Here is a 112,745-nt window from a genome sequence, read left to right on the forward strand (position 1 = left end):
CGCCGCCCCAGCCGGCCGGGGCGCCGGCGGCCGGGCCGGGCGGGCCGCGCGGCGAAAACCGCTACGTGAATCCCTATGATGGCGCGCTCTTGGGCGATGTGCAGGGCCAGGCGTTCTTCCGCTTCGTGATGCAGGTGCATCGCTGGCTGGCGGCCGGCGATGTCGGCAAGCAGATCGTCGGCGCCTCCACCATCGGCCTGATCGTGCTTTCGCTCTCGGGCCTTTATCTGCGCTGGCCGCGCAGAGCGCTCGACTGGCGCAACTGGCTGCGGCTCGATTTCGGCCGGCGGGGCCGCAGCTTCCTGTGGGAATTGCATTCGGTCATCGGCACATGGGTGCTGCCCTTCTACCTGCTGGCCTCGCTCACGGGCCTGTATTGGTCCTACGACTGGTATCGCGGCGCGCTGTTCGACCTCACCGGCACGCCCCGCCCCGCACAGCAAGGCCCACGTCCGGCCGGAGCGCCCCCGCCTGGCGCGCCCTCCGGGCCGCAAGCCACAAGGCCGCCCAGCGCCGCCCCGGCCATGCCGGGTGAACGCGCGCCGCGGGAAGGACGCGAGGGGCGCGATGGGGCGCCGCTGAATCTCGCCGCGCTCTGGCCCGCGTTCGTGCGCGAATCCGGTGGCTACAGCATCGCGACCCTCCGCCTGCCCCAGGGCAATGCGCGGACCCTCACCATCACCTACCAGTCCATGAACCCGGCCCATGAACGGGCGAACAACACCCTTGTGCTCGACGCGGCTGGGCAGGTGCGCGAGCATCGTCGCTATAATGATCTGCCGGCCGGACAGAAGCTCATGGGCAGCATCTTCCCGCTGCATTCCGGCAGCTTCTTCGGCTTTACCGGCACCCTGCTGATGATGCTGGCGAGCCTGTTGATGCCTTTGTTCGCTATCACCGGCTGGATGCTCTATCTCGACCGCCGCAAAAAGAAGCGCGAGGCCCGCGCCGCCGCCGCGCCGGTCGCCGCCGCACCGGCGAGCGAGGCCGCGCCCGTGCTCGTGGCCTATGCCAGCCAGACCGGCACGGCCGAGCGCCTCGCCTGGCAGAGCGCGAACGCGCTTCTGGCCGCCGGGCTGCCGGTGACCGTGGAATCCCTGGCGGGGCTTGCGCCCGAAGCCTTGGCGAAGGCCAAGCGCGCGTTGTTCGTGGTCTCCACCTTCGGCGCGGGCGAGCCCCCCGACGCCGCCCGCGCCTTTGCCCGGCGCATGGGCGCGCGCGAGGCGCCGGACGGGCTGGCGAACCTGGATTACGGCGTGCTGGCGCTCGGCGACCGCTCCTTTCCGCATTTCTGCGGGTTTGGCGCAGACCTCGACGCCTGGCTGCGCACCCACGGCGCAACGCCGCTGTTCGACCGGGTCGAAGTGGACATGGAGGATGCGGGCGCGCTGCGCCATTGGCAGCAGCGGCTTGGCACATTGTCCGGCCTGACCACCCTGCCCGACTGGAGCCAGCCCGATTACCAGGATTGGCGCCTCGTCAGCCGCCGCCAACTCAATGCCGGAAGCGCCGGGCTGCCGACCTTCCACCTCGCACTGGAACGGGAGGGGGAGGCCGCGACCTGGGCCGCCGGCGACATCGCCGAGATCGGTCCTCGCCTGGATATGGAAACCGTCCGGCACACGCTCGATGCCTTGAAGCTCGACGGCGACACCCCAGTCCAGCAGGACGGTCAAACCCTGCCCCTACGCGAACTGCTGGCGCGCAGCCTGCAACCGGCCGCGCAGGATCATCCCGCCGCCAGTGCGCAAGCGCTCGCCGACAGCCTCAAGCCCCTGCCCCACCGCGAATATTCCATCGCCTCCATTCCCGAGGACGGACGGATCGAACTCCTGGTGCGCCAGACCCGGACGCCCGAAGGCGGCTATGGCCTTGGCTCCGGCTGGCTGACCCACCATGCGCCGGAAGGCGCGCGGATCGCGTTGCGCATCCGGTCCAACCCGGCCTTCCACGGACCGGACGATGCCCGGCCGCTAATTCTCATCGGCAACGGCACCGGCCTTGCGGGCCTTCGGGCGCATCTCAAGCGCCGCGTTCGGGCGGGGCAGGACGCCAATTGGCTGATCTTCGGGGAGCGCAACCAGCAGCACGATTTCTATTTCCGCGACGAGATCACCGCATGGCAGAGCGCCGGCGCGCTGGCGCGGCTGGACCTCGCCTTCTCCCGCGACCAGGCGGAGCACCTCTATGTGCAGCATCGCCTTAAGGAAGCCGGTGCGGAGGTGGTGCGCTGGATCGAGACCGGGGCCTGCATCTATGTGTGCGGCAGCCTCCAGGGCATGGCCCCGGCGGTTGACCATGTGCTCAGCGAACTTATCGGAACCGGGGCGCTGGAACAGCTTGCCGCACAGCGCCGCTATTGCCGCGACGTCTATTGAGGGCTGGGCAGAGCCCGACCCTCAGTCGAGCACGGCCGCCTTCAGCAAGCAGACCATGAAGGCGGCAGCCGGCTCGGTGCCGAGGTTGCGGATGACGTGGCGGCGGTCGCAGCGATAGCGCACCGTTTCGCCGGCCTTTGCGGTCTCGGTCACGCCGCCCACCTCGACCGTGAGGGTGCCCGCGGTCACGGTCAGGCATTCGATGGAGCCGATCTGGTGGCCATCGGAGTCCAGCTCGCCGCCCGGCTCGGCGCGGAATTCGTAATATTGCAGCCACTCCACCGTCTTGATCCAGCCGATGATGGAGAGGCGGCACAGGCCGTCCTGCGAGACCAGCATGGGCGTTTCGGCGCGGGTCAGCTTTTCGATAAAGGGCGCCTCGTCGGAGGCCGCGAGCACGCGCTCCACCGTCATGTCCAGCGCGTGAGACAGGCGCCAGACGGTGGCGAGGGTGGGATTGGTCTCGTTGCGCTCGATCTGGCTGATGATGGATTTCGCCACGCCGGACTGCTCGGAGAGTTCGGACAGCGAGAGATTATAGGCCTTGCGCAGCCGCTGGATGGTCTTGCCCAATTGGCCGGTCATCGCCTGGGCGCCATCCTCCGGACCCCGCTCGGTCCCCTTTTCCCGCTGCTGCGCCATGCCTTATCCCTTTTGCCGAACGATCGTTCGCCGGGCCGGACGATACTGCGAAATGTCCGAGGTGCAAGGCGGTTTCGGCGCGCTCCGCTCAATTGTCCCACAAGGCATGGAAATGGTGCACGGGGCCGTGTCCGCGCCCCACGTCCAGCCGGTCGGCGGCGGCGATGGCGCCGGTGATATAAGCCTTTGCCGCCCGCACCGCGCCTTCCAGATCCGCGCCCTTGGCAAGGCCTGCTGCAATGGCGGAGGACAGCGTGCAGCCGGTGCCGTGGGTGTTGCGCGTGGCATGGCGGGGGGCGGCAAGGCGCAGCACGCCGCCTGCGCTCACCAAAAGGTCGATGCTCTCCGGCCCCGAGCCATGGCCGCCCTTCATGAGCACCGCGCCGCAGCCCAACGCCAGCAGCGCCTGGCCCTGCGCCAGCATCTCCGCCTCATCCTGCGCCGGGGCAAGATCCAGCAAGGCGGCGGCCTCGGGCAAATTGGGGGTGATGAGGGTGGCGCGCGGCAGCAGCACCTCCTTGAGGGTGGCGATGGCGGCATCCTCCAGCAGGCGGGCGCCCGAGGCGGCGACCATCACCGGGTCCAGCACCACGGTGCGGGCCTGGTGCCGCGCCAGCCCCTCCGCCACCGCCTGGATCGCCGCCGGGCGCGAGAGCATGCCGATCTTCACCGCCGCGACCTTCAGATCGCTGAATACGGCGTCGATCTGCGCACCGATGAAATCCGGCGGCACATCGTGGATGGCGGTGACGCCCAGCGTGTTCTGCGCGGTCAGGGCAGTGAGCACGCTGGCGCCATAGACACCGAGGGCGGAGAAGGTCTTGAGGTCCGCCTGGATGCCGGCGCCGCCGCTGGAATCCGAGCCGGCAATGGTTACGGCGATGGGGATGAGGCTCTGTGACACGCGGCAGCTCCGACGGGCATCGAGGAGGGCGCGGGAAGCCGGAGGATGCGGCACGAGCGGGCGACCCGGAACGGCCGCCCTTCCGCAATCTCGGTTTCCTTCGCCGGCATGATCCGGATCAGGTTCGCGGGTTGGACAAGCCTCTCAGCCCCGCATGATGCGGGACACCCCGACGAGATGGCTTAGATGTAGAGAACCCCTGCCCGCCCATCAAGCCCGGCGGGTGGCGGCGGGCCAACCCATGCAGCCTGTACCCTTGCAAGCGCGTGCCCTTTTCGCCACCTTGGCGCCGCCCCCGACGGGCCGTGCCAAGGAGAGTTTCCGTGATCGCCTTCTTCGTCCAGATCAAATGCCAGCTTGGGAAATCCTATGAGGTGGCCAACGCTTTGGCGGATGCGGAGATCGCTTCGGAGATTTATTCCACTGCCGGTGATTTCGACCTGCTGGTGAAATTCTACGTGCCCACGGACACCGACATCGGCCATTTCGTGAACGAGAAGGTGCAGAAACTGGAGGGCATCCAGGACACCCGCACCATCATCACCTTCAAGGCCTTCTGACGCCTGCCGGCCGGCGTCCGCGTGAAAAAATGTTTCACGTGAAACAATGGCTTAGCAAAGACGAACAGCGGTTTACTGGCGCTGTTCGGCCGCCCCTCGGCGGAAAAAACCGGCGATTTCGGGTGAAGTTCAGCAGATGAATTTCGGCGACCCGCCCATGGGCCGGCCCCCCCCGGCGGTCGCCCCTCTTGCGCGCGCCCTAAACCAGCCCGGCGAGGCCCAGCACGCCGCCCACCGCGATCAGCCAGATCGGGTTGAGCCGCGTCGTCAGCGCGCCGATGGCGGCGAAGGCGGTGAGCCCGTAGGCGAGCCAATGGGTGTCGGCGAGGCGCATGAGGATATAGGCGCTCGCCAGCACGATGCCGATGGTGAGCGCCGCCAGCCCGCGCTGGATGGCGATGCGCAGCGGCGCGTCGCGGAAGCGATGGGACAGGCGCGACATGCCATAGGCCGCCGCCCCGGCGGGCACGCACATGACCAGCGTAGAGGCGATGGCGCCGGGGATGCCCGCCACATACCAGCCGATCAAGGTCACCAGCAGCACGTTCGGCCCGGGCGTGACCTGGGCGATGGCGAACAGATCCGCGAACGTATCGCCGCTCATCCAGCCATTGGTCTCCACCGCCATGCGGTGCAACTCGGGAATGACCGCGTTCGCCCCGCCGATGGCGAGGAACGAGATCACGAACATATGGGCGACCAGATCGCCGATGGGATCGCGCCCGCTCATCGCGACCACCGCCACGCCGCGAGGATGGAAAACGGCGCCAGAACCAGGATCACCAGCAGCAGGGGAAAGCCCATCAGCCCGGCGCCGGTGAAGGCCAACGCGGCAAACACCAGGGCGATGGGATTGCGCCGCTCGACGAAGCCCATCTTCAGCCCCAGCGCCACGAACAGCCCCACCGCCGCCGCCGAAATGCCGCGCAGCATGCCGGAAACGGCGGGCAGCTGGCCGTAATGCACATACAGCGTCGCCAGCGTCATGCCGATGATGCAGGGGGCGACGATGAGCCCGCCAAACGCCGCGGCCGCGCCCGCGATGCCGCCGAATCGCGCGCCCACGCAGAACGACATGTTCACGATGTTCGGGCCCGGCATGAGCTGGCAGATGGAGAGCAGCTCGTTGAACTCGCGCGCGCCCAGCCAGCGGCGCTGTTCCACCAGCTCGCGCCGCGCGAACGGCAGCGCGCCGCCGAAGCCGGACAGGGCGATGCGCAGGAAGCCGAAGAACAGATCCGGCACGCCCGGCGGCGGCGCCTCGCCCGCCTCGAACAGCAGGTCCGGGGCGGCGGGATCTTGCGGGGTCGAATGTCGGGGGGCCGGGCTCATGGTCTTGCCTTCATGGGCCAGTCGTCTCCTGCCTCACAGGCCGCGCTTCTTTCGGCGCGGCGTTTGCTCGCATTGTTCAGGGTACGGTGCGCGGTGCGCGGCGGTGCTCCCGCCAGGCGAGGCCCGCGCCCGCCGCCACCACCAGCGCCGCGCCGCAGAACATGAGCGCATGCGGCCATTCATGGAAGAAAATGGCGCCGAACATCACCGCCCAGAGCAGCGTCGCATAATTGAAGGGCGCCACCACGGAGGCCGGGGCGTGGCGATTCGCGGCGGTCAGGAAAATCTGCCCGAGGCCGCCGGCAATGCCGATGCCCGCCAGCGCCAGCCCTTCCCGCCAGCTCGGCAGGGTCCAGCCGAACGGCGCGGTGGCAAGGCCTGCGAGGCTCGCGACCAATGAGAAATAGAACACGATGGCGCCGGTGGTCTCGGTCTGGGTCAGGCGGCGCACCTGCGTGACCGCGAAACCGGCCCCGACCGCCCCGGCCAGCGCGAAGCCCACCCCGATCACCACGCCCTCGGTGCGCAGGTCGCTGGGCGAAAAGGCCGGCCAGAGCATGATGAGAATGCCGAGGAAGCCCACGCCCACGGCGCACCAGCGATAATGCGGCACGCGCTCCCGCAGCAGCAGCGCGGCCAGCACCACCGCCACCAGCGGCGTGACATAGGTGATCGCCACCGCCTCGGCGAGCGGGATGAAGGCGAGCGCGGCGAACCCCGCCCACATGGACGCGACGCCCACCGTGCCCCGCAGCACATGGCCGAATGGCGAGCGAGTGGCCAGCGCCGACCCCAATTCCCCGCGCCACGACAGCCACGCCAGCACCGGCAGCAGGCCGACGAAGCTGCGGGCGAACACGATCTCGCCGCTCGGCACGTCGTCCGCCACGGCGCGCACGAGCGCGGACATGATCGCGAAGGCGAGCGTGGCGCCCAGCTGAAAGAGGATACCGGCGATTGCGTTCATTATGGATTCTTGTCTGGCGCGCTGCGCCCGACGGACGCACCGCCATGGCGAGAACCGCCATATAGCGTGGCGCCCGGTAAAAGAGTCATGTCCGATCCACATGCCGGCGGCGCGAGCATTTCCCCCAGCGCCGGGCAAGCGGAACCGTGGCCGGGGCACGCGCCCTGAGGCCGGTCATGCTCGGGCGTGTCCCGGCCATGACGAGTGGCGTGGGTGGGACCTTGAACCTTAGGACCGCGCAAGTGTGAGGGCTTAAGGCCTTCCCAGGAGCCACCGTCATGCACGGGCTTGTCCCGTGCATCCACGCGGGGCCGTTGGTACCTGCCCTCAAGCATCGCGCAGTCGGCGCCACGAATGGCCGGACAAGCCCGGCCATGACAAGTGGGTGCGGGCGGGGCGCGGGATCTGCTTTCGGATGCATCCGCGCCCCTGAGGGGCGGGCGGACCTCAGGACCGAGCACGCGAGACGGCTTGAAGCCCTCCCAGGAGCCACCGTCATGCACGGGCTTGTCCCGTGCATCCACGCGGGGCCGTTGGTACCTGCCCTCAAGCATCGCGCAGTCGGCGCCACGAATGGCCGGACAAGCCCGGCCATGACAAGTGGGTGCGGGCGGGGCGCGGGATCTGCTTTCGGATGCATCCGCGCCCCTGAGGGGCGGGCGGACCTCAGGACCGAGCACGCGAGACGGCTTGAAGCCCTCCCAGGAGCCACCGTCATGCACGGGCTTGTCCCGTGCATCCACGCGGTGCCGCCAGCACGGGCTTTTCGGCATCGCGCGGCCGGCGCCGCGTGGATGGCCGGGACAAGCCCGGCCAGGACGGGTGGGGAGGAACCTTTGCCGCAGTGGCCGTCATGCACGGGCGCGTCCCGTGCATCCACGCGGAACCGCCAGCACGGGCTTTCCAGCATCGCGCTTCCGGCGCCGCGCGGAGGACCGGGACAAGCCCGGCCATGACGAGTGCTCAAGAACTTTGCCGCAGTGACCGTCATGCACGGGCTGTCCCGACTATGACGAAGACGTGGCCGTGGGTTCGTCGCGCCACGCGAGTCCCCGCGCGGGGACTCGGCGCACGGCTCAGCGTGTGGCGGCGATGGCGGCGAAGACGGCGGCCGGGGTGGCCGGCATGTCCATATGGCCGATGCGATAGGTCCGCCACAGGGCGTCCACCACCGCATTCATCACCGCCGGGCAGGAGCCGATGGCGCCCGCCTCGCCCGCGCCCTTCACGCCCAAAGGATTGGTGGCGCAGGGCACGTTGCGGGTTTCAAAATGGATCGGCGGCAGGTCTTCCGCGCGCGGCAGGGTATAGTCCATGAAGCTCGCGGTCAAAAGCTGGCCCTCGGCATCATAGACCGTGCGCTCCAGCAGGGCTTGCCCGACGCCCTGCGCCACCCCGCCATGCACCTGCCCTTCCAGCAGGGCGGGGGTGATGACGGCGCCGAAATCATCCACGATCACATAGGAGACCAGCTCCACCGCGCCGGTGTCGGGGTCGATCTCCACCTCGCAGGCGTGGGTGCCATTGGGATAGGTGGCTTCCGACGGCGCGAAGGCATCCTGGGCGTTCAACAGCTCGGGCGTGGCAGCCGGATGCACCGCCAGTTCGGCGAGCGACAGGCGCCGGTCCGTGCCGGCGACTTCCACGCCGCCCGCTTCCAGCTCGATGTCCGCCGCGTCGGCCTCCAGCGCCTCTGCGCCCAGCTCCCGCAGGTTCTGCGCGAGCCGGCGCGCGGCCCCCGCCACCGCCGCGCCACCGACGGGAATGGAGCGCGAGCCGCCGGTGCCGTTGCCGGTCTTGGTGGCGTCCGTATCGCCCTGATGCACCACGATCTGGTCCAGCGGCACTTTCAGATGGGCGGCGGCGAGATGGGCATATGCGGTCTTGTGGCCCTGCCCGGTGGATTGCGTGCCGATGCGCAGCGAAATGGTGCCGTCGCCCTCCAGGCGCAGATAGGCCGGCTCCGGCGAACCGCCGCCGCACGCCTCGATATAAGAGGCGAAGCCGAAGCCCCGCAGCTTGCCGCGCGCCTCAGCCTGCTGCGCGCGCACGGCGAAGCCCGCCTTGTCGGCCACCTCCAGCGCCCGCGTCATGTGGCCGTCGAACTCGCCGCTGTCATAGAGCCGGCCGGAGCAGGTCTGATAGGGCATGGCGGAGGGCGGGATGAAATTGAGCCGCCGCAGCTCTTCCGGCGCGATGCCGGCTTCGCGCGCGGCGGCGTCCACGAGGCGCTCGATCACATAGGCCGCCTCGGGCCGCCCGGCGCCGCGATAGGCATCCACCGGCACGGTATGGGTATAGATGCCCCGCACCCGCGCGTGAAACACGGGAATGGCATAGAGGCCGGGCAGCATGCTCGCCCCGCCCACCGGGATATAGGCCCCGTAATAAGCGATATAGGCGCCGAGATTGGCCAGCGTATCCACCCGCAGCGCCAGGAACCGGCCGTCCGCGTCCATCGCCAGCTCGGCATAAGTGATGTTGTCGCGGCCGTGACTGTCGCCCTGGAAATGCTCGCTGCGATCGCCGATCCAGGCCACCGCCCGGTTCAGCCGGCGGGCCGCCAGCGCTGCGAGCGGATATTCGCCGAACGGGAACATCTTGGTGCCGAAGCCGCCCCCCACGTCCGGCGTCACCACGTGCAGCTCTTCGCGCGGCCAGTGCAGGATCTTGTCGGCGATGGCGTCGCGCAGCAGATGGCTGCCCTGGCTGCCGAGGGTGAGGCGCACGCGGCCGCTCTCCTCCACCTCGGCGAGCACGCCGCGCGTCTCCATGTAATTGGTGACGAGCCGGTTGTTCACCAGCCGCACCTTCACCACGCGGTGGGCGGTGGCGAAGGCGGCGTCCACCGCGGCCTTGTCGCCCAGCTCGCTGGTGAAGGCGATGTTGTTTGCCCGCTCCTCGAACAGAAGCGGCGCGCCGTCGGCGATCGCGGCTTCCATGTCGGCGACGGCGTCGAGTGGCTCCCAGTCGATCTCGACGGCTTCGGCCGCATCGCGCGCGGCCTCCAGCGTCTCGGCGACGATGAAGGCCACCGGCTCGCCCACATGGCGCACCAGGCCTTCCGCCAGCACCGGGTGATGGGGCTTCCACATATGAGCTTCGCCCACCACCGCGACGCTCGCCGCCACCGGCAGGCCGCCGCAGCCCGCGAAGTCCTCCGCAGTCAGCACCAGCTCGACGCCCGGCATCGCCCGCACCGCGTCGAGATCGCCGAAGGCGAAGCGCGCATGGGCATAAGGCGAGCGCAGCACATAGCCCTGCAACGCGCCGGCGCGCGCGGCGATATCCCCCACATAGCGGCCGGCGCCGGTGAGCAAAGCGGGATCTTCCAGGCGGGTGAAGGGCTGGCAGTGGCCGAACTTTAGGGCAGTCATTCAGCATCGCTCCATGCTCGCCGGGCGGCGAAGGCGAAAGGGATCGCACGCCCCCGCCGGCCCCTCGCCCCCGACCCTCGCGCCGCCGCAGGCGCCGGCACGGGGGCCAGCCTTGGACGGGCAGGACGGCGGAACGGGAAGGGGCCGGCGCGAAGGGGGTGGGACGCTCGTCAACGAAATGATCGCCCGTCGGCCCACGCGCAAGCGCGGACGCGACGAACTGTGCGGCGCACCATAACCCTCAGGCGCGGGCGCGCGCTAGATCCGCCACCATGCGCGCCACCGCGTCGCGCGCGGCATCCACCACCTGAGGGTCGCGCGAGCGCACGACGATATTGGTGTTGGGTCCGCTCTCGTCGAAAAACGGATAGGAGCCGATGGTGGCCTCGGGATATTGCGCCGCGATCGCCTTCAGGGGCGCGGCGATGTCGCCCTCGCGGGCATCGGCCCGCACGGTCTGCGAGAGCATGGGCGCGTTGGAGCGCAAAGTCGGGATGATCTCCTCCAGCATCGCCTGCATGATGCGCGGCACGCCGGCCATCACATACACATTGCCGATGTTGAAGCCGGGCGCCTTGGACACGGAATTGACCACCAGCTCGGCCCCGGCGGGAATGCGCGCCATGCGCAGCCGCGCCTCGTTGAGGTCCTTCTCGGCGATATATTCCAGCAGCATGGCGCGGGCGCGCGGGTCCACGTCGATGGAGACGCCGAACGCCTTGGCCACGGCGTCGGCGGTGATGTCGTCGTGGGTCGGGCCGATGCCGCCGGTGGTGAAGACATAGGTATAGCGCGCGCGCAAGGCGTTCAGCGCCGCGACGATGTCGTCCTCCACGTCCGAGACCACCCGCACCTCCCGCAGATCGACGCCCGCTTCGGTGAGTCGCTCGGCGATATGGCCGATATTCTTGTCCTTGGTCCGGCCGGAGAGGATTTCATCGCCGATCACCAGGAGAGCCGCGCTGACGATTTGCGCGCCGAGTGCTTCGCTCATGTCGCCTTCCCTTGCCCCGCCCGATGACAATCGGCGGGTTTTTGCCTAAAACTTAGTCACTGCCATTCAGCCGCAGAGGCGAAGGTTGGACTTGCTGCCATTATCTCTTCCTTGGCACGATGTTTGTACATAGGATTCAATCAAGCGGAGTGGCAGTCCCAATGCGGCGCGCGTTCGACGAGATGTCCTGTGAAGACGGCACGGTCCGTCAGGCTTACGATTCGCTCAATCGTTGGTTGAGCAAGGTTCCCCATGAGATTCTGGACCAGCGCCGGAAGGAGGCGGAGTTTATTTTCCGGCGGATCGGCATCACGTTCGCCGTCTATGGCGAGCAGAACGCGCAAGAGCGGCTGATCCCCTTCGACATCGTTCCCCGCATCATCACCAACGAGGAATGGGGCCGGCTCTCGAAGGGGCTGGAGCAGCGCGTGAAGGCGCTGAACATGTATATCAGCGACGTCTACGGCAAGCGCGAGGTGCTCAAGGCCGGGGTCGTGCCGGAGGATCTGGTCTATCAGAACCCCGCCTTCCGGCCGGAGATGAACGGCCAGCGCGTGCCGCACAATGTCTATGTTCACATTGCCGGCATCGACATCGTGCGCACCGATCCCGACACCTTCTACGTGCTGGAGGACAACGCCCGCACCCCGTCCGGCGTCTCCTACATGCTGGAAAACCGCGAGATCATGCTGCGCCTGTTCCCCGAGCTGTTCGCGCAGCATCGTGTGGCGCCGGTGGAGAAATATGCCGACGACCTGCTCGCCACCCTGCGCTCGCTCGCCCCGCGCGGCGGCAGCGAGCCGAACGTCGCGATCCTCACCCCCGGCATCTATAATTCCGCTTATTACGAGCACTCCTTCCTGGCCGACAAGCTGGGCGTCGACCTGGTCGAGGGCCGCGACCTGTTCGTGAAGGACAATGTGGTGTTCATGCGCACCACCGAGGGTCCGAAGCGCGTGGACGTGATCTACCGCCGCCTCGACGACGATTTCATCGACCCCCTCGCCTTCCGGCCGGACAGCGTGCTCGGCGTGCCGGGGCTGATGAGCGCCTATCTCTCCGGCAACGTCACGCTGACCAATGCGGTCGGCACGGGGGTTGCGGACGACAAGGCCGTCTACAGCTACATGCCGGACATCATCCGCTTCTATCTTGGCGAAGAGCCCCTGCTGCCGAACGTGCCCACCTGGCGCTGCCGCGAGCCGGAGCATCTGGCCTATGTGCTCGATCATCTGAACGAGCTGGTGGTGAAGGAAGTGCACGGCTCCGGCGGCTACGGCATGCTGGTGGGCCCGATGGCCGACAAGGCGCAGATCGAGATCTTCCGCGCCAAGCTGAAGCACGACCCCGCCAATTTCATCGCCCAGCCGACGCTGGCCCTTTCCACTTGCCCCACGCTGGTCGAAAAAGGCATCGCGCCGCGCCATGTGGACCTGCGGCCGTTCATCCTGACCGGCAGCGACAAGGTGCGCATCGTGCCGGGCGGCCTCACCCGCGTCGCCATGAAGGAGGGATCGCTGGTGGTGAATTCCAGCCAGGGCGGCGGCACCAAGGACACCTGGGTTCTCGACGCCTGAACCGCGGCTTCGACATGTCTCGCGGTGCCGCATCCGCGGCACCCTTCTCATCCTTCTGCCAGATGGGCTGACCATGCTCTCCCGCACCGCCGAAAACCTCTATTGGCTGTCGCGCTATGTGGAGCGCGCCGATTGTCTCGCGCGTATCCTCGATGTCGCCCAGCGCCTGTCCTACACCCCGGTGCCCGCCGAGGGGCCGACCAACGAATGGGGCTCGGCCGTGCTCACCGCCGGTTGCGCCGAGGAATTCGTCGCCCGCCACGGCCCGCTGGAAGAGGCGAATGAGGACCATGTGGTCTCCTTCCTCGCCTTCGACCTCGAGAATCCAAGCTCCATCCGCAATTGCTTCGAGGTCGCGCGCACCAATGCGCGCTCGGTGCGCACCGCGCTGACCTCGGAAATGTGGGATGTGATCAATTCGTCCTGGATCGAGCTGCGCTCCTTCCCCGACAAGGCGCTGAGCCGCGAGGAGCTGGCCCGTTTCCTGGCGTTCGTGAAGGAGACCTCGCTGCGCTTCGATGGCGCCACCTTCCGCACCATGCTGCGCAACGATGCCTATTGGTTCACCCGCGCCGGCGCCCATGTGGAGCGCGCCGACAACACCGCCCGCATCCTGGACGTGAAGTATCACGTGCTGCTGCCGGAGCAGGAGCACGTGGGCGGGCCGCTGGATTATTTCCAATGGGCCTCGATCCTGCGATCTGTCTCCGCGCTCACCGCCTTCCACTGGGTCTATCGCGACAGCGTGAAGCCGTGGCTGGTGGCCGATCTGCTGATCCTCAACCGCGCCATGCCGCGTTCGCTCGCGAGCTGCTACGACAATCTCTCGCGTTGCCTGGACGACATTGCCGGCGCCTATGGCCGGCAAGGCCCCGCCCAGCGGCTCGCACGAACCACCCAGGCGCGGCTGTCAAACCGCACCATCGAGGATATCTTCCAGAGCGGCTTGCATGAATTCATCAGCGAATTCATCACCGACAACAACAAGCTGGCCGCAGAGATCACGGAACAGTATCTCGTCTGACGGCCGGCTTTGCCGATCAGGATTGGATGAGGCGAGGGCAGAACGATGCGGGTTCGCATTTACCATCAGATCATCCACAAGCTGGAACCGGGGCTGCGGATCGCCACGGCCACCATCAAGCTGACCCCCCGCAATCACGAAGGCCAGCACATCGTGCGCTGGCCGCTGGATGTGCACCCCGATTGCCGCCTCTATCCCCATGAGGATGCGTTCGGAAACCTGTGCCATACCTTCTCGGTGGACGGGCCGCTGGACCACATCACCTTGCTCGCCGAGGGCGATGTGGAAACCCGCGACATGACCGGCGTGGTGCGCGGCACGGTGGAGCGGTTTCCGCCGTCGCTGTTCCTGCGCCAGACCGATTTCACCGTGCCCGATGCCGAAATCGAGGCCCTCGCGGGCAAGGCTGCGGGGGCGGATGGGCCGCTGGCCCAGGCCCATGCCCTGATGGCCCTGATCCATGAGGCCATCGCGGAAGTGCCCGTCGAAAGCGCAGCGGTGGCGCGCGCGGCGGGGGCTGTGCTGGCGGGCGGCGAGGGCACATCGGGCGAGATCGCCCATGTGTTCACCTCTGCCGCGCGCCATCTGCGCATTCCGGCCCGGCATATTTCCGGCTATGCGACGCAGGATGACGAGCCGGGCACCGCGCGCGAATGGGCGGAAGTGCATGTGCCCAAGCTCGGCTGGGTGGCGTTCGACTGCGGCCGCAAGGTCTGCGCCACGGAAGAGCACGTGCGGGTGGCGGTGGCATTGGATTCGCTCGGCGTCGCCCCGGTGCGCGGCACCGGCATCAACACCAGCGAGGAAGCCACGGCCAATGCCGTGAGCCATTCCTCGCGCCATGGCCAGAGCCAGAGCCAGACCCAGGAATGACCAGTAGGCCAATGAACCGCGGGCCGGGGGCGCCCACCTGCGGCGCACCCGCCCGTTTGCGCTTGACCCGGGACGCATCCCTTGCGATGCGGGACACCACATCCGGCACCGGGAGATCATCATGAGCGAGACGCCCGCCTACGATCCCGCCAACATCTTCGCCAAGATCCTGCGCGGCGAATTGCCGGCCCATAAGGTCTATGAGGACGATCGCGCGCTCGTCTTCCTCGACATCATGCCGCGCGCCCCCGGCCATGCGCTGGTGATTCCCAAGGCGCCGGCCCGCAACCTCCTCGACATCGCGCCCGACGACCTCGCTTATGTGGCGCAGGTCGCCCAGAAGGTGGCGAAGGCCGCCATGCGGGTGTTCGCGGCCGACGGCATCACGGTGCAGCAATTCAACGAGGCGGCCGGCGGGCAGGAGGTGTTCCACCTGCATGTGCATGTGATTCCGCGCCACGAGGGCGTCGCGCTCAAGCCTCCGGTCTCCTTCCGGGAAGACAATGCGGTGCTGGCGGACCAGGCCGCGAAGCTCAAGGCAGAACTCGCCCGGTGACGGGAGGTCGCGCCGTCCCTGGCGTCGGCGTGCGCATCCACGCGCCGGCCCGGCTGCATCTCGGCTTTCTCGATCTCGGCGGGGCGCTCGGACGGCGCTTCGGCAGCCTCGGCCTGACGCTGGACGCGCCGGAAACATGCGTGCGCATCGAAAAGGCGGGAGAGGACGGCCTGGCCGGTCCCGATGCCGCGCGCGCCGGTCGCGCGCGGGACCTGGTGCGTGCGGCGCTCGCCATCGACCTGCCGCTCGCCATCTCCATAGAGCACGCGCTCCCCGCCCATGGCGGGCTCGGCTCCGGGACCCAATTGGCGCTGGCGGTGGCGATGGGCGTGGCCCGCCTCGCCGGCCGGCCGCTGGATGTGCGCGATGCGGCCCGCCTGCTGGGGCGCGGGCGGCGCTCGGCCATCGGCATCGGCGCCTTCGAGACCGGCGGCGTGATCCTCGACGGCGGCAAGCCGGTGACGCCGGTGGCAGAAGATGTGGGCGCTGCGCCGCCGATTCTCGCCCGGCTGCCGGTGCCGCAGGCGTGGCGCATCCTGCTGGTGTTCGACGCCGCGAAAAGCGGACTGTCCGGCGAGGCCGAGACCCGCGCCATGGAGACGCTACCGCCGTTCGCGGAAACGCTGGCGGCCCATCTGTGCCATCTGGTGGTGATGCAGGCGCTGCCCGCCCTTGCGGAAGGCGACGCCGCAGGGTTCGGCAGCGCGGTCGGTGCGGTCCAAAGGCACCTGGGCGACCATTATGCCGCGGCCCAGGGCGGCGGGCGCCATACCAGCGCGGATGTCGCGCACGCCCTTGGATTTCTTGAGGAAAATGGCATTTCAGGGGTCGGGCAGACCTCCTGGGGGCCGACCGGCTTCGCCATTGTGGAGAGCGCGGCGCGCGGCGAAGCGCTTTTGCAGGCGTTGCGCACCCGCTATGCTGATCGCGCGAACCTCTCGTTCGCATGCGTGCGGGGAAACAACCGCGGCGCCCGTATCGTCGATCTGCCGGGGCAGGATTAGCCCTAGGCCGTTGGGCGCACAGGGCGCGGCCACCCGCTTTCCTGTTTCCCCGGACGGAGCAAGACGGCCATGGCCACCGCCGCCCCCATTCTGCACATGATCTCCCCCCTGCCCCACGTCAGCCCGTTCGATGTGAACATGGCGGTGGACGCCGGCTATGCCCACCTGATGCCCTATTCGAGCGTGGCGCTCGATCAGGTGCGCGACCTGACGCAGGACATGATGTTCTCCCGCGCACCGCAGGCCGCGCCGCGTACCGGCCTGTTCATCGGCGGCAAGGATGCGGGGCTCGCGCTCGACATGGCGGATGCTGCCCGCGCCGCGCTGTTTCCGCCGTTCGAGATTTCCATCTTCGCCGATCCCGCCGGCGCCTTCACCACCGCCGCCGCCATGGTGGCGCTGGTGGAGCAGGCGCTTTCGGCACGCGGCGCCCCCGGCCTTTCGGGCGCGCGGGTGCAGGTCTATGGCGCAACCGGCGTCGTGGGCGGCATTGCCGCCGTCATGGCGTCGAAAGCCGGGGCGCAGGTGATGCTGGTCGGCCATCGCGAGATCGCCAGCGTCGCCACCAAGGCCGACGATTTCCATGAGCGCTTCGGCGTCGAATTGACCGCCGTGGTCGCCCGCACCGATACGGAAAAGCACAGCCTGGTGGGCGAGGCGGAGGTGATTCTCGCCGCCGGCCGGGCGGGCGTGGAGATCCTCACCGCCGCGCACCTTGCGTCAGCGCTTGAGCTGAAAGTTGCCGCCGACGTCAATGCCGTGCCGCCGGCGGGCATTGCCGGCGTCGGCCCCCATGACAAGGGCGTCGCATTGCCTCATGGTGTCGGTATCGGAGCCCTTTCAATCGGGAATCTGAAATACCGGGTCCAGCATGCGTTGCTCCGGCGCATGCACGAAACCGACACGGCCCTCTTCATCGGCCTCGACGAGGCCTTCGCGCTGGCCAGAGAGATGGCCGCGGCGTCGCAAACTGCGGGTTGAGCTTATGGATCTCGCCGTCATCGCCCTGTCCGCGCGTCCCCTGGCGGCGAGCGCCGCGCGCGCCGGTTTCGCGGCGCTTTCGCTCGATCTGTTCGCCGATCTCGACACCTGCGCCAATGCCGCGCGCTGCGTGCGCGTGCACAAGAAGAACGGCTTTTCCTTTGACGGCGACGACCTCATCCAGGCGCTCGCGAGCCTTTCGCCTCCCGGCTTGCCCGTGGTGCTCGGCGGCGGGTTCGAGGACGACACGCCGCTGATGACCCGCATCGCCGAGCGCAATCCGATCCTCGGCAACATGGCCGAGACGGTGCGCGTGTTGAAGGATCCGCTGGCGCTCGCGGCCCTGTGCGGCCATCTCGGCATCGCCTTTCCGCCGGTGACGCTGGACGCCCCGGACGGCGCGCTGGCCGAAGGGCCCCTGCTGGAAAAGAAGATCGGCGGCGCCGGCGGCAGCCATATCCGCCGCCGCGCGCCGGAGGAGACCGGCCCGCCCGCCCCCGGCCATTATCTGCAACGCGAAGTCAGCGGCACCGCTTATTCGCTGCTGATCCTTTCCAATGGAAAGGAAGCCCTTCCCGTGGGGGCGAGCTGGCAATGGTCACATTCCGACACCACTCATCCGTTCCGCTATGGCGGTGCGGTCGGGCCGGTGCCCCTGCCCGCGAAGCACGCGGAGGCGATCCTCACGGGCGCGTTGCGCATCGCCACCGTATGCGGGCTCGTGGGCCTGATCTCGGTGGACGTGCTGGTGGAAGCGGACCGCTGGTGGCTGGTGGAGATCAATCCCCGGATCGGCGCGAGCATCGACATTTTCGATGTCGACCCCATGCCGCCTTTGCTGGCGCTGCATCTGGCGGCCTGCGGCGGCAAGCTGCCCAAGGCCCTGCCGCAGCCCAAGGGCGCGACCGCCGCCGGCATTCTCTATGCCGAACGCGACGTGATGATTCCCGCCGGAGCCTGGCCGAACCATGTGTGCGACCGCACCGCCGCCGGCACCATCATTCCCGCCGGCGCCCCCATCTGCACGGTGAAGCGCACGGCGCGCGACATGTCCGCCGCCGTGGACCAGGTGCGCGACGGCCTGGCTGAAATGCGCAATCATCTCGGCCTGCCGAAAACCCAGCAGGCGGCGAGCAGCGAGGCATGAGCCGGCCCGATCTTGCGCGGCGCGCCGCCGTGCTGGTGGACGCGCTGGTTCGTGACGCGGATGCGCTGCGCCTCGCGGTTTCCACCGGGCCGCATGGCGCCCGCATCGTCGATGCCGGCATCGCCGCGCGCGGCGGGCTGGAGGCGGGACGGCGGATCGCCGAAATCTGCCTCGGCGGGCTCGGGCAAGTGACGTTCCAGACCTCCGACCGCTTCACGCCCTGGACCACGCTCGTCACGGTGGGCACCTGCGACCCGGTGCTCGCCTGCCTGGGCAGCCAATATGCCGGCTGGCAGCTGGCGGCGGGGGATTTCTTCGCCCTCGGCTCTGGCCCCGGCCGCGCCACTGCGGCGAAGGAGCCGCTGTTCGCCGAACTCGGCTTGCGCGAACAGGGCGCGGACATCGTCCTGGTGCTGGAAACCGGCCAGATGCCGCCGGCCGAGGTGATCGAGCAGATAAGCGACGCGACCGGGGTTGCGGGAGAGAAGATCACCCTCATCCTCACGCCCACCAGCAGCCTTGCGGGCGGGGTGCAAATCGCGGCGCGGGTGCTGGAGGTGGCGCTACACAAGGCCCATGCCCTGCATTTTCCGCTGGATCGCATCCTCGACGGGCGCGGCAGCGCGCCGGTGCCGCCCTCGGCGCCGGATTTCATCGCCGCCATGGGCCGCACCAATGACGCGACCCTCTACGGCGGCGAGGTGCAGCTTCATGTGAGCGGCCCGGCGGACGACGCGCGCGATCTCGCGCAGAACCTGCCGAGCCTCACTTCGCGCGACCATGGGCGTCCGTTCGCCGAGGTGTTCGCCGCCTATGAGTGCGATTTCTATCGCATCGACCCGCTGCTGTTTTCGCCCGCGCAGGTGCTGGTAACCGCCGTGGATCACGGCGTGAGCTTTACCGTAGGGGCGGTCGATCCGGCGCTGATCGCCCGTTCATTTGCCGGCTGAATACAGATGGCCGCCGCATTCGATCCCCGCATCGCGATTTTCGCCGAGCGGGCGGACTGGCATACCCGCCGCCTCGTCGCGGCGCTGAAGAAGCGCGGCCGCACGGCGCGGCTGCTGTCACTGAAATCCTGCGGCTTCGCGGTGGGCGCGACGCCCCACGGCCTGCTGCTGCCGGGCTTCGAGGAGGCGCTGCCGCAGAGCGCCTTCGTGCGCATCATGCCCGGCGGGTCCACCGAGCAGATCACGATGCGGCTCGGCGTGCTGCATGCGCTGCGCGAGTCCGGCGTCAGGGTCATGAACGAGGCCCGCGCCATCGAGCGCTGCATCGACAAGAGCATGACCACCTTCCTGCTCGCCCGCGCCGGACTGCCGACGCCGCGCACCCTGGTGCTGGAAGACCCGCAGGCGGCGCAGATGCTGATCGACGCGGCGCCGGGCGATACGGTGCTGAAGCCTTTGTTCGGTGCGCAAGGGCGCGGCCTGCGCCGCCTCGCGCCGAAGGACGCGCTGCCCGGGGCGGAGGAGATGGACGGGGTCTATTATCTCCAGGATTTCGTCCCGCCAGCCGACGGCCGCCATGCGGATTACCGCGTGTTCGTGGTGGGCGGCCGGGCGGAAGGCGCCATGCGGCGGGTCGCCAGTCATTGGATCACCAATATCCACCAGGGCGCGACCGGCGAGCCGGTGTCGGCCACCGGCGCGCTGGCCGAGATCGCCATTGCGGCGGCGGGGGCGGTGGGCGCGCATTTCGCCGGGGTGGACCTGATCGCCGACGCGGCCGGCCGCCTGCTGGTGCTGGAAGTGAATTCCATGCCCGCCTGGAGCGGCCTTCACGCCGCAACCGGGCTGGACATGGCCGTGCCGCTCGCCGCTCTACTCGTCGGCGAAAGGGCGATGGCATGACACCGGAACGCGCCGCTGACCTGTTTGAGCGCGCCTGCCGGGCCGAGCTGCAGGCCCTGAAGCCGGGCAATGTGCATGTGCACGCGGCCGGGCACGATATGGACGTGGCGCAGTTCGAGCGCGCCGCGGCGGCGGCAGCGCCCGCGCTCACGACACCGGGGCCCAGCATCGGCGCGCGCATCGAGGCGGCGGTGTCGGCTTCGCTCGCGGCGGCCGGCTGCAACACCAATCTCGGCATCGTGCTGTTGTGCGCGCCGCTGGTCCACGCCGCGCTATCGCCCGGCCCCGGCGATCTGCGGGCGCGCCTGAAGGCGGCGCTGGAGGCGCTGACGATCGAAGACGCGGCCAGCACCTTCCGCGCCATCGCCGCCGCCAAACCCGGCGGGCTCGGCACGGCGCGCGCCGATGTGCGCTTTCCCGCCGCCGTCGATTTGAAGGCGGCCATGGCCGAAGCCGCGCCCCGCGACCGCATCGCCTTTCAATATGTCCACGACTTTACCGACGTATTCGAGATCGGCGGCGCGCGGCTTCACGGTGGCGCGGACCCGTTTGCGCCAGAGGTCGTGCAAGCGGTCTATCTGGATTTCCTCACGGCCTTTCCCGACAGCCATATCGCCCGCAAGTTCGGCGCGGACACGGCCGAAGCGGTGCTGGAAGAGGCGCGCGAGACTGTCCGCCTCAGGACCACCTTCAAAGAATGGGAGTCGCGGCACATCTCCCTGCTGGCCTTCGATTCATCCTTGAAAAAGCGCGGCCTTAATCCCGGAACCAGCGCCGATCTCACGGTGGCGAGCGTGCTCGCGCACGCCCTGGAACGGGACGCTCTGGAGCGGGACGACCTTGGCTGAGCGCAGATCAGACGAAGCGCGCCAGATCCTCCCGCGACAGGCGCCCGTCGTGCAGCGCGGTGGCAACGAGGGCGCCTTCAACGCCCCGCGCGGCGAGGGTGTCGAGGTCCCCCGCGTGGCGCACGCCGCCGGCGGCGAACAGGGCGAAATCCTCGCCCCGGACGTCGCCGCCCCGCTCCCGGATATCGGCCAGCCGCTCCAGGTCCGGCCCGGCGCCCGAGCCGACTTTCGCCAGCGTCATGGCGATCACCCGGCGCGGCCAGAGGGTGGGCGTCTCATGCACCGTCTGCGGGCCGCGTGGCCCCTGGGCGTCGTGATCAAGCGAGAGCACGAAATCCAGCCCCCCCATGCCGGCCAGGGCCTGCGCGTCGGCCAGGGTCTCGCTGCCCACCACCGGAATGCCGGCATCGGCCGCATGACGCGCGGCGAGCGCACCCGCGCTGTTCTCGCCCGCGTCCACCCACAGGATCAGCTCAGGAAAGGCCGTGCGCAGGACGCGGATGGCGGGGGCATTGTCGCCCTGCCCCGCGATGGCGTCGAGGTCGGCCACATAGAGGGTCTTGAACGGAGCCAGCGCCAGCAGCGCCGCCACGATGTCGCGCGGGGCGCTGCCGGCCACCAGCGGCGAGACGATGGGCGCATAAAGATGGCGCACACCCTGGCGGGCATGCACCACAAGCCCTCCCTTAAGATCAATCACCGGGATAACCTGCATCTTCGTGTCCGAGCCTGGTCCGGGAAGGAAAGCGCATGCGCGTCTTTGTCTGCGAGTTCGTGACATCCGGCGGCCTGCGCCACAAGGCGCTTCCCGAAGCCCTGCTGCCGGAAGGCACGCTGATGCGCGATGCCATGGTGAGCGACCTGGAGAATATTCCCGGCGTGCAGGTGCTGCTGTGCCATGACGACCGCCTCGCGCCGCCGCGCGGGGACAGCATTCCAGTGGCGGAAGGCGATGATCCCTGGGCGATCTGGGCGCGGCTCGCGGGGGAGGCCCATGTGGTCTGGCCGGTGGCGCCGGAAACCGACGGCCTGCTGGAACGTCTCGTGGCGCTCGCCCGCACCGGCGCGGCGCGGGTGATCGCGAGCGATGCGGCCGCCCTGCGAATCGCCGGCCGCAAGAGCCTGACGGCGCAGCGGCTCGCTGCGGCGGGCATTCCCCATATCCCGACCTATGCGCTTGCGGCGATGCCGGACACTCTCGCGGCCCCGCTCGTCACCAAGCCGGACGACGGCGCGGGCGCCACGCACACCCATATCTGGCGCAGCCTCGAAGACCTGCGCGCGGCGCACCTGCCGCCCGCCGGCCTGATCGTGCAGCCCTATGTGGCCGGCGTCGCCGCCAGCCTCACCGTGCTGTGCCGACCGGATGGCGTGACCTTGCTGACCGCCAATCTCCAGGAACTGGCGGAGGACGAGGGCCGCCTCTCGCTGACCGGGCTCACGGTGGGCTGCCTGCCGGACGCGGACGGCACGTTCGCGGCGCTCGCGCGGGCGGTGGTCGCGGCCATTCCCGGCCTCAGCGGCATCATCGGCATTGATGTGATCGTGACCGAGGACGGGCCGGTGGTGGTGGAGGTCAATCCCCGAATTACCACCTCCTATGCCGGCCTTCACGCCAGCCTCGGAATCAATCCCGCCGCCTTCCTGCCGGAGCTGATCCGCGACGGCTGCCCGCCGACCCTGCCGCACCTGCCCATGGCGGTTGCTGTCACGGTGAAGGTGCGATGAGCGATTTCGCCTTTCTCGGCTGGGACGTGGGCGGCGCGCACCTCAAACGCGCCGCCTTCGATGACGCGGGCCGCCTGCGCGCCGTGGACATGGCCCCGTGCGCGCTCTGGCGCGGCATGGACCAGCTGGATGCGGCGCTCGCCAGCCTCGGCACGCTCCCGCACGTGCCCTCGGCCGTGACCATGACGGGCGAACTGGTGGATCTGTGGCCCGATCGCGCCACCGGCGTCACGGCGCTTGCGGCGGCGCTCGGGGCGCGCCTCGGCCCCGGATGCCTGATCTATGCCGGGCCGGACGGCCTCGTGCCCGCCTCGGCGGCGACCGAGCATGTGGCCGGGATCGCCTCCGCCAATTGGCACGCCACCGCCGCCGCCCTCGCGACGGAGCTGCCGTGCGGGGTTTTGGTGGATATCGGCTCCACGACGACCGATCTCATTCCCTTTTCGCAAGGAGCCGTCACGGCGCGCGGCTTCAGCGATGCCGAGCGCCTCGCGAGCGGCGAACTGGTCTATGGCGGCGTGGCGCGCACGCCGGTGATGGCGCTGGCGGCCGCGCTGCCGTTCGCCGGCAGCTTTGTGCCGCTGATGGCGGAGCATTTCGCGACCACCGCCGATATCTACCGCCTCACCGGCGACCTGCCGGAACATGGCGACCTGCATCCCTCGGCGGATGGCGGCCCGAAGACGCAGGAAGCCAGTGCCCGCCGGCTGCTGCGCATGGTGGGGCGCGATCTCGGCCCGGCGACGCTCGAGCAGGCGCGCCAGCTCGCGGCTTATGCGGCGGCGGTGCAGCTCCACACGCTGCATGGCGCGCTCGCCTGCGTGCTCTCGGGCGTGAGCCTGCCCACGGATGCGCCGATCGTCGGCGCCGGCATCGGCCGCTTCCTGGCCGAGCGGCTCGCCGCGCGCCTTGGGCGTCCCTATCTGGATGTGGGCGCCGTCTTCACCGACAACCCGGAGCTTGCGGCACGGGCGGCCGATTGCGCGCCCGCCGTCGCGGTGGGGCGCCTTGCTTTCGCCCGGCTTGCTTTCACGGGCGGCCCCTCGCACCCTCTTCCGTCCTTCGCCACATCGAGCCTCGCGTGAGCCCCATGATTGATCCCAGCGACCCGGAAGCCCTCGAAGCGGCCGAGGCCGAGCCCGCCGCCGCGGCGCCGCGACGCGACCGCCTGTTCTTGAGGGCCCTTCCCTTCTACGCCCGCCATGGCGTGTTCGATGCCGAGCAGCAGCTGGGCCAGCGCTTCGTGGTGGATGTGGACTGGTGGCTCGACACCCGCCCCGCCGCCTGGGCCGACGACCCCGCCCTCACCGTCTCCTACCAGACGGTGTACGAGCATGTGCGGGCGGTGGTGGAGGACGACATCGTCCATCTGGTGGAAACGCTGGCCGAGCGCATCGCCGCGCGCCTGCTGGACCATTTCGCGCAGATCGAGCAGGTGCGCGTGGTGGTGCACAAGCCGGGCGCGCCGATCAGCGGCGTGTTCGGCGACGTGGGCGTGGAAATCCATCGCGGGCGGTGAACAGCGCGCGCCAAAGCTCGACGGCTTCCGCGCCGTGCGCCATAAGAGCGCCGAACCGGCGGGTTAGGTCCCGCATGTGCACGTAGGAGACACAAGGTGAGCGACGTCGTGACCCTGCAAGGCTATCTCGGCACCTGGGCGGCCGGGGATGACACCCGCAAGGCCGTTGCCGCAGCCGTGGAGCGCATTGCGCAAGCCGGCGTCGCCATCGCCGACATGGTGGCGCGCGGCCCGCTCGCCGAGCATTTCGCCAAGATCCGCGGCGACGAGGCCAATGCCGGCGGCGATGCCCAGAAGGAACTGGACGTGATCGCCGAGGAGGCCATCGTCTCCGCCCTGAAGGCCGCCCCCGTCGCTTTCCTCGGCTCGGAGGAAAGCGAGACGCCGATCCCGCTCAACGGCGCCGGCACGCTGGTGGTGGCGGTGGACCCGCTGGACGGCTCCTCGAACATCGACACCAACGTCTCCATCGGCACCATCTATTCGGTGCTGCCTTATAGCGCCGAAGCTTTCCCCGACCCGGTGGAAGCGCTGAAGCAGAAGGGCACGGCCCAGCTCGCCTCCGGCTTCCTGGTCTATGGCCCCTCCACGCTGCTGGTCTCCACCGTGGGCGCGGGCACGCAGGTGTTCGTGCTGGACCGGGCGAGCGGCGATTTCATCCTCGCCCGTGCCGCCGTGGAAGTGCCCGCCGCCACCAAGGAATATGGCGTCAACCAATCCAACGTCCGCCATTGGGCGGCGCCCATGCGCGCCTATATCGAGGATTGCCTCGCCGGCAAGGACGGCCCGCGCGGCAAGGATTTCAACATGCGCTGGGTCGGCTCCATGGTGGCCGACGCGTTCCGCATCTTCACCCGCGGCGGCGTGTATCTCTATCCCGGCGACAGCCGCAAGGGCTATGCCGAAGGCCGCCTGCGCCTGATCTACGAGGCCAATCCGGTCGCCTTCCTGGTGGAACAGGCGCAGGGCGCTGCCACCGACGGCAAGACCCGCATCCTCGACATCGTCCCGCAGAAGCTGCACCAGCGCATTCCGCTGGTGTTCGGCTCGCGCGAGGAAGTGGAAAAGATCGCCAGCTATTATTGAAGGATGTGGCGGCGCGCCCGCCCGGTCCCCATATGACGGGCGCCGCAGTGAGAAGCCCCGCGCAGGAGTTGATGCCATGAATTTCCCGCTGATCGCGCCCTCGATCCTCGCCAGCGACTTCTCCCGCCTCGGCGAAGAAGTGCGCGACGTGGCGGCGGCCGGGGCCGATTACATCCATCTCGACGTGATGGACGGCCATTTCGTGCCCAACATCACCTTCGGCCCGGACATCATCAAGGCGCTGCGGCCCTACACCGACAAGGTGTTCGACGTGCATCTGATGATTTCGCCGGTGGAGCCCTATCTGGAGGCCTTCGCCAAGGCGGGGGCGGACATCATCACCGTGCAGGCGGAAGCCACCGACCATCTGGACCGCTGCCTTCAGGTGATCCGCGGGCTCGGCAAGAAGGCCGGCATCGCGCTGAACCCGGCCACCTCCGAGCGGGTGCTGGACTATGTGCTGGATAAGACCGACCTGATCTGCGTGATGACCGTCAATCCCGGCTTCGGCGGACAGGCCTTCATTCCCGACGTACTGCCCAAGATCGAGCGCATCCGCGACATGATCCGCGGCCGCGACATCCGCCTGGAGATCGACGGCGGCGTGAACCCGCAGACCGGCGCCCTGTGCGTGAAGGCCGGGGCGGACGTGCTGGTGGCGGGATCGGCCGTGTTCAAGGGCGGGATCGAGGGCTATCGCGCCAATATTGCCGCCATCCGCGACCAAGCGGCGAGCGCCCTCGGGCTGGTGGCGTGATCGGCGCGGCGAGCGCCGCCAAGCGTGCCCCCTCACCCGGCCGCTTTGCGGCCGACCTCTCCCCGGCGGGGAGAGGTGAGGAGCCGGGAAAGGCTCACCCGTCTGCGAGAGATAACTTCCATCGCCTGCCTGCAAATCCCCCTCTCCCCCGCGGGGAGAGGGGCGGGGTGAGGGGGTTCCGCCCCGCCCGACCAAGCCCGTCATCCATCTTGACGCCGACAGTAAAAAAACGTTCGATCGTTTCCATAAAAGCCCGGGTCGCTGCTCTTGAAGAGAAAGCGGAAAACCGGCGGGAGGAAACATCATGCTGCGTCCGGCCTCGACCTATGACGCCCTCGTGCGCCAGTTCCGCTGGGAGATTCCGGCGCGCTTCAACATGGGTGTCGCCTGCTCGGACGCGCACGCGACGGGCGCGAACAAGCCGGCGCTGATCTTCGTCGAGGAAACCGGCGCGGTGACGCGCTATTCGTTCGAGGATCTTTCCGCCCTCACCAATCGCTTCGCCAATGTGCTGACCGCCTGCGGGCTCGCGCGAACGGACCGGGTGGCCGTGTTCCTGCCCCAGGCGCCGGAAACCGCCATCGCCCATATCGGCGCGTTCAAGGCGGGCATGGTCTCGGTGCCGCTGTTCACCTTGTTCGGCGACGAGGCGCTGGAATTCCGCCTCAACGCCTCCGGCGCCAAGGTGCTGGTGACGGATCTCGCCGGTCTCGCCAAGCTTCAGCGCATCCGCGACCGGCTGCCCACCCTCACCCATGTGTTCGTCATCGGCCCGGACAAGGGCGATGCGGCCACCCTCTCCTTCGACGACGCGCTCGCCCGCGCCTCGGACCGCTTCGCGCCGGTGGATACCGGGCCGGACGATCCCGGCATCATCATCTTCACCTCGGGCACGACGGGAAATCCCAAGGGCGCCCTGCACGGGCATCGCGTGCTGCTGGGGCATCTGCCCTGCATCGAATTCGTCCACCAATACATGCCCCAGCCCGGCGACCTGCATTGGACGCCGGCCGACTGGGCCTGGATCGGCGGCCTGTTCGACGTGCTGTTCCCGAGCCTTTATCTCGGCGTGCCCGTGCTCGCCTATCGGGCGAAGAAGTTCGATCCGGATGCGGCCATGGCGCTGATGGCGGACCACAAGGTGCGCAACGTATTCCTGCCGCCCACCGCGCTGAAACTGCTGCGGCAGGCCGATGTGCGCCGCCCGGCGGGCCTGAACCTGCGGTCCCTGCTCACCGGGGGCGAGACGCTGGGCGCGGAGCTTGGCGCCTTCGTGCAGGAGCGCCTGGGCGTCGAGGCGCGGGAGATCTACGGTCAGACCGAATGCAATCTGGTGGTGGGGTCTAATTCCAATTTCTTCCCCATCCGGCCCGGCGCCATGGGCAAGCCCATTCCCGGCCACGACGTGCGGATCGTGGACGACGCCGGAAACCTGCTGCCCGCGGGCGCGGAAGGCCATGTGGCGGTGCGCCGGGGCGATCCGGTGATGATGCTGGAATATTTCAACAATCCAAAAGCCACGGCGGAAAAATACGCAGGCGATTTCCTGCTCACCGGGGACATGGGCCGGCAGGATGAAGAGGGCTATCTCTGGTATGTTGGCCGCTCGGACGATGTCATCACCTCCGCCGGCTATCGCATCGGACCGGGGGAGATCGAGGATTGCATCCTGCGCCACCCCGCCGTCGCCTTCGTCGCGGTGGTGGGCGTGCCCGATCCGGTGCGCACCGAGGCCGTGAAGGCCTGGATCGTGCTCAAGGACGGCCATGCCGCCGGCGAAGCTTTGGTGGCCGACATCCAGCGCCATGTGCGCGAGCGGCTTTCCGCGCATGAATATCCGCGCCACGTCGCTTTCACCGATGCCCTGCCCATGACCGCCACCGGCAAGATCCTGCGGCGCGAACTGCGCGCGCGCGGCTGAGAGAGCACAGACCGCGCAAAAAAAGCGCCCCGCGCACGAGTCGCGGGGCGCCAATGGCTTCAGACGGGGAGCCCCTGCGGGCTCACTTTCCTCGGCTCACTTGCCGCGCTTGAACTTGGTCCAGGTGCGGGTGACCACGCGCTGGATGTCCATCGGATAGGTGGTGACGGTGAACAGCAGGTCGAAGGTCGCCTGGTCCGGGTAGATGGCGGGATTGTCCAGGATCGCCTTGTCGATGAACTTCTGCGACGCCAGATTGCCGTTGGCGTAGGAGATATAGTTCGAGTTCTTCGCGGCAACCTCAGGACGCATCATGTAATTGATGAAGGTGTGAGCCTCATCCACATTCTTCGCGTCCTTGGGGATGGCGAAATTGTCGAACCACATCAGCGCGCCCTGCTTGGGAATGGCATAGGCGATCTCGACCGGCTTCTTCTTGGTCTTCTTGGCGGCTTCCGCGGCGCGGGTCTTGGCCTGGAACACATCGCCCGACCAGCCCACCGCGATGCAGATGTCGCCGCGCGCCAGCGCATTGATATAGCCGGAGGAATCAAACTTGCGGATGAACGGGCGCACCGTCATCAGCAGGTCGCCGGCCTTGGCGATGTCGTCCGGGTTCTTGGAGTTGGGGTCCATGCCGAGATAGCGCAGAGCGGAGGGAATGACCTCCTCCGGGCCATCGAGGAAATAGACGCCGCAATCCTTCAGCTTGGAGAGATTCTCCGGCTTGAACACGATGTCCCAGGTGTTCAGCGGAATGTCGCCGAGCCGCTTCTTCACCATATCCACGTTATAGCCGATGCCGGTGGTGCCCCACATATAGTTCACGGCATAATCATTGCCGGGATCATACACCGCCAGGCGCTTAGTGATTTCCGGCCAGGCATATTGCAGGTTCGGCAGCTTGGACTTGTCCAGCTTCTGGAACACACCCGCGGTGATCTGGCGCTGAAGGAACGAGCCGCTCGGCACCACCACGTCATAGCCGGTCTTGCCGGCCAGAAGCTTGGTCTCCAGAACCTCGTTGCTGTCGAAAACGTCGTAGCGGACCTTGATGCCGGTTTCCTTGGTGAAATCCTCCAAGACCGATTCGTCGATATAATCCGACCAATTATAGACGTTCACCACCTTCTGTTGTGCCAGCGCGGGCATGGCGCCAAAGGCGACCATCCCGAACGCCGCGGCGAGGGCAAGGCGACGCATCATTTTTCTCCTCTGGAAGACCCCGCGAAGCCGTTGTCCGGCTTCATCCCTCAGAGGCTATTGCGCCGGCGGCGTCGGCTCAACTCCCAAAACGTCGCTTGCTGCCGCACCGCACACACAACGGCTGCGTGCGCCCTTGAACTCGCGGCGCCCCGCCGTACATGACCTTAGGTAAGAAAGATGGAAGGCAGGAGGCTCGCCGAGCCGGTGACGTGGCCGAGGAGCAGGAAAGCCAGAAGCACGAGCCCCGCCAGGGCAATGAAGATTCCGAACAAAACAAACGAAATGCGGCGCGCGACCGCGGACACGTTGAAGAATCCCATCGCCCCCGCGATCATGGAAATCACGAGGAAGATGACGGCATATTTCAGCATTGCCATACTCCACAGAAGGGTTTCCGCTGTGGAACCACCAAGGCAATGCTTTCGTTCCCCCTCCGCGCTCAGGTCAGCGCGCATCCGCCCATCGACGGATTTCCTGCTTCAAACGGCGGAAATCCCAGAAGGCGGCGCCCATCAGCACGAACGGCACGGCGGCCAGAACCAATGCGGTCGCCTGCGACCAGCCGACCGCGTTCCGCAGAAAGTCGTAGGCAAGATATGTGGTCAGCAAGGTCAGGACGGCGGCACCGGAGAGGTACATGGCCCGCGTCAGGCGCGAAACGCCATAGCCCACCAGAAGTGCGAAGACGAATGCAATCCCGAGGGCCCATACCCAGTTGAGATTGAACTGGCGCGCGACAAAATTACCCCCGGCGATGCAGAAGAACACCAGAGCCACCAGCAGCAGAAGGCCGGCGCGCAACCGGAAAATCCATGGCCGCGCCTGCGTTCCCTCAATGTTAGACATTCTCACAGCCCCTATCGCCCATAGCCAAATCATACGCCCGCTTTGATGCCGGCGGCACTCGGAGACAGAACATGGGGCGAACCCTGGTCGTACTCAATGCAAAAGCCGGCACCGTGCAGGATCTCGGCGGCGAACGCCTGCGCCAGGAAGTGGACGAGGCCCTGACCGAGCCGGGCAAGGAGGTCGACGTGGTGGTCTTGCAGGGCGCTCAGATGATCGAGGCGATCCGTTCCGCGCACCGCAAGGGCTATGACGCGCTGGTGGTCGGCGCCGGGGACGGCACGCTGAGCTATGCCGCCTCGGTGCTTGCGGAGACGGAAACCGCGCTCGGCGTATTGCCGCTCGGCACCATGAACCTGCTCGCCCATGACATCGGCCTGCCGCGCGACCTTCCGGGCGCCCTCCAGGCCCTGCGCGAGGCCGAGCCCATGCGGGTGGATGTCGCCACCTTGAACGGGCGGGCCTTCCACGGCGTCTCCGGCGTCGGCTTCTTTTCGCAGATGGCCCTCGCCCGCGAGGCGGTGCGCGATTCGCGCGGCCGCATCCTCGGCTGGCTCTTGGCGCTCGGCAAGGCGGTCACCCGCTCGGGCCGCCTGTCGCTGGAGATCGAGATCGAGGGGCGGCGCGAGCCCATCGACGCTTATGCCGCCCTGGTGACGAACAATGCCTTCGACGCGCCGGGCTGGCATCGCTCGCGCCTCGATGGCGGGGAACTGGAAATCCATATCGCGGAAGAGCGCGGCGCGCTGGCCAAGATTCGCGTCGGGGCCGACCTCTTGGTGGATTCCTGGCGCAACAATCCCGGCATCCACTCGTTCCGCGCCAAGGCGCTCACCATCCACGCCCCGCGCCGCCGCCGGTCCTGGGTGGCGACCGACGGGGAGATCACGCGCGAGACCATGCCCCTGCACTATCGCATCATGCCGAAGGCCCTCACCCTGCTGCTGCCGCCCAATTCCGTCCAGCGGGCGGCGAACGCCCGCGACGATGTCACCTGACCTCAGCGCGGCTCGGCATCATAGACGATGGTGATCTGGGCATGGGCAGTGGTCTCGCCCGCCTGGACCGGCACCGCGGCCCGCGCCTCGGCCTTCATCATCATGGGCGCGGGCGCGACCAAGCCGAAGTCCGGCTGCGGGCTGATGCTGCGAATGCGCACGAGGCGCAGCCCTGTCGCTTCGGCGAGGCTCTGCGCCTGAGCCTTGGCGTCCTGGATCGCGGCAAGGCGCGCCTGCCGCTCGATGGCGCTCGGGTCCTGGAGCGTGAAGCTCAGGCCGCTGGCCTGATTGGCGCCCGCCTGGACCAATTTGTCCAAAAGCCCGCCGAGGGTCGACAGGTCGCGCACCTTCACATTGACCGTATTGCGCACTTCGTAGCCCGTCAGGCGCGGCGCTTCGCGCTGGCCCTGCTGGGGATAGGTATATTGCGGCTGGATCGAAAAGCCCGAGGTGACGAGGTCCTTCGCCTCGACGCCGGCGTCCTTTATGGCGGCGATCACATCCGCCACGCTCTTGGAATTGCCGGCGAGGGCCTCCTCGGCGGTCTTCGACACGGTCACGACGCCGGTGGACAGGCTCGCCATGTCCGGCGCAGCCCTGGCTTCGCCCTGCCCGACCACCGTCAAGGTCGCGCGCGATAGATCTTCCGCCCGCGCCGCCGGAGCATCGAGCACGGCGCAGAGCGCGAAGGCGGCGAGAACGCCGCCGGAAAAGACGCGACGCCGGGACATGGGAAAGGGCATGGAACGCTCCGCTGGGTGTGTGCCGCCCCACAGCACTGTGGGAAGGCGGCACCAATGGGGCGAAGCCGCGCTTGTCCCGGTTGTTCACACGGCTCGGGATTGATAGGAACGTGCGGGGGGCCTGTAGCTCAACGGTTAGAGCTGACCGCTCATAACGGTCTGGTTGCAGGTTCGAGTCCTGCCGGGCCCACCAGTTTTCGTAGTCTCGCGCCGTGTGCCGCAGGCATCATTCACCTCACCCAGCACCATCGCAGCGCACCATTTTTTCTACGAAAATGCGTTTGAATTTTCTTCCACACGGGTGGAACCTGAGAGGTGCACGCGCGTTTAAGCCGTGTTGTCCCACAGGCGAAGACCCTGCGGGCACACACTCCTTGTCGCCCGGATTCAGGCGTCGCGCCCTTGCGCGAACGGCGGGTATTGGGCGGCTGGGAGCGGCGAAGCGTGACCTTGGAGGGAATAAGATGCAAACACAATCCCCAAGTAACGTGTTGCGTCCGCTGCGTATTTTCATTGGCGGGGAAGACCATCACGTCCGCGGCCTGGAGGATGCCATCGGCTTCCTGCATGCCCATGAGATGGACGAAGTGGGAGAATATGCCGAAATGCTCCTGGCCCAGATGGAGCACGCCCGCACGCCGGAAATGCGGGCCCGCGCCTGGGTCGCGTTCGAAACCTGGTCGCAGGCGTTCGGGCTATCGGAGCAGCGGTTCGGGGCCTATTCGCACGCCGCCTGAGCGCGCGGCCCCGCCTGCGACATCGCCCGTCACGTCAACGCGACGGGCACCCGCCCGGCTCCGGGCTAAAAGACCGCGCCATCGCGCTTCGCCCCTTTCCGGCTCGCGCCCTTATCCCATGGTGCCGGCGCGATAGCCGATGCCCGGCTCGGTGAGAATGAGGGTGGGCGCGCTCGGGTCCAGCTCCAGCTTCTGGCGCAATTGTCCCACATAGACCCGCAGATATTGTGTATCCTGCCCGTGCGCGGGGCCCCACACATTGGTGAGCAGCTGATGGTGCGTCACCACCTTGCCCTCGTGGCGGGCGAGAAACACCAGCAGATCGAACTCTTTCGGCGTCAGCTTCACATCCTCCCCGTCGCGCGTCACGCGATGGCGCGCACGGTCAATCTCGATCGCCCCAACACGCAGGATCGGGTCTTCCGAGACGTCGCCAGCGCGATGGCGCAAGGCGGCGCGGATGCGCGCCATCAGTTCTCCGATGCCGAACGGCTTATTGACGAAATCATCGGCACCGAGGTCCAGCGCCTCGATCTTCTCCGCCTCGCGGTCGCGGGCGGACAGGACGATCACCGGCACCTGCGACCAGCCGCGCAGACGGCGGATCACGTCCTTGCCGTCCATGTCCGGCAAGCCGAGGTCGAGCACCACCGCGTCGGGGGGATGTGTCGCGATTTCGCGCAAGGCGCGGCCGCCGTCTTCCGCCGCCGCCACCTCATAGCCGGCGGCCATCAGGGCCGGGGCGAGAAAGCGATGGATCGCCGGCTCGTCGTCCACCACCAGGATCTTGCCGAGGCTCATGGCACCGTCCTCATACCGCCGCGGCGGCGGGCGCGCCGCCGATGGGAAGCGAAAAAATGATCCGCGCGCCGCGCCGGTCGTCATCCACTGGGCTTTCCGCGCGCACCTTTCCGCCATGGGCCTCGACGATGCCCTTGGCAATGGCGAGCCCCAGGCCGGAGCCCTCCCCGCCATCAGCGCCCTCGCGCACGGCGCGCACGAACTTTTCGAACACATGGGGCAGAAGATCTGGCGCGATGCCCGGGCCGTCGTCGGTGACGGAGATTTCCAGCGCATCACCAACGCGCCGCGCCGCCAGCACTACATGGGCACCGGGGCCGGCATAGCGCACCGCATTGCCCACCACGTTCGCAAGCGCCTGGTTCAGCAGGATCTGGTCCGCGAACACCAGCGGCAGGTCCTTTTCGCTCTCCACCGCGAACAATTGCGTGGCGCCACGCCGCTTGGCGAGCGCGACCGCCTGATTGATGACTTCGTTGATATCGGTCCAGTCGCGCCGCAGATCGAGCGCGCCAGCTTCCAGACGCGTCATGGAGAGCAGATTGCGCACCATGCCGTCCAGATGCTCTGCCTCCTCGCGGACCTGCGAAAGGAGATCGCGCCGCTGCTCCGGGGCGATGCGGGTGCCATAGTCGATGAGCGCGGTCGCGGCCCCCAGGATGGAGGAAAGCGGCGTGCGGAAATCGTGGCTGATGGAGGCGAGCAGGATATTGCGCACCCGCTCCGTCTCGGCCGCCGATTTCACGCCGGCCATCTCGTCGGCGAGGGCCGAGCGGTCGAGCGCGACCGCCGTCTGGTCGGCGAGCGTGTCGAGCAAGACCGCCGATTCCGGATCGAGCGGACCTAACGGTCCCGCGCATTCGATGCCGATCACGCCCACCTGAGCGTTGCGGGCGCGTAGCGGCAGGAACAGCCAGGGCACGCTCGGCAAGGTGCCGGTGCCGGCACCGGCCGGCTCGTTGCGCTCCAGGGCCCAGCGTGCCGCGCTCATGGAGGCGGTATCGAGCCGGTCTTCCGGCGGCCAGGCCGCCGCCAGCGACATCTGCGTCCCGTGCGGCACGAGAATGGCGGTGGAGCGGCCGAGAATGGTCTGGATCTCGGAAGCCGCCGCCTCCGCCACCGCGCCGGAGTCCACCAAAGCGGAGAGCTTACGAGTGAATTCGTAAAGCCGCCGCGCCGCGCGCATGCGGATCGCCGCCGCTTCCGCCCGCTCGCGCGAGCGCCCGGCCACCGCCGAAATCAGCACTGCGATGATGAGGAAGATGGTCAGCGCGAGCAATTCGTGCGGCCGCGCGATGGTGAAGGTGTAGACTGGGTCGATGAAGAAGAAATTATAGGTCAGCGCCGACAGCAGCGAGGCGAACACCGCCGCCCGCACGCCGAACTGGATCGCCGGCACCAGCACCGCCAGCAGATACACCATCGACACGTTCGGCAGCGCCACCAATTTCGTGAGCCCCTCCCCCGCGATCGTCGCAAGCGCCACGGAGCCCGCGGCCACCACATAGCCGAGCGTATCGCCATGGGGCGCGGCGGGCCTCGGCTGGCGGACTTGCGGCGCTTCGTTTTCCTCACCGAACGTCACCACATGCACCGCGATACCCCGCGCCTTGCGGACCAGGGCATCGGCGAGCGTGCGCCAGAACAGGCGGTTGAGGCGTGAGGGGCGCGCCTGCGCCACCACGATCTGCGTCACATTCTCGAACCGCGCGAAGCGCAGCAGCTCCGCCACCAGATCGTTGCCCACCAGCGCCCGCGTCTCGGCGCCGAGGCTTTCCGCGAGGCGCAGCGCCTCCTGGATGCGCTGGCGTTCGGCAAGGCTCGGCAACGCGCCGGGGCGCTCCACGGTGATGGCGAACCATGGTGCGTCGGCAAGATCGGCGAGGCGCTTCGCCTCGCGCACCACCCGCTGGGCCGAGGCGTCGGGACCGACGCAGACGAGAATGCGTTCCCCCGCCGCCCACGGCCCCTCGATGGCGCCGCCCTGCATATGCTCGACGAGGTCGCTGTCCACCCGGGCGGCCACCCGGCGCAGAGCGAGTTCGCGCAAGGCGGTGAGATTGGTGGGCTTGAAGAAATTCTCGATCGCCCGCGCGGCGGTGTCCTGGATATAGATCTTGCCCTCGGCGAGCCGCTTCAGCAGCTCGTCGGGCGGCAGGTCCACCATCACCACTTCGTCCGCCTCCTGGAGCGCGGTGTCCGGCACCGTCTCGCGCACCCGCACGCCGGAGATGCGCTGCACCACCTCGTTGAGGCTCTCCAGATGCTGGATGTTGAGCGTGGTCCACACGTCGATGCCGGCGTCGAGAATGTCGCGCACATCCTGCCAGCGCTTGGGATGGCGGCTGCCTGGGACGTTGGTATGGGCATATTCGTCCACCAGCAGCAGCGCGGGGCGGCGCGCCAAGGCGGCATCGAGATCGAATTCCGGCACGAGGCGGCCGCGATAGGCGATGGATTTGCGGGGCAAGGTCTCCAGCCCCTGCGTGATCGCCTCGGTCTCGCGCCGTCCGTGGGTCTCGACGATGCCGGCCACCACATCCGTGCCGCTCTCCTTCGCCGCGCGCGCGGCCTGGCACATGGCATAGGTCTTTCCGACGCCGGGCGCGGCGCCGAGAAACACGCGCAGCTTTCCCTTGCCCTCGCGCGCGGCCTTGGCGAGGAGGGCATCGGGAGACGCGCGCGGCTTGTCCTGCACTTTCAAGTCCCTTGTTGGTGCTCTCTGGGGCGGTGGGGCGAAGACGGGCCGGCCGATCCTTCGCGGACCGGCCCGCCCGTGGCAATCATTTTTGCGCGTCCAGCGCGAGGTTGAGTTTCAGCACGTTCACGCGCGGCTCGCCGAAAATGCCGAGTTCGCGCGGCTCGATGGCCTGCGCCACCACCTGCCGCACCTTGTCTTCCGGAAGGTTGCGGGCGGCGGCGACGCGCTTCACCTGATCCTGCGCATAGGCCGGAGAGATGTGCGGATCGAGCCCGCTGGCGGAGGTGGTGACGGCATCGGCGGGAATTTCGCCGGTGATGCCTTCCGCGCGGAGCGCCGCGACATCGGCGACGATCCGATCCTTCAGCTTGGCGCTGGTGGGCGCGAGATTGCTGCCGGAGGAATTGGACGCGTCATAGCCGTCTCCGGCCGCCGAGGGCCGGGGATGGAAATAGCCGGCGCTCTCGGTCTTCTGGCCGATCAAGGCGGAGCCGACGATGATGCCGTTGCGTTCGATCCGGCTGCCGTTCGCGGCGGCCGGGAAGGCCAGTTGGGCGACGCCGGTGACGGCGAGCGGATAGGCAATGCCCGTGATCACCGTGAATGCGGCAACCAGGACGATGGCGGGGCGAAGCTGGGACAACATAGGCGCCTCCTTCAGGCGAGGCCAAATTCAGGCGAGGCCAAGTTCAAGCAAGACCAAGGGCGGTCACGGCGAGGTCGATCAGCTTGATGCCGATGAAGGGCACCAGGATGCCGCCGAGGCCGTAGATCAACAGGTTGCGGGCAAGCACACGCTCCGCGCTGGCGGGCGTGTAGGGCACGCCCCGCAACGCCAGCGGGATCAGCGCGATGATGATCAGGGCGTTGAAGATCACCGCCGAGAGAATGGCGCTCTGCGGCGTCGACAGGCCCATGATGTTGAGCACGCTCAATTCCGGGATGGCGACGATGAACAACGCCGGGATGATGGCGAAATATTTCGCCACATCGTTGGCGATGGAGAAGGTGGTCAGCGCGCCGCGCGTCATCAGCAGCTGCTTGCCGATGCCGACGATCTCGATGAGCTTGGTGGGATCGCTGTCGAGATCCACCATGTTGCCGGCCTCGCGGGCGGCCTGGGTGCCGGTCTGCATGGCCACGCCCACGTCCGCCTGCGCCAAAGCGGGCGCATCATTGGTGCCGTCGCCGCACATGGCCACCAGCCGGCCTTGCCGCTGCTCGTTGCGGATATAGCTCAGCTTGTCCTGCGGGGTGGCCTCGGCGATGAAATCGTCGACGCCGGCCTCGGAGGCGATGGCGGCGGCGGTCACGGGATTATCCCCCGTCACCATCACCGTGCGGATGCCCATGCGGCGCAGCTCGGCGAAGCGCTCCTTGATGTCGGGCTTCACCACGTCCTTCAGATGGATGACGCCGAGCAGGCGACCGCCTTCCGCGAGCCCCAGCGGCGTGCCGCCGGAACGGGCGATGCGATCCACCGCCGCCTTGAACTCGGCCGGCTCGCTCACCGTGCCGGTCGCGCCCTCGGAGACGAAGCGGCGCACCGCATCCACCGCGCCCTTGCGCACCTTGCGACCCTCAAGGTCGATGCCGGAGATGCGGGTGGCGGCGGAGAAGGGCACGAAGCTCGCGCCATCGGGCACCACCGTCACGTCGATGCCGAAGGTCTCCCGCGCCAGGGCAAGGATGGAGCGCCCTTCCGCCGTCTCGTCGGCCAGCGAAGCCAGCACCGCTGCTTGCGTCACTTCCCGCGCGCTCACGCCCGGAACCGGGATGATTTCGGTGGCCATGCGGTTGCCGAAGGTGATGGTGCCGGTCTTGTCCAGCAGCAGGGTGTCCACATCGCCCGCCGCCTCCACCGCGCGGCCGGACATGGCCAGCACATTGTGGCGCACCAGGCGGTCCATGCCGGCGATGCCGATGGCCGAGAGCAGGCCGCCGATGGTGGTTGGGATCAAGGTGACCAGCAGGGCCACCAGCACCGGCACCGCCAGTTGCGTGCCGCCATAAAGGCCGAGGCCATAGAGCGTTACGACGGTGATGAGGAAGATCAGCGTCATGCCCACCAGCAGGATGGTCAGGGCGATCTCGTTCGGCGTCTTCTGCCGTTCGGCGCCTTCCACCAAAGCGATCATGCGATCGAGGAAGGAGGAGCCGGCGGCGGCGGTGATGCGCACCACCACATAGTCCGACACCACGGTGGTGCCGCCGGTGACAGCCGAGCGGTCGCCGCCGCTTTCGCGAATGACGGGGGCGCTCTCGCCCGTGATGGCGGCTTCGTTCACCGAGGCGATGCCCTCGATGATCTCGCCGTCGCCGGGCACGAGGTCGCCGGCTTCCACCAGCACGAGATCGCCCACCTTCAGGTCCAGCGCGGAGACGCGGGTGAAGCGCTCGCGATTCTTCGGGTCGGCGAGCTTCTTCGCCACCGTGTCGGTGCGCGCGCGCTTGAGGCTCTCCGCCTGGGCGCGGCCCCGCCCTTCCGCCACCGCTTCCGCGAAATTGGCGAACACCACGGTGAACCACAGCCAGCCCATGATCTGGCCGGTGAAGGACAGCGGCGCGCCGGTGAGAAGATCGCGCAGGAACAGGGCGGTGACGAGCGCCGCCACCACTTCGGTGACGAAGATCACCGGGTTCTTCATCAAGGAGCGCGGATTGAGCTTCTTTATGGCATCGACGGCGGCCCGGCCGAGCAGGTCGGGGCTGACGATGGAGGAGACGGTTTTTGCGGACATGATGTGCTCCGTGCCTCAGAAGGTCTTGCCGGCCAGCATCTGCACCTGCTCGGCGATCGGGCCGAGGGCGAGCGCGGGGAAGAATTGCAGACCACCGAGGATCAAGATGACGCCGATGAGGAGGCCCACGAACAGCGGCCCATGGGTCGGGAACGTGCCGGTGGAAGCGGCGAGGCGCGGCTTGGCGGCGAGCGAGCCGGCGATCGCCATCATCGGCACGATGTAGGCGAAGCGGCCGAACAGCATGGCGATGCCGAGCGTGGTGTTCCACCAGGGGGTGTTCGCCGACAGCGAGGCGAAGGCGGAGCCATTGTTGCCGGTGCCGGAGGCATAGGCATAGAGCACCTCGCTCAGGCCGTGCGGTCCGCCGTTGCCGATGCCGGCCGCGGGTCCGGAAAGATTGGCGGCGAGCGCCGTGAAGCCGAGCACGAAGATGGGCAGCACCAGGCTCGCCAGCACCGCCATCTTCACTTCCTTGGCCTCGATCTTCTTGCCGAGATATTCCGGCGTGCGCCCCACCATGAGGCCCGCCACGAACACGGCGATGATGGCCATCACCAGCAAGCCGTAGAGGCCCGAGCCGACGCCGCCCGGCAGGATTTCACCGAGCTTGATCAGCACCAGCGGCACCATGCCGCCGAGCGGGGTGAACGAGCCGTGCATCGCATTCACCGCGCCGCAGGAAAGCCCGGTCGTCACCGCCGCCCACAGCGCCGAGAGCGCGAGGCCGAAGCGCACTTCCTTGCCTTCCATATTGCCGCCGGCCGGGTCGAGCCCCGCTTGTTGCAGCACGGGCGTGCCCGCCGCTTCCGCCCAATAGGCCACGGCGACCCCGGCGATCAGCAACACGAATACGACCGCGATCAGAGCCCTGGCCTGGCGCTTGTCGCCCACGAGATGGCCGAAGGCGAACACGATGGCGGTGGAGATCACCAGCATCTGCCACACTTGCAGCATGTTGCCGAGCGCGGTGGGATTTTCGAACGGATGGGCGGCATTGACGTTGAAGAAGCCGCCGCCATTGGTGCCAAGCTGCTTGATGGCGATCTGCGAGGCGACCGGGCCGATGGAGATGGTCTGCTGCGCGCCATCGAGCGTGGTGGCGGCGAACGAGCCGTCCAGGGTCTGCGGCATGCCGGTGGCCACCAGGATCAGGGCGGTCACGAAGGCGAGCGGCAGCAGGATGTACAGCGTCGCGCGGGTGGCATCGACGAAGAAATTGCCCACCCCCGCCGCGCCGGAGCGGGCGAAGCCGCGCACCAGGGCGATGGCGAGCGCGATGCCGGTGGCGGCGGAGAGGAAGTTCTGCACCGTCAGCCCCGCCATCTGGCTGAAATTGCTCATGGTGGTCTCGCCGCCATAGGCCTGCCAATTGGTGTTGGTGACGAAGCTGACCGCCGTGTTGAAGGCGAGGTCCGGCGTCAGGGCGCCGAACCCCTGCGGGTTCACCGGAAGCACGCCTTGCAGGCGCAGGATCGCATACAGCAGGGCGAAGCCGGCGGCGTTCAGCGCCAGCATGCCGAGCGTATAGGCGGTCCAGCCCTGTTCCTTTTCGGGGTCGACGTCGGCCAGCCGATAAAGACCGCGTTCGACGGGCACGAGCACGGGGGACAGGAAAGTGCGTTCACCCGCGAATACGCGGGCCATGAAGCGACCGAGCGGGATGGCGCATGCCACCACCGCCAAGAAGAGGATCGCGATCTGAAGCCAGCCGTTGGAGGTCATGGCGTTTCATCACCTGGAAAAAGCGTTGGGGGGATCGGCACGGGGCGGTCAGAACCGCTCGGGGCGCACCAATGCGAAGACGAGATAGGCGGCGAGCGAGAGGCTCACCGCCGCCCCGAGAACGAGGTCGAGCATGGGGTCCTCCTCAGGCCTGCGCCACGAAGCGCAGGTACAGCGCCATCAGGGCGAAGAAGGCGAAGCCGAGAACGAGATAGATAAGGTCAAGCATGGAGCACTCCTTGCGTAGGGGTGTCCTAGACCCGCCGCGCGTAAAGCCGCGATCCGGGATTTGCCGCCGCGCATAAGGATTCCATCAAGATGAGCCGGCGCGCGTGGGCCTGCCCGGCATGCCGTCATCCGGGCACAGGCCAGCCCGTCGCCTGTTCCGCCCCGGCTTCGTGAGGCGTATCAAGGCGGACGATTTCCGGCATAAGGATACTCAGGCATTCCCCGGCGCGCGGAGCTTTGGGCTATGGACAACCATGTGGTCGCGGACCAGAACGCGGTGTTCGCCTTCCTGGCGGACCCCTCGACCCATGGCGGCGCGCGGGTTTCGCGCATCGACACCCACGGCGCCGCGGTGTTCCTGGCAGGCGACGTCGCCTATAAGGTCAAGCGCGCCGTCGCCTTTCCCTATATGGATTTCTCGACCCTGGAGAAGCGCCGTTCGGCCTGCGAACGCGAGCTGGAGGTGAACCGCGCCAACGCGCCCGGCATCTACCTCGGGGTCGTGCCCATCGTGCGCATGGCCGACGGCCTTGCCATAGGTGGCCTTGCCCTGGGCGGCGCGGGCACGCCGGTGGAATATGCGGTGAAGATGCGCCGCTTCGATGAGGCCCGCACCCTCGACCGGCTGGAGACGCAGGCCTTCACCCCCGCGTTTCTCGCCGCCCTTGCCGGCGCTGTGCACGCGGCCCATGCCCGCGCACCCGCAATGTCGGGCGGGCCAGATGCCGCCGCGCCGCTCGCCCGCATCGTGGACCAGAATGCCGCCGATTTCGCCGACAACCCGGAGCTGTTCGCCCCGGATATGGCGCACGCCCTCACGCGCGCCACCCGCGACGCGCTGGCGGCGGTGGCGCCCTTGCTGCGGGCGCGCGCGGCGCAGGGCCATGTGCGGCGCTGCCACGGCGATCTGCATCTGCGCAACATCGTGCTGCTGGAAGGGGCGCCGGTTCTGTTCGACGCCATCGAGTTCAATGACGAGATCGCCATCTGCGACGTGCTCTACGATCTCGCCTTCCTGCTGATGGATCTGTGGGAGCGCGGCCTACCCGGCGCGGCGAACGCGGTGCTGAACCGCTATCTGTGGGCCGGGCCGGCGGAGCATTATGCCGGGCTCGCGGCTCTGCCTTTGTTCCTCAGCCTGCGCGCCGCGATCCGCGCCAAGGTGCAGGCGGCGGGCCTTGCCCATCTGCCGGAGGAGCGACAAGCGGCGGCGCGCGGCGAGATTGCCCATTATTTCGCCCAGGCGCGCGCGTTTCTGACCCCGGCAAAGCCGCTGCTGCTGGCGATCGGGGGGCTGTCCGGGACGGGCAAGAGCACGCTTGCGGCCGCGCTGGCGCCCGGCATCGGGCGGGCACCGGGCGCCGTCATCCTGCGCAGCGATATCGAGCGCAAGAACATGGCCGGCGTCGGCGAAACCGAGACGCTGCCACCGCACGCCTATACGCCGGAGGCGACACAAGCGGTATACGAACGCATGCGGACACGGGTGGCGCTCGCGGTGGCGGCGGGGCATTCAGCCATTGCCGATGCGGTGCATGCTCGCCCGCAGGAACGCGACGCGGTCCAGGCCGTCGCGCGGAGTACCGGTGCGGATTTTCTCGGGATCTGGCTGGATGCGCCGATCGGCACCCTCATCGCACGGGTCGAGCAGCGCCACGGCGACGCTTCCGACGCCACGGCCGAGGTGGTGCGCCGGCAGGCCGATTACGACCTCGGCCCAATGTCCTGGCGCAGGATCGAGGCCTCGGCGGGGGCCGAGGGCACGGCGCGCGCCGCCCTGGCGGCGGTGCGCCGATCCTCAGCTGAAGAGGTCTGAGGCCAAATCGGGCCTCAGCAATCCTTGCGGGTGGGTCCGACCACAGACGGATTGACGCCTTCAACCGTCGCGGGGTGATCGGTCGGCGATCCGGAGGTCGCGCCGGACTGCTGGGTGCCGATAAAGGACCCGCCGGTGCCGCCGGACCAGCCGGTCGATCCCGCGCCGCCCGGAGCGGTGCCGGAATTCTCGCCCTTCGCCGGCGCCGTCGCCGACGCCGATGCGGTGGCGTCGCAGCCCTTGTCGGCATTGAGGGGCGGGCCTGATTTCTCGGCCGGCACCTGCGGGCTCCCCGGCGGCGGAGGACTGACGATCGCCTGAGCGAAAGCGGCGCCCGACAGCGACGGCGCCAAGCCGACGCCGACGGTTAGAGAAACAAGAATGGCGGCGAGAGATGTTGCCGAGGCAGTGGAACGGATCACGGGCGCGCCCTCCGGGCTTTGTGTTTTCACACATGCCAACGCCCGAGGAGGGATCAACGTTCCCCTTCGTCCGATAAGCTCACCCTGCAAGGACCGGCAAAGGCCCGCTCGGCATCGCCTTCAGGCGTCCACCCGGACCTTCGCCTCGCCCGCCTCCACCCGGCCGATGCGGCGCGCGGCGGGATAGCCGGCGGCGAGAATCTCGCCCAGCACCCGGTCCGCCTCCTCCTGCGCCACCGATACCAGCAGGCCACCGGAGGTCTGCGGGTCGGTCAAAAGGTGGCGCTGCCAATCCTCGATCCCAGGCGGCAGCTCGATGCCCTCGCCATAGCTCGCCCAATTGCGATGCGACGCCCCGGTGACAAAGCCCTGCCGCACCAGCGCCTCGGCATGGGAGAGCACCGGCAGGGCGCCACCCTCGATGCGCAGCCGCACCCCCGAGCCGCGGGCCATTTCCAGCCCATGCCCCAGCAGGCCGAAGCCGGTGACGTCCGTCACGCCGTGCACCGCCTCGTCCTGCGCCAGCGCGGCGCCGACCTTGTTGAGCAAGGTGGTGGAGGCGATCATCTCCTCATAGGCGTCCGGGGAGAGCGCCTCTTTCTTGAAGGCGGCGGAATAAATCCCGATGCCCAGGGCCTTGGTGAGGATCAGCGCATCCCCCGGCCTGGCGTCGCTGTTGCGGCGGATCTGGCTCTTGCGCACCGTGCCGATGACCGCAAGGCCATAGATCGGCTCCCCGGTGTCGATGGAATGGCCGCCGGCCACCGGAATGCCCGCCGCCGCGCACACCGCCGCGCCGCCCTGGAGGATCTCGCGGACGATCTGCGTGTCCACCTTGCCGAGCGGCATGCCGAGAATGGCCAGCGCCATGATGGGCGTGCCGCCCATGGCATAGACGTCCGAAATCGCATTGGTGGCCGCGATGCGACCGAAATGGTCGGGGTTGTCCACCACCGGCATGAAGAAGTCGGTGGTGGCGACGATGCAGGTGTCGCCATCCAGGTCCCACACCGCCGCGTCGTCTCCGGTTTCCGTGCCTACCAAAAGCTTCGCGAACGGCTGCGCCATGGGCTGGCCGCCCAGAAGCTCCTGGAGCACGGACGGGGCAAGCTTGCAGCCGCAGCCGCCGCCATGGGCAAGGCTGGTGAGGCGGAAGGCGGTATCAGTCATGCGGGGCGTCTCTCAACTCACGGATCGGCCGATGCCCCCGCCGCGAAACGGGCGGGGGCCGGCGCGGAACAGGCTCAGACCGAGATTTCGGTCGCGCGGATGGAATAGCGGAAGGTGTCGGGGTCGAGGCAATCCAGCCGGCCGGCCACGGTCTCCGCCTGCGGATACATGAGGAAGCCCACCTTCGGCCCCTTGGAGCCGGGCAGCGCCACGTCGTGGGCCGCATTATAGGCCATCCAATTGCCTTCCCAGGCGCCGAACAGGGTCTTGCGGGCCGCCACCACCTTGGGATCGTCGATGCCCAGCTTGCCCGGCGGCTCCTCCAGCACGACCTTGCGCACATCGGCGGGATCCATGGGCACCCAGCCATAGCCGGAGAGGAACACTTCCGAGCGGCAATGCTGCGCCTTCGTCACCACCTCAGAATTGGCGCCGAGGCTCTTGTAGCCGAATTTGGAGGGCGCCACGCGCAGGCCGTACACGTCGCGGGCGGGAATGCCGGCGGCGCGCACCAGGCCGACGAACAGGGCGTTCAGATCGGCGCATTTTCCGCCGAGATCCCCGCTCTTCAGCAATGCGGCGATATCGCCAACGCCGCACCCGCGCGTGGCGGCGTTGCGATAGGTGTTCTCCACAATCCATTCATAGATGGCGCGGACCTTCGTGATCTCGTCCTTCGCGCCGGATGTGATCCTGTCGGAGGTCTGCTTGACGATGCCGCCGGTGGGAATGAGGTCGGTGGCGGCGAGGAAGGTCACGCGCTCCTTCTCGCCCAACGGGGCGGCCGTGCCCGGCTGGGAGAGGTCCACGGCCCGGTCGCGGGTCGCGACTTTGCTGGTGATTTCAACCGAGGGCGCCGGCTCGCGCGGGGACCATTCCAGCGCCAGCATCTGCGCGCCGAACCGGGGGTCGCCCACCACCTCGGCGGTGGCCGCATTGGTGGACCAGGTGCTGCCGCCGGGGCGGAACCATTGGTCCTCCGAAAACGCCGGCAGCGGCACCCAGGCGCGCACGAGCCCGCTGGTCTGGCCGTCCGGCTTCGCCACTTCCAGCCGCGTCACCACCTGGAAATCGCGCCACGCTCCCGGCTGTGGCGCGAACGCGTTCTGCGCCCAGGCCCCGGCCGGCAGCATGGCGGCGGCGGAGAGGGCCGCACCGGAAATCACAAAGTCACGACGCGTAATCATTGTGTGGGTCCTCCCGAAGGATCGTTGAGGGAATGTGGGGTGTTGAGAGCGGGAGCAAGCAGCGTGGCGATGGCGCGGTCGGTCTCGGCGCGGTCCCAGTCCACCGGTCCCTGCGCCTGTGCGCGCACCTGCCCGTCCGGCCCGATCAGGATGCTCGCGGGCAGGACGCTGACGTCCCACGCACGCGCCGCCCCCCGCTCGCGATCCATCAGGATGGGAAAGGCAATCGGCGTGGTCTCGGTGAAACGGCGCACCCGCGTATCCACCTCCCCGACATCCACGGCGAGCAGGGTCAGCGGCCGATCGGCGAAGCGCGCCGCGAGGCGGTTGAGCGCCGGCAATTCCTCCCGGCAGGGTTCGCACCAGGTGGCGAAGAAATGCACCAGCACCACGCGGCCGGCAAACGTCGCACGATCCACCTGCTGGACCGGCGCGCCGACCGGGACCAGCCGCTCCAGCACCAAAGGCGGCACGGGCTGGGGAGCGCCCGGCTTGGCGTCCACCGAAAGCGCTGCGAGCGGTGGTTCGCGGCGAAGCCCGGCCTCGCCCTGCGCCGCAGCGCTGCCGGCGCCCAGTACGGCCGAGGCGAACAGCATGGCGCGGAGGCCCGGGAGACAGGCGCGGGGGAAGAGAAAGACGCCGCGAGACTCGCGGGCAAACCGCAGCGGACGCGCAAAAACGCTCCCCGCGCCACGGCGGCGGAGAGACGTCGCGTCCGAAATATTGCCCCGACCCTCGGGAGCCGATGTGAGGTTCACGCCCAAACGGTGCGCCGCCGTCCGCGGCCGGTCAATCTGTTTTCAAATCAAAATTTCGTGGCTAAACGAAAATCCGCGAGCGAATATCTCTTCCGGCTTCGCATTTGCAGCAAATTTTGGACCTCTATTTCGCTTACGCAGCGTCGCCTTGAAAATCAGGAAGAGTAAAAACCAAGATACATGGTCTTATTGTCTTGAAACACGCGCATTTGTGCTCGCGAAGTTTGACATGTTTCCAATTCCAAAATACCGTTCGGACGAGCCGGAATCCCGGACAAGGGTGAGTTTTCCCCTTTTTGATCGTCCCCCGTTGGGGGCGCCTATCGGAGGTTTTCTTCGATGAACATGGAGCTCTCGCGGCGCCAGTTCTTGAAAACGGCGGGTGCGGGAATCGCGGGCACGTCTCTTGGAGCTTTCGGCTTCGGAGGCATAGAACAGGCCTACGCAGATTCCATCCGCCCCTTCCGCCTTTTCAATACGACTGAGACGCGCAACACCTGCACCTACTGCTCGGTGGCCTGCGGCATCATCATCTATTCCAAGGGCGATCTGAAGAAGGGCGAGAAAGCCGAGATCACCCATATCGAGGGCGACGTCGACCACCCCACCAATCGCGGCACCCTGTGCCCGAAGGGCGCGGCCCTCCTCGACATCGTGCACTCCAAGACCCGCCTGCATCATCCCATGCTGCGCAAGGCCGGCTCCGATAAGTTCGAGCAGGTCAGCTGGGATGTGGCGCTGGACAAGATCGCGCGAGTCCTGAAGGACGATCGCGACAAGAATTTCATCGCCAAGAATAATGACGGCGTGACCGTCAATCGCTGGGTGACCACCGGCTTCCTCGCCGCCTCGGCCACCACGAACGAAACCGCCTGGTGCACGTACAAGGTCGTGCGCAGCGCCGGCATGCTGGTATTCGATAACCAAGCCCGCGTTTGACACGGCCCGACGGTGGCGAGTCTCGCCCCAACTTTTGGCCGTGGCGCTATGACCAATTCGTGGACCGATATCAAGAACACGGATCTGGTCGTGATCATGGGCGGCAATGCCGCCGAAGCGCACCCTTGCGGGTTCAAATGGGTTACGGAGGCGAAGGCCAACCGTGGCGCGAAGCTGGTCGTGGTCGATCCGCGTTATACGCGCTCGGCGGCGGTGGCGGATTATTACGCGCCGATCCGCCAGGGAACCGACATCGCGTTCCTCAACGGCGTGATCAATTACTGCATCCAGAACGACAAGGTGCAGTGGGACTATGTGAAGGCCTTCACCAACGCGAACTATCTGGTGAAGGACGGCTTCGATTATAAGGACGGCCTGTTCACGGGCTATGATGAAAGCAAGCGAGACTACGACCGCTCGACCTGGGACTACCAGATCGGCCCCGACGGCTATGCGGTGGTGGACGACACGCTGCAGAACCCGCGGTGCGTGTGGAACCTGCTGAAGCAGCATGTCTCCATCTACACCCCGGAGATGGTCGAGCGCATCACCGGCACGCCGAAGGACAAGTTCCTGAAGGTGGCGCAGATGATCGCCGAGTGCTCGGCGCCGAACAAGACGATGACGTCGATGTACGCGCTCGGCTGGACCCAGCATTCCAAGGGGTCCCAGAACATCCGCACCATGGCGATGCTCCAGCTTATCCTGGGCAATATCGGCGTGCGCGGCGGCGGCATGAATGCCTTGCGCGGGCATTCCAATATCCAGGGACTGACCGACATCGGCCTGATGTCGAACCTGATCCCCGGCTATCTGACCCTGCCGACCGAGAAGGAAGCCGACTTCCCCACCTATATGTCGACCCGCGGCTTCAAGCCGTTGCGGCCGAACCAGATGAGCTACTGGCAGAACTACAAGAAGTTCTTCGTCAGTTTCCAGAAGGCGATGTGGGGACCGTCGGCGACGGCGGAAAACAACTTCGCCTATGACTACCTGCCGAAGCTCGATGTGCCCGCCTATGACGTTCTGCGGGCCTTCGAGCTGATGAAGCAGGGCAAGATGAACGCCTATTTCTGCCAGGGCTTCAATCCCCTTCAGGCGTTCCCCAACAAGGCCAAGCTCGCCGAGGCGCTCGGCAAGCTGAAGCTGCTGGTCATCATGGACCCGCTGGAGACCGAAACCGCCCGGTTCTGGGAAAATCACGGGGTCTATAATCCCGCCGATCCCGCCAAGATCCAGACCGAGGTGATCCAGCTGCCGACCACCTGCTTCGCCGAGGACGAAGGCGCGCTGGTGAATTCCGGCCGCTGGCTCCAATGGCATTGGGCGGCCGGCACGCCTCCGGGCGAGTCCAAGACCGACTCCTGGATCATGGCGCAGATCTTCCTGCGGCTGAAAGCCTTGTACCAGAAGGAGGGCGGCGCGTTCCCGGACGCCATCGTCAATCTGCAATGGAACTACAAGGACCCGAACGAGCCCACCCCCGAGGAGCTCGCGAAGGAGATGAACGGCTATGTCGTGAGCGACGTGGCCGATCCCAACGATCCCACCAAGAAGCTGCTCGAGGCCGGCAAGCAATTGCCGAGCTTCGCCGCCTATCGCGACGACGGCACCACCGCCGGCGGCTGCTGGATCTATTCCGGCTGCTTCACCGAGGCGGGCAACATGATGGCGCGCCGGGACAATAGCGACCCCGGCGACACCGGCGCCTATTCGAAATGGAGCTTCTCGTGGCCGGCCAATCGGCGCATCATCTACAATCGCGCCTCGGCCGACATTAACGGCAAGCCCTGGGACGACACCCGCAAGCTGCTGTGGTGGGACGGCGCGAAATGGACCGGATACGACGTGCCGGACATCGCGCCCACCGCCAAGCCGCAGGACGTCGGCCCGTTCATCATGAACCCGGAAGGCGTTTCGCGCCTGTTCGCCCGGGGCATGATGCGCGAAGGCCCCTTCCCGGTGCATTACGAGCCGTTCGAAAGCCCGATCGCCAATGTGATCGCCCCAAAGGTGCGGGGCAATCCGGCGGCGCGCGTGTTCAAGGACGACTTCGCCCAGTTCGCGGACGTCGGCTCGCCGGACTTCCCCTATGCGGCGACCTCCTATCGCCTCACGGAGCATTTCCACTATTGGACCAAGAACAACCATGTGAACTCGGTCCTTCAGCCGGAATTCTTCGTGGAGATTTCCGAGCAGCTCGCAAAGGAGAAGAACATCGCCAATGCGGGGTGGGTGCGCGTGTGGTCGAAGCGCGGGTCGGTGTTCGCCAAGGCCTATGTCACCAAGCGCATCAAGCCGCTGATCTGCGACGGGAAGACGGTGCACATCGTCGGCATCCCCATCCATTGGGGGTTCGTCGGCGCGGCCAAGAAGGGCTTCCCCGCGAACGTGCTGACGCCGTTCGTCGGCGACGCCAACATCGAGACGCCGGAATACAAGGCGTTCTGTGTCAACATCGAGCCCACCACCGGGCCGGTGGCGTGAGGGAGGTGAAATAATGTTTCCCCCAGCCCCAAATCCCCCGGTGACCCCTGTTGCCCCGAAATACGGGCAGCAGGATCTGATCCGTCGGTCGGCGTCCACCATAACGCCGCCCGCCCAGCAGCAGACCGCCGTGGCCAAGCTCATCGACGTGTCGAAGTGCATCGGCTGCAAGGCCTGCCAGGCGGCGTGCCTGGAATGGAACAATCTCCACGAGGAGATCGGGACCTTCAACGGCACCTACACCAACCCGCCGGACCTGACGCCGAACACCTTCACCCTGATGCGGTTCACGGAATGGACCAATCCGGAGACGCAGAACCTGGAATGGCTGATCCGCAAGGACGGCTGCATGCATTGCGCGGACCCCGGCTGCCTCAAGGCCTGCCCGGCGCCCGGCGCGATCGTGCAATATTCCAACGGCATCGTTGATTTCGACCACGATAAGTGCATCGGCTGCGGGTATTGCGTGAAGGGCTGTCCCTTCAACATTCCCCGCATCTCGCAGGTCGACAACAAGGCCTACAAATGCACCTTGTGTTCGGACCGTGTTGCGGTGGGCCAGTGGCCCGCCTGCGCCAAGGCCTGCCCCACCCAGGCGATCGCCTTCGGCACCAAGGACGAAATGACGAAATGGGCCGATGGGCGCATCAAGGATCTGAAGTCGCGTGGCTATGCCAACGCCGGTCTTTATGATCCTCCGGGCGTCGGCGGCACCCACGTCATGTACGTGCTGCAACACGCCAACACGCCGGAAATCTACGCCGGCCTGCCCAAAAATCCGACCATCAGCCCGGTGGTCGAGATCTGGAAGGGCATGACCAAATATGTCGGCTTCGCAGCGATCGGCCTCGCGGCTGCCGCGGGCGTGCTTCACCATCTCGTCGCCGGCCCCAATAAGGTCAGCAACGAGGATGAGGAGAACGCCGAGAAACTCACCGGGAGTGACCCGCGATGAGCAATGATTATGACGTCGAATCCGGCGACGGGGTCCACAGGGGCCGCCCCGTCACGGTGGATCGCTATACCGTGGGCGCCCGGATCAACCATTGGATCACGGCCATCAGCCTGATCCTTCTGGCGCTGTCCGGCATGGCCCTGTTCAGCCCCTCGCTGTTCTTCCTCACCAACCTGTTCGGTGGCGGGCAGTGGACGCGCGCGATCCATCCCTGGATCGGCGTGGTCCTGTTCTTCTCCTTCGCCGGGCTGTTCCTGCGCTTCTGGCGCGCGAACCTGTGGAAGGCGGAGGACGGCACCTGGCTCGCGCGCATCCGCGACGTGCTAGGCGGCCATGAAGAGCGCTTGCCGGAAGTCGGCAAGTATAATGCCGGCCAGAAGTTCGTATTCTGGGGCATGTCGCTTCTGATCATCGTGCTGATTTGCAGCGGCTTCGTCGTGTGGGACCAGTATTTCTACGGCTTCACCACCATTCCGCAGAAGCGGGTGGCGATCCTGGTGCACGCGTTGGCGGCGATCGCCATCATCTGCGTGTGGATCATCCACGTCTATGCGGCGATCTGGGTCCGTGGCACCATCGGCGCCATGACCAAAGGTCAGGTGACCGGTGGATGGGCTTGGCGTCACCATCGCAAATGGTTGCGCGAACTGGTCTCGAAGGACAAGCCGGGCCGCACGCCGGCGGAGTGACGCGCCCGCGGCGTTTGCTGCGCGCGGGCGGAGCGGACGTTTCGCGAGGGGGTGCTTCACCTTCCCTCTTGAACGCGCCGCCGCCGCACATAGCTGAGAATCGACCGGGGCGGAGTGCCGACAAGGCGGCTCCGCCCCCTGCTTTCGCTTCGTGTCCTTAAGCTTAGCCACGTGGCCCGTGGGGTTCGTGAGGATTGGCATGTCAGAATTTTCCAGCGGTCCGGGCGCCATCGAGCCCGATCCGAGTGTCATTGGCGGTATCGCCCAGCCCCCCCTGGCCGTTCTTCCCGATCCCTCCGCCGTGTTCGCGACGCGCGCCCAGCGCATGCGTGATCTGGCGCCGCATAGCGAGCTGCGGCCGTATCTGCTGTTCCTCGCCGATCTGGTGCAGGTCCAGCACGATATCCAGGCCGGCCTGCCGGAGCCGGAATTGCCCGACCCGGCGGCGCGCAAGCGCGCGGCGGAATTCGCGATGCCGCCCCTGGACCGGACGCAATTCACCTATGACGACGCGTTCGACACCACGTTCGACCGGCTGCTCCACGCCATGCAGCCGGTTGAAAAGCCCGATGCCGCCTCTAAAGCGCTCGATGCGGTCATGCGCGCGGCACCGAAGGCGCGCGAGGCCATGATCTTGAACGTGCTGGCCGATTCCATTCCGGTCGAAGCCATGGCCGAGCACATTTATGTGGCGGCCGCGCTCCAGGTGCATTTCGCCCGCCTCGCAGCCCGCCTCGATGCCAAGGCCCTGGTCCCGCTCGGCGACGGCATGTGCCCCTGCTGCAGCGCGCCGCCGGTGGCGAGCCTGATCGTCGAATGGCCGAGCGCGCCGGGTGCGCGCTATTGCGCCTGTTCGCTGTGCGGCACCTTGTGGAACCAGGTGCGCGTGCGGTGCGTGCTGTGCGGCTCCACGAAGGGCATCGGGTTGCAGGAGGTCGAAGGCGCCTCCGGGGCCGCCAAGGCTGAGACCTGCGATTCCTGCCACGGCTACACCAAGCTTTTCTACCTCAGCAAGGATCCTGCGGCCGAACCGGTCGCCGACGACGTCGCCTGGCTCGGGCTTGATCTGCTGATGCGGGACGGCCCCTATCGGCGCGGTACGTTCAATCCGTTCCTGCTCGGCTATTGAGGCGGCGATCATGAGCGATCCTGCCCTCGCCGCACGCGAAGCCCTGCGCGCGCTTCCCTCCGTGGACCAAGTGCTCAAGCAGGATGCGGGGCGCGCCGCGCTCGATCAACACGGCCGCGCCGCGACCACCGAGGCTGTGCGCGCCGCGCTCGATGCGGCCCGCGCCGCCACGCGTGCCGGCACGCCGCCCGCCGCCGCCGATGCCATTGCGGGCGCGGCCCTGCGGGCGCTGGAAGCGCGGGCGCAGCCGAGCCTGCGCCCGGTCTTCAATCTCACCGGCACGGTGCTGCACACCAATCTCGGCCGCGCCATTCTCAGCGAGGAAGCGATCGCCGCCGCCACCGCCGCCATGCGCAGCGCGGTGGCGCTGGAATTCGACGTGGAGAGCGGCAAGCGCGGCGAGCGCGACGATCATGTCCGCGCCTTGCTGTGCGATCTCACCGGCGCAGAGGATGCGACGGTGGTGAACAACAATGCCGCCGCCGTGCTGCTGGTGCTCAACACCCTCGCGCTCGGCCGGGATTCCATCGTCTCGCGCGGCGAGCTGATCGAGATCGGCGGCGCGTTCCGCATGCCTGACATCATGGCCCGCGCCGGCACCCGCCTGGTGGAGGTCGGCACCACCAATCGCACCCATCCCAAGGATTATGTCGGCGCCATCGGCCCGGATACCGGCCTGGTGGTGAAGGTGCACACCTCGAACTACCGCATCGAGGGTTTCACGGCCGAAGTCTCGCCCCGAGACCTCGCCGACATCGCGCATGAACGCGAGGTGCCGCTGTTCCACGACCTCGGCTCGGGAACCCTGGCGGACCTCGCGCGCTACGGCCTGGTGCACGAACCGACCGTGCGGGAGAGCATCGAGGACGGCGCGGACATCGTCACTTTCTCCGGCGACAAGCTGCTGGGCGGCCCGCAGACCGGCTTCATCGTCGGCCGGCGCGACTTGATCGCCGCCATCAATAAGAATCCCATGAAGCGCGCCCTGCGGGTGGACAAGATCCGCCTCGCGGCGCTGGAAGCCACCTTGCGGCTCTACCGCGATCCCGACCGGCTGGCCTCGCGCCTGCCGACGCTGCGCCTGCTGGCGCGGCCGCTCGCCGAGATGCAGGCGCTGGCGCAGGCGCTGCTTCCGGCGGTGGCCGAACCGCTGGGCGCGGCATTCGTTGTCTCCATCAGGTCGAGCAAGAGCCAGATCGGCTCCGGCGCCCTGCCGCTGGAAACCTTGCCGAGCATCGCTCTGGCGATCAGCCCCGCCGACGGCAGCGGGCGCGCGCTGGACGCGCTGGCGCGCGCTCTGCGCGCCCTGCCGGTTCCGGTCATCGGCCGCATCGAGGATGGGGCGCTGCTGCTGGATCTGCGCTGCTTGCTGGACGAAGCGGGCTTCCGCACCGCCATTGCCCAACTTCGCGTGCCAAAAGACGCGCCAAAAGACGAGCAAGCCCATGGGATGGCTTGACCTGCTGCGCGGCCGCAAGCCCGCCGCCCCCGCATCGCCACGCGCGCCCCAAGCCGCGCCCGCCGATCCTGACGCCCGCATGGCCGAGGCGCTCGCCGCGGCGCAGGCCGGGGATTACGAGACCGCGCTTTATCTGTGGGAAGCGCTGGCGCGCGCCGGTGTCGCCCGGGCGCAGAACAATATCGGCGCCTGTTTCGCCGAGGGGCTGGGCGTGGAGCGCGATCCCGCCCTCGCCTTTCGCTGGCTGTTTCTCGCCGCCGAGAACAGCGATCCGGTGGGCCAGCGCAATCTCGCGGCCCTTTATTTCAAGGGCGAAGGCGCGCCACAGGACTATGCGCGCGCCGCCGAGCTGTATCGCGCCGCCGCCGACCAGGGCGACGGGCCGGCACAGGACATGCTGAGCTGGATGCTGCTGGAAGGCGAGGTCGTTCCCTTGGACGCGGCCGCGGCCCGCCGCTTCGCGGTGCTGGCGGCGGAACAGGGCGTCGCCTCCTCCATGACCCGCCTCGGCATGCTCTATCACAATGCCCTGGGCGTCGAACGCGACCCGGCCGAGGCGGTGCGCTGGTGGCGGCGCGGCGCCGAGCGCGGCGATGCCGACGGCCAGGCGATGCTGGGCGCCTCCCATCACATCGGTTCGGGCGCGTCGCGCGATCCGCTCGCCGCTTATGAATGGCTCCTGCGCGGCTACAACGGCGGCAGCGGCCTTGCCGCGCCGTTCCTGGACGCGGTGCGCGCCACGCTCTCAGACGACCAGGCGGCGGAAGCCGAGCGCCGCGCCGCTTTGCCCTTGCCGGCGCCGGAGCCGTTGCCTGCCCCCCTGCAGGAGCAGCGACAGGAGGCGCGGCCATGATCATCGGCACCGCCGGGCACATTGACCACGGCAAGACATCGCTGGTGCGCGCGCTCACGGGGGTCGATACCGACCGCCTGAAGGAAGAGAAAGCGCGCGGCATCACCATCGACCTCGGCTTTGCCTATCTGCCGCTGGAGAATGGCGAGACCCTGGGCTTCATCGACGTTCCCGGCCACGAGCGTTTCGTCCACACCATGCTGGCGGGGGCGAGCGGCATTGATTTCGTGCTCCTGGTGGTGGCGGCGGACGACGGGGTGATGCCGCAGACGCGCGAGCATCTCGCCATCGTCGATCTTCTCGGCGTCTCCCACGGGCTCGTCGCCCTCACCAAGGCGGATCTCGTGGACGACGCGCGCCGCGCCGAAGTCACCGCGCAGATCGCAGCCACGCTCGCGGGCACCGCGCTTGAAGGCGCGGAGATCGTGCCGGTCTCAACCCTCACGGGCGAAGGCGTGGCACAGGTGCGCCAGCGCCTCGTGGACGCATCCGGGCATCTGGCGCAGCGTGCCGCCTCCGGGCGGTTCCGCCTTGCGGTGGACCGCTCGTTCACGCTCTCGGGCGCGGGAACGGTCGTCACCGGCACGGTGCTGTCCGGCGTGGTCCGTGTGGGCGACCGCGTGATCGTGGGCCCGTCCGGCCTTGCCGCGCGCGTACGCTCCATTCGCGCCCAGGACCGGCCGGCGGAGGAAGGTCGCGCGGGGGATCGCTGCGGCCTCAATCTGGTCGGCGACGGCATCACCAAGGACGCCATCGCGCGCGGCGACGTGGTGCTGGACCCGAGCCTGCATGCGCCGTGCGACCATATCGACGCCACCCTGACCGTGCTCGCGAGCGAGGCGAAGGGAGTGGGGCAATGGTTTCCCGTGCGCCTCCACACCGCGTCGCGGGAAGTCGGCGCCCGCGTGGTGCTGCTTGGCGACACCCTCGCGCCCGGCGCGAGCGGTCTGGTGCAATTGGTGCTGGAGCATCCCATCGCGGCGGCGGCGGGGGATCGCTATGTGGTGCGCGACACCTCGGCCCAGCGCACCATCGGCGGCGGGCGGTTTCTCGACCTGCGCGCGCCGAGCCGCAAGCGCCGCAGCCCCGAGCGCATCGCCCAGCTTGCCGCCCACGCGCTGCGCGACCCGCGCGATTCGGTGCTGGCGCTGTGCGAGAGCGCGCCTTTCTATCTGGATCTGCCCGCGTTCGTGCGCGATCGCGCCCTCGCCGCGTCGGAAGTCGATGCCATCGCCGAGGCGCTGGGGCTGGTCCGCCTGCCCGTCGGCGAGAGCGTGCTCGCGCTTTCCGCCGGGCGCTGGCAGGCGCTGCGCGAGGCCCTGATCGCGCGGCTCGATGCCTATCACGCGGAAAATCCGGATCTCGCCGGCATGGGACGCGAGCGGCTGCTCCTCGCTTTGTCGCCGCGCCTGCCCGCGCCCGCTTTCCTCGCTGCCGTGCAGATGATGGCGCGCGCCGGCGATGTCGGCCTCGACGGCGCCTGGGTGCGGCGCGCGGATTTCGAGGTGCGGCTGACCGCGCGCGACGAAGCCTTGTGGGCCGAGGCCCGGCCCCTGCTCCAGGGCGCCGAGCGCTTCCGCCCGCCGCGCGTGCGCGACATCGCCAATCTGCGCGCCCAGCCCGAAGCCGACGTGCGGCGCATGTTCAAGCTGCTCGGGCGGATGGGGCGCGTGGACGAGGTCGCGCATGATCATTTCTTCCTACGCGCCACCGTCGCTGAAATGGTGGAGATCCTCATCCGGCTCGGCGCCGCGCACGGCAGCTTTACCGCCGCGCAATTCCGCGACGAGGTGGATAGCGGGCGCAAGGTGGCGATCCAGATCCTTGAATTCTTCGATCGCCATGGCGTGACCTTGCGCCGGGGCGATCTGCGCCGCATCAATCCCCATCGGCTGGACCTGTTCCGCGCCATGGGCGATGATGCGCCGACGCACGAACCGGCGGCGACGCCGCACGCCATTGGAAGAGAAGCGTCCCTGGTGGGGCGTCCGGACTTCAAATCCGGGAGGGGCCGCGAGCCGGTCCTTGGTGGGTTCGACTCCCACTCTCTTCCGCCAAATCCAGGGCTGCCCCATCCGCCCGGCGGCACATCATCCAAGAGCCAAAGCCCGAAAGCCCCAAGCCCGGCGGCACCCGGATCAGAAACCGCCAAGGCGGCGCGAGGACGGCGATGACCACGCTTTCAGCCTATCTGGCGAGCCTAGAGACGGCCGCGGCCGCAGCGGAACAGGCCGAGGCGGATTTTCGGCGCGAAACCGAGGCGCGCGCGGCCGCGCTCGCCCATGCCCGCGCCCACGCCTATCGCCGCAGCAACCTGATGGCGACCCTCGCCACCCTTGCCGAAGGAGCGGAAACGCCGGAACTGGCGGTCGCGGCGGTGCAGGCGCATCTGCGCGCGCGCCTCGGATGGGACGATATCAGCGATGCCCGCGACGCGGTGCTCTCCCGGTTCGCTCCGGTCGCCCTCGCCCTGTTCGCGGCCGCCCATCCGGTCGCGGATGCCGAGGCTGCCGACGCGAGCACGCCGGGCGAAGGCGCGCCGGACGATCCCGCAGCCGCCTTGGCGGCGTTTGAGGCTTGGTACGCGGAAACCCGCGAAAGCCCGTTCTGGTATCTCTTCGAACACTACATACCGGAGACGCCCCGTGTCGATTTCTAGCCGCAAGGGTGCGGGCACCAAGGGCACCGGCCGGCAGGACCTGACAGAGTTCGACCTGTGGCTGCGCGAGTCCTTCGCCGCTCATGGGGCCTTCACCGCGCTGGTGGTGCTGGTGAAGATCGGCGGGCTGGAAGTGGCGCCGCTCGCCTCCACCTTCTTCAACATCATCGGCGACGAAATCCGCTGGCCGCAGATCGTGGCGCTGTTCGCGGGCTCGGGCAAGCAATGGGATGGCGCGGCTTTCTTCCCGGTGCTCGATTCCGGCGGCCCGTTGCTGAACGGGGAAGCGCGCAGCCGCCTGCGCGCCCTCGAAGCCCGCGTGAAGGCCGACCGGCTGGTGCTGAACGAAGGCCATTTCTTCGATGCCTGGGGCCGGCGGCTGAAGATCGAGGAAGCTACCGCCCATTGAGCGCGGCAGCCGCGCGGCGCGCCTTCAGCGGATGGGAAAATCGAAATAGGTGTCGGGAAACGGCTCGTTCGCGAGCGTGAAGTGCCACCATTCCTTCTCGAACGGCACGAAGCCGTGGCGCATCATAGCGTCCGCAAGGGTCCTGCGGTTCGCCCGCTGCTGCGGCGTCACCGACGTATCGCCGGGCCACGAGCGTGGACTGAACAGATCGAACGGCGTGCCCATGTCCAACTCCCGGCCGCTTGTGGCGTCGATCAGCGTGAGATCGAGCGTGGAGCCGCGCGAATGCCCGGAGCGGGCGGCGATATAGCCCTCGGCGAACAGGTCCTTCTTGTCCACGTCGGGATAATAGCGCGGCTTGGTGTGCTGGTCGGAAAGATCCGCCGCCCAGCGCGCGAAATGCGCCACCGCACGGGTTGGGCGATAGCAATCGAAGATCAGCAGGTCGAAACCCGCCTTGCGCACGTCCCCCTCCACCCGGGCGAGAGCCTGAGCGGCGGGCCGGGTGAGATAGCAGCGCGCCGCCTCATAGCCGTCCACGCGCGTCCCGACGAAATTCTCGCTGCCGTGATAGCGCACGTCGAACCGCGCGCCGGGCACAAGCGAGGCCACATCCACGAATGCGGCCGGCGGCGCCTCCGAGGCTTCGGCGGCGGGCGCAAGGCCCATGGCAAGGGCGAGGGCGGCGGGCGTGACGATGCGGTCGATCATGGGCGTCCGGGACAGCAGGAGGGCGATCGGCGGCAGGATAGCCCCACCGCGCGGGCGGGCGGAAGCCGGCGCTGAAGGGGCTCGCCGACGCCCCGGCGGGATCGCGCGCGGCGGTTTCGGCATGGCGGCCCCGCGATGGGCCCGGGCGGCCGGCCATTGCATGGGCGGGAGGGCTCTGGCATGTGAGGGGTCGAGTTTCGCACCAATCTGATCGGCGCCGGCCATTCATGAAGACCATCATCGTCACCGGAGCCGCAGGACTTGTCGGGCAAAATCTCGTGCCGCGCCTGAAAGCGCGCGGCTATCGGGTGGTGGGCATCGACAAGCATCCGGCCAACACCGCCCGGCTGCGGCAGCTTCACCCCGATGTGGAGGTGATCGAGGCCGATCTCAGCCGTGCGGGTCCCTGGATGGATGCATTCGCCGGGGCGGATGCGGTGGTCGTCAACCAGGCGCAGATCGGCGGGCTCGATCGCGCCGAATTCGTCGCCAATAACGTGACCGCCACCCAGCGGATCATCGAGGCGGTGCGTCAGCATGGCGTGCCCTATTTCGTCGCCATCTCCTCGTCCGTGGTGAATTCGCAGGCCCAGGACTTCTATGTGGAGACCAAGACCGCCCAGGAGCGCTTCGTCGACACGGTCGAAACGCCCCACGTTGTGCTGCGCCCCACGCTGATGTTCGGCTGGTTCGACCGCAAGCACCTCGGCTGGCTGCGGCGCTTCATGGATCGGGTTCCGGTGTTCCCGATCCCCGGCTCCGGCAGGTTCCGCCGCCAGCCGCTCTATGCGGGCGATTTCTCCGCGATCATCGCATCGGCCATCGAGAGCCGCATCACCGGCACCTACGACATCTCCGGGCGCACCGAGATCGACTATATCGACATCATCCGGCTGATCAAAAGCATCACCGGCGCCAAGGCGCGCATCGTCAAAATTCCCTATGCCGCCTTTTATGCCCTGCTGAAGACCTATGCGCTGGTGAACAAGAACCCGCCGTTCACGGTCAACCAGCTCCAGGCCCTGGTGATTCCCGAGGTGTTTCCCGTCATCGACTGGCCGAAGATCTTCAATGTGCCGGAGACGCCGCTGAAGCAGGCGTTCGAGGAAACCTTCCTCGATCCGCGCTATTCCCCGATCATCCTGGACTTCTAGGAGCGAGCGGCATGACGAAGACCGTCATCATCGGCGCGGGCGCCATGGGCCTGGCGGCGGCCCATTACACCCTCAACCTCGGCCATGAGGTGGACGTGGTGGAGGCCGATGCGGTCGCCGGCGGCATGGCGGCGCATTTCGATTTCGACGGGCTGTCCCTCGAGCGCTTCTATCATTTCGTCTGCAAGCCGGACGCGCCGACCTTCGCCCTGATGGCGGAGCTGGGCATCGCCGACAAGATGCGCTGGCGGCCGACCTCCATGGCCTATTTCAAGGACGGTGACCTGCATAAATGGGGCGATCCCATTTCCCTGCTCGCCACCTCCCTGCTGAACCCGGTGGAGAAGCTGCGCTACGGGCTGCAGATGTTCGCCACCTCCAAGCGCCGCTCGTTCGACGATCTGGAACAGGTCTCAGCCCGCGACTGGATCGAGAAGGGCTCGGGCGCGAGCGTCTATGACAAGCTCTGGCGCCGCCTCATGGAGCTGAAATTCTACCAATATGCCGACGACGTCTCGGCCGCCTGGATCGCCACGCGCGTGCGGCGCATCGGCAATTCGCGCCAGTCCCTGTTCCAGGAGCAGCTTGGCCATATCGAAGGCGGCTCGCAGACCCTGGTGGATGCGCTGATGCGGTCCATCGAGGGCCGCGGCGGGCGCGTGCATCTCTCCACGCCCTGCGAGCGGGTGGAGACGGCCGACGGCAAGGTCACCGGCGTGACGGCGGGCGGCCGCTTCTTTCCTGCCGAGGCCGTCATCTCCACGGTGCCGACGCCGTTCGTCTCGCAATTGGTGCCGAGCCTCCCGCAGGCCTCGAAGGACGCCTATGACGCGATCCGCAACATCGGCGTGATCTGCGTGTTGCATAAGCTGAAGCGTTCCGTGACGCCGCATTTCTGGGTCAACATCGTCGATCCCGAGATCGAAATCCCCGGCATCATCGAGTTTTCCAATCTGCGGGCCATGACGGATACGGTGGTGTACGTGCCGTATTACATGCCGCACGACCACGAGAAGTGGCAATGGTCCGACGAGGCGCTGATCGCCGAGAGCTTCGGCTATCTGCGGCGGGTCAATCCGGCCGTGTCCGAGGGCGATCGCCTTGCCTCGCGCGTCGGGCGGCTGCGCTACGCGCAGCCCCTGTGCGAACCCGGCTTCGCCGCGAAAATTCCGTCGATCCGCACGCCCATCGCCGGGCTCCAGGTGGCCGACACCTGCTTTTATTATCCCGAGGATCGGGGCGTTTCGGAAGGCGCGCGGCTCGCAAAGGAAATGGCGGCCGCAATCGGCACCGATCATATTCCGCGCCGCGAACCGGTCTTCGGCTGATCCCTGCCGCAGCGATTGAAGAGATGAGATGCAGCGCCTGATCGCCCTTTATGTGAACGGCCAGTTCGGCAAGTTCTTGCTCGCGGGTGGGTTTGCGGCGGCGATGAATTTCGCCAGCCGGTTCGGCTTCGATCTCTATTTCAATTATTTAGTTTCGGTCAGCCTTGCCTTTCTGGTCGGCTTTATCACCGCCTTCACGCTGAACCGCCTGTTCGTCTTTCCGGCCTCTGGAAAGCCGATGCACACCGAAATGTCTTGGTTTTTCCTGTTCAACGCACTGGGATTTCCGGTGGTGCTCGGGGCCTCGGTTGGGCTGGACCGGGTGTTCGCGCACGTTCTTCCCGCCGCACTGGCCCAGGCTGCCGCGCATGCCATCGCCATTATGCTGCCGGTGTTCGTGAATTTCGCGGCGCATAAATTCATCACGTTCCGTAGCCCGGGCTGAACGGGGCAGCGCGCGCAAAGCTGTGGCTCGCGAGATGATGCGGGCGGACAGAGATTGCTGCGAATGCGAAGCACGATGATAATGGTGAATGGTTCAGCTCCGCATTCACCATCGCACCACCTATTTCTATCGCCACCAGGTCGTCCTCGGGCCGCATCGCCTGATGCTGCGCCCGCGCGAGAGCCTGGACCTGCGGCTGATCTCCATGAAGGTCGCGACCTTTCCCGCCAGCGTGCTCAGCTGGACGCAGGACGTGTTCGGCAACGCGGTTGCCACCGCATCCTTCAGCGAGCGTTCGGAAACGCTGACGGTGGAAAGCTCGGCCGAGCTTGAGCATTATGCCTCCGCTTGGCCGGTGTTCGAGATCGCGGGCTCAGCGATACATTATCCCTTCCGCCATTCCGACGATGAATGGACGGACCTCGGCGCACTCACACGCCCGCAATATGCCGATCCCGCCGGGCGGCTCCAGGCCTGGGCCCGCAGCTTCGTGCGCTCGAATCCCACCGACACGCTCAGCTTGCTAAAGGACATGAATGCGGGAATTCCCGCGCACATCCGCTATCAGAGCCGCGATGAGGAGGGCACGCAACCGCCGCTCCATACGCTCGATCGCGGATGGGGCACCTGCCGTGATTTCGCCGTGCTGCTGGCGGAAGCGGCCCGTTGCCTCGGGTTCGGCGCGCGGATCGTCTCGGGATATCTGCACACGCCGGGCACCGCGCTCATCGGCAGCGCGAATGCCGGCACCACCCATGCCTGGACCGAAATCTACGTGCCCGGCGCGGGGTGGATCACCTTCGATCCGACCAATGGCGGCGTCGGGGCGTCGAACCTCGTTCCGGTCTCGGTGGCGCGCACCATCGAGCAGACCGTTCCGGTCTCCGGCACCTATGTGGGCGCGCGCGACGACTGCCTCGGCATGTCGGTGGACGTGCGCGTCACCTCCTGAGCCGGGCAGCCAAAGCCCAGGTTGATCCTAGAGCCGGAGCACGATCTTGGCCGCGGAGGTGCGCCCCGCGTCGATATCCTGGAAGGCGGCGATGCCCTCCGCGAGGTCGCGCTCCTCGAACCAGTCGAGCGCGCCGAGGCGCCCTGAGGCGAGGGCATTCACCGTGGCGCGGAAATCGGCCGGCGTGTAGCAATAGGTCCCGCTGACGATGATTTCCTGAAGCGTGATGCGCCGCACGTCGAAGCCATCCAGCCCCGGCAACAGCCCGGCATGGACGATCACTCCGCCGGGACGCACCAGAGCGCTGGCGCTCGCCCGCGTCGCAACCGCGCCCACCGCGTCGATGACGAGGTCAATGCTGCTCTCCTGCGGCGCCCCGGCCTCCCCTGGCGCGTAGCACCGGAAATTCCCGGCCCGCGCCAGCGTGGCCCGGCGCCCGGCGTGGGGCTCGGCAACGAAGATCTCCGCCGCCCCCTGCATGGCCAGAACCAGCGCCGCCGCAAGGCCGATGGCGCCGCCGCCGATGACCAGGCAACGCGCGGCCGAAAGCGGCATGTCCAGCAGCCGCGCCCCCTGGTTCACCGCGTGGTAGGACACCGCCACCGGCTCGGCGAGCGCCGCCTTGGCAATGGGGAAATCCTCCGGGATCGCCACCAAATTGCGCTCCGGCACCCGCACCAGCTCGGCGAACGCACCCGGACGCGGCGGCATGGAGAGGATCTGCCGCGACGGGCACAGATGCGCCCTGCCCGCCTCGCAGGCGCGACAGGTGCCGCATACGACCAGCGGATTCACGGTGACCCGCTCTCCCGCGCGCGGTCCGCTGGCGATGCGCCCGGCCGCCTCGTGGCCGAGCACCAGAGGGGCGGGTCGGCGCGCATCATGCCCGTGATAGGCGTGCATGTCGGACCCGCAGATGCCGACCGCCTCGACCCGCACCAGCACTTCGTCATTGCCAGGCACGGGCTCGGCCACCTCGCCCAGTTCCAGGGAAAGGGGACCGGTATAAACCAGGGCTCTCATGACAATTCCATCATTTGGCGGTGAAGCCGCCGTCCACCGCCAGCACCTGCCCGGTGACATAGGCGGACGCGTCGGAGGCGAGGAAGACCACGGCGCCGTGCAGATCTTCCAGCGCCCCGTTGCGGCCGATGGCGGTCTGCTGCGCGTTGCGGGCGGCGCGGACATCGTCGTCGAACACCGCTTGGGTCAGCGGGGTCGGGAAAAAGCCCGGCGCGATGGCGTTGCAGGTGATGCCGCGCGACGACCATTCCTCGGCCATGGCGCGGGTGAGCTGCGCGACCGCGCCTTTCGCCGCGCCGTAAGGAGCGGAATTGGGAAAGGCCCGGAAGGACTGGAGCGAAGCGATGTTGACGATCCGCCCCCAGTTGCGCGCCGCCATCGCCGGCGCCAGCAATTGCACCAGGCGGAACGGCGCGCGCACGTGCACGGCCATGTGCGTGTCGAACGCATCCATGGTCACATCCATGAACGGCTGGCGCAGATTGATGCCGGCGGCGTTCACCAAGATGTCGGGCGCACAGCCGCGCTGCACCAGTTCGGCGGCGATGGCGTCGGGCCCGTCGGCGGGAGCGAGATCGCCGGCGATCCATTGGCTGGCGATGCCCTCGCCCTGAAGGTCGCGAACGGCGGCCTCCAGATCGGCGGGCCGGCGCGCCACCAGCACGACGGAGGCCCCGGCAAGCCCCAGCGCGCGGGCCAGCGCCAGCCCGATGCCGGAGTTGCCGCCGGTGACGAGTGCCGTATGCCCCGTCAGGTCGAACAAAGCCTGAAGGCGGAAGCGTGAAGAGGTCTCAGGCATCGACCGGAACGCCCATATCGAAATTATGGCCGGGGAAGTATTTCGCGAGCCGCGCATCGGCGGTGCGCGCATGGGCTTCCATGCCTTCCAGCCGCGAGATGCGCGCGGTCGCCTGGGCGATGGTCTTGCACGCGTTCTGGTCCATGCGCTGCCAGGTGAGCGGCTTGAGGAATTTATGCACCGAGAGGCCGGCGGAATAGCGGGCGGCGAACTTGGTGGGCAGGATATGGTTCGGCCCGGACGTCTTGTCGCCGAAGGCAACGGTGGTTTCCTCGCCCAGGAACAGCGAGCCGTAATTGGAGAGGTTGGCCAGCCACCAGTCGAGATCGGACGTATGCACCTCCAGATGCTCGCTGGCGTAGCGATCGGACACCTCGACCAGTTCCGCGCGGGTGTCGCACACGACCACCTCGCCATAATCATTCCAGGCGGCGGTGGCGGCATCGCGGGCGGTCGGCGGCAATTCGGCGATCAGGCCGGGGATGCGCCGCATCACGTCCTCGGCCAGCGCACGGGACGAGGTGAACAGCCACGCCGGGCTTTCGTGCCCATGTTCGGCCTGCCCCACGAGATCCACGGCGACGATGTGGGCATCGGCCGTCTCGTCGGCGATCACAGCCACTTCGGAGGGGCCGGCGAACACGTCGATGCCGACCTTGCCGAACAGCATGCGCTTGGCTTCCGCCACGAACTTATTGCCGGGACCGACGATGATGTCCGCCGGGCGACCGGTGAACAGGCCGAAGGCCATGGCCGCGATCGCCTGCACGCCACCGAGCGTCATGACGATGTCGGCGCCGGCGACCTTCATGGCATAGAGCACGTACGGGTGGATGCCCTGCCCCCGGAACGGCGTCGAGCACGCCACCACGGTCTGCACGCCCGCCGCCTTGGCGGTCGCCACCGACATATAAGCGGAGGCGATATGGGCATAGCGGCCGGTGGGCACATAGCAGCCGGCCACCGTGCAGGGCACCAGCTTCTGCCCCGCGACGAGGCCGGGCAGCAGTTCCACGGAAAAGTCCTGCACGCTGTCGCGCTGGGCCTCGGCGAACCGGCGCACCTGGGCAGCGGCGAAATCAATGTCCCGGCGCACGATCTCCGGAACCTCGGCGGCACGGCGCTCCATCTCCTCGCGGGTGACGAGGATATCGCCGTCCCACTTGTCCAGCTTCAGCGCATAGTCGCGCACCGCCTGCTCGCCGCGCCGCTCGATGTCGCCGAGCATGTCCGTGACCACCTGGCGCGCGGTGCCGGTTTCGCTCTCGGGGGTCTTGGTGGCCCGCTTCAGATACTCGATCGCCATCTTCAGTCTCCATGGGGTCCGGCCAACGGCGCCGGTGTTGGATCATCACGCTCCGGCGCCGCCGCGGACGGCGTCAGTTGGACTTGTCGAACTCGGTTGCGAAGGCCTTCAGCTTGGGGTCGGCGCCCACCTGCTTCATGAAACTGTCGCTCACATAGGTTTTGGGGTCCGGCGAGGCCGAGATGGTGCCGACATCGCTCATGAAGGTGCCGATCCGGCTCAGCCAGCCGTCCAGCTCCGAGGCGCCCTTGCTGCGATCCATCAGGTGCAGCTGTTCGGCGAGGGTGAAGGTGGGGCGCAGGGCGAATTCCTGGTCGATGGCGGCGTCCGATGCCTCGACCCCGCCCTGGGCATAGAATTGCTTCGCGAGCGCCTTTGCCTCCTTGGGATGGGCCTTGGCCCAGCTCCAGGCGCGCACATAGACCGCGAGCACCTTCGCCACCGCCTCGGGATTCTGCTTGGCATAGTCGGCCCGCACCACCAGTGCGCCGGGCACCACCGCGTCGGCATCGGCGCCGGAGCACAACACCTTCGCGCCAGCCTTTTCTTCCAGCGTATAGGTATTGGGCGCCCACACGCCGACCACGTCGCCATTGTTGGAGATCATCGCCGAGATGATCTGCGCCTGCCCAAGGTTGACGAACTGCATGTCGGAAGACGACAGGCCCCACTTCTTCAAGCAATTGCGGGCGGCGTAATCAGCGGTGGAATTGGTGGTCAGCAGCAGCTTCTGGCCCGCCAGCTTCTTGGGGTCCTTGCGCAGGGCCTCCACCTTGTCGCCCCGCGCCATGATGGCGTTGGTCTTGGATTCGTCGTTGGTGATGCCGATGGTCATCAGCCCGAAGCGCGCCGCGCCGAGCACGGCGGGCACGGAACCGGTGCCGCCCACGTCCCAGGAACTCGCCTGGGCGGCGGCCACCTGCGGCGCGCCGGCCGGGAAGGTCGCGAACGTGGGCGCGAGGCCCACATCCTTCCACCAGCCCTTTTCGGAGGCGATGTAGAACGGCAGCGCCCAATAGAGCGAGGGCTGGTAAGAGATGTTGATCTTCTGCTCCTCGGCACGTGCCGCCGGGGCGATCGCGGTGGCGAGGCCAAGGGCCAGGACCGCTGCTTTCAGGCTCGTCTTCATGTGATTTTCCTCCCAGATCGGCCGCTTTGCGGCTCTCGATGGCGGCCCGTCCTCAATGGCCGGTGCCTGCCTTTTCCTCGCGTAGTGACTTCCAGATGTGCGTGCGCAGATGGACGAAGGATTCCAGGTCCATCACATCCTCGATGCGGCTATGGCGCTCCCAATTGTCGGCGAGGCGCACCGATTTCACATCGATGATTTCCTTGATGCGACCCGGCCGCTTGCTCATGATCGCCACGCGATCGGCGAGATAGACGGCTTCCTCCACCCCGTGGGTGATGAAGAGCACGGTGCGCGGGTTGCGGCGGGCAAGGCGAACCAGCTCTTCCTGCATCACCACGCGGGTCTGCGCGTCGAGCGCGCCGAACGGCTCGTCCATCAGCAGCACCTGGGGATCGAGCACATAGGCGCGGGCGATGGCGACGCGCTGCTGCATGCCGCCGGACAATTGATGGGGATAGGCCTCCTCATAACCGCCAAGGCCGATCATGCCCACGGCATCGGCGACACGGGTGCGCCGCTCCTCCCGCGCCATGCCTTTGTTGCGCAGGCCGAGCTCGATGTTCTCGGTCACCGTCTTCCAGGGGAACAAGGCGAACTGTTGGAACACCACGGCCCGGTCCGGCCCCGGCCGGGTGACCACGCTATTGCCAACGAGCACCCGGCCGGAGGTGGGAAACTCAAACCCCGCCGCAAGCCGCAGGCAGGTGGTCTTGCCGCAGCCCGATGGGCCGACGATGGCGAGGAATTCCTTGTCGGCCACGTCGAGGTTGATGCCTTCGAGAACGGAAACCGCGTTCCCGAACGTCTTGCCGACAGCGTCGAAGCGGATGCTGCTCATGGGTCCTCACACTTTTCCGAGCCGGCGGCCGATGCGCGCTTCGACCATACGAAGGGCGACGTCGATCAGGACGCCGACGAAACCGATGGCCAGCATGCCGACCATCACGGTGGGGGTTGAAACCGCGCTCTGCGCCTGCACCATCAGGTAGCCGACCCCCGTGGAGGCCACGATCAGCTCCGCGCCCACCAGCGACTGCCAGCCGAGCCCGGCGCTGATGCGCAGGCCGGCGACGATGGACGGCACCGAGGCCGGAAGGAGCACCTCCAGGATGATCCGCCAATTGGGCGTGCCGAGCATCTCGGCGGCTTCCAGATAACGGGCATCCACATAGCGGGCGCCGCGATAGGCATTGATGAGACAGGGCGGAAACGCGCCGGAAAAGATGATCAGGACGGGGCCGCCGAAGCCGGTGCCGAACCACAGGGCCGCGAACGGCACCCAGGCGATGGGCGCGATGAAGCGCAGCGCATCGAACAGCGGGGTCACGATATCGTCCAGCAGGCGGAAGCGGCCCATCAGCAGCCCGAGCGGAATGCCGATCGCCACCGCCAGAAGATAGCCGCTGGCGAACCGCTGGAGGCTGGAAGCCAGATGCAGCTGAAGCGTGCCGCCGGCGAACGGCGTGGTCAGGAGCGTCAGCAATCGCGTCACCACGGAGACCGGCCCCGGCAGGAAGGTCGGGTTCACGAGGCCGCTCGCGGAGAGGCCGGCCCAGAAGGCGAGAAAGGCCAGGAAGCCGACGATCCCGAGGGCCAGACGCTGAAGCGGCGAGAGGGTCGCGGTCATACGCTCGCTCCCTTCACCCGCACCCAGGTCACCACATGGCGCTCGGCATAGGCGAGCAGCCCCGTGGTGAGTGCCCCGAAGATGGCGACCGAGATCATGCCCACCAGGATCATGCCGGGGAAAAGATCCTGCTGGGCGACATTCAGAACATGCCCGAGGCCGGCCAGCGCGCCCACCAGCTCGGCGGCGACCAAAGTCGTCCAGCTCGCCTGGAGCGAAAGGCGCAGGCCGGTGAAGATCATCGGCGCGGCGCCCGGCACCAGCACCTCGCGCACGAACCGCCACCGGGGCGTGCCGAGCATGCGCGCCGCCTCGATCAGCGGCCGGTCGATGGTACGCACCCCGGCATGGGTATTGATGACCGAGGGCACGAAGGCGGCGAAGAAGATCACCATGATCTTGGCGGCATCGCCGAGGCCGAGCCAGAGGATGGCGAGGGGAATCCAGGCCAGCGGCGGGATCGGCCGCAAGAGCAGAAACACCGGGTTCAGCAGCGCCTCGGCAACCGGGTTCCACCCCATCAGCAGGCCGAGCGGAACGCCGACCACGATCGAGGCCAGGAAGCCGAACACCACCAGCTTCAGCGATTGGACGACATGCACCGGCAAGGTCGCATCCGCGTATCCCCGGCCGAGCGACTGCGTCGCCGCGGCCCAGGTATCGCCCGGAGCCGGAAACCGTCCGGGTGAAATCAAACCGGTCACGCTGGTTGCAAGATACCACGCCGCCACGAGGGCGACCACGGTCGCAAGACCAACCGCAGACCTGCGGTCGAGCGGCATTCCTTCCTCCCATATTTCGGCGCCTCATCTGACGGAGGCATCCGGGCGCGACATCGACGAGCGAATGTAAGCGCTTTCATTGGAGGCTATCAGACCCCGATTGCCTGTCAACCAGCGAGGCCCTATTTTCCGGAAAGTTTCCAGTTGCTGTTCAAGTTTATCGGCGGAATTGTGCTGAAAGGCGAAATAAATCGCCGCACATGTTGCGTAGAAATGGCGAGAAGACCATGAATTCCAAGGGCAAGGCGACCCTCGACGATGTCGCCCGGCTGGCCGGCGTGTCCTCCGCCACCGTGTCGCGCGCGCTCTCGCGTCCGGACCTGGTTCAGCGGGAAACGCGGGAAAAGGTCGGCGAGGCCGTGCGCCGCCTCAATTATGTACCCGGCGGCGCCGCCCGCGCCCTCGCCTCCGGCCGCACGCTCACCATCGGCGCCGTGGTGCCCACGCTCGACCACGCCATCTTTGCCCGCGCGATCCAGGCGATGCAGACCGAGCTTGCGGCCAACGGCTATCAACTCCTTGTGGCGGCACACGAATATTCTCCCGAACAGGAGGCGGTGTCAGTCCGCGCCCTGCTCGCGCGCGGCGTCGATGCGCTGATGGTGGTGGGGGCTGACCATCTGCAGGAAACCTGGGACGTGCTCGGCGCAGCCACGGTTCCGGTGATCCTCAGCTGGTCCTTCGACCCCCGCTTTGCCTCCATCGGCTTCGACAATGAAGCCGCGGGGCGGCAGGTGGCGGAACATCTGCTGGCCCTCGGCCATCGGCGCTTCGGCGTGATCTCCGGCTACACCGGCTCCAACGACCGCGCCCGCCTGCGGGTCGCCGGGGTGCGCGCCGCGCTTGCCGCCGCCGGTCTCGACCTGCCGGAAAAATGCGTGGTTCAACAGTCCTTTACCCTCACCGGCGGCCGAGCGGGAATGGCCGAACTCCTGAGCCATACCCCACCCCCGACGGCGATCATCGGCGGCAATGACCTGCTGGCGGTGGGCGCACTGTTCGAAGCGCAGGCGCGCGGCATTCCGGTGCCGCAGGCGGTCTCCATCGTCGGCATCGACAATCTCGAGATCGCCTCCCATGTCACCCCGCCCTTGACGACGATGCACCTTCCCACCGCACAACTCGGTCGGACCGTCGCGGCGCACCTGCTCGCCGAACTCAAAGGGGTGCGACAGGAGAAATGGTCCGAACTGCCGATCGAACTGATACTGCGCGATTCAACCGCGTCCCCGCCTCAAGAACAGGGACAGCGACCCGACTCCAGAGAGCAAATCAAACCACGCCGAGGCCGCGGATAAGCGCGATGCTGACGCACAGCAAAAGCAGCAGCGAGAGCGTGACCACGAGCGTCGCGCGGCCGCCGACGCGGCTCAGCACCCGCAGGTCCACGCCCAGACCGAGCGCCGCCATGGACAGCACGGTGAAGATTGTCGTTACAAAGGCCAGGGGCGGCAGCAGCGCCGGCGGCAGCAGGCCGAGCGAGCGCAGGACGGCGAACGCGACGAAGCCGATGATAAACCAGGGAATCAGCTTATGCATCGGCAAGCGCGGCGGCCGCGCGACCACCGAGGCCCCCACCGGCACCGCACGCGTCGCGGCAAGGGACTGGCCGTGGGCAATGGCGGCACAAAACACCACCGGCCCCAGCAGCAGAACCCGCACCAGCTTCACCATGGTGCCGATCTGCAAGGCGAGCGGCCCCACAGGCGCGGTCGCGGCCAGCACCTGCGGCACCGCATAGACGGTGAGGCCCGCGAGCACGCCGTATTGAGTATCGGACAAGGCCAGAATGGGGATGAGCAGCGGCAGGCTCAGCACCACGATGACGCCGAGAATCGCCGTGAAGGAGATGGAAGAGGCCACATCGTCCCCGTCCGCCTCGATCACCGAAGCCACAGCGGCGATGGCGGAATTGCCGCAAATGGAATTTCCGCAGGCGATCAGGAGCGCCATCTTGTGCGGCAGGCCAAGCAATCGCCCAATTCCATAGGACGCGAACAACGCGACCGCGACCACGGCGGCAATGCCCACAAGCAGCGTCGGCCCGGCCGCCGCCAAAGCGGCAGCACTCAGCGAGGCGCCGAGGAACATGACCGCGATTTCCAGCAAGATCTTGCCGGAGAACGCGATTCCCGGCTTGAAGCGCGGGCCGGGCGTCCAGATCGTGCGCACGAGGGTGCCGATCAGGATGGCGAGCACCAGGGCTTCCACGTAAGGATGCCCGCTGACACGCTCCTCAACGATCTGGATGGCATAGGCGACACCGGTCACGGCTGCGCACAGCACGATTCCGGGGGTAACATCCAGCGACCAGCGAAGGGCTCTCGGCACAGCTCAACCCACCTTGTTTTTCTTCGAAATTATTAGTGCGCGCAGGCGGGCCAGAAGCGCAAATACAGTTTGCTCACTCCATCATGAAGTGCGGTTATGGCGATAAATCTCCATCTTCTTCGTCTATTTACTACGGTTGCGGAGCAGCACGGCTTCTCCCGCGCCGCCGAGGTGCTCAACATCAGCCAGCCGGCGGTCTCGAAGGGCGTGCGGGAGCTGGAAGCGCAATTGCATTGCGTGCTGATGGAGCGCAGCCCGGGTGGGGTGCGCCTCACGGAAGCCGGCACGGTACTGCTTTCCCACGCGACGGCGCTGTTCGCCGCCGAGCGCCGGGCGGAAGAGGAACTGCAGGCCCTGCGCGGCCTGACGCAGGGCGAATTGCATGTCGGCGCCAGCACCACGATCGCCACTTATGTCCTTCCGCGACTGCTCGGTGCATTTCAGAACATCCATCCCGACCTGCATCTGCGCCTCACAAGCGCCAACACCCAGGACATCGCCGAGCGGCTGCTGGCGCGCGATATCGACGTGGCCCTGGTGGAAGGGCCGGTGGAGCATCCAAGCCTCATCACCCACCCCTGGCTGACGGACGAACTGGTGGTGATCGCCGCGGCCGACCACCCGCTGGCGCAAATGGAAGGCCCCATCCTGCCGTCAGATCTCGTCCAAGCGCGCCACATCGTGCGCGAGGAGGGCTCCGGCACGCGTGAAGTGGTGGGGCTGGCGCTGGATGGGTTCGGCGTGCGCCCAGCGAGCATCATGGAAGTCGGCAGCACCGAAGCCATCAAGCAAGTGGTGGCGGCGGGCCTTGGCATCGCGATGGTCTCGGCCGCCGCCGCCAAGGACCAGATCGCGCTCGGGGTTCTGAAAGTGGTGCCCGTTCAAGGACTTTCAGTGCAACGCCCGCTCTACAGGCTGACGCTGAAAGGGCACAATCTGCGCTTCGCCGCCGAGGCGTTCGAGAAGTTCATCTGCCGGATGGACCTGAGACCCGCCACCCAAGCGCCCATTGCGAAACGGCCATAATTTAACTTCTTTATTTTGTTATTTTTTATATTCACATTGTTTGATAGGAATATCACCAGCCGATGTCTGCGGATTTGTGTTTTACCGATCATGACAAAAATCGCCGTGCAAAATCTCTTTGCCTCCGTGCTCGACACGTTCGGGGCCCGCGCGCCCTCCGTGCCGGTGCCAGGTGACACCCGCCGTCGCAATGGCCCGAGTGCCAATTACAGCCCGGCCAGGGCTGAGCCAGCGGCATCATCCACCTTTAAAATCACGGCGGTGTGCGCGGCAGACATGGTCGAGATCGAGGATGTCCACGCGGTGCGCCAGCGTATCGTGCTCAGCTATGGCGCGCGCGAAATGCTGGATCTGGCCATGAAGCGCGAGCGCCGGGACACGCTTGTGGGTCTGCGTATCACGCGCGAGGCCTTCGAGGTCGAGGGCCTCGCCTTCTCCCGCTGGGCCATAGTCGACTGAGGGCCGCGTATCGCTGCGGCCCCCTTTGGGTGCGTGGTAAATCGGCGCCGGACTGCCACCGCCCGCCGGATCAGGTCCGCCCGGCGCGCCGCAGCAGATCGGCCAAAATCTCCGGATCCACATGAATGCCGTCGCGCTCCGCCTGCCGGCGGGCGGCAATCCGGCGCTCGCCGGGCAAGCGGGTTCCGTCCTGCCCGAGAATCGCTGACAGCAGAATCTCAAGCCGCGCAGGGAAATCGGCGCCGCCGAGCCGCACCGGATCTAGCGCCAGGAACAATTGCCCGATGCGCGGGGCCGGCCCCTCCGCCGTGAAGAAGGAACTGGCTTCGAACCCGAATTGTCCCCCGGTGAGCACGGTCGCCAGAATTTCCACCATGAGCACCAGCGCCGCGCCCTTGGCGTCGCCGATGGGCAACATGGTTCCCGCAAGCGCCGCCTTGGCGTCGCCGGTTGGCTGGCCGTCCGCATCCAGCGCCCAGTCGGTCGGGATCGGCGCACCCTTCTGCGCCGCGACCATGATCTTGCCGCGCGCGACCTTGCTCAACGAGGCATCAATCACCAGCGCAGGCCCCTTCCCGCGCGGCACGGCGAAGGCAATCGGATTGGTACCGAACACGCCGCGCGAACCGCCCCACGGCGCGATGGCGGCAGGCGAATTGGAGAAAGCGAGTCCCACCAGCCCCTGGTCCGCCAGCCATTCCACATGATGGCCCATGACGCCGGCATGATGGGAGGCCCGCACCGCGACCGCGACCACGCCGGTTTCCTGCGCGCGGCTCGCAGCTGCAGCCAGTCCCTGGCCGATCGCGGGAAAGGCGAAGCCCGTGCCGGCATCGACCCGCAGGGTCGCCGGCCCGCTCCATTCCAGCATCGGCTCGGCGAAGCCGTCGATTTTCCCCGAGATGGCCTGTTGCGCATAAGCCGAGAGGCGCGCCAGGCCGTGACTGGCGATCCCGTCGGCCTCCGCCGCCACAAGGGCTGCTGCGGTGACGCGGGCATTGCTCTCGCCGGTGCGGGAAGCCATCAGCGCGTCGGCGGCGAGCGCCCGCGCGGCATCGAGCGCAAGCGGAGCCGTGGCGGCGGTGTTGAGCGTCGCGGTATTCATGACCGACCTTTCAGGAACTGGCTGACTTTCGTCGCGATGAGGGCGCTCACCCGCACATTGGATTCCTCGGTGACCCCGGCGATGTGCGGCGTAAGGATTAAGTTCGGAACGTCGCAAAGAACGCTTCCCGCACCCAGCGGCTCGGATTCGAACACGTCCAGCATGGCGCCGCCGATCGCGCCGCGCTTGAGCGCGGCGGCAAGCGCCGCCTCATCGACAACGCCGCCCCGTGCGGCATTGATAAGCACCGCGCCGGGCTTCATCCGGTCGAGGGCCGGGGCGTCGATGAGATTGCGGGTTTGCGCTGTCATGGGCACATGCAGGCTCACCGCGTCGCTTTCGCCCAGAAGATCCTCGAGCGACACCGGCACCACGCCCTCGGCGCGCCATGCGGGGTCGTCAGCCGCCACGAACGGGTCGAAGGCCACCACCTCCATGCCGAGCGCCCGGGCGCGCCGGGCGGTCTCCCGCGCGATGGCGCCGAAGCCGATAAGGCCGAGCCGTTTCCCGCTCACCTCGCGGCCCATGAGGCGGGTGCGCGGCCAGGCACCGGCGGCCACCTCCGCGCTCGCGTGATAGGCGCCGCGCAGCAGCACCAGGATGCCGCAGATCACATATTCCGCCACCGCGACATCGTTGGCGCCCGTGGCCGGATAAACCTCGATCGACCGCGCCCGGCAGTCGGCCACATCAATATTGTCCAGCCCCACCCCAAGCCGCCCGACGACGACGAGGTTCGGGGCGTTGGCGAGCAGGCCGGCGCGCACCTGGGTGCGATTGCGCACGATCAGCGCGCGGGCTCCTTGCGCGAGCTGCGCGAGGACGTCCGCCTTGTCCACCAGCGTAGGATCGTAATGCACGTCGTGATCCGCCCGCAGCGCATCGAGCGCGGCAGCGTCCATGAATTCGGTGACAAGGATTTCGGGCATGGGGAGTCCGTGGGGTTCCGGCGCCGCATCCACCGGCGCTCGCCGTTGCGTCAGATATGCAAGATGCGCTGGCGCTCACTATGAGATAGGCTATTATATATAAGACAGATGACACAAGATAAAATCGCTACGTCCCGGGCTCTGGTGCGAGGCCCTGACCTCATGCATAAATGGAGGATCATGTGAGAATCGACGGGAACGGGATGGCACGGGGCACCAGCGCGGACGTGGTGGAAAAGGCGGAGAGCCTTGGGTTTCGGCCGCTCTATCGCCAAGTGCGCGAGACCCTCATCCGCCGCCTCGTGGATCGGGTATGGGCCCCCGGACAACCCCTGCCGAGCGAGATGCAGCTTGCGGCGGAACTCGGCGTCAGCCAGGGCACCGTGCGCAAGGCGCTGGACGAGATGGCGGCCGAAAACCTGGTGGTGCGCCGCCAAGGACGCGGCACCTTCGTCGCGAGTCATGATGAGGACCGCATTCTCTTCCAGTTCTTCAAGCTGGTTGCCGATGACGGCGAGCGTCGCTTTCCCGAAAGCCAGGTGGTGAGCACGGCGCGCGGGCGCGCGCATGCAGCCGAGCGGGAGGCCCTGAGCCTGCCGCGGGACGGAAGGGTCATCCGCATCCGCCGCATCCGCAAGCTGGATGGCGCCCCCCTCATCGTGGAGAATCTCGCCTTGCCGGAGAGCCTGTTTCCCGGCCTCGGCGAAGCGCCCATACCGAACAATCTCTATGGCCTCTATGCCAGCAAATTCGGCATCGGCGTGGGTCGCGCGCGGGAAAAGCTGAAGGCGATCGCCGTCGCGGCGGACGATGCCGCTGCCCTCGGCGTCGCGGAGGGAACGCCTGCCCTCCTGATCGACAGGCTCGCGCTTTCCCTGGAACAGATCCCCGTGGAATGGCGCGTCAGCGTTTGCCTGACCGAAGGTTTTCACTACCTCTCCGAACTCAGCTGAACCCGGCTCGGCGCGTTTTTTCGCTCCGGAATTGGGCACATTTTTCCCTCCTGGTGTGCCGACTTCCGCGGCGCAAACCGTTGCGGCACCTCATGGAAGGCATTTGCGCTCCCTCAAGTCTTATAAATGATATTAGACCACTTTACATCTGGGACAGCCTCCGTTAGCGTCTGATGGACGATAGGCGAACGAGCATGCAGGGGCCCGCAAAAGAGGCCCATCGCCACGCATGCTCTGCCGCTCGACGAGGGAAAAGGGTGACCTGATGCCAACGCCGAAGCACCGCCCCGCCCCCTAAGTTCATTGCGAACCTGACACAGCGACACGATCGCACGACACACTGATTCCGCCCCCGCTTGTTCAAGTTCTCGCGTGGGTACTGCTCAATCAAAAGAACAAGGCAGAAAAGCTGCTTTATCCTAGGGAGGTCCACAATGGACGCGCAGGAACCTCTTCTGGAGGTCAAGGGCGTAACGCTGCAATATAAAACGCCGCATCTTCTGATCACGGCGACCTATCGGGTCGATTTCAACGTGATGAGAGGTGACCGTTTCATCCTTCTCGGCCCGTCTGGATGCGGAAAATCCACACTGCTGAAGGCTGTGGGTGGCTATATGTCGCCCACGGAAGGGGAAATGCGTCTCAAAGGGCACGTGATCCGCGCGCCCGGCCCCGACCGCATGATGGTGTTTCAGGAATTTGACCAGCTGCTGCCCTGGAAGACGGTGCGGCAGAATGTGGCCTTTGCGCTGGAAGCCTCGCGCCGCCTGCACGGCCGCGAAGCCGACGAACGCGCCATGCATTATATCGAGAAGGTCAACCTGACGAAGTTCGCGGACAGCTATCCGCATATGCTTTCCGGTGGCATGAAACAGCGCGTCGCCATTGCCCGTGGCATGGCCATGGAGCCGGACATCCTGCTGATGGACGAGCCCTTCGCGGCCCTCGATGCCCTCACCCGCCGCAAGATGCAGGACGAACTGCTGATGCTGTGGGAGGACACGAAGTTCACGGTGCTGTTCGTGACCCATTCGATCGCCGAGGCGATCAAGATCGGCAACCGCATCCTTCTGCTTTCGCCCCATCCCGGGCGGGTCAAGGCCGAGCTGAACAGCGTGGTTGAAACCCCCGCCGCCGCCCAACTCGAAAAGCGCATCCAGCACATGCTGTTTTCTGACGAAATCAAGGAGACGGCTGATGCGTGAATCCGTGAACGTCCTTTCGAACGTGCATACCCTGCGCCCCGAGATCGTGCGCGAAGAAGAGCCGATGGCGACGATGACTATCGTCGAAAAACCGCTCTCGACGTTTGAGATGATCTATAATATCTCGGCCGTCCGGAAGATTATGATATTGATCGTCCTGGCCATTATTTGGGAAATATATGGGCGGTTCCTGAACAACGACCTTCTGTTTCCCACATTCAGCGCCACGATTTCGGCGTTCTTTCAGAATGTGGTGAATGGCGTTTTGCCGGCGCGGGCCTGGGCCTCGATCAAAGTATTGCTGATGGGCTACACCCTCGGGGTAATGCTTGCCGCCGTGCTCACGGCCATCGCCATCGCCTCGCGCATCGGCACCGATTTTCTTGAGACCATGACATCCATGTTCAACCCGCTGCCGGCGATCGCGCTGCTGCCGCTGGCACTGATCTGGTTCGGCCTTGGAAACGGCAGCCTGGTGTTTGTCCTGGTCCATTCCGTCACTTGGGCGATCGCGCTCAATACCCATTCCGGCTTCTTGTCTGTCAGCAAGACGCTGAAAATGGTGGGGCGCAATTATGGCCTCGGCGGTCCGCGCTTCATCTGGAAAATCCTGATCCCGGCGGCATTTCCCAGCATCCTCACGGGCTTGAAGATCGGCTGGGCGTTCGCCTGGCGCACGCTGATCGCGGCGGAACTGGTGTTCGGCGTCTCGTCCGGTTCCGGCGGTCTCGGCTGGTTCATCTTCGAGAACAAGAACCTGCTGGATATCCCCAATGTCTTCGCGGGGCTGCTCACGGTCATTATCATCGGCCTCGTGGTGGAGAACCTGATCTTCCAGACCATCGAGCGGCGCACCATCGCCCGCTGGGGCATGCAGGCGTGACGTGATGTGCGGCGGCCCCCGAGCCGCCGCACGCCGGTTAAAAAACTCTTCAATCACAAGAAGCTGCGCAAAGCGTGGCAATGGGAGGGACGCATGACCAAGGACTTCTTGAAGACGCTGGGCCTTGCCGCCGCCTTCGCGGTTAGCCTGGCCGGAGCCGCAGCGGCCGAGGTGGATACGGTTCGCCTCGCCAAGCAGTTCGGCATCTCCTACCTGCCGCTCACGGTGATGGAGGAGGAGAAGCTGCTGGAGAAGCACGCGAAGGAACTCGGGCTTGACGTGAAGACCGAATGGCTGCGCTTCACCGGCGGCTCGGGCATGAACGAGGCGCTGCTCTCCGGCAATCTCGACTTCGCGGCCGGCGGTGTCGGCCCCATGCTGACCATCTGGGGACGCACCCAGAAAAATCTCGGTGTGAAAGGCGTCGCGGCTCTCAATGCGATGCCGCTTTACCTGGTCACGGTCAATCCCGACGTGAAGACCATCAAGGATTTCACCGACAAGGATAAGATTGCCCTGCCGACGGTGAAGACGTCGATCCAGGCCGTTACGCTCCAGATGGCGGCGGAAAAGACCTTCGGTGAGGGACAGCAGAACAAGCTGGATTCGCTCACCGTCTCCATGGGCCATCCCGATGCGCAGGTGGCGATGATGGGCGGGCGCTCGGAGATCAACGCACATTTCGGTTCCTCGCCCTTCCAGGACCTGGAACTGAAGGATCCGCGCGCCCACAAGGTGCTGGACAGCTATGACGTGCTCGGCGGCCCCCACACCTTCAATCTCGTGTGGACCACCACGAAGTTCGCCGAGTCCAATCCCAAGGTGATGAAGGCGTTCCTCGCGGCCTTGGAAGATGCCATGGCCCGCATCAAGTCCGACCCCAAGGGCATCGCCGCGCTCTGGCTCAAGGCGGAAAATTCCAAAATGCCGGTGGACGAAGCGGCAGCGCTGATCACCTCGCCGCAGAACCAGTGGACCACCACACCCCAGAAGATGATGACCTATCTCGACTATATGAACCGGGCGGGCCTCGTGACCGCGAAGGCCAAGGATTGGCGGGACCTGTTCTTCGCCCCGCTCCACAACGCTTCGGGAAGCTGATCGCCGCGCGCCGGTGCAACGGGCCGCCGCGCGCGGCGGCCCTCATTCCAACCGAAGAAGACAGATGAACACTCGAACCTCCACCGAAACCGCCGTCTCCGGCAGCGGGGACCTGACGGTACGCGTCTGGCGCGGGGCCGAGGCGGGCGGATTCCAAGATTTCGCCACGCCCCGTCGCGCAAACCAGACGGTGCTCGATGTCGTCACCGAGATCCAGCGCGAGCAGGATCCCACCCTCGCCTATCGCTTCGCCTGCCGGGTCGGCATGTGCGGCTCCTGCGCCATGGTCGTGAACGGGCGTCCGCGCTGGACCTGTCGAACACGCGTCGCGCAGGTCGAGGAAGACGGCCTGCTCACCCTGGAGCCCCTGCGCAACCTGCCGGTGGTCAAGGATTTGGCCGTCGAGATGGAGCCGTTCTTCCAGAAATGGACCCAGGCCCACGGCTATTTCGAGCCCGGCGCGCAGCCGGCGGCGGACTTCGCGCCCGTGGCGCCCAGCGCGCCGGAGCGGCAGGAGGCGGATGCCGGCATAGAATGCATCAATTGCGGGGTCTGCTATTCCGCGTGCGATGTGGTGTCGTGGAACCCGGACTATCTCGGCCCGGCCGCCCTCAATCGCGCCTGGACCCTGGTGAATGACGTCCGCGACCAGGGCCAGGAGGCCCGGCTCGCCGCAGTGTCGGGCGATGCCGGCTGCCATTCCTGCCACAGCCACATGAGTTGCACCGAATTCTGCCCGAAGGCCCTGGCGCCGACCTTCTCCATCGCCGGACTGAAGCGCGCCACCGCCAAGCGTATCTGGAGGGGCGGACGATGACACCCATGCTCTATCTTGCTCAGCGCGCGACGGCCCTTGTCCTCGCGGTGGCCGTCAGCGTGCATCTGGCCACCATGATCTATGCCGTGCGCGGCGGATTGACGGCCGGCGAGATTCTCGCCCGCACGAACGGCAATCGCTGGTTCCTGGCCTTCTACGCGCTGTTCGTCGTGGCCGCGTCCATCCACGCGCCCATCGGCCTGCGCAGCGTTCTGCGCGAATGGACCGCCTGGCGCGGGCGCTCCCTTGATCTCGCCATGGTCGCGTTCGGCCTCATGATCCTCGTGCTCGGCCTGCGGGCGGCGTTCGCGGTCTACCGGCCATGAGCATCGCCCACACGCATCTGCGCGCCTCGCGGCGCAAGCCCGGCTTCCTCGCCGCCATCCTTCACCGCGCCTCCGGCGTCGCGCTGGCGGTTTTCCTGCCGATGCATTTCATTGCGCTCGGCACCGCTCTCGGGGGAGCGGACAAGCTGGAATCCTTTCTCCAGATCACCCATTACTGGCCGGTGCGTGTGGCTGAATGGGGCATGGTGAGCGCGCTCGCGCTGCACATGGCGCTCGGGCTGCGGGTGCTAGCCATCGAATTTCTGTCCCTGCGCACCCGCACCGGCGCGCTTGTCGGCGCGTGCTGCGCCGTTGCGGTCGCGGTCGGCCTCGCCTTTCTCCTGAGCGGGGCATGACGATGATGTTCGGCGTGCCCCTCGCCACCCTTTCCGTGCTGTGGGCCGGCGCGTTCATCGGGGCGCTCGCGGCCGGCGGCGCGGGCTTTGCCTTCGCGATTGCGGCCTCCGCGATTTGGCTGCATGCCCTTGATCCCATTCAGACCACCGCGCTGATCGTTGCCTGCGGCACGCTGCTTCACATCACCCTGGTCTGGCCGATCCGCCGATCCATCGACGGCGTGCGCCTCACGCCGTTCCTGGCAGGCGCGCTCATCGGCGTTCCCATTGGGGTCGTGATGCTGACGCGGGTGGAGCCGTCCTCCCTCAAGCTCGCGCTTGGAATCGGTATGGCGCTTTACGGGCTCTACGCCTTGCTCGCCCCGCGCCTGCCCCACGTCTCGGGCGGCGGCCGGGCGGCGGATGCGGTGGTCGGCTTTTTCGGCGGCATATTGGGTGGGCTCGGCGGCTATTCCGGCGTCCTGCCGACCATCTGGACCCAATTGCGCGGCTGGCCGAAGCCCGTGGCGCGAGGGGTCTACCAACCCTTCATCCTGTTTGCCCACGTGCTCACGCTCACGCTGGTGGGGGCCTTCGCCATCGATCAGGACGGGCTCGTTCTCTTCCTGCTCGCGCTTCCACCGCTGTGCATCGGCGCCTTTGTGGGACTGCGCATCTACGGGCATCTCGACGAGGTGCGCTTCAAGCAGATGCTGGCCGCGATGATCCTCGCGTCCGGCGTGCTTTTTCTGATTTAGGAGTGATCCCATGGACCTGGACATGAGAGAGGTCGAGGCGGTCTGCGCGGCATTGTACGTGCAGGCGCTCAAGATCCTGCCGCCGGACATCAAGGCCGGCTTCAAGGCCCTCGTGCAGAGCGAGACCGACGCCACCGGCAAGACCATCCTCGGCACCATGGTGGAGAATATCGCGGTCGCCGAGCGCACCAAGAACATCCTCTGCCAGGACACTGGCATTCCCATCTACAACGTCACCATCGGCAGAAACGTCACCTTCGACGGAGCCGAGTTGAAGGCAGCGATCCGCCGCGGCTGCGAGCGGGCGACGAAGGAAAATTCGCTGCGCTCCTCGGTGGTCCATCCCATCACGCGGAAGAACGATCAGACCTCCTGCGGCATCCGCGTGCCCATCATCCACGTGGATTTCGACACCCGCGAGGAGACCGTGGGCATCGAGATGATCCCCAAGGGCTCGGGCTCGGAGAATGGGTCGTTCCTCAAGATGCTGCTGCCCTCCGACGGCATCAAGGCGGCGAAGCGCTTCGTCATCGACCGGGTGGTGGAACTGGGCGGCCGCGTCTGCCCGCCCACCATCGTCGGAGTCGGGCTCGGCGGCACCTCGGACCTGTGCATGCACCTCGCCAAGATCGCCGCCACGCGGCCGCTGCGGACGGTGTGCTCGGATCCCGAAGGCGCGAAGATCGAGGCGGAGCTGTCGCAGGCCGTGAACGAATTGGGCATCGGGCCGCAGGGCCTCGGCGGACGCTCCACCAGCTTCGCCGTGCATGTGGAAGTGGCCGCGACCCACATCACGCAGAACCCCGTGGCCGTGAACATCCAATGCCATTCGGCGCGCCGCGCCCTGGCGACCGTGACACCCGGCGGCATCGCCTTCAGCTGAGGATCGCCCCATGACCCATCATGTCCTCGACATGCCGATCGACGCCGATACGGCGCGCAGCCTCAAGATCGGCGACACGGTCACCTTGCGGCGCACGCTGTATGGCATCCGCGACGCGACCTTGATCCATATGTTCGACCGTGGACGCCGCACCCGCATGGATCTCAACGGCCATGCGGTCATTCACACTGCGCCCAACGTGCATAAGGTTCCGGTCTCGGCGGAGGCGCCGGCGGGCTACACGCCGTTCTGCATCGGCACCACCACCTCCATGCGCATGGAGCGGTTCACCAAGCCGCTCATGGAGCGCGAAGGCGTGCGCCTGATCATCGGCAAGGGCGGCATGGGGCCGGCGACGCTGGACGCGTTCCGCGAGTTGGGCGGCGCCTATCTCGCCATCGTCGGTGGCGCCGCCGCGCTCGAAACCACCTGGATCGAGCAGATCGAGGACGTGGACATGGACGACCTGCATCCCGAAAGCCTGTGGCGCTTCCGCATCCGCGATTTCGGCCCGCTGCTGGTGGGCATGGATTCCCACGGCGGCTCGCTGTTCGCCGATGTGCAGGATGCGGTCGCCGCCCGCCGCGACGCGGTGCTCGCCAGCATCGGAGCCAGCGAATGACCCCTTCCCTGCGCATGGTGGAAACCGACATTCTCATTCTCGGCGCGGGCGGTGCCGGCCTGTTCGCCGCCCTTCATGCCAAGAAAATCGCCCCCGACCTCGAGGTGACGGTGGCGGTGAAGGGCCTGCTCGGCAAATGCGGCTGCACCCGCATGGTGCAGGGCGGCTACAATGTCGCCCTCGCCCCCGGCGATTCCGTCGAACGCCATTTCATGGATACCATCGAAGGCGGCAAGTGGCTCAACAATCAGGATCTGGCCTGGACCCTCGTCACGGAAGCGCAGGTGCGCATCCGAGAGCTTGAGAATGAGCTCGGCTGCTTCTTCGACCGCAATCCGGACGGCAGCGTCCACCAGAAGGCCTTCGCGGGACAGACCTTCGACCGCACGGTGCACAAGGGTGATCTGACCGGCATCGAGATCATCAACCGCCTGTCGGAGCAAGTGTGGCGGCGGGACGTGCGGCGGCTGGAAGATCACCGGGCGCTGGACCTGATCCCGGCCGCCGACGGCTCGGGCCTGGCTGGCGTCGTCATGCTGGACATGCGCACCGGCGAACCCGTGTTCGTGCGGGCGCGGGCGACGCTGCTCGCCACCGGCGGCGGGCCGACCATGTACAAATATCACACCCCTTCGGGCGACAAGACCTGCGACGGCCTCGCCATGGCCCTGCGCGCGGGTCTTCCGCTGCGCGACATGGAGATGGTGCAGTTCCACCCCACCGGCCTGCTGGCGGGCGAGGACACGCGCATGACCGGCACGGTGCTGGAAGAGGGGCTGCGTGGAGCGGGCGGCTGGCTGCTGGATTCCACCGGCGAGCGCTTCATGCACCTCTACGACCCGCGCGGCGAGCGTGCGACGCGCGACGTAGTGAGCCGCTCCATCATCCGTCGCATCCGCGATGGCTATGCGACCCAGAATGGCGGCGTCCACATTCAGATGAGCCATCTCGGCCCGGCGCAAGTCGCGAAGAATTTCAAAGGCATGGTGGAGCGCTGCGCAGATTGCGGCTTCGATCTCGCCGGCGGCCGGGTGGAGGTGATCCCCACCGCCCATTACATGATGGGCGGCGTGGAGTTCGCCGGCGATTGCCGCACCGAAATGCCGCGCCTCTATGCCGCCGGCGAGGACACCGGCGGCGTGCACGGCGCCAACCGATTGGGTGGAAACGGCGTCGCCAATTCCACCGTTTTCGGAGGGCTCGCCGGACAGGCCATGGCCCGCGCCGTGGTGCGCGGCAGCGCGCTCGCCGATCCGGACAGCGCGGCGGTGGCCCGCAGCCTGGAGCGCGCCTTCGGACCGCTGGGGCGGCCTTCGCGCGACCTGCCGGCGATCCGCGCCGCGCTGTACGACACCATGTGGAACGACGTGGGCATCCTGCGCACGGCCGAAGGCCTGGGGCGGGCGGGTTCCGCCCTCGCGGACCTCGCGGCTGCGGTCGCACGCTGCGGCGCGCCGGACAGCGAGCGGCGCTACAATCTCACCTGGATGGACCGGCTGAACCTGGAAAACCTTGTGGCGGTCAGCCAGGCCATCTGCGCCGCGGCGCTCGCCCGCACCGACAGTCGCGGCGCGCACTTCCGCGAGGATTTTCCCGAGACCTCCGACCTTGCGACCTCGCGCTACACGAAGGTGCGACGCGACGGCGAAGATCTTGCCATCACCACCGAGCCGGTCGCCTTCACACGCGTGCGGCCGGGCCAATCCCTGCTCGACGAAGCGGCATAAGCCAAATTTCGCGCGACCCTCCATTGCGGGAACACCAGATGACCACGCTTCGCGGGGCAGACATCGTCGCCAGGACGCTCGAAGGCCTCGGCGTCACGCGCATCTTCACCTTGTCGGGCAATCATATCATGCCCGTGTTCGACGCGCTTCTCTCCACGCGGATCGAGATCATCCACGTGCGCCAGGAAGCGGCCTGCGTGCATATGGCCGACGCCTGGGGCCGCCTGACGGGCGAGGTGGGCGTCGCCCTGGTGACCGGTGGTCAGGGCCATTCGAACGGTGCGGCGGCCTTGTTCACCGCGCTCGGTGCGGAATCCCCGGTTCTCCTGCTGTCGGGCCATGCCGGACTGAAGGAACTCGGCCGTGGCGCGTTTCAGGAAATGGCGCAGGCCGACATCGCCCGTCCCATGACCAAGGCCTCCTGGACCGCCGCCAGCACCGCGGGCCTCGCGGACGATCTCGCCCGCGCCGTGCGCATCGCGCGGGAAGGACGGCCGGGGCCGGTACACCTCAGCCTGCCGGTCGACCTGCTGGAAGCAAGCGTGACCGCGACGAGCTTCACACCGCCCTCCCCCGGGTCCATTCCTGCACGTCATGCCGAGCCTGCGGTGCTCGCGAAGGCCGCCGATCTGCTGCGCGGTGCGGAGCGGCCGTTGATCCTGTGCGGCCCCGCACTGTGCGACGTCTCCGGCCGGGCCGCCATGCTGGCGCTCGAGACGGCCACCGGCATTCCCGTGATCGGCATGGAAAGCCCGCGCGGCATCAACGATCCAAGCCTTGGCAGTTTTGCCGAGATTCTCGCCAAGGCCGACGTCATCGCCCTGGTCGGCAAGGCACTCGATTTCACCCTGAAATTCGGCGATGCGCCGGCCGTGTCGGAGCGCTGCAATTTCATCGTCCTTGATCCCGATGCCGAACTGATCGCCCGGGCCGCGCGGGACAAGGGGCCGCGCCTGCTGGCCTCCGGCATCGCCGACCCGCGTCCCACCTTGGCCGACCTCGGCTCGGCGCTCGCCGGCGCGGAACGGGAAGGATCCTGGCTCGCCGAGGTGCGGGAGGCGCTGGGCTACATTCCGCCGGATTGGAACGGCGCCACCGGCGTGCCGGGCCGCGTGCACCCTGTGGACTTGTGCCGCGCGGTCGGCGCCTTTCTGGACCGGCATCCCGGCGGCACGCTGATCTGCGACGGTGGCGAGATCGGCCAATGGCCACAGGCCCTGATCAAGGCCGAGCGGCGGCTGGTTAACGGGGTCTCCGGTACGATCGGCGTTTCCATTCCGTTCGCCATCGCCACCAAGGCATTGAGCCCGCAGGCGCCGGTGGTGGCGATCCTGGGGGATGGAACGTTTGGCTTCCACATGGCGGAGTTCGACACCGCCGTGCGCTACGGCCTGCCGATCATCGCTGTGGTCGGAAACGATGCACGCTGGAACGCCGAGCATCAGATCCAGCTTCGCAGCTTCGGTGCCGAGCGTGCGCGCCACTGCGACCTGCTGCCGACGCGATATGACCAGGTGGCCGCCGCACTCGGCGGGTTCGGCGCCTGCGTGACCCATGCCGACGACTTGCCCGATGCGCTGGAGCGGGCCCATGCGAGCGGGAGGCCCGCCTGCATCAATGTGATGATCGAAAGCGTGCCCGCGCCCGTCATCCGCCGCCCTGCGCCCGGATAGGCGCCCGGTCCGCCGCGCGCACGTACCCATCAAGACCAAGAAGCAAGGGGAGTGACACGCATGTTCGGGACAAGAGGGATTTTAGCCGCCGCAATCGTGCTGGCAGGCATGGGCGCAGCATCGGCGGAGATGACGGAAATTCACATCGCGCGGCAGCCGAGCCTCGGCCATCTGCCACTGATGATCATGCAGGACCAGAAGCTGGTGGAAAAGGAGGCCGCCGCGCGCGGCATTCCCGACCTCAAGGTGGGGTATTCGACGCTCGCCGGCGGCGCTGCCATGAACGACGCCCTGCTTTCCGGCGCAATCCAGTTCGCGGCCGGCGGCGTGCCGCCTTTGGTGCTGCTGTGGTCGAAGACCGAGGGCACCGCGATGCAGGTCAAGGGCGTCGCAGCCATGAATTCCATGCCGCTGCTGATGAACACCACCAATCCCAACATCAAATCGCTGCGGGACTTCACCGATGCCGACAAGATCGCCCTGCCGGCGGTCAAGGTTTCGGTTCAGGCCATGTTCCTGCAGATGGCCGCGGAAAAGGAATTGGGCGAGGCCCATCGCAACGATCTCGACAAGCTCACCGTCACCCTGTCCCACCCCGACGGCATGGCCGCCATGCTGGCGGGCCAGGTGACGGCCCACTTCACCGCCGCCCCGATTCAGGAACTGGAACTGAAACGGCCGGGCGTGCACACCGTGCTGAATACATTCGATATCCTCGGCGGCCCCTCCACCTTCAATGTGGTTTGGGCCTCCTCCACCTTCGTCGAACAGAATCCGAAGATCTACGCGGCTTTCACAGCGGCGCTGGAGAAGGCGATCGGCATCATAAACGCCGACAAGCCCGCCGCTGCCGCCACCTATGTGCGGCTCACCAAGGATTCGAGCGACCTCGCGCTTATTCAACAGATCCTCACGGATCCGCAGGTCACCTTCACCACGACGCCACAGAGCATCCAGAAATATATCGACTTCATGGCGCGCACCAAGGCGATCCGCCGTCGCGCGGACAGCTGGAAAGAGCTGTTCTTCGCCAACATGCACGACAAGGCCGGAAACTGATTTTCAAGCCCGGCGGCCGCCCGTCGGCGGCCTCTCCGCACAAAGGCAATTGACCTTTTATCATATCTTATGTCTTATAAAAGACATGGGAACGCAGGGCGAGCCCTGGACCCTCGGCCGGCATAGGAGGACCTCAAGAAAATGAGCGCAGATCAAGAAACGCGAGGCAATGGCGACGGCATCCCGCACGTCCTCGCCCACAGCCCCAAGGACAATGTGGCGGTCGCGGTGGTCGAGGGTCTCGGCGCCAATACGCAAGCCTTCGGCGTCATCACGGAAGACAATTCCACCTTCGAGGTGTTCGTGAAGAGCGACATCCCGATCGGCCACAAAGTGGCGCTCGTGGACCTGAAGACCGGCGATACATTGATCAAGTATGGGCAGGACGTCGGCCGCATCGTCGCCGACATCGCCAAGGGCGAGCACGTCCACGTTCATAATGCCAAGACGAAGCGTTGGTGAGGCAGAACATGTCCGAGAACATCACGATCAACGGCGAAAGCCCCACCAATCCGTTCGCCGGCAGCGCTCCCGACCAGCTGGTCACCCCCGCCCTGTCGGCCGATCGGGCCTCAAACGACTATGCTAAGGCCACCGTCATGGGCTGGCGGCGCGAGAACGGCCGGGTTGGGGTGCGCAATCATGTCGTCATCCTGCCCCTCGACGATCTTTCGAACGCGGCCTGCGAGGCCGTGGCGAACACTGTGAAGGGAACGCTCGCCCTGCCGCACGCCTACGGGCGCCTGCAGTTCGGCGAGGATCTGGAGATCCACTTCCGCACCCTGATCGGCATCGGCTCCAACCCCAATGTTGCCGCCGTCGTCGTCATCGGCATCGAGGACCAGTGGACCAACCGGGTGGTGGAGGGTATCGCCAAGACCGGCAAGCCGGTCGTGGGCTTCGGCATCGAAGGCCATGGCGACATCGCGACCATCGCCAAGGCCAGCTACCAGGCCAAGCGCTTCCTGCAATGGGCCACCGAGCTGCAACGCGAGGAATGCCCCATCACCGACCTCTGGATCTCCACCAAGTGCGGGGAATCCGACACCACCACGGGCCTCTCCTCCTGCCCCACCGTGGGCAACATGTATGACAAGCTGATCCCGCACGGCATCTATGGCGTGTTCGGCGAGACTTCCGAAATAACCGGCGCCGAGCATCTCTGCAAGGACCGTGCTGCCTCGCCGGAGATTGCGGACAAGTGGTACAAGATGTGGAAGGCCTATCAGGACGACGTCATCGAAGCCCACAAGACCGATGATTTGTCCGACAGCCAGCCCACCAAGGGCAATATTGTCGGCGGCCTCACCACCATCGAGGAAAAGGCGCTCGGCAATTTGGAGAAGATTGGCCACGAGTGCACCTATATTGATGCGCTCGAGCCCGCGGAGGCCCCCGCCAAGGGTCCCGGCCTCTATTTCATGGACACGTCCTCGGCGGCCGCCGAATGCGTGACCCTGATGGCCGCCGCCGGATACGTCGTGCACACCTTCCCCACCGGGCAGGGGAATGTGATCGGCAATCCCATCGTGCCGGTGATCAAGATCTCCGGCAATCCGCGCACCATCCGCACCATGGGCGAGCATATCGACGTGGACGTCTCCGGCGTCCTGCGGCGTGACATGACGATCCCGCAGGCCGGCGACGCATTGATCGACATGATCGTGCGCACAGCAAATGGCCGGCTCACGGCTGCCGAATCCCTCGGCCACCGCGAGTTCGTCATGACGAAGCTGTATCGCAGCGCCTGACCGACAAAGGACGGGCGGCACACGCGCTGCCCGTCCCTTTCTGCCGCACGGAAAAACCATGCGGTCGCGCGCCGACACAGAGCATACCGCACGCGCGCACGCCGCAGACGGTTGCAAGCTTTCGGCGCAACGGGTTCCCCCCGAACCCAGAGATGCGGATCTCCACCTTGGCCGCAAATCGGAGCAGCGCACAAAATCAATGGTGCGACGCGGCGTAGGGCTGTATAGGTCGACGCATTCATCTGGACCCGGTGCAAGCCCGGGTGGCTCTTCCGGCCGCCGATCCGCCGGACAACGCATATGACAGCACTGCCCCAACCGCCTTTGCGCGGCGCGGCCGTCTATTGCGGAATTCCACACATGACCAAGCAAACAGCCTATTTTCGCGAATGGTTTTCCAACCCCCGCGGCGACGTTCTCGCCGGCATCGTGGTCGCCCTCGCGCTGATCCCCGAAGCCATCGGATTTTCCGTCATTGCCGGAGTGGACCCGAAGGTCGGGCTCTATGCCTCCTTCGCGATTGCCTGCGTCTCCGCATGTGTCGGCGGACGACCCGGCATGATCTCCGCCGCCACGGCGGCAACGGCTGTCGTGATGGTGAGCCTGGTGCGCGACCACGGCCTGCAATATCTGTTTGCCGCCACGATCCTCATGGGGCTGTTGCAGATTGCCGCGAGTCTCCTGAAGGTCGGGCGGTTGATGCGCTTCATCTCACGCTCGGTAATCACCGGTTTCGTCAATGCGCTCGCCATTCTGATCTTCATGGCGCAACTGCCGGAATTGATCGGCGTGCCGCTGCAAACCTATGCCATGGTCGCGGCTGGTCTGGCCATCATCTATCTGTTTCCGTATCTGACAAAGGCCGTCCCCTCCCCCCTCGTCGCCATTGCGGTTCTCACACTCTTCGCATGGTGGTCGGGCCTGGAGCTGCGCACGGTGGGCGATCTTGGTGAATTACCCTCAAGCTTCCCGGCCTTCATGGTGCCGGATGTGCCGCTGACCTTGGAGACCTTGCAAATCATCTTTCCCTATTCGGTCACGCTTGCCGCCGTCGGCCTTCTGGAATCGCTGCTGACGGCCCAGATTGTCGACGATATGACCGACACTTTGAGCAACAAGAGCCGGGAATGCCTCGGCCAGGGGGCGAGCAACATCGCGTCCGCTTTGATCGGCGGCATGGGGGGATGCGCCATGATCGGCCAGTCGGTCATCAACGTCAGCTCCGGTGGGCGCGGACGGCTCTCAACCTTCGTCGCGGGTGCGTTCCTGCTGTTCCTGATCCTGGTGCTGGATGACCTCGTGCGCATCATCCCCATGGCGGCATTGGTCGCGGTGATGATCATGGTCTCCATCGGGACCTTCTCGTGGCGCTCGATCCTCGATTTGCGCCGTAATCCCGTGCCGTCCTCGGTGGTCATGCTGGCAACGGTGGTGACCGTGGTCGGCACGCACGACCTTGCGAAAGGCGTGCTGGTTGGCGTGCTCCTGTCCGGTGTCTTCTTCGCCGGAAAGGTGGCCCGGATGGTGTCCGTGACCCGGAGGCAAGCCGACGGGCGGGTGACATATACCGTGCTGGGGCAGATCTTCTTCGCGTCGTCGGAGGTGTTTCTGCGCGGCTTCGACTTCGAGGAGAAGCCGGCCGAAGTGGTGATTGACCTGACCCACGCGCACTTCTGGGACATCACCTCGGTGGGCGCGCTCGACAAGGCCGTGCTGAAATTCCGGCAGTCCGGCGCCCAGGTGAGCGTGCTTGGCCTGAACGAGGCGAGCGCCACCCTGGTGGATCGCTTCGCGCTTCACGACAAGGAGGATGCCCAAGCCATAGCGCTCCACTAGGTGGGTCGGGCGCGACCGTGGGCGAGGCTTGCGGGCGCGCTAGCACATCTCGTCCGCCGGCCTTTCCTGCGGCTTGGCGCGGCGAAACACGCCGCCCATCGAGCGCCGGGGCCCACACCCGACGGCACCATTTCCATCTGTCGATATCTATCGACATAACAATCCGTCTGGGATACAAGCTGTTGGGCAAAGGGGTACGTGCGAGACCGGCCGCGAGCGGCGGTCCTGCCCTGGATGCCATAACAGAGCGAAGCCATGGACGTGACGAAGCTGAAGGCAGAAGACGCGACGCGGATCTTCGATGCGTTGTCGCAGGTCACGCGGTTGGAGACCTGGCGCCTCCTGCTCCGCTATGTGCCCTACGGCCTGCCGGCCGGCGACATCGCGCGCCTGCTGGCGGTGCCGCACAATACCCTCTCGACGCATCTCGCGGTCCTCGAACGGGCGGGCCTCGTCACGACCCGGCGGGACGGCCGGTCCATCCTCTATGCCGTCGATCTTTCGGCAGCGGGCCCGGCATTGAGCCAGCTGATGTCGGAGATGGGCTTCGCCGTCGCGCCCCGACGCACGCCCCTGACCGCCGCGTTTCCCCAGCTGCGCCCCGATGCCGCGAATGATCGCGCTTATAATGTGCTGCTGGTCTGCTCGGCCAACTCGGCGCGTTCGCTCATTGCCGAGGCCTTGCTGAACCGTGACGGGCGCGGCCGCTTCCGGGCCTATTCGGCCGGCAGCCGCCCGAAGCGCAAGCCGCACCCCATGGCGCTCGATCTGCTCGACTCGCTCGGCTACGACACGGCCAGCCTGGCCTCCAAGAGCTGGGACGGCTTTGCCGGGCCGGACGCGCCACAAATGGATTTCATCATCACCACCTGCGATGCCGCCGCGGGAGAAGCCTGCCCCACCTTTCCCGGGCATCCACTGCATGCGCATTGGGGCCTGCCCGACCCAATTCTGGTGAAGGGCACCGAAGCGGAGCAGAAGGCAGCTTTCCTCGCCACCTATCGCCGTCTGGCTGGACGCATCTCCGCCTTCGTCAACCTGCCGTTCGAGCAGCTCGACCTTGCATCGCTCAAGGAGCGGATCGCCGAGATCGGACGAATGGAGGGCGCAACCGATTTCACGCTCTCGGGACAGGCGGCGTGACCTCTCCCCTTCGCGTAACAGACCTTGCCCGCGCTGCGGCCGCCATCGGCCGCGGAGCGCCGCCTTGGGAGATCCTGCGCCGTGTCCGTATTTGAACGCTATCTCACGCTCTGGGTCTTCCTGTGCATCATCGCCGGAGTCGCGCTTGGCGCGCTGGCGCCGTCGGCATTCCAGGCCATCGGCGCGCTGGAGGTGGCGCGGGTCAATCTGCCGGTCGCCGTCCTCATCTGGCTGATGATCGTGCCCATGCTGATCAGGATCGACTTCGCCGCCCTGAGGCAGGTTGGTCGGCATTGGCGCGGCATTTCGGTGACGCTGCTGGTGAACTGGGCGGTGAAGCCGTTTTCCATGGCCTTCCTCGGCTGGCTGTTCATCGCGCACCTGTTCCGGCCGTATCTGCCCGCCGAGCAGATCGACAGCTATATCGCCGGCCTCATTCTTCTGGCGGCGGCGCCCTGCACGGCCATGGTGTTCGTCTGGTCGAACCTGACCAAGGGCGAGCCCCACTTCACCCTGTCGCAGGTGGCGCTGAACGATGCCATCATGATCTTCGCTTTCGCGCCCGTGGTGGGCCTTCTTCTCGGGCTCTCCTCGATCAGCGTGCCCTGGGACACGCTGTTCCTTTCGGTGGTGCTCTATATCGTCGTGCCGGTGATCGCCGCGCAGCTCCTGCGCGGGCGCATCCTGGCGCGCGGTGGACAGGCCGGGCTCGATCGCCTGCTCGGCGTACTCCAGCCGGCCTCCCTCGTGGCGCTATTGGCCACGCTCGTGCTGCTGTTCGCTTTCCAGGGGGAACAGATCCTCGCCCAGCCCCTGGTGATCGCACTTCTGGCTGTGCCGATCCTGATCCAGGTCTATTTCAACTCGGGGCTCGCCTATCTCCTGAATCGACTCTCAGGGGAAGCCCATTGCGTGGCTGGCCCCTCGGCCCTGATCGGAGCCTCGAACTTCTTCGAGCTGGCGGTCGCCGCGGCCATCAGCCTGTTCGGCTTCAAATCGGGAGCGGCGCTGGCCACGGTGGTGGGCGTGCTCATCGAGGTCCCGGTGATGCTCTCGGTGGTCTGGATCGTGAACCGGTCCAAGGATTGGTACGAGGCCGGCGCCATCAAGGTGAAGGACGCGCCCGCCCATCCCCGGACCTGACATCACTGCCGTGGTGGCGGCGGGGCGAATGAGGGTCCGCCAGGATTCCGCTCGCCATCATCCGATCCTTGGAGCCTGAACGATGAGCGTATCTCCCCCTGTCACCATCTGGCACAATCCGGCGTGCGGCACATCACGCAACACGCTTGCGATGATCCGCAACGCGGGCATCGAGCCGACGATCCTCGAATATCTGATAACGCCGCCCACGCGGGACCAGCTGGCCGCTGCCATCGCGGCTGCGGGCCTCACGGTGCGCGCCGCGCTTCGTCGCAAGGGCACGCCCTATGACGCGCTCGGCCTCGACGATCCCGCCTTGACCGACGACGCCCTACTCGATGCCATGATGGCCCATCCCCTCCTCATCAACCGGCCGTTCGTGTTCACGCCGCTCGGCGTGCGTCTGTGCCGCCCGTCGGAACAGGTCCTGGACATCCTGCCGGCCCCTCAGAAAGGGCCGTTCACCAAGGAGGACGGAGAGTTGGTGATTGATGCCGAAGGCCGGCGCATGGGCTGACGACGGCGGCGTTGCCAGAAGTCCCACATGGACGATGGCCTGCGCCGGCAGAAAGGCGGGCGCCTCGTCGGCCTAGGCCGCGACCTGGCGGAAATCCCTACGATTTCGATCAAACGCAAACAGCCCGCCAATCTGGCCTTTCCGTTTCCACAGCACCGCATCTATCGCGATCGGGCGGTCGCGATTCTGACATCGCTTGATTTGCCCTGTGATCTGGATGCCGACATTGGCGAGCAGGGGATCGCCAATGTCCGGGGGACAGCGGCAACGCCTCGCCATCGCACGCGCCATACTCACGCGGCCGAAGATGCTCGTTCTCGATGAGGCGACGTCTCAGCTTGATAGCGAGAATCAACAACGGGTCTGGTGTCGCATTCGAGAGAATCTTCCCGACGTGACCTTGATCGGGGTTGCACACCGGCTCAGCCATCCGCCCGCATTCAGCTGGAGTTGGCAATGGCGCAATAGTGCTTGGGTAGCTTGTCGTGAGAGTCCGCAACCCACAACAGCCGCCCGATCCCTCAACGGACTCGACCTCTGCTGGCATTGCTATGGTAGGTGCATCATGCCGTCATGTTTCCTTTTGCATGAATGCTCTTTAGGGTGGGTCGGCAGACGGACAAAGGCCAGAACAACGATGACAAGCCAGCTGGATCCTGGCGATTGGCTAAGGATCTTACCGGGAGATCCCCTCTGCCAACAAACGGTCCTCGCCTGCGCAGGCATCCAAGCAGAACTCGGCGGCATCGAGATCCAGGAATTTTCTAGCAGCCTGGCCGCTCAACAGCGAAGGCGGCATGTGGCTTTCATGCGAGACAGCACTGCGCGCTGGTATAATTCGATCGACCCGGCGCTCATCGATTCCTTTTCGGCCAGTCAGTCCGACCGGCAGATCGTCACCCTTGGCAACAGCATGGGCGGCTTCGCTGCCATCCTGTTGTCCCTTCTCCTTCCAAATGCCATTGGCTCGATCGCCTTCTGCCCGCAATTCTCCGTTCACCCCGAAGAGGTCCCCTTCGAGACGCGCTGGACGGAGTATATCTCCGCCATCGCCGAATGGCGCTTCAGGACCTGCCTGCCGCAAACCTGGAACCATCCCAAGAGCGTGACGCATACGATTTTCTGCGGCGAGCGCGAACCAGCGGACATCCGTCATGCCGAACTGATCCTGCATCATGCGCAAAATCCTGCCAGAGCCTTCATCCTTTCAGGATGCGGCCATAATGTCGCCCGCCATATCAAAGCGCATCATGCCCTCGCTCCCCTTCTCGATGCGCTGATCAGCGGGAATTCAGGCACCGACATTATTGTCGATCTCTTGCGCTCCCATGGCCTGCGCTGCGACACGATCACTTCGCAACGCACATGATCGCTCCAATCCGCCAGATGCCGGGACTAAACACCTAGATCATGCTTTCGAGGACCGGCCGCCATGCTGAATGAAACTGCGCCTTCGAATAGTCTGCTGCGGTCGCCTGCCCCCGAGCAGCAAGCTGCGCCGCCCAGGCAGGCCGCTCGAAGGCGGTGACAAGGTCACGGGCGAGGTCTGCGATATTTGGATAGGGACGGACAGCACAATTCTCGCTTGGCCGCATGTAGTCCCGCCCGCCGAAACCATCGAAGCCAAGCACCGTGGTTCCTGCGGCCATCGCTTCCAGCGGGACCAGGCCAAAACCTTCGCCGACGGAGAGGCTTAGAAGATAGCGGCTTTTGGCCAAATCGGCGAAGAGCTCCGATTGCGCAAGGCCGCCTGCCTGACGGAGCGAACCCTCCCAGTCGACCCTTGCTGCAATCTGCGGGCTGATGCCTGCGACCTCTGTTTTCAACCGGTCCAGAAGAAGCCGATGCAGATCACCATTCCCCTTCGCGTAGAGGAGAATGGAATCCACCCGCCGCTCCTGCCACGGAATGACCGGATGGGTCGGCGGCGTGACGAAGGGTGAGATGACATCGGCTGATACGTCATAGACTTGCTGGAGGAAATGACGCACGAACCCGCTTACGGCGACGTAACGATCAAACCAGCGGTCCAATATCGAAAAGGTCGTGAAGCCCTGAACATACATCAACTTCCGGCACCGGTGAGTCAGACCGATCCGGCCATCGGAGAAGGACGGATTGCAGATCAAGAGGTCATGCGGCGCGACGAGGTCCGGCAGAGCCCGTGCGGTGACGGTGTCGAAGAGGACCGGATAGTCGAAGACGGAAGCCTTGGCGCGCTCTTTGCCTACAGTGACCACTTTCACGGGTAAGCCAAGGAAATGGTGCGCGACAAGCCCAATTTCATAGGCCATTCGCGTGCCGCCCGCAGGAATATAGCCCCCCATAACATAGACGGTAGGTGTTTGCGCCACGCCGACTCTTCTCCGCTCAGAGACTGATATATGCAGAGTTTACTCGATCAGCCTCAACCAAGCCTGGAGGCCCACTCTTGCTCGAAATTTGGATAAAATTGCACAATTAGTCCAAGTAGCGGCTCGAGTGCCCTGTACAAGGCATGGAAATCAACCCCCGTATAACGCTCAACCGGGTCATAAGCCGCGAGGCTGGGCAGCATAAGGCCAGATGTTCCAAAACACTCCAAAGCCGAAGACGGTTCCGCTGTGATATCTTCATATCGCAGCACTCGACCGGCCGGTAGTGTGAGATAGGTTCGTAATTGCCATTCAATCAGCGTCGCCTGGCCCACCAGCCTATCCTTGATGCCGGCAAGTCGTCTCTTGAGTTCCGGTGCAAAAGCTTCCGCCATTGGCATATGGCCTCGATTGACCGGCATGTTCACCGTCTGCCAGGCAGCCATGACGGCCATGGGGTCCCGCACAATGGCGTAAAGCGTGAAACGCTTCACGAGGAGGTCTGCCAATGCCGTGAATTCAGCAGGATGCTTGACAATAAGGGTAAAATTATCGCTCAACGGCTTGTCGAATAACAATTCGCTTCGTTGTTCAAGCACTTTCCGCAGATGCCCGTCCTGCCGAGGGGGTTCAACCCAATTGTCAATAATATAACCGTCAACATGCTTGGTCGGAATTGGTTTATTCGCGATTGCGGCAGCACGTGTCTGCACGACGAATTCGGCGATTTCATCGACCGCACGGTGTCTGTCCCCATGCGGGTTTAGCTGAATCGGCTCTGCCAGAGCGATCGTATCCGGTTGGCGGCCCAAGAGAGCGACCACAAGCGTCGTGCCGGAACGCGGCATGCCCGTCAGCAAAATATCAGGCATCGGCTCCCCATAATTATCCGTCGTCAGAACATTCGGCACAGATCGCTGCGTAAATTATCGGAGTGCGGGCCTCGTCTGGGGGGTGAGGTTAGGCAGCGAGCTTGCGGTGTTGCAAGCGCCGATTTTCAATGGTCTTTCGCTTGATCCTTTCAGGCTGTTCGATGATGGCTGGTGCCCTTCCGAAGTATGCGTCGGCGGGCGTCACATTGTTCAGACTCTCGTGGTAGCGCTGGTGATTGTAATGTTCGACGAAAGCCTCAATCTGGGCCTCGAGGTCACACGTGGCTCATCTTCCGAGCCTCGATGTCATGCGGGCCTATATCTGAGCGCAAGCGCCTTCGCGTGGACGCCGATCGCCAGAGGGAGAACAAGGCAAAACGGGGCTCGCCGAGATTGAGAAGGAGAGCGGCCGGCTCCTGGACATGCTCCACAGATGTCTCGGACCCATCTCCGTTCCCGGAGCGGATGAACGCTCTATCGAGCGAGAAGGCCTCGCTGAATGCGATCGCTTTGCCCCCGCCAGACGTGATCGATTTCCATCCGAAGGTCGTCAGCCAATACCAAGCAATGGTCGCGGATCTTCGGAATCAGATGAACGAGGCCTCTCCGGTGGATCGCGGCGAGACGATCGCAGGCGTTCAAAACTCATCGAGACGGTGGTGATTTATTCCAACGACGATCCGCAAGGGCGAGACATCGAGCAGTATGGAATCATTACGGCCCTGTTCGGAGATGCCGAACAGGGCCGTAATGATATGTGCCAAATGGTTGCGGGGACACGCAACACCCGATCCTTGCGGAATGGATCCGGCGACCCCGAAAATTCGGAATCGCCGATATCGTTGGTTGCGGGAGGGCGCAACACCCGACCGCTGCGAAACGCAAAAGGCGACCCTTCCGGATCGCCTTTGCTGGTATCGCAAGAATCGTTGGTTGCGGGGGCTCGCAACACCCGATTCTTGCGATTGGTCGAGAGCGCCATACCGAAGCTAGCGGCATAGCCACTCTCTGTAAGAGGTGTTCGGATCCCTTTCGGCCCGCCATCAATGTGTGCGTGGTATAGCCGGGATCGTAAAATCGGTGTTCTCTATGCCGCCTGTTAACGGGTGCTCTCGGCAGCAATGCACCCAAAACCGGTCGCCGAGTGCGGCTTGGCGATCCCGCAATAGCAGAACACCGAGGGTGCCAAGGACAGTCGCGGTTGCGCCATTAGCGGCCCTTGGCTCGTATCCAGAAACAGCCGTTCGAACTCGCGAGCAACTCGGAATGGAGAGCACCTATGTCGCCACAGCAACCGCACGGATACACCCTAGCGGGTCTCGTGGAACAGTCGCTTAGCGGCCTCATCCAAACTATCGATCTCGCATCGATTGAAGTGGACCCAGTTCTCTTCCCGCAACAGCCGGCTCTCGACGATCACATAGGAGCCGGGATCGCCCTCGAGGACCCGCACAATGTCTTGCTTATGAAACCACCGCATGTTTGCGGCAAGGACGTTCTCCAGAATCTTACGCCACCCCGCCACTTCGCGAAAACGCGGGTGCTCTCTGAGACGCGCAAATCCGCGCCATAGTTCAATATTCTCGGCCTGCGGTACCGGTGACGCCACATCGAAGCGAGACGCCCATCGTCCGAGCAGTCCCGAAAGGATGGGTACGGCTACTGCAGAAGGAATTCGCTGCGCCAAGTTGCAGAGGCTCTCGAAAAAGGCGTCGTCGCCCAGCAAAAGGTAGCGGTGAAGAACTGGCGCTAGACGCTCATCGAGAAGTGGTTCTGTCGCCTTAAGGCCGTCGAGGCGCCCGAGAAAGGGTAGTAGGATGTCGCCTTCGGACTCAAGCGCTTGGTAGAGGCGATCGGCATCGCCCTGCGCGCCGAGGCTAGCGATGAATTGCGCCCCATAGGTGCCAACCCAGGGCCATCGCAAGCGCTCGCCATGCCATGGCATTGGTAAATCGAACCGGTTGGCAGCGGCAATGGCGGGGCGAAGTCGCTCATGGATGGACGTGCCGCCAGTCGACGTCGAACTCTCTCGGCCGACAACATGCCCTCCGGCGGTGAACGTCATCGTGGGTGTGAAGCGGACGACGGCTGTCGAAGGATCGTTGGCCGGATCCGCCAAGGCGATGAGTCTCTGCACTTCCTCCCGGTCCAACCGCGAAAGCGCGATAGATTGCCCTGCATCGATCCACAATTCGGAAGCCCCGCGAAGAGCACGCACCGCCGCAGAATAATCGAGAAGCGGGTTCGGCATCGGTGTCCGGGGCTCGGGAACTGGCGATGCGGTCGCCACGGTCCCCGATTGGCGACGACCCGCTTCGATTTCGTTGACAATGCGACCTAACAAGGCCGCGCCGCCGCAGGGCGACGTGGCCAGGATGCGGCGCAGCCGCGGACACAGGTCGGGATCGCTGTCCCGGACCCAGCGTCGTTCCTGCAGGCATTTGACTGCCAACCAAACCGAAGACGTGCTCGCCAGCACGTCTTCGATATCCCGAGCGACGCCGCAAAGGCGGAAGGCTCTCACGACTGCCGCGTGCAGAAGGGGCGTTTGAACTCCATTCAGCAATCGCTGAATACCTGCGGGCGATGGATCACTCATCAGCTCGTGTAGAGCCATCGGGCCGCATCGGATGGCGACGGCAAGCTGCCCCTTGCGAGCAGTTCGCTCCACTGTTGCTCTAGAGCCGAAGCGATGAATGCAATGAAGTTCGCTTCGCCCTCGAACAAAAATCCTGACACGCCGTTCTGCAGCATGCCGCTGAGAGAAGCATGGGCCTGTAGGTTGTCATCACGATCGATCGTTAGCGGCGAGCTCTCCGCCAGGACCACTGGGGCGATCATTTGAAGAGCCGCGGCGAAGGGTAAGCGACCCGCCGCCCAGATGGCGGCACGCCGAACCACCCAATGAACTGATGAGTCTGTCGCAAGCGCGACGAGCTGCTGCGCGAAGCCTTCATCCCGTGTCCGCATCGCGACAATGCATTGCCATAGGGTGAGTTCTGACGAGGCGAACCCACCTGTCAGATCGCTAGCCGACGTTGGGCCGCACGCGGTGAGGGCCTGGGCGAGAAGCGGGACGATCTTGGAGTTTGGCTCGACGGCAATCTGATGTCGGAGCACCTCTGCTGCGCGTTGGGGGCGACGGCGGGCAAGCCCAACAGCGGAGGCGCTCCGGACCGACAGATCATGGTGCTGAACGCCTTGGATGAGGAGATCGGTGACATCGGGCCACGCGGTTTCGGCAACCGCGATGAGACAGGACACTAAGAACGGAGGAGGCACCGAAGCCGCCGACGGCGACATAAGCTCGGCTTGCAGCATCGGGACGCCTGCGGCGAAGGGCTGTTTGACAAACAGGAGGACAAAAAGCCTGTCCCAAAGGGCGGCGAGCGGATCCTGCGGCAAGGCTGCGAGACGGCTCCGCAGCGATCCAAGATCTACTTCCAGAAAAAGGAGGACTGCTAACGCGGCTTGACGGTGGGCGGGCGGTGCGGATGGATCGAACAGAACCCCCTCATATAGGCGCCCATCATAGGCCGTCGGCGCGAAGGCTGGCCCCAGCAGCGCGCAATCTTGAGAGATTGGTCCGGGGGCCAAGGGATTGACCAGTTTCTCGATTTCTGAGTGACCGATAAAGATTAGGACCCTCCACGCGTTGGCTCTGATATCGGCTTCGCTGCCGTCTTCCCTAAGAATGTCGACACAGAACGAACGCAACTGATTCCGGGCCGCCCAGATGAGAGATCCGACGGGTCCGAACCCAAGCGATCGGGTCGCGATCATTGCCGATGCCGGCATCGTTGGCAGAGCGGCCAGAATTTCCACCGCGTCCTCCCGCCGCTCGACAGTCAGCTTCACTCCACTCCAGGGCGCGTCGCGTCGAGCCTTGTCGTCGGTTGGGCGAGCAAAGATTGCAAAGCCCAGCGCAAGCGCGGCACGGCTGCCGTCGAGCAATAGGGCCGGCAACAGTAGGTGCTGAACGTCCTCTGGTTGCGACTGTGCGAAATCGACAATCTCGGCTGTCGACGATCGGCGTCCGTAGCGGGCGGCAATCAAAAGCCAAGTCAGGCCTTGTCGACGTTCTTTTGCATTTGCCGCCTGGGCAACCGTAAATTCGAGCAGTTCTTGGAAACGGGTGGGACTGAGCGCGAGGATCGCTTCGACCACAGGTCGCGCCCAATCATGATCGCTAAAATAGCGGAAACGCTGCTGGATAAGCAGGTCCATGAGCAGCTCATCCACGCCTTCTGGGGTAAGTTCCTGCAGGATGGATCCGAGGAGATAGAAATCAGCGATACGCTCAGGCCGGGCAGCAAGAGCGACGACCTCTTGCGCGGTGACAACCGCCCGGCGGGTCACATAACTGGCGAGACTGCGCCACGCCTCTCCCCGCAGGAACGTCTCTCGGCTGAGGAGTTCCGCTTGATCAGAGTGGCCCGCTTTGTCGAGATGGAATATCTGCGCGGTGATATCGCCCTGTCCGCCGTACCACTCCGCCAAGGCGACGTGGGCGCTCTGCCGCACGGCTGGCGCGATGCCAGACTCCAGCCCAGCGCGAACGGTTTCGTGCATCTCCAGAAGGCCTTCGGCCTCGGTCCGAAGCAAGCCAAGATCTAAGAGCGCTTTGATGGCAGCGCCGACATTTTCATGCGGAAAAGCTGCCTCGGCATCGTGCCGTCGAAATGGCAGAGCGAAGCAGACAAGATGCTCCGCCGCAGACCTAGCGCCTGGCGCGAGTTGATCGAAACGGCTTTGCTCCGCAGCCGAAACCACATCCTCAGGCGGTCTGCCCGCGATGGCGAGCATCGCGTCGAGCGTTGGTTGGCGGGCCAAAGCCTCAGCGAGTTGCGCATAGAGTCCGGCCGGCCGTCCAACGGTGATCCGATTGAAGATCTCCCACAGCCCCCTCCGGTCGATGCCGAGGTGGTAACGACCCACGAGGCTTACGAACTCCTCCCAGCGGAAACCGCGCATATTGATCGCGCGGACGCCGGCGCTGTCGCTCTCGACAGGGCTCAGCGCGCTGAAAGTGCTCTGCTGACCAAACACTACGAGGCGGCAAGACCCCGGCGTCAAGGCGCGGGCAAACCGTCCCAGGTCTCGGCCGAATTGGGCGTTGCACGTTCCTTCGGCCAGATCCAACAGCAACTGCACCGGCCGAGACAGACCACTGCATATCTCCGCCAAACGGTCGATCACCGTCTCGTCGGCGGGTTTGCTCTCCACAGCGAGACCGAACAGGTCGGGTATTCCCCGACGCAAAAGGTGGAAAGAGACTCCGGACATCACGTCGCGAAATGCCGCATCTGCCCGCACGCGGACGTAGATCGGGAGGCGACCCGGATCGTGGTCCTCCAACGCGGCAGCCGCTTGCGCGGCAAGCGTCGTCTTGCCAGACCCGGAGATACCTACGACCTCGACAACCGTGGCGGATCCAGGCTTGACCAGTCCATCGATCAAGTCCGGTCTCAAAATCCCATTTGCTGGTGGAACTGGCGGCTCTGTCGCAGCGCTCATCTGCGGCCAGGCGCTGCGGAGCTGCACTTCGAAACCCCGCCGATCGATCATCTCTCCTGGCTGTTTGGCGACATCATTGATAAAGGATCGGAAATTGCCGAACAGGTTGTGTTCCACGACCTGCGGCGACAGGCGATATTCACGCTGCAATCGGTCTTGGAAGCGTTTGCCCACCTGCGCTTCAGATCCATAATCGTCCAGAATTTCGACCCGGGCGAGCACGCCTGGAAGACGCTGATCGACCCAAATAACCTGCTCTTGATAGCGGCGCACGACTTCGGCGCTGGTATTTGCCACTCTCAATATCTGGCCGTAGGTGGCGACTAGAAGATCACATGCATCATTGGCGATACTCGGCGGGTTTTTGAAGCGCCATTTCAGAAGGGATCGACGCGAGCCGCCGGGAACTTGGTCCAATATCGCCGCGCGAGCCATCAAGTGGACCACCGACCAGTAGAGGCCCGCCTCTCGATCCGCCGCCGCGCTCCCAGCTGCGACCAGGCGCCGAACCTGCGGCTGAACCACGTCCCCTAAAATCCAGGCCTGCTGGCTGTCTGAGATCGCGAGCTGGTCTAGGGTGTTTGGCAGGAGTTCATGCGCGACTTCGGAAAGTCGCCAAGGTTGATTCTTGGGGAGGCCTTGATCCGTCTCGCGCGGCTTCTTGATCTGGACATGGCGGCGACGGTCGCGACCGTTCTCAGTCCAAACCAAATCCAAATCGTCCTTCCCTTCAGGCCGTGCCCGGGCGTCGCCAGCATGCTGGTCGAAGTGATCGAACAATTGGTCCAGAATGACGACCGCTTGGTAGTCGAAACCGCTGATGGCGATCCGTCCGCCAGACATATTGTCTCCCCGAAGTAGTAGCCGAAGTCGCTTTCTAAAGCTGCTGTGAGCGGCAGCAGCCAGCTTGATATCCGCTTGATTTTGGTCGCCCAGGCCCGGACGGCTGCCATGCCCTCGGCCCTGCCATGCGCAATATGTTTGCCCCGGCCTGCGCAGGGAATAGCAGCCTAGCTTAACATGAAGAGATTAATGGTCTTCGGCATAGCTGATGCTTCCACGTTGACGCGCAAGCTGTTCTTGTCTCGCTTGTCGACGAGCGCGTCATAAGCAGTTGCAGTGAATTTGCGGGCCTTGCCCCAGACATTAACTGCGGCCCCGATAATCTTGGTCTTCCAACATTCTGGGATCGTTGACTAGCACAAGCGTAAGCGTTTCATCCGGACCGGTTCGCATGGTCTGCTCGTGGACTTCGAATCGATCGGCATCCCGCCGGTCGAACCAAGCGTCCGCGCCAATCTTGCGCGGCAGAGGGTCATCTGGATTTCCGCCGAACTGAATCCCGAAAGCGTAGCTGTCGGCATCAAGACTATCTTGCGGAAACCACCTCTGCGGGACACTTGGCGCCCGAGTAAACCATTTTCGACCTCTGGGGCCGTGACAGACAAGAATGGCGGGCGAGTGATCGCTCTCCACCAGCCGGATTGCGGTTGCCGGTTTGCTTGCATTGAAAATATCGGCGAGCGCCGCGACTGCCTTAAAAGTTAGCTTGCCTTGCTGCCGGGCCAAAGGCCCAAACAAATAATGGGGCATAAGAAGGTCGGCGGCGTAGCCGTCGGCCGTGCGCTCCGGCGAGAGTGTATCGCGCGGACGGTACTCCTCAACGCGGCAAGCAAGGCATTTACCTCGATGATGGTGCCAATGTCCCAATTCGTGCGCGATCGAAAAGCGCTTTCGACGATAGGTGCTGTTGGCGTTGACGGTGATGATCGCCTCGTCACCCTTGCCAATGATCCGCGCCTCGCAGCCGTCGAGCGCTCGATATCTCACGCGCGCATTGACGTAGTAGGCTATCGCTTCAAGATCGATCTCATCCGGTTCAGTAACGCCCAATTCTTGAAGAAGCCGCTCGGCCGGCGAAAGAGACATCAGGGTTTTCCATCCTGACTGTCATCGGGAGGCAGTACCCCAAGCTCCCGCAGATCCTCAACCATGCCGAGAATATCAGCATCTGAAAGTTCATTCTCTTTTCGGGCGGCCAGTGTGACCTTCTGAGGCAAGTCAGGTCTATCAACGACTGAACGAAGACGAGCGCGGGCAGTCGCCATATCAATTGGCGCGACCACAGACCCGGTCGGCGAACGACGGTTCGCTGTAGCAGCCGCTTTGGCTGCGGCGAGGCGCTTTTTGTTCGATGCGAGAACGCTTTTTTCAAATAGAGCTCGCATCTCGGCAGCATTCTGGTTTGGGTCGTCACCTGCTTCCTTGAATTCGGCCAGAATGTCCTCATCGGACGCGCTAAGAATGTCATCGACAAGGACATCTGCCAGCCGGTCGAGCGCTACGCGCTCCCTTTTGCCTTTTCCGGTCATGGCTTCCATCCTTCGGGATATTGCTTGTCAATCCTACGGCGGATCAGTTTGCGCTTGCTGTCGTAACCGGTCTTGTCGAGCCCGGTCAGCTCGCGCATTTCCTCCGCAGTCATCTCCTCCATCATTCCTTCCAACACGAGTTGAGCGGTGGGGTCATCGTCGAACAAGGCAATCACCGCCGCGTGGGCGGCGATGCACTTCTCGGCCTGTTGAGCAGCGATCATCCGCGTTTCGGCATCATCAGCCTCATCTCTAATGGAGCTCGCTTCGTCGTCCGGTCCGCCTGTTTTTGCGATGGGAACAAGAGTGACTTTGTGCTCCACCTTTTCCGCTTCGCCGTGGGCGATACTACGCATGGCCTCGGCCAGGAATTTGACGACATCGACATGCGAGGGACAGGCGCGGCTATCTAACGCGCGGACGTATGCTTCTTGTAGGAGGTCGTCGCTTTCGATTGGCCGTCCGAAGGCGTATTTCCTCGCCACCATCTTCAGGCGCGCCAAGTCGGCAGCCGTGAGCGATCGAATCGCGGCAGCGATCTCGTCACGAGTGCGGGTAGCGGCAACCTGGCCCGAATTCACCTCATGCGTCTCCTTTCAATATGCCTATGCGGGAAGACCGCTCGGCGCGGACATGATGCAACCCATGTCCGCGTTGGCTCCGGCCTCCGCATAGGGAGTCAGGACGCACCGGTTGGCCGGTTCAGCGTCGTAACCGGTCAAGGAGCCAACATGATCTACGCGATCAACTATGACCTGAAGCGCCCAGGTCAGAATTATGAAGCATTGCACGACGCAATCAAGAACTGCGGCGAGTGGTGGCACTTTCTCGGGTCGACATGGCTCGTCGATACTTCGCTCCGCGCTAACGGCATTTGGGACCGCCTCGCGCCGCACGTCGACAAGAATGACTTCTTCCTGGTGATCGGTGTGACCAGCGACTACCAGGGCTGGCTTCCGCAGGAAGCTTGGGACTGGATCAACAGCCGCCAGAGCAAGATGGCGGCGTGAGAAATTGACAGTGAGTTTCCAATCAATTTCTTTCATCGAAATCCATTATATTGAGAACAGTTACGGACTATATACTATATATGGTATCGCGACGCTGCCTACAGCGACCCTGCGGTGACGTGTTCGAGGGTTTTATGACAACATCCAGCTTGCCACCATTTCGCGTGCTCAGCCTCGACGGCGGCGGCATGCGTGGAACCTATACTGCCACCTATCTCGATCGTGTCGGCGCTGCATTCGCACAACGGCGCGGTATCGCTGCTGTCGATATCGGCGCAGCTTTCGATCTCATCGTTGGCACCAGCACCGGCGGCATCATCGCTTGTGCGCTTGCAGCCGGAGTCCCGCTTTCGGATATCGTCAATCTCTACGTTCAGCACGGACCGAAGATCTTCTCGCGCTCCCTCCCGGCCGGCGTCATCGGCGCTATACCCGACGGCTGGAAGCGACCACCAGCACTTGCAGCCGGAACAAAAGAGCTGCGAAAGGCGCTTACTGAGAAGCTCGGCACGACAACGCTGGGCAACATCTATGCGGCGCGCGGTATCGGCCTTGCGATCCCGACCGTCGAGATGAGCCAACACCGCGCTTGGGTGTTCAAGACACCGCACCTCAAGGACACAACCAACCATCGCGACGACAACTACTCACTCGTCGACGTATGCCTTGCCACTACGGCTGCGCCGATCTACCGCTCGATGGCTGCGGTAGATCATCCCGACAATTCGTCCAGCGGCTTCAACGTGTTCGTCGACGGCGGGCTGTGGGCAAACAATCCCGTGCTGATTGGTCTTATCGACGCGCTCGATTTGACCGCGCCTGGGCAGGAGATCCAAATCTTTTGCCTTGGCACCTGCCCAATGCCGGCAGGTGAACAGATCGCCAGGTCCGCGCTCGATCGCGGTTTGGGCGAGTGGAAGTTCGGCGGCGAAGCGGCCAGTCTTGCGGTGGATGCGCAGCAGTTCGCATATGACCACATGGCCAAGAAACTCGCGCGCCATGTGAACCGCAACTGCACGATTATCCGCTTCCCGAGCGAGAAAGTGCCCGCGGCGCTCATCCCCTATCTCGATCTTGACGAGACGCGCACCGAAGCGATGGAGGCGCTCATCAACCAGGCCCGCACCGACGCGGACATGACCAACAGCAAGTGTGCTTACGCAGCGACCGACGTCGAGGCGGCGTTGATCTGCGGCCTGTTCAACACCGTTCCGCCTCGAACCGATCCTCTGGCGTTTCGGGCTTCGTCCACCGCCGGCGCGGTGGTCGCATAACTCAGAAATTCGAGGTGATCTATGTACAACTGCGCCAACGACGTTCTTGCCTTTCACGACGACGAGGTGACTCTCCCGCAGGCGGAGCGGACCAATATGCGCGGACGGCGTGATGCCAACCGCGAGCGCCTGAAGAAAGGCCTGAAGGATAAGGGCAAGCCCACGCCGCGCGAGTTCGCCAGCCAAGGCAGCTACGCCATGAAAACGATGACGCGGCACCCTGCCAAGGACTACGATATCGATGATGGCGTCTATTTCGATAAGGCCGTGCTCATCGGCGAGCGCGGCGCGGAGATGACTGCGCTGCAAGCTCGCCAGATGGTGCGGGACGCGCTCGACGACGGCTCATTCAAGACCCCGCCCGAGGTGCGCAAGAACTGTGTGCGTGTCTATTACCTCGCCGGATATTGCGTGGACGTGCCGGTGTACCGCCGCGTGACAACCAAGGACATCTTTGGAAACGAGAGCTACCACCACGAGCTTGCCAGCAGCGACTGGAAGCGCTCGGACGCCCGCGACGTGTCGAAGTGGTTCGAAGACGAGAACACGAAGCAGAGCCCGGACACCGTCAATGGCCGTCAACTCCGCCGCGTGGTGCGTGAAATCAAGAAATACGCGCGCAGCCGGGAAAGCTGGTCGAGTCAGGTCCTCAGCGGCTTCGGGATCACCAAGCTCGTAACTGAGTGCTTCCGAGGTGACATCTGGCGGGAAGACCGCGCTCTCTATGATACGATGAAGGCTATCCGCGACCGGCTGAGCTGGAACCTCGTGGTCGAGCACCCGGTCACGCCCAATGAAACCATTACCAAAGGCACGGATGACCCTCGCGCGCGCTTCCTGCGAACACGCCTGACCGACGCTATCGACACGCTTGCCCCGCTGTTCGAGCACGATTGCACGCGTACCAAGGCGCTGAAATGTTGGGACAAGGTCTACGCGACGACCTTCTTCAGCGACCGCGACGAATCCAAGTTCGAAAAGAAATCGGCCCTTCTCAAGGTCGCGTCCGTTGCGCCGCCTGCAGGAGCCTTCACTTTCCCCAACGCGCCGCGCGCAGACGACAAGCCGCGGGGATTTGGCTGATGTGGTTCATCCACAATCCCGAGCGCCTGAAAACGGAAGTAACTGGCATCGAGACCCTCCGAGCGAGTGCACCTTGGCTGGCGGGCGCGACGCCGCGCATGATGAAAGGTCTGAAGTTCGCCGTTGATTTTGACATCGTCGTCAACGGGGAAGCCCTGCCATTCACCTTGATCTACCCGGCGTTCTTTCCGGAAACACCGCCCTCTGTTCTGCCTCGGGACGGACGACACTACTCAAGTCACCAATGGGGACACGGAGGCGAGTTTTGCCTCGAGTACAGGACGGACAACTGGGACCCTGCGGTAACCGGCGCGATGATGATCGAAAGCGTGTTCCGTCTTCTTTCCGGTGAGCAACCAGCACTAAATCGGCGCGCCGTCGTACCGAGCGCACATCAGGCATCCCTCGGTCAGCAGTTGCGGAGCACGAGCTGCCGGGCATTCCTGACCCGTGGATTGCGCGATTGCATCGCCGCTCTGGAATCTGGATACAGCTATCCGTGTAACATCGTGGAAACGCTCGGCCCCCGCCGGACGTGGACTGCCTATGTCGCCTCAATCGGCCCCGTATCCACGCCAGTATGGCGAGAAGACAGCATACCGCCTGGAGACAGCCAGGGCAGCCCCGGGCTTCTCGTGCGGCTTCCGTCACTCGATGGCGTAGTAGTTTCCGAGCAGGAGCATCTGGACTGCATTGTCACCGCGACGGCTATTCAGGGCCAGGCGCCCGCCGACGACAATGCCACATCGCGATTCACGGTGCTCGCTGACGCGACAGGTGCACAGTTCTTTTTCTCGTTCTTCCACGACGGCACATGGAAGGTGCTGCGCTATCGCGCCATCGACGTTTCCGACGAAACCGGCACCCGCCTCCCGGACTCCTACGCAGCAATAGCCGGGAAGAAGGTCGGTATCGTCGGCTGTGGATCGCTGGGCTCAAAGATCGCTGCAAGCCTCGCGCGAAGCGGCGTCCGGCAGTTCGTGCTCATCGATGACGACATCTTGAAGCCGGGTAACTTAGCACGGAATGAATTGGGGGCGGAAAGCCTCGGCGCGCACAAGGCTGACGCACTTGAAGAGCGCCTGCGCGCGGTCGCGCCTAATGTGACGGCTGACGTTTGGCGAGTCGACTTGGGCGGCCAGGAATCTTCGGGCAGCACGGCCACGATCCTTGACGCGCTTGCTGGATGCGATCTCTTGATCGACGCAACCGCCGATCCGCAGGCATTCAACTTCGTTGCATCGGTAGCGCGACGCGCCCGGAGCCCGATGATTTGGGCCGAAGTCTATGCCGGAGGCATCGGCGGATTCGTGGCGCGCCTGCGACCGGGCATTGAGCCCCCTCCACACGCCGCCCGCCGCCAATACCTCGCTTGGTGTCGTAGCCAGGGGACTCCGTGGCATGGCCAAGGAGATGACTACGACGCGCGCCGCGATGACGAGCCACCCCTCATTGCCGATGACGCCGACGTGGCGGTCATCGCCGCGCATACCTCACGCATGGCTGTTGACGTGCTGGTTCGGTGCGAGACCTCCATCTTCCCACATCCGGCCTATGTCATCGGCCTTGCGGCAGACTGGGTGTTCGATGAGCCGTTTGACACTCGGCCGGTTGATTTCTCCGCCGAAGGCGAATGGCAACTCCCTGTTTCGGGAGAACAGGCCGGCGCCGCGCTCGAATACGTAGTCTCACTTCTGGATAAGGCGGACGATGCGGATCGAACTGGCACCTGACATCGAGCCGCGTCTGCGTAAGGCGCTTCACAAGGCAGGATCACGCGAGATCGGCGGTATGCTGTTCGCGGAGCAGCTTGCGCCGGGACGCTTCCGCATCGTCGATTTTTCGCTCGATTCGCATTCGGGGTCGCATGCCAATTTTCAACGCGATCCAGCCCTGCATCATGAATCTCTGAATGCGTTCTTCGAGAAGACCGGCCGCGACTTCAGCCGCTTCAACTATCTCGGGGAATGGCATTCCCATCCGTCCTTCCCGGTTCAACCCAGCCGGGAAGACGTCGATACAATGACGGACCTCGTTGAACACAGCCGGGCGGAGATCACATTTGCGCTTCTGCTTATCGTCCGTTTGCGCTTTTGGATGTGGATGGACTACTCGATGACCGCCTTTGCCAAAGGCTACGCGCCGCATCGAGCGCGGCTTGCGAAGCGATTTATTTGATTACAATCAGGTTATTTCTCAGGCGATCTGCCTTCCTCCTGCCATCCAGCCCGCTTTCAGTCATAAACCTTCGAGCGGCAGCGTAGATGCGGCTACTGTGGCGTGCTGTAGAGTGGTTGCGGGGGCACGCAACACCCGATTCTTGCGATTGGTCGAGAGAGCCATACCAAAGCTAGCAGCATAGTCGCTCAATGTAAGGCGAGTTCGAATCTCTGCCGGCCCGCCAGCCCCGCCGATTCTACGCCATCGTGCGATATTGCGCGCTACAGCGGCCTAATTGCCGTCGATTGCCGTTCATTTCGTTGCGACCGACCAGTTTCCTGGCCTGATCCTTATGTGGCCAAATCTGCGGCAGGCAGACACGATCCACTGCCCTAATGACCTAGCCGGTAGTGTAGGCTGGACACATTTAGACCGTCGGTCTAAATGTGTTTGATCGACTGTGATTGGCATTACGGACCGTCCCATGGATCAGCGACTTCAGGCACGTGTGCGACTGCGGCAAGTTCCCGCTCAGCAACGCGCCGCCTGGCTCGATATAGCAGAAGAGGAATTTTGGGCGTTCGGGTTGGAGCGCGCATCACTGAACCGAATTCTAACGCGTGCCGCGCTCAGCAAGGGGCAGGCCTACTATTATTTCGCAGACAAGGGCGAACTCTATCGCGCCGTCATTGAACGCGCCATCACCGAACTTGCCGGCCTGATTGACGCGAGCCCGGTTCAGCCAGAATCCGTTGCCGATTACTGGCAACAGACCGCCGCACTCTTTGGCCAGGTGACGGCGGTCCTAAAGCAGAACGACCGCTTGGCTGAGTTGGGACGTGGCATCTATCGGGAAGCAGCGGCGCAGGTCGCCATCGCGGATCTACTCGATGCTCTCCATACCCGATTTGAGCGGCTGATCGAAACTGGACAACAGATCGGCGCCATCCGATCAGACTTGCCACTTGCCTTGCTGACGGAGATGGCCTTCGCGGCCGCGCGGGAGGCCGACCGTTGGTTCGCCCTGAACGCGCAAACGCTTCACATTCAGGACGCGCGCGCCATCAACAACCGTGTGTTCAGCCTGTTCACAGCGATGCTTTCGCCAAGCGATGGCGGCGACACATCGGCGCAAGCCTCCAAATCGTACAAGGAATAGTCCAATATCAACTTCCCGCCTCGTCATCGCCACGCTTCTGGTCGCATCCGCCCTGAATCTGGCGCTTATGGTTCCCGGGGGATTCGTTGAAACGCGAGATTTCAGCGCCTATCCCTCCATTGTGCTCGGCGCGTTCAACGTGTTTTTGACGGTGCTTGGCTTGGGCAGCGTTGTCCTCGCCTATACCGTCACGAAAGCAGGCAGAGGATTCGGCTGGTCCGCGCTGGCGGGTTTGGCCTTCGTCGGCGTCTACCTGCTCGATCTCGGCCGTATTTTTCCCGTGCCGTCCAACCCGATGTCAACGCTCCTGGCAACGCTGGAATGGATCGGCACAGGACTGGGCGTCATCCTGGCCGCCGCCTCGCTTGTTCTATCTCGCCACGCCACGGCGAACTTTGCACCCGCAGTCACGCCATCATTGCCCAGGCCGGTCATATTCGGCCTTGTCCTTCTGGCGCTGATCATTGTCGCTTTTGCCACCAAATCCGCGATGGGCATTTAGGGCGGGTTCCGGGAAAGTTGCGGCATGAAATTCGACCAAATGCGCAGGTGACATCCAATGCCAAGGCGGCGTTAGAGGGCTATAGCGTAGACATAGTGCTCATCATCGTCGGGTGCGGCCCGCCAAATTCACCCAAAAGGCTAATTTTACGAACAAATTACCGCCCAATACTGCAAATCCTCCTCCTTGTCCCCATTTCAGCATGATCTCAGGGTGCTGTAGCTGTGATCCCAAGGGCAATGATGCAGCCGATCGATGGTGGAGCCAGCTGGATCATCCATCGGCGACAAGCCTGCGAGGCTGGCAATTCCGTCATGGTGCGGTTCCTTGACCGCCGACCTTCCCGTCAACGACGGGAAGGTGGACGCCCCCAGTGTATGGGGTGGGCCTTACCAGCCCTGATCGATCGGCAGAACGAAGAGTTCCGCGACGTTGACGTGGGTCGGTGCCTGGAGCGCAAACAGAATCGTGTCGGCGATATCCGCGCCCTGCAGGAAGGTCATCTGCTTGGTGAGGTCTTCCATCTGCTGGCGGTAGCCGGGGTCCGTGATCTGGTCATAGAGCTCGGTGGCGACGGCACCGGGCTGGATGCAGGTGACGCGGATGTTGTGCTTCTGCCCGACCTCCATGCGCAGGCCGTCGGAGAAAGCGGTCACTGCGTGCTTCGTCGCGCAATAGACCGAAAGCCCTTTGAAGACCTTACGACCGGCAATCGACGAGGTGTTAAAGATGTGGCCCGAATGCTGCTTGATCATCAGCGGCAGCACGGCCGCCGTCGTGTTGAGCAAGCCCTTCACGTTAACATCGACCATGCGATGCCATTCACTGATCTTGAGCTGGTCAACGTCGGAAAGCGGCATCAGGCCAGCATTGTTGAAGAGAATGTCAATCGAGCCGTAGGTATCGGCCAGCTTC

General features: G+C 65.7%; 106 protein-coding genes, 2 tRNA genes, 2 pseudogenes and 1 other annotated feature (2 of these 111 cut by a window edge). Of the genes and pseudogenes, 68 read left to right on the top strand and 42 right to left on the bottom strand.

The features are described 5' to 3' along the window. Positions 1-2,378, top strand: partial view of a PepSY domain-containing protein gene (locus tag V5F78_RS09955; protein WP_394068480.1) — the 3' portion only. Its footprint begins 277 nt before the window's first position; the window shows 2,378 of its 2,655 coding nt (coding positions 278-2,655); the start codon falls outside the window, past its left edge; the stop codon is at positions 2,376-2,378. A gap of 21 nt (positions 2,379-2,399) precedes the next feature. Here V5F78_RS09955 and V5F78_RS09960 read toward each other — a convergent pair whose 3' ends face one another. Both V5F78_RS09960 and thiD read right to left on the bottom strand, forming a co-directional pair. Continuing rightward, complete coding sequence (locus V5F78_RS09960; RefSeq protein WP_394068478.1) at positions 2,400-3,020, bottom strand: helix-turn-helix domain-containing protein; 621 nt, start codon at positions 3,018-3,020, stop codon at positions 2,400-2,402. A gap of 88 nt (positions 3,021-3,108) precedes the next feature. Next, entirely contained in the window at positions 3,109-3,924 is an 816-nt protein-coding gene (gene thiD / locus V5F78_RS09965; RefSeq protein ID WP_394068476.1) for a bifunctional hydroxymethylpyrimidine kinase/phosphomethylpyrimidine kinase, read from the bottom strand. Positions 3,925-4,247: 323 nt separating this feature from the next. Between thiD and V5F78_RS09970 the strand changes: the two genes are divergently transcribed. Further along, the gene (locus tag V5F78_RS09970; RefSeq protein ID WP_394011975.1) at positions 4,248-4,484 is read left to right on the top strand and encodes an Lrp/AsnC ligand binding domain-containing protein; all 237 of its coding nucleotides are present in this window, start codon (positions 4,248-4,250) and stop codon (positions 4,482-4,484) included. Positions 4,485-4,683: 199 nt separating this feature from the next. Here V5F78_RS09970 and V5F78_RS09975 read toward each other — a convergent pair whose 3' ends face one another. The 5 genes from V5F78_RS09975 to V5F78_RS09995 form a co-directional block, all read right to left on the bottom strand. Then, complete coding sequence (locus V5F78_RS09975) at positions 4,684-5,214, bottom strand: chromate transporter (RefSeq protein WP_394068474.1); 531 nt, start codon at positions 5,212-5,214, stop codon at positions 4,684-4,686. Further along, on the bottom strand, positions 5,211-5,816 hold the full coding sequence (locus V5F78_RS09980) for a chromate transporter (protein WP_394068472.1): 606 nt from the start codon (positions 5,814-5,816) through the stop codon (positions 5,211-5,213). The genes V5F78_RS09975 and V5F78_RS09980 overlap by 4 nt, the downstream gene beginning before the upstream one ends. Positions 5,817-5,892: 76 nt before the next feature. Further along, complete coding sequence (locus V5F78_RS09985) at positions 5,893-6,783, bottom strand: DMT family transporter (RefSeq protein WP_394068471.1); 891 nt, start codon at positions 6,781-6,783, stop codon at positions 5,893-5,895. 1,076 nt (positions 6,784-7,859) lie between these two features. Further along, positions 7,860-10,160 carry a xanthine dehydrogenase family protein molybdopterin-binding subunit gene (locus V5F78_RS09990; RefSeq protein ID WP_394068470.1) on the bottom strand — a complete coding sequence of 767 codons (2,301 nt, stop codon included), beginning with the start codon at positions 10,158-10,160 and terminating at the stop codon, positions 7,860-7,862. A gap of 241 nt (positions 10,161-10,401) precedes the next feature. Further along, positions 10,402-11,154 (bottom strand): competence/damage-inducible protein A, encoded by a 753-nt coding sequence (locus tag V5F78_RS09995; protein WP_394068468.1) that lies wholly within the window; start codon positions 11,152-11,154, stop codon positions 10,402-10,404. A 161-nt stretch (positions 11,155-11,315) separates the two neighbouring features. Here V5F78_RS09995 and V5F78_RS10000 point away from each other — a divergent pair, with 161 nt between their 5' ends. The 10 genes from V5F78_RS10000 (at position 11,316) to V5F78_RS10045 (ending at position 21,017) form a co-directional block, all read left to right on the top strand. Then, positions 11,316-12,731, top strand: a complete 1,416-nt coding sequence (locus V5F78_RS10000) for a circularly permuted type 2 ATP-grasp protein (protein WP_394068467.1) — start codon at positions 11,316-11,318, stop codon at positions 12,729-12,731. A gap of 73 nt (positions 12,732-12,804) precedes the next feature. Beyond that, on the top strand, positions 12,805-13,755 hold the full coding sequence (locus tag V5F78_RS10005; RefSeq protein ID WP_394068466.1) for an alpha-E domain-containing protein: 951 nt from the start codon (positions 12,805-12,807) through the stop codon (positions 13,753-13,755). A 45-nt stretch (positions 13,756-13,800) separates the two neighbouring features. After that, complete coding sequence (locus V5F78_RS10010; protein ID WP_394068464.1) at positions 13,801-14,628, top strand: transglutaminase family protein; 828 nt, start codon at positions 13,801-13,803, stop codon at positions 14,626-14,628. A gap of 121 nt (positions 14,629-14,749) precedes the next feature. Next, positions 14,750-15,184: an HIT family protein gene (locus V5F78_RS10015; RefSeq protein ID WP_394068462.1), complete on the top strand. Its 435-nt coding sequence runs from the start codon at positions 14,750-14,752 to the stop codon at positions 15,182-15,184. Further along, positions 15,181-16,188, top strand: coding sequence for a beta-ribofuranosylaminobenzene 5'-phosphate synthase family protein (locus V5F78_RS10020; RefSeq protein ID WP_394068460.1), 1,008 nt, complete (start codon positions 15,181-15,183; stop codon positions 16,186-16,188). Before V5F78_RS10015 ends, V5F78_RS10020 begins: the two co-directional genes overlap by 4 nt. Before the next feature lie 69 nt (positions 16,189-16,257). Next, the gene (locus V5F78_RS10025) at positions 16,258-17,169 is read left to right on the top strand and encodes an NAD(P)-dependent methylenetetrahydromethanopterin dehydrogenase (protein WP_394068458.1); all 912 of its coding nucleotides are present in this window, start codon (positions 16,258-16,260) and stop codon (positions 17,167-17,169) included. A gap of 4 nt (positions 17,170-17,173) precedes the next feature. After that, positions 17,174-18,316 carry an ATP-grasp domain-containing protein gene (locus V5F78_RS10030; RefSeq protein ID WP_394068456.1) on the top strand — a complete coding sequence of 381 codons (1,143 nt, stop codon included), beginning with the start codon at positions 17,174-17,176 and terminating at the stop codon, positions 18,314-18,316. Then, positions 18,313-19,266, top strand: a complete 954-nt coding sequence (mch, locus tag V5F78_RS10035; protein ID WP_394068454.1) for a methenyltetrahydromethanopterin cyclohydrolase — start codon at positions 18,313-18,315, stop codon at positions 19,264-19,266. Before V5F78_RS10030 ends, mch begins: the two co-directional genes overlap by 4 nt. 6 nt (positions 19,267-19,272) lie before the next feature. Next, positions 19,273-20,169, top strand: coding sequence for an ATP-grasp domain-containing protein (locus tag V5F78_RS10040; protein ID WP_394068452.1), 897 nt, complete (start codon positions 19,273-19,275; stop codon positions 20,167-20,169). Next, the gene (locus V5F78_RS10045) at positions 20,166-21,017 is read left to right on the top strand and encodes a triphosphoribosyl-dephospho-CoA synthase (RefSeq protein WP_394068450.1); all 852 of its coding nucleotides are present in this window, start codon (positions 20,166-20,168) and stop codon (positions 21,015-21,017) included. Before V5F78_RS10040 ends, V5F78_RS10045 begins: the two co-directional genes overlap by 4 nt. A 7-nt stretch (positions 21,018-21,024) precedes the next feature. Here V5F78_RS10045 and V5F78_RS10050 read toward each other — a convergent pair whose 3' ends face one another. Further along, entirely contained in the window at positions 21,025-21,732 is a 708-nt protein-coding gene (locus tag V5F78_RS10050; protein WP_394068448.1) for a HisA/HisF-related TIM barrel protein, read from the bottom strand. Between the two features lie 35 nt (positions 21,733-21,767). Here V5F78_RS10050 and V5F78_RS10055 point away from each other — a divergent pair, with 35 nt between their 5' ends. From V5F78_RS10055 to V5F78_RS10080, 6 genes are all read left to right on the top strand, one after another. Beyond that, a complete protein-coding gene (locus V5F78_RS10055; protein ID WP_394068446.1) occupies positions 21,768-22,745 on the top strand; it encodes an ATP-grasp domain-containing protein in 978 nt (325 codons plus the stop codon). Further along, positions 22,742-23,830: a hydantoinase/oxoprolinase family protein gene (locus V5F78_RS10060; RefSeq protein WP_394068444.1), complete on the top strand. Its 1,089-nt coding sequence runs from the start codon at positions 22,742-22,744 to the stop codon at positions 23,828-23,830. The genes V5F78_RS10055 and V5F78_RS10060 overlap by 4 nt, the downstream gene beginning before the upstream one ends. A 5-nt stretch (positions 23,831-23,835) precedes the next feature. Further along, positions 23,836-24,264 carry a dihydroneopterin aldolase gene (folB, locus tag V5F78_RS10065; RefSeq protein WP_394068443.1) on the top strand — a complete coding sequence of 143 codons (429 nt, stop codon included), beginning with the start codon at positions 23,836-23,838 and terminating at the stop codon, positions 24,262-24,264. 96 nt (positions 24,265-24,360) lie between these two features. Further along, positions 24,361-25,350: a class 1 fructose-bisphosphatase gene (locus V5F78_RS10070; protein WP_394068442.1), complete on the top strand. Its 990-nt coding sequence runs from the start codon at positions 24,361-24,363 to the stop codon at positions 25,348-25,350. Between the two features lie 76 nt (positions 25,351-25,426). Next, positions 25,427-26,107, top strand: a complete 681-nt coding sequence (rpe, locus tag V5F78_RS10075) for a ribulose-phosphate 3-epimerase (protein ID WP_394068440.1) — start codon at positions 25,427-25,429, stop codon at positions 26,105-26,107. Between the two features lie 304 nt (positions 26,108-26,411). Continuing rightward, positions 26,412-28,028 carry an acyl-CoA synthetase gene (locus V5F78_RS10080; protein ID WP_394068438.1) on the top strand — a complete coding sequence of 539 codons (1,617 nt, stop codon included), beginning with the start codon at positions 26,412-26,414 and terminating at the stop codon, positions 28,026-28,028. Between the two features lie 96 nt (positions 28,029-28,124). On the opposite strand, the gene V5F78_RS10085 is transcribed toward V5F78_RS10080, so the two are convergent. The 3 genes from V5F78_RS10085 to V5F78_RS10095 all read right to left on the bottom strand — a co-directional run bounded on the left by V5F78_RS10085 (position 28,125) and on the right by V5F78_RS10095 (position 30,080). Further along, on the bottom strand, positions 28,125-29,198 hold the full coding sequence (locus V5F78_RS10085; RefSeq protein WP_394068526.1) for a polyamine ABC transporter substrate-binding protein: 1,074 nt from the start codon (positions 29,196-29,198) through the stop codon (positions 28,125-28,127). A gap of 200 nt (positions 29,199-29,398) precedes the next feature. Continuing rightward, positions 29,399-29,605, bottom strand: a complete 207-nt coding sequence (locus V5F78_RS10090; RefSeq protein WP_394068524.1) for a DUF1328 domain-containing protein — start codon at positions 29,603-29,605, stop codon at positions 29,399-29,401. Between the two features lie 73 nt (positions 29,606-29,678). After that, positions 29,679-30,080: a hypothetical protein gene (locus V5F78_RS10095; RefSeq protein WP_394068436.1), complete on the bottom strand. Its 402-nt coding sequence runs from the start codon at positions 30,078-30,080 to the stop codon at positions 29,679-29,681. 71 nt (positions 30,081-30,151) lie between these two features. Here V5F78_RS10095 and V5F78_RS10100 point away from each other — a divergent pair, with 71 nt between their 5' ends. Then, entirely contained in the window at positions 30,152-31,078 is a 927-nt protein-coding gene (locus tag V5F78_RS10100; protein WP_394068434.1) for a diacylglycerol/lipid kinase family protein, read from the top strand. A 2-nt stretch (positions 31,079-31,080) separates the two neighbouring features. Here the strand turns inward: V5F78_RS10100 and V5F78_RS10105 are convergent, their stop codons facing one another. After that, positions 31,081-31,821 (bottom strand): SIMPL domain-containing protein, encoded by a 741-nt coding sequence (locus V5F78_RS10105; protein ID WP_394068432.1) that lies wholly within the window; start codon positions 31,819-31,821, stop codon positions 31,081-31,083. 117 nt (positions 31,822-31,938) lie between these two features. On the opposite strand from V5F78_RS10105, the gene V5F78_RS10110 reads away from it, so the two are divergent. Both V5F78_RS10110 and V5F78_RS10115 read left to right on the top strand, forming a co-directional pair. Further along, positions 31,939-32,014, top strand: a tRNA-Ile gene (locus tag V5F78_RS10110). A 271-nt stretch (positions 32,015-32,285) separates the two neighbouring features. After that, positions 32,286-32,558 (top strand): hypothetical protein, encoded by a 273-nt coding sequence (locus V5F78_RS10115; RefSeq protein ID WP_394068430.1) that lies wholly within the window; start codon positions 32,286-32,288, stop codon positions 32,556-32,558. 111 nt (positions 32,559-32,669) lie between these two features. Here V5F78_RS10115 and V5F78_RS10120 read toward each other — a convergent pair whose 3' ends face one another. The 6 genes from V5F78_RS10120 to kdpF form a co-directional block, all read right to left on the bottom strand. After that, positions 32,670-33,359 carry a response regulator gene (locus tag V5F78_RS10120; RefSeq protein ID WP_394068428.1) on the bottom strand — a complete coding sequence of 230 codons (690 nt, stop codon included), beginning with the start codon at positions 33,357-33,359 and terminating at the stop codon, positions 32,670-32,672. 10 nt (positions 33,360-33,369) lie between these two features. Next, on the bottom strand, positions 33,370-36,063 hold the full coding sequence (locus V5F78_RS10125; RefSeq protein ID WP_394068426.1) for a DUF4118 domain-containing protein: 2,694 nt from the start codon (positions 36,061-36,063) through the stop codon (positions 33,370-33,372). A 79-nt stretch (positions 36,064-36,142) separates the two neighbouring features. Further along, the gene (gene kdpC, locus V5F78_RS10130) at positions 36,143-36,706 is read right to left on the bottom strand and encodes a potassium-transporting ATPase subunit KdpC (RefSeq protein ID WP_394068424.1); all 564 of its coding nucleotides are present in this window, start codon (positions 36,704-36,706) and stop codon (positions 36,143-36,145) included. Between the two features lie 43 nt (positions 36,707-36,749). Continuing rightward, positions 36,750-38,801 (bottom strand): potassium-transporting ATPase subunit KdpB, encoded by a 2,052-nt coding sequence (gene kdpB / locus V5F78_RS10135; RefSeq protein WP_394068422.1) that lies wholly within the window; start codon positions 38,799-38,801, stop codon positions 36,750-36,752. A gap of 15 nt (positions 38,802-38,816) precedes the next feature. Further along, positions 38,817-40,526: a potassium-transporting ATPase subunit KdpA gene (gene kdpA / locus V5F78_RS10140; protein ID WP_394068420.1), complete on the bottom strand. Its 1,710-nt coding sequence runs from the start codon at positions 40,524-40,526 to the stop codon at positions 38,817-38,819. Positions 40,527-40,574: 48 nt separating this feature from the next. Then, entirely contained in the window at positions 40,575-40,661 is an 87-nt protein-coding gene (gene kdpF, locus V5F78_RS10145; protein WP_348846543.1) for a K(+)-transporting ATPase subunit F, read from the bottom strand. A gap of 337 nt (positions 40,662-40,998) precedes the next feature. On the opposite strand from kdpF, the gene V5F78_RS10150 reads away from it, so the two are divergent. After that, entirely contained in the window at positions 40,999-42,570 is a 1,572-nt protein-coding gene (locus V5F78_RS10150; protein ID WP_394068418.1) for a bifunctional aminoglycoside phosphotransferase/ATP-binding protein, read from the top strand. 14 nt (positions 42,571-42,584) lie between these two features. Here V5F78_RS10150 and V5F78_RS10155 read toward each other — a convergent pair whose 3' ends face one another. From V5F78_RS10155 to V5F78_RS10170, 4 genes are all read right to left on the bottom strand, one after another. Further along, the gene (locus V5F78_RS10155) at positions 42,585-42,992 is read right to left on the bottom strand and encodes a hypothetical protein (RefSeq protein WP_394068416.1); all 408 of its coding nucleotides are present in this window, start codon (positions 42,990-42,992) and stop codon (positions 42,585-42,587) included. A 120-nt stretch (positions 42,993-43,112) separates the two neighbouring features. Beyond that, positions 43,113-44,162 (bottom strand): selenide, water dikinase SelD, encoded by a 1,050-nt coding sequence (gene selD / locus V5F78_RS10160; protein WP_394068414.1) that lies wholly within the window; start codon positions 44,160-44,162, stop codon positions 43,113-43,115. 74 nt (positions 44,163-44,236) lie between these two features. Then, positions 44,237-45,349 (bottom strand): transglutaminase-like domain-containing protein, encoded by a 1,113-nt coding sequence (locus V5F78_RS10165; protein WP_394068412.1) that lies wholly within the window; start codon positions 45,347-45,349, stop codon positions 44,237-44,239. Then, on the bottom strand, positions 45,346-45,945 hold the full coding sequence (locus tag V5F78_RS10170) for a TlpA family protein disulfide reductase (protein ID WP_394068410.1): 600 nt from the start codon (positions 45,943-45,945) through the stop codon (positions 45,346-45,348). Before V5F78_RS10170 ends, V5F78_RS10165 begins: the two co-directional genes overlap by 4 nt. A 501-nt stretch (positions 45,946-46,446) precedes the next feature. Between V5F78_RS10170 and fdnG the strand changes: the two genes are divergently transcribed. The 10 genes and pseudogenes from fdnG to V5F78_RS10220 all read left to right on the top strand — a co-directional run bounded on the left by fdnG (position 46,447) and on the right by V5F78_RS10220 (position 57,686). After that, the gene (gene fdnG, locus V5F78_RS10175; RefSeq protein WP_394068408.1) at positions 46,447-49,533 is read left to right on the top strand and encodes a formate dehydrogenase-N subunit alpha; all 3,087 of its coding nucleotides are present in this window, start codon (positions 46,447-46,449) and stop codon (positions 49,531-49,533) included. 13 nt (positions 49,534-49,546) lie between these two features. Continuing rightward, a complete protein-coding gene (gene fdxH / locus V5F78_RS10180) occupies positions 49,547-50,488 on the top strand; it encodes a formate dehydrogenase subunit beta (RefSeq protein ID WP_394068406.1) in 942 nt (313 codons plus the stop codon). Continuing rightward, a complete protein-coding gene (locus V5F78_RS10185; protein ID WP_394068404.1) occupies positions 50,485-51,177 on the top strand; it encodes a formate dehydrogenase subunit gamma in 693 nt (230 codons plus the stop codon). The genes fdxH and V5F78_RS10185 overlap by 4 nt, the downstream gene beginning before the upstream one ends. 199 nt (positions 51,178-51,376) lie before the next feature. Beyond that, positions 51,377-52,306: a formate dehydrogenase accessory protein FdhE gene (gene fdhE, locus V5F78_RS10190; protein ID WP_394068403.1), complete on the top strand. Its 930-nt coding sequence runs from the start codon at positions 51,377-51,379 to the stop codon at positions 52,304-52,306. 10 nt (positions 52,307-52,316) lie between these two features. Next, positions 52,317-53,765 carry an L-seryl-tRNA(Sec) selenium transferase gene (gene selA / locus V5F78_RS10195; RefSeq protein ID WP_394068401.1) on the top strand — a complete coding sequence of 483 codons (1,449 nt, stop codon included), beginning with the start codon at positions 52,317-52,319 and terminating at the stop codon, positions 53,763-53,765. Then, the gene (locus V5F78_RS10200) at positions 53,752-54,618 is read left to right on the top strand and encodes a tetratricopeptide repeat protein (RefSeq protein WP_394068400.1); all 867 of its coding nucleotides are present in this window, start codon (positions 53,752-53,754) and stop codon (positions 54,616-54,618) included. Before selA ends, V5F78_RS10200 begins: the two co-directional genes overlap by 14 nt. Beyond that, positions 54,615-56,435: pseudogene (gene selB, locus V5F78_RS10205) on the top strand (selenocysteine-specific translation elongation factor); the annotation flags it as partial. The gene V5F78_RS10200 and the pseudogene selB, both read left to right, overlap by 4 nt. Before the next feature lie 144 nt (positions 56,436-56,579). Further along, positions 56,580-56,675 (top strand) — tRNA-Sec (locus V5F78_RS10210). A gap of 113 nt (positions 56,676-56,788) precedes the next feature. Continuing rightward, positions 56,789-57,277 (top strand): hypothetical protein, encoded by a 489-nt coding sequence (locus V5F78_RS10215; RefSeq protein WP_394068399.1) that lies wholly within the window; start codon positions 56,789-56,791, stop codon positions 57,275-57,277. After that, the gene (locus tag V5F78_RS10220) at positions 57,264-57,686 is read left to right on the top strand and encodes a hypothetical protein (RefSeq protein WP_394068397.1); all 423 of its coding nucleotides are present in this window, start codon (positions 57,264-57,266) and stop codon (positions 57,684-57,686) included. The genes V5F78_RS10215 and V5F78_RS10220 overlap by 14 nt, the downstream gene beginning before the upstream one ends. Before the next feature lie 24 nt (positions 57,687-57,710). Here the strand turns inward: V5F78_RS10220 and V5F78_RS10225 are convergent, their stop codons facing one another. After that, entirely contained in the window at positions 57,711-58,397 is a 687-nt protein-coding gene (locus V5F78_RS10225) for a M15 family metallopeptidase (protein ID WP_394068395.1), read from the bottom strand. A 227-nt stretch (positions 58,398-58,624) separates the two neighbouring features. Here V5F78_RS10225 and V5F78_RS10230 point away from each other — a divergent pair, with 227 nt between their 5' ends. The 4 genes from V5F78_RS10230 (at position 58,625) to V5F78_RS10245 (ending at position 62,276) form a co-directional block, all read left to right on the top strand. Next, complete coding sequence (locus V5F78_RS10230) at positions 58,625-59,551, top strand: NAD-dependent epimerase/dehydratase family protein (protein ID WP_394068393.1); 927 nt, start codon at positions 58,625-58,627, stop codon at positions 59,549-59,551. 11 nt (positions 59,552-59,562) lie between these two features. Beyond that, positions 59,563-60,879, top strand: a complete 1,317-nt coding sequence (locus tag V5F78_RS10235) for an NAD(P)/FAD-dependent oxidoreductase (protein WP_394068391.1) — start codon at positions 59,563-59,565, stop codon at positions 60,877-60,879. A 28-nt stretch (positions 60,880-60,907) separates the two neighbouring features. Then, positions 60,908-61,324 carry a GtrA family protein gene (locus V5F78_RS10240; protein WP_394068390.1) on the top strand — a complete coding sequence of 139 codons (417 nt, stop codon included), beginning with the start codon at positions 60,908-60,910 and terminating at the stop codon, positions 61,322-61,324. 88 nt (positions 61,325-61,412) lie between these two features. Then, entirely contained in the window at positions 61,413-62,276 is an 864-nt protein-coding gene (locus tag V5F78_RS10245) for a transglutaminase family protein (protein WP_394068388.1), read from the top strand. Positions 62,277-62,303: 27 nt separating this feature from the next. On the opposite strand, the gene V5F78_RS10250 is transcribed toward V5F78_RS10245, so the two are convergent. The 7 genes from V5F78_RS10250 to V5F78_RS10280 all read right to left on the bottom strand — a co-directional run bounded on the left by V5F78_RS10250 (position 62,304) and on the right by V5F78_RS10280 (position 68,945). Continuing rightward, a complete protein-coding gene (locus tag V5F78_RS10250) occupies positions 62,304-63,299 on the bottom strand; it encodes an alcohol dehydrogenase catalytic domain-containing protein (RefSeq protein WP_394068386.1) in 996 nt (331 codons plus the stop codon). A gap of 10 nt (positions 63,300-63,309) precedes the next feature. Beyond that, positions 63,310-64,098: an SDR family NAD(P)-dependent oxidoreductase gene (locus V5F78_RS10255; protein ID WP_394068384.1), complete on the bottom strand. Its 789-nt coding sequence runs from the start codon at positions 64,096-64,098 to the stop codon at positions 63,310-63,312. Continuing rightward, positions 64,091-65,404 (bottom strand): sulfopropanediol 3-dehydrogenase, encoded by a 1,314-nt coding sequence (hpsN, locus tag V5F78_RS10260; RefSeq protein WP_394068382.1) that lies wholly within the window; start codon positions 65,402-65,404, stop codon positions 64,091-64,093. Before hpsN ends, V5F78_RS10255 begins: the two co-directional genes overlap by 8 nt. A 73-nt stretch (positions 65,405-65,477) precedes the next feature. Then, entirely contained in the window at positions 65,478-66,533 is a 1,056-nt protein-coding gene (locus tag V5F78_RS10265) for an ABC transporter substrate-binding protein (protein ID WP_394068380.1), read from the bottom strand. 52 nt (positions 66,534-66,585) lie between these two features. Further along, on the bottom strand, positions 66,586-67,374 hold the full coding sequence (locus V5F78_RS10270; RefSeq protein WP_394068379.1) for an ABC transporter ATP-binding protein: 789 nt from the start codon (positions 67,372-67,374) through the stop codon (positions 66,586-66,588). A gap of 6 nt (positions 67,375-67,380) precedes the next feature. Beyond that, the gene (locus V5F78_RS10275) at positions 67,381-68,163 is read right to left on the bottom strand and encodes an ABC transporter permease (RefSeq protein WP_394068377.1); all 783 of its coding nucleotides are present in this window, start codon (positions 68,161-68,163) and stop codon (positions 67,381-67,383) included. Next, a complete protein-coding gene (locus tag V5F78_RS10280; RefSeq protein WP_394068375.1) occupies positions 68,160-68,945 on the bottom strand; it encodes an ABC transporter permease in 786 nt (261 codons plus the stop codon). The genes V5F78_RS10275 and V5F78_RS10280 overlap by 4 nt, the downstream gene beginning before the upstream one ends. 200 nt (positions 68,946-69,145) lie before the next feature. Here V5F78_RS10280 and V5F78_RS10285 point away from each other — a divergent pair, with 200 nt between their 5' ends. Then, positions 69,146-70,243, top strand: a complete 1,098-nt coding sequence (locus tag V5F78_RS10285; protein ID WP_394068373.1) for a LacI family DNA-binding transcriptional regulator — start codon at positions 69,146-69,148, stop codon at positions 70,241-70,243. On the opposite strand, the gene V5F78_RS10290 is transcribed toward V5F78_RS10285, so the two are convergent. Then, entirely contained in the window at positions 70,218-71,276 is a 1,059-nt protein-coding gene (locus V5F78_RS10290; protein WP_394068371.1) for a YeiH family protein, read from the bottom strand. The genes V5F78_RS10285 and V5F78_RS10290 overlap by 26 nt on opposite strands. 96 nt (positions 71,277-71,372) lie before the next feature. On the opposite strand from V5F78_RS10290, the gene V5F78_RS10295 reads away from it, so the two are divergent. Continuing rightward, positions 71,373-72,302, top strand: coding sequence for a LysR family transcriptional regulator (locus V5F78_RS10295; protein WP_394068369.1), 930 nt, complete (start codon positions 71,373-71,375; stop codon positions 72,300-72,302). Between the two features lie 105 nt (positions 72,303-72,407). Continuing rightward, positions 72,408-72,761, top strand: a complete 354-nt coding sequence (locus V5F78_RS10300; protein ID WP_394068367.1) for a hypothetical protein — start codon at positions 72,408-72,410, stop codon at positions 72,759-72,761. 70 nt (positions 72,762-72,831) lie between these two features. On the opposite strand, the gene V5F78_RS10305 is transcribed toward V5F78_RS10300, so the two are convergent. Further along, positions 72,832-73,866, bottom strand: a complete 1,035-nt coding sequence (locus V5F78_RS10305; RefSeq protein WP_394068365.1) for an Ldh family oxidoreductase — start codon at positions 73,864-73,866, stop codon at positions 72,832-72,834. Continuing rightward, positions 73,863-74,795: a hydroxyacid dehydrogenase gene (locus V5F78_RS10310; RefSeq protein ID WP_394068363.1), complete on the bottom strand. Its 933-nt coding sequence runs from the start codon at positions 74,793-74,795 to the stop codon at positions 73,863-73,865. Before V5F78_RS10310 ends, V5F78_RS10305 begins: the two co-directional genes overlap by 4 nt. Positions 74,796-74,998: 203 nt before the next feature. Here V5F78_RS10310 and V5F78_RS10315 point away from each other — a divergent pair, with 203 nt between their 5' ends. From V5F78_RS10315 to V5F78_RS10415, 21 genes are all read left to right on the top strand, one after another. After that, a complete protein-coding gene (locus V5F78_RS10315; protein WP_394068361.1) occupies positions 74,999-75,748 on the top strand; it encodes a GntR family transcriptional regulator in 750 nt (249 codons plus the stop codon). 434 nt (positions 75,749-76,182) lie between these two features. After that, complete coding sequence (locus V5F78_RS10320) at positions 76,183-76,953, top strand: ABC transporter ATP-binding protein (protein ID WP_394068359.1); 771 nt, start codon at positions 76,183-76,185, stop codon at positions 76,951-76,953. Further along, a complete protein-coding gene (locus V5F78_RS10325; protein WP_394068357.1) occupies positions 76,946-77,836 on the top strand; it encodes an ABC transporter permease in 891 nt (296 codons plus the stop codon). Before V5F78_RS10320 ends, V5F78_RS10325 begins: the two co-directional genes overlap by 8 nt. A 93-nt stretch (positions 77,837-77,929) precedes the next feature. Then, the gene (locus V5F78_RS10330) at positions 77,930-78,937 is read left to right on the top strand and encodes an ABC transporter substrate-binding protein (RefSeq protein ID WP_394068356.1); all 1,008 of its coding nucleotides are present in this window, start codon (positions 77,930-77,932) and stop codon (positions 78,935-78,937) included. Positions 78,938-79,001: 64 nt separating this feature from the next. Further along, positions 79,002-79,754, top strand: a complete 753-nt coding sequence (locus V5F78_RS10335; RefSeq protein ID WP_394068354.1) for a succinate dehydrogenase/fumarate reductase iron-sulfur subunit — start codon at positions 79,002-79,004, stop codon at positions 79,752-79,754. A 5-nt stretch (positions 79,755-79,759) separates the two neighbouring features. Further along, a complete protein-coding gene (locus V5F78_RS10340) occupies positions 79,760-80,080 on the top strand; it encodes a succinate dehydrogenase/fumarate reductase transmembrane subunit (protein WP_509276765.1) in 321 nt (106 codons plus the stop codon). Then, entirely contained in the window at positions 80,077-80,436 is a 360-nt protein-coding gene (sdhC, locus tag V5F78_RS10345; RefSeq protein WP_394068350.1) for a succinate dehydrogenase, cytochrome b556 subunit, read from the top strand. Before V5F78_RS10340 ends, sdhC begins: the two co-directional genes overlap by 4 nt. Next, positions 80,433-81,173, top strand: a complete 741-nt coding sequence (locus V5F78_RS10350; RefSeq protein ID WP_394068349.1) for a sulfite exporter TauE/SafE family protein — start codon at positions 80,433-80,435, stop codon at positions 81,171-81,173. The genes sdhC and V5F78_RS10350 overlap by 4 nt, the downstream gene beginning before the upstream one ends. 10 nt (positions 81,174-81,183) lie before the next feature. Next, entirely contained in the window at positions 81,184-82,056 is an 873-nt protein-coding gene (locus V5F78_RS10355) for a fumarate hydratase (RefSeq protein ID WP_394068348.1), read from the top strand. Between the two features lie 10 nt (positions 82,057-82,066). After that, a complete protein-coding gene (locus tag V5F78_RS10360) occupies positions 82,067-82,678 on the top strand; it encodes a fumarate hydratase C-terminal domain-containing protein (protein ID WP_394068346.1) in 612 nt (203 codons plus the stop codon). Beyond that, positions 82,675-84,405 (top strand): L-aspartate oxidase, encoded by a 1,731-nt coding sequence (locus V5F78_RS10365; protein WP_394068344.1) that lies wholly within the window; start codon positions 82,675-82,677, stop codon positions 84,403-84,405. Before V5F78_RS10360 ends, V5F78_RS10365 begins: the two co-directional genes overlap by 4 nt. A 38-nt stretch (positions 84,406-84,443) precedes the next feature. Beyond that, complete coding sequence (locus tag V5F78_RS10370; protein WP_394068342.1) at positions 84,444-86,078, top strand: thiamine pyrophosphate-binding protein; 1,635 nt, start codon at positions 84,444-84,446, stop codon at positions 86,076-86,078. Positions 86,079-86,207: 129 nt separating this feature from the next. Beyond that, positions 86,208-87,137: an ABC transporter substrate-binding protein gene (locus V5F78_RS10375; protein ID WP_509276769.1), complete on the top strand. Its 930-nt coding sequence runs from the start codon at positions 86,208-86,210 to the stop codon at positions 87,135-87,137. A gap of 141 nt (positions 87,138-87,278) precedes the next feature. Beyond that, on the top strand, positions 87,279-87,599 hold the full coding sequence (locus tag V5F78_RS10380) for a UxaA family hydrolase (RefSeq protein WP_394068338.1): 321 nt from the start codon (positions 87,279-87,281) through the stop codon (positions 87,597-87,599). An 8-nt stretch (positions 87,600-87,607) separates the two neighbouring features. Next, positions 87,608-88,888, top strand: coding sequence for a UxaA family hydrolase (locus V5F78_RS10385; protein ID WP_394068336.1), 1,281 nt, complete (start codon positions 87,608-87,610; stop codon positions 88,886-88,888). A 241-nt stretch (positions 88,889-89,129) separates the two neighbouring features. Further along, positions 89,130-89,185 (top strand) — a sequence feature (sul1 is cis-regulatory element that is thought to sense ions involved in sulfur or methionine metabolism; They are found in Alphaproteobacteria). A 63-nt stretch (positions 89,186-89,248) separates the two neighbouring features. After that, complete coding sequence (locus tag V5F78_RS10390; RefSeq protein ID WP_394068334.1) at positions 89,249-90,724, top strand: SulP family inorganic anion transporter; 1,476 nt, start codon at positions 89,249-89,251, stop codon at positions 90,722-90,724. Positions 90,725-90,979: 255 nt separating this feature from the next. Further along, positions 90,980-91,867 (top strand): metalloregulator ArsR/SmtB family transcription factor, encoded by an 888-nt coding sequence (locus V5F78_RS10395; RefSeq protein ID WP_394068332.1) that lies wholly within the window; start codon positions 90,980-90,982, stop codon positions 91,865-91,867. 81 nt (positions 91,868-91,948) lie between these two features. Then, entirely contained in the window at positions 91,949-93,010 is a 1,062-nt protein-coding gene (arsB, locus tag V5F78_RS10400; RefSeq protein WP_394068330.1) for an ACR3 family arsenite efflux transporter, read from the top strand. A gap of 82 nt (positions 93,011-93,092) precedes the next feature. Continuing rightward, positions 93,093-93,527, top strand: coding sequence for an arsenate reductase (glutaredoxin) (gene arsC, locus V5F78_RS10405; protein WP_394068328.1), 435 nt, complete (start codon positions 93,093-93,095; stop codon positions 93,525-93,527). 27 nt (positions 93,528-93,554) lie between these two features. Further along, complete coding sequence (locus V5F78_RS10410) at positions 93,555-93,851, top strand: hypothetical protein (protein ID WP_394068326.1); 297 nt, start codon at positions 93,555-93,557, stop codon at positions 93,849-93,851. Next, positions 93,775-94,896 carry an ATP-binding cassette domain-containing protein gene (locus V5F78_RS10415; RefSeq protein ID WP_509276772.1) on the top strand — a complete coding sequence of 374 codons (1,122 nt, stop codon included), beginning with the start codon at positions 93,775-93,777 and terminating at the stop codon, positions 94,894-94,896. The genes V5F78_RS10410 and V5F78_RS10415 overlap by 77 nt, the downstream gene beginning before the upstream one ends. A 34-nt stretch (positions 94,897-94,930) precedes the next feature. On the opposite strand, the gene V5F78_RS10420 is transcribed toward V5F78_RS10415, so the two are convergent. From V5F78_RS10420 to V5F78_RS10430, 3 genes and pseudogenes are all read right to left on the bottom strand, one after another. Continuing rightward, on the bottom strand, positions 94,931-95,821 hold the full coding sequence (locus tag V5F78_RS10420) for a glycosyltransferase (RefSeq protein WP_394068325.1): 891 nt from the start codon (positions 95,819-95,821) through the stop codon (positions 94,931-94,933). 113 nt (positions 95,822-95,934) lie between these two features. Further along, positions 95,935-96,753: a sulfotransferase gene (locus V5F78_RS10425; protein ID WP_394068323.1), complete on the bottom strand. Its 819-nt coding sequence runs from the start codon at positions 96,751-96,753 to the stop codon at positions 95,935-95,937. 88 nt (positions 96,754-96,841) lie between these two features. Beyond that, positions 96,842-97,030, bottom strand: a pseudogene (locus tag V5F78_RS10430) (integrase core domain-containing protein); the annotation flags it as partial. 188 nt (positions 97,031-97,218) lie between these two features. On the opposite strand from V5F78_RS10430, the gene V5F78_RS10435 reads away from it, so the two are divergent. Then, entirely contained in the window at positions 97,219-97,416 is a 198-nt protein-coding gene (locus V5F78_RS10435; protein ID WP_509276774.1) for a hypothetical protein, read from the top strand. 646 nt (positions 97,417-98,062) lie between these two features. Here V5F78_RS10435 and V5F78_RS10440 read toward each other — a convergent pair. From V5F78_RS10440 to V5F78_RS10460, 5 genes are all read right to left on the bottom strand, one after another. Beyond that, positions 98,063-99,352, bottom strand: a complete 1,290-nt coding sequence (locus tag V5F78_RS10440; protein ID WP_509276775.1) for a hypothetical protein — start codon at positions 99,350-99,352, stop codon at positions 98,063-98,065. Continuing rightward, a complete protein-coding gene (locus tag V5F78_RS10445) occupies positions 99,352-103,113 on the bottom strand; it encodes a HEAT repeat domain-containing protein (RefSeq protein WP_394068319.1) in 3,762 nt (1,253 codons plus the stop codon). The genes V5F78_RS10440 and V5F78_RS10445 overlap by 1 nt, the downstream gene beginning before the upstream one ends. 303 nt (positions 103,114-103,416) lie before the next feature. Then, positions 103,417-104,199, bottom strand: a complete 783-nt coding sequence (locus V5F78_RS10450) for an ImmA/IrrE family metallo-endopeptidase (protein WP_394068318.1) — start codon at positions 104,197-104,199, stop codon at positions 103,417-103,419. Further along, positions 104,199-104,642, bottom strand: a complete 444-nt coding sequence (locus V5F78_RS10455; protein ID WP_394068316.1) for a hypothetical protein — start codon at positions 104,640-104,642, stop codon at positions 104,199-104,201. The genes V5F78_RS10450 and V5F78_RS10455 overlap by 1 nt, the downstream gene beginning before the upstream one ends. Next, entirely contained in the window at positions 104,639-105,223 is a 585-nt protein-coding gene (locus V5F78_RS10460) for a hypothetical protein (RefSeq protein WP_394068315.1), read from the bottom strand. Before V5F78_RS10460 ends, V5F78_RS10455 begins: the two co-directional genes overlap by 4 nt. Positions 105,224-105,373: 150 nt before the next feature. Here V5F78_RS10460 and V5F78_RS10465 point away from each other — a divergent pair, with 150 nt between their 5' ends. The 7 genes from V5F78_RS10465 to V5F78_RS10495 all read left to right on the top strand — a co-directional run bounded on the left by V5F78_RS10465 (position 105,374) and on the right by V5F78_RS10495 (position 111,830). Further along, positions 105,374-105,652, top strand: coding sequence for a hypothetical protein (locus tag V5F78_RS10465; RefSeq protein WP_394068313.1), 279 nt, complete (start codon positions 105,374-105,376; stop codon positions 105,650-105,652). Between the two features lie 134 nt (positions 105,653-105,786). Next, positions 105,787-106,926 carry a CBASS cGAMP-activated phospholipase gene (locus tag V5F78_RS10470; protein WP_394068311.1) on the top strand — a complete coding sequence of 380 codons (1,140 nt, stop codon included), beginning with the start codon at positions 105,787-105,789 and terminating at the stop codon, positions 106,924-106,926. 21 nt (positions 106,927-106,947) lie between these two features. After that, positions 106,948-108,009 carry a cyclic GMP-AMP synthase DncV-like nucleotidyltransferase gene (locus V5F78_RS10475; RefSeq protein ID WP_394068309.1) on the top strand — a complete coding sequence of 354 codons (1,062 nt, stop codon included), beginning with the start codon at positions 106,948-106,950 and terminating at the stop codon, positions 108,007-108,009. Further along, positions 108,009-109,742: a ThiF family adenylyltransferase gene (locus tag V5F78_RS10480; RefSeq protein WP_394068307.1), complete on the top strand. Its 1,734-nt coding sequence runs from the start codon at positions 108,009-108,011 to the stop codon at positions 109,740-109,742. Before V5F78_RS10475 ends, V5F78_RS10480 begins: the two co-directional genes overlap by 1 nt. Next, positions 109,720-110,187 carry a Mov34/MPN/PAD-1 family protein gene (locus tag V5F78_RS10485; protein WP_394068305.1) on the top strand — a complete coding sequence of 156 codons (468 nt, stop codon included), beginning with the start codon at positions 109,720-109,722 and terminating at the stop codon, positions 110,185-110,187. Before V5F78_RS10480 ends, V5F78_RS10485 begins: the two co-directional genes overlap by 23 nt. A 466-nt stretch (positions 110,188-110,653) precedes the next feature. After that, the gene (locus V5F78_RS10490) at positions 110,654-111,328 is read left to right on the top strand and encodes a TetR/AcrR family transcriptional regulator (RefSeq protein WP_394068303.1); all 675 of its coding nucleotides are present in this window, start codon (positions 110,654-110,656) and stop codon (positions 111,326-111,328) included. Next, the gene (locus V5F78_RS10495; protein WP_509276777.1) at positions 111,282-111,830 is read left to right on the top strand and encodes a DUF8051 family protein; all 549 of its coding nucleotides are present in this window, start codon (positions 111,282-111,284) and stop codon (positions 111,828-111,830) included. Before V5F78_RS10490 ends, V5F78_RS10495 begins: the two co-directional genes overlap by 47 nt. A gap of 389 nt (positions 111,831-112,219) precedes the next feature. Here V5F78_RS10495 and V5F78_RS10500 read toward each other — a convergent pair whose 3' ends face one another. Then, positions 112,220-112,745 carry the 3' portion of an SDR family oxidoreductase gene (locus V5F78_RS10500; RefSeq protein ID WP_394068299.1) on the bottom strand. The gene runs 224 nt beyond the window's last position, so the window shows 526 of its 750 coding nt (coding positions 225-750); the start codon falls outside the window, past its right edge; the stop codon is at positions 112,220-112,222.

The sequence above is a fragment of the Roseixanthobacter glucoisosaccharinicivorans genome, assembly GCF_043195095.2.
Classification (GTDB): Bacteria; Pseudomonadota; Alphaproteobacteria; order Rhizobiales; family Xanthobacteraceae; genus NCEH01.

Excerpts from the sequence above, each read along its gene's own strand:
- V5F78_RS09960 (WP_394068478.1), bottom strand. The coding sequence starts at position 3,020 with ATGGCGCAGCAGCGGGAAAAGGGGACCGAGCGGGGTCCGGAGGATGGC.
- V5F78_RS09975 (WP_394068474.1), bottom strand. The coding sequence starts at position 5,214 with ATGAGCGGGCGCGATCCCATCGGCGATCTGGTCGCCCATATGTTCGTG.
- V5F78_RS09980 (WP_394068472.1), bottom strand. The coding sequence starts at position 5,816 with ATGAGCCCGGCCCCCCGACATTCGACCCCGCAAGATCCCGCCGCCCCG.
- V5F78_RS09985 (WP_394068471.1), bottom strand. The coding sequence starts at position 6,783 with ATGAACGCAATCGCCGGTATCCTCTTTCAGCTGGGCGCCACGCTCGCC.
- V5F78_RS09990 (WP_394068470.1), bottom strand. The coding sequence starts at position 10,160 with ATGACTGCCCTAAAGTTCGGCCACTGCCAGCCCTTCACCCGCCTGGAA.
- V5F78_RS09995 (WP_394068468.1), bottom strand. The coding sequence starts at position 11,154 with ATGAGCGAAGCACTCGGCGCGCAAATCGTCAGCGCGGCTCTCCTGGTG.
- V5F78_RS10000 (WP_394068467.1), top strand. The coding sequence starts at position 11,316 with ATGCGGCGCGCGTTCGACGAGATGTCCTGTGAAGACGGCACGGTCCGT.
- V5F78_RS10005 (WP_394068466.1), top strand. The coding sequence starts at position 12,805 with ATGCTCTCCCGCACCGCCGAAAACCTCTATTGGCTGTCGCGCTATGTG.
- V5F78_RS10010 (WP_394068464.1), top strand. The coding sequence starts at position 13,801 with ATGCGGGTTCGCATTTACCATCAGATCATCCACAAGCTGGAACCGGGG.
- V5F78_RS10015 (WP_394068462.1), top strand. The coding sequence starts at position 14,750 with ATGAGCGAGACGCCCGCCTACGATCCCGCCAACATCTTCGCCAAGATC.
- V5F78_RS10025 (WP_394068458.1), top strand. The coding sequence starts at position 16,258 with ATGGCCACCGCCGCCCCCATTCTGCACATGATCTCCCCCCTGCCCCAC.
- V5F78_RS10030 (WP_394068456.1), top strand. The coding sequence starts at position 17,174 with ATGGATCTCGCCGTCATCGCCCTGTCCGCGCGTCCCCTGGCGGCGAGC.
- mch (WP_394068454.1), top strand. The coding sequence starts at position 18,313 with ATGAGCCGGCCCGATCTTGCGCGGCGCGCCGCCGTGCTGGTGGACGCG.
- V5F78_RS10040 (WP_394068452.1), top strand. The coding sequence starts at position 19,273 with ATGGCCGCCGCATTCGATCCCCGCATCGCGATTTTCGCCGAGCGGGCG.
- V5F78_RS10045 (WP_394068450.1), top strand. The coding sequence starts at position 20,166 with ATGACACCGGAACGCGCCGCTGACCTGTTTGAGCGCGCCTGCCGGGCC.
- V5F78_RS10050 (WP_394068448.1), bottom strand. The coding sequence starts at position 21,732 with ATGCAGGTTATCCCGGTGATTGATCTTAAGGGAGGGCTTGTGGTGCAT.
- V5F78_RS10055 (WP_394068446.1), top strand. The coding sequence starts at position 21,768 with ATGCGCGTCTTTGTCTGCGAGTTCGTGACATCCGGCGGCCTGCGCCAC.
- V5F78_RS10060 (WP_394068444.1), top strand. The coding sequence starts at position 22,742 with ATGAGCGATTTCGCCTTTCTCGGCTGGGACGTGGGCGGCGCGCACCTC.
- folB (WP_394068443.1), top strand. The coding sequence starts at position 23,836 with ATGATTGATCCCAGCGACCCGGAAGCCCTCGAAGCGGCCGAGGCCGAG.
- rpe (WP_394068440.1), top strand. The coding sequence starts at position 25,427 with ATGAATTTCCCGCTGATCGCGCCCTCGATCCTCGCCAGCGACTTCTCC.
- V5F78_RS10080 (WP_394068438.1), top strand. The coding sequence starts at position 26,412 with ATGCTGCGTCCGGCCTCGACCTATGACGCCCTCGTGCGCCAGTTCCGC.
- V5F78_RS10085 (WP_394068526.1), bottom strand. The coding sequence starts at position 29,198 with ATGGTCGCCTTTGGCGCCATGCCCGCGCTGGCACAACAGAAGGTGGTG.
- V5F78_RS10090 (WP_394068524.1), bottom strand. The coding sequence starts at position 29,605 with ATGCTGAAATATGCCGTCATCTTCCTCGTGATTTCCATGATCGCGGGG.
- V5F78_RS10095 (WP_394068436.1), bottom strand. The coding sequence starts at position 30,080 with ATGTCTAACATTGAGGGAACGCAGGCGCGGCCATGGATTTTCCGGTTG.
- V5F78_RS10100 (WP_394068434.1), top strand. The coding sequence starts at position 30,152 with ATGGGGCGAACCCTGGTCGTACTCAATGCAAAAGCCGGCACCGTGCAG.
- V5F78_RS10105 (WP_394068432.1), bottom strand. The coding sequence starts at position 31,821 with ATGCCCTTTCCCATGTCCCGGCGTCGCGTCTTTTCCGGCGGCGTTCTC.
- V5F78_RS10115 (WP_394068430.1), top strand. The coding sequence starts at position 32,286 with ATGCAAACACAATCCCCAAGTAACGTGTTGCGTCCGCTGCGTATTTTC.
- V5F78_RS10120 (WP_394068428.1), bottom strand. The coding sequence starts at position 33,359 with ATGAGCCTCGGCAAGATCCTGGTGGTGGACGACGAGCCGGCGATCCAT.
- kdpC (WP_394068424.1), bottom strand. The coding sequence starts at position 36,706 with ATGTTGTCCCAGCTTCGCCCCGCCATCGTCCTGGTTGCCGCATTCACG.
- kdpB (WP_394068422.1), bottom strand. The coding sequence starts at position 38,801 with ATGTCCGCAAAAACCGTCTCCTCCATCGTCAGCCCCGACCTGCTCGGC.
- kdpA (WP_394068420.1), bottom strand. The coding sequence starts at position 40,526 with ATGACCTCCAACGGCTGGCTTCAGATCGCGATCCTCTTCTTGGCGGTG.
- kdpF (WP_348846543.1), bottom strand. The coding sequence starts at position 40,661 with ATGCTCGACCTCGTTCTCGGGGCGGCGGTGAGCCTCTCGCTCGCCGCC.
- V5F78_RS10150 (WP_394068418.1), top strand. The coding sequence starts at position 40,999 with ATGGACAACCATGTGGTCGCGGACCAGAACGCGGTGTTCGCCTTCCTG.
- selD (WP_394068414.1), bottom strand. The coding sequence starts at position 44,162 with ATGACTGATACCGCCTTCCGCCTCACCAGCCTTGCCCATGGCGGCGGC.
- V5F78_RS10165 (WP_394068412.1), bottom strand. The coding sequence starts at position 45,349 with ATGATTACGCGTCGTGACTTTGTGATTTCCGGTGCGGCCCTCTCCGCC.
- V5F78_RS10170 (WP_394068410.1), bottom strand. The coding sequence starts at position 45,945 with ATGCTGTTCGCCTCGGCCGTACTGGGCGCCGGCAGCGCTGCGGCGCAG.
- fdxH (WP_394068406.1), top strand. The coding sequence starts at position 49,547 with ATGTTTCCCCCAGCCCCAAATCCCCCGGTGACCCCTGTTGCCCCGAAA.
- V5F78_RS10185 (WP_394068404.1), top strand. The coding sequence starts at position 50,485 with ATGAGCAATGATTATGACGTCGAATCCGGCGACGGGGTCCACAGGGGC.
- fdhE (WP_394068403.1), top strand. The coding sequence starts at position 51,377 with ATGTCAGAATTTTCCAGCGGTCCGGGCGCCATCGAGCCCGATCCGAGT.
- selA (WP_394068401.1), top strand. The coding sequence starts at position 52,317 with ATGAGCGATCCTGCCCTCGCCGCACGCGAAGCCCTGCGCGCGCTTCCC.
- V5F78_RS10200 (WP_394068400.1), top strand. The coding sequence starts at position 53,752 with ATGGGATGGCTTGACCTGCTGCGCGGCCGCAAGCCCGCCGCCCCCGCA.
- V5F78_RS10215 (WP_394068399.1), top strand. The coding sequence starts at position 56,789 with ATGACCACGCTTTCAGCCTATCTGGCGAGCCTAGAGACGGCCGCGGCC.
- V5F78_RS10225 (WP_394068395.1), bottom strand. The coding sequence starts at position 58,397 with ATGATCGACCGCATCGTCACGCCCGCCGCCCTCGCCCTTGCCATGGGC.
- V5F78_RS10230 (WP_394068393.1), top strand. The coding sequence starts at position 58,625 with ATGAAGACCATCATCGTCACCGGAGCCGCAGGACTTGTCGGGCAAAAT.
- V5F78_RS10235 (WP_394068391.1), top strand. The coding sequence starts at position 59,563 with ATGACGAAGACCGTCATCATCGGCGCGGGCGCCATGGGCCTGGCGGCG.
- V5F78_RS10240 (WP_394068390.1), top strand. The coding sequence starts at position 60,908 with ATGCAGCGCCTGATCGCCCTTTATGTGAACGGCCAGTTCGGCAAGTTC.
- V5F78_RS10245 (WP_394068388.1), top strand. The coding sequence starts at position 61,413 with ATGGTTCAGCTCCGCATTCACCATCGCACCACCTATTTCTATCGCCAC.
- V5F78_RS10250 (WP_394068386.1), bottom strand. The coding sequence starts at position 63,299 with ATGAGAGCCCTGGTTTATACCGGTCCCCTTTCCCTGGAACTGGGCGAG.
- V5F78_RS10255 (WP_394068384.1), bottom strand. The coding sequence starts at position 64,098 with ATGCCTGAGACCTCTTCACGCTTCCGCCTTCAGGCTTTGTTCGACCTG.
- hpsN (WP_394068382.1), bottom strand. The coding sequence starts at position 65,404 with ATGGCGATCGAGTATCTGAAGCGGGCCACCAAGACCCCCGAGAGCGAA.
- V5F78_RS10265 (WP_394068380.1), bottom strand. The coding sequence starts at position 66,533 with ATGAAGACGAGCCTGAAAGCAGCGGTCCTGGCCCTTGGCCTCGCCACC.
- V5F78_RS10270 (WP_394068379.1), bottom strand. The coding sequence starts at position 67,374 with ATGAGCAGCATCCGCTTCGACGCTGTCGGCAAGACGTTCGGGAACGCG.
- V5F78_RS10275 (WP_394068377.1), bottom strand. The coding sequence starts at position 68,163 with ATGACCGCGACCCTCTCGCCGCTTCAGCGTCTGGCCCTCGGGATCGTC.
- V5F78_RS10280 (WP_394068375.1), bottom strand. The coding sequence starts at position 68,945 with ATGCCGCTCGACCGCAGGTCTGCGGTTGGTCTTGCGACCGTGGTCGCC.
- V5F78_RS10285 (WP_394068373.1), top strand. The coding sequence starts at position 69,146 with ATGTTGCGTAGAAATGGCGAGAAGACCATGAATTCCAAGGGCAAGGCG.
- V5F78_RS10295 (WP_394068369.1), top strand. The coding sequence starts at position 71,373 with ATGGCGATAAATCTCCATCTTCTTCGTCTATTTACTACGGTTGCGGAG.
- V5F78_RS10305 (WP_394068365.1), bottom strand. The coding sequence starts at position 73,866 with ATGAATACCGCGACGCTCAACACCGCCGCCACGGCTCCGCTTGCGCTC.
- V5F78_RS10310 (WP_394068363.1), bottom strand. The coding sequence starts at position 74,795 with ATGCCCGAAATCCTTGTCACCGAATTCATGGACGCTGCCGCGCTCGAT.
- V5F78_RS10315 (WP_394068361.1), top strand. The coding sequence starts at position 74,999 with ATGGCACGGGGCACCAGCGCGGACGTGGTGGAAAAGGCGGAGAGCCTT.
- V5F78_RS10320 (WP_394068359.1), top strand. The coding sequence starts at position 76,183 with ATGGACGCGCAGGAACCTCTTCTGGAGGTCAAGGGCGTAACGCTGCAA.
- V5F78_RS10325 (WP_394068357.1), top strand. The coding sequence starts at position 76,946 with ATGCGTGAATCCGTGAACGTCCTTTCGAACGTGCATACCCTGCGCCCC.
- V5F78_RS10330 (WP_394068356.1), top strand. The coding sequence starts at position 77,930 with ATGACCAAGGACTTCTTGAAGACGCTGGGCCTTGCCGCCGCCTTCGCG.
- V5F78_RS10335 (WP_394068354.1), top strand. The coding sequence starts at position 79,002 with ATGAACACTCGAACCTCCACCGAAACCGCCGTCTCCGGCAGCGGGGAC.
- V5F78_RS10340 (WP_509276765.1), top strand. The coding sequence starts at position 79,760 with ATGCTCTATCTTGCTCAGCGCGCGACGGCCCTTGTCCTCGCGGTGGCC.
- sdhC (WP_394068350.1), top strand. The coding sequence starts at position 80,077 with ATGAGCATCGCCCACACGCATCTGCGCGCCTCGCGGCGCAAGCCCGGC.
- V5F78_RS10350 (WP_394068349.1), top strand. The coding sequence starts at position 80,433 with ATGACGATGATGTTCGGCGTGCCCCTCGCCACCCTTTCCGTGCTGTGG.
- V5F78_RS10355 (WP_394068348.1), top strand. The coding sequence starts at position 81,184 with ATGGACCTGGACATGAGAGAGGTCGAGGCGGTCTGCGCGGCATTGTAC.
- V5F78_RS10360 (WP_394068346.1), top strand. The coding sequence starts at position 82,067 with ATGACCCATCATGTCCTCGACATGCCGATCGACGCCGATACGGCGCGC.
- V5F78_RS10365 (WP_394068344.1), top strand. The coding sequence starts at position 82,675 with ATGACCCCTTCCCTGCGCATGGTGGAAACCGACATTCTCATTCTCGGC.
- V5F78_RS10370 (WP_394068342.1), top strand. The coding sequence starts at position 84,444 with ATGACCACGCTTCGCGGGGCAGACATCGTCGCCAGGACGCTCGAAGGC.
- V5F78_RS10375 (WP_509276769.1), top strand. The coding sequence starts at position 86,208 with ATGACGGAAATTCACATCGCGCGGCAGCCGAGCCTCGGCCATCTGCCA.
- V5F78_RS10380 (WP_394068338.1), top strand. The coding sequence starts at position 87,279 with ATGAGCGCAGATCAAGAAACGCGAGGCAATGGCGACGGCATCCCGCAC.
- V5F78_RS10385 (WP_394068336.1), top strand. The coding sequence starts at position 87,608 with ATGTCCGAGAACATCACGATCAACGGCGAAAGCCCCACCAATCCGTTC.
- V5F78_RS10390 (WP_394068334.1), top strand. The coding sequence starts at position 89,249 with ATGACCAAGCAAACAGCCTATTTTCGCGAATGGTTTTCCAACCCCCGC.
- V5F78_RS10395 (WP_394068332.1), top strand. The coding sequence starts at position 90,980 with ATGGACGTGACGAAGCTGAAGGCAGAAGACGCGACGCGGATCTTCGAT.
- arsC (WP_394068328.1), top strand. The coding sequence starts at position 93,093 with ATGAGCGTATCTCCCCCTGTCACCATCTGGCACAATCCGGCGTGCGGC.
- V5F78_RS10410 (WP_394068326.1), top strand. The coding sequence starts at position 93,555 with ATGGACGATGGCCTGCGCCGGCAGAAAGGCGGGCGCCTCGTCGGCCTA.
- V5F78_RS10415 (WP_509276772.1), top strand. The coding sequence starts at position 93,775 with ATGTCCGGGGGACAGCGGCAACGCCTCGCCATCGCACGCGCCATACTC.
- V5F78_RS10420 (WP_394068325.1), bottom strand. The coding sequence starts at position 95,821 with ATGGCCTATGAAATTGGGCTTGTCGCGCACCATTTCCTTGGCTTACCC.
- V5F78_RS10425 (WP_394068323.1), bottom strand. The coding sequence starts at position 96,753 with ATGCCTGATATTTTGCTGACGGGCATGCCGCGTTCCGGCACGACGCTT.
- V5F78_RS10435 (WP_509276774.1), top strand. The coding sequence starts at position 97,219 with ATGAACGCTCTATCGAGCGAGAAGGCCTCGCTGAATGCGATCGCTTTG.
- V5F78_RS10440 (WP_509276775.1), bottom strand. The coding sequence starts at position 99,352 with ATGAGTGATCCATCGCCCGCAGGTATTCAGCGATTGCTGAATGGAGTT.
- V5F78_RS10445 (WP_394068319.1), bottom strand. The coding sequence starts at position 103,113 with ATGTCTGGCGGACGGATCGCCATCAGCGGTTTCGACTACCAAGCGGTC.
- V5F78_RS10450 (WP_394068318.1), bottom strand. The coding sequence starts at position 104,199 with ATGTCTCTTTCGCCGGCCGAGCGGCTTCTTCAAGAATTGGGCGTTACT.
- V5F78_RS10455 (WP_394068316.1), bottom strand. The coding sequence starts at position 104,642 with ATGACCGGAAAAGGCAAAAGGGAGCGCGTAGCGCTCGACCGGCTGGCA.
- V5F78_RS10465 (WP_394068313.1), top strand. The coding sequence starts at position 105,374 with ATGATCTACGCGATCAACTATGACCTGAAGCGCCCAGGTCAGAATTAT.
- V5F78_RS10470 (WP_394068311.1), top strand. The coding sequence starts at position 105,787 with ATGACAACATCCAGCTTGCCACCATTTCGCGTGCTCAGCCTCGACGGC.
- V5F78_RS10475 (WP_394068309.1), top strand. The coding sequence starts at position 106,948 with ATGTACAACTGCGCCAACGACGTTCTTGCCTTTCACGACGACGAGGTG.
- V5F78_RS10480 (WP_394068307.1), top strand. The coding sequence starts at position 108,009 with ATGTGGTTCATCCACAATCCCGAGCGCCTGAAAACGGAAGTAACTGGC.
- V5F78_RS10485 (WP_394068305.1), top strand. The coding sequence starts at position 109,720 with ATGCGGATCGAACTGGCACCTGACATCGAGCCGCGTCTGCGTAAGGCG.
- V5F78_RS10490 (WP_394068303.1), top strand. The coding sequence starts at position 110,654 with ATGGATCAGCGACTTCAGGCACGTGTGCGACTGCGGCAAGTTCCCGCT.
- V5F78_RS10495 (WP_509276777.1), top strand. The coding sequence starts at position 111,282 with ATGGCGGCGACACATCGGCGCAAGCCTCCAAATCGTACAAGGAATAGT.